The sequence below is a fragment of the Isoptericola sp. Y541 genome (assembly GCF_059445465.1).
This window is the reverse complement of sequence record NZ_JCAIUJ010000001.1, coordinates 963721-1047026: the sequence shown is the minus strand read 5'-3', so window position 1 is coordinate 1047026 and position 83306 is coordinate 963721. Positions and strand designations below refer to the sequence as shown.

Here is an 83306-nt window from a genome sequence, read left to right as displayed (position 1 = left end):
GTTTGGCGACTTGCATCCTGGTCCCGGGACCCTGCTGCCGCCAACCCACCCGCCGGACGAACCGCAGGTCAGCGCACCGTCGCGCCGATCAGCTCACTGTCCCTGGTGAGAACACCTCACTGATCACAACGCGCCGCCTCGATGACGAGTGGGCTTGCGCGGACGAAGGGGGTCGCATGTCGTTTCTAGTGGATCGTCAGGATGTCCTGCACTGGTCCAATGAGGTCAGTGCTGGATTTGATCTGCCGCGGATCCTGCGAAGCATCATCTCGCACGACAACGCAACAATCACGTACCTCCAAATGCGCGCGAGCGAGGGTGCCCGGCTGCGTGGTTATGACGGTGAGATAGAAGCTGGCGAATCGTCGATCCTCGTTCCCGCAGGGCGTTCGGTGTGGGAGCTAGGCGTCAACGCCGATCCATCGGCAAAGGCCACCGAAGATCTGGACAAACGCAGTCGAAAGCCTGGCAACGTCGAGCCTTCCCAGACGACCTATGTCGCGGTGACTTCGCGATCCTGGCCCAAAAAAGACGAGTGGGTAGCGCAACAGCGCGCAGTCGGTATATGGAAGGACGTGAGAGCGTATGACGTCGACGACCTGTCCGCGGCGCTCGATCGCGATGTCTCCTCGGCGCTCCTGTTCTGCGATCTCGCCCAGCTTCGGGGTGTCGAAGCAGAAACTCTTGAACAATGGTGGGACCACTACAGCAAGGTGTTCACCGTACCCTTGACGCCAGGATTCGTGCTGGCAACCCGTTCTGATGAGCGCGCCCAACTAGTGGACTGGTTGCACGGCACGCGGACCTCCATCGAGTTGCGAGCCGCTAGCGGTGAAGACGGGCGTGCATTTGTGGCTGCGGCGCTGGGCTCAACGTTTGAGCAGGGTCCAGACCTGATCGTCTGCGACGATCTGGCCGCACTTCGTAGTCTTATCGGCAGGTCCAAAACTCCACTTGTGTTCGTTACACAACTGAACATCTCTGATCTAGGCGCGCTTCAAGAACATCGTGCGATAAAGATCAACACGTCTGGACCGAGCGCCATAGTTCTGCCAAAGTCGAGTAGGCGTGAGCTCGCGGAGCTCCTAAAAGCGAGCGACGTAGGATTCGAACTGGCCGAGAAGTTCGCGCTGGCTGCTCGTCAAAGTCTATATCGGTATCGACTTGTGTGCAGTCAAGCAGCTCACCCGTCTTGGACACGGGAATTCGAGGACACTTCGTTCAGACGCTTGTGGCTACTTGGTGGCTGGGAGCAGGGTAGCGATGAGAGCGAGTCGCTCGTTCATTCCCTAACCGGCGCCGGCATTGACGATGCGATCGCGTCCGTAAGCCGAGATGTAAACTCGGCCGATCCGATATTTGCTCATGTCGGCAACGTCTGGCGAGTCACGACGCCCAACGATTCCGCGATGTATTTCGCAGAGCGTTCGGACATGGTCGAATCAGACTTGTCGAACTTTCGCCCGATTGCATTGGAAGTACTTGGCGAGATAGACCCAGCTCTGGATCTTCCTCTTGCTGAGCGTTGGCTTGCAAACGTGCGCGGTAAGAGTCGGCGTTATGGTCCACGCGTACAGGAGAATATTGCGAACACGCTGGCGGTCCTTGCAGCTGAGTGCGGGTCGACACCCTTATCCTCCGGCGCGACAGTACAGGATCGGATTGATCAAGTCGTCCGCGATCTGTTCCAGGCGAATGGCGGGGGGCCTGCCCGATGGATGTCCCTAGCCAACGTACTTCCGGTTCTGGCCGAAGCATCACCTGACATTGTCATCGAACGGATCCGCACTGAACTTGTGGGCAGTGCGGAGAATCTGCATTCGCTCGAGTCGTCTGTCGAGTCTCCCATCGGCTTTGGCGGCTCGGACAACCTTGCTCCAATTCTTTGGTCCATTCAAACCATCATGTGGTCAGCTGAACACTGCGAGCGTGCGATTGAAGTGGCCACAGCCTTGGCACGTGTGGTTGAGCGAGAAGGTGTTAACCCTTCCCCGGTGGGAGTCCTTCACGATGCGCTCCTGCCGACAGCCCCTCAGTGTGCGCTCGACACATCCGGTCGGGTTGCTGCGATTTCACGGTGTGTGCGTCTAGCGCCCGACGTCGCCAAACAATTGATCGAGAGGACAATTGGCGATTCGCGCGGCTTTATCGCAGTGCATCGGACGTCATTTCGATCATGGGAGACGAACGTCCAGCGGATCACTTGGGCCGATGCGTACGAAATCTATGCGGCTCTGATTGACGGTGCGGTTGCACTTGTCGCCCGATACCCTGAGCTTTGGATTACTTTAGTCAAAGGACTCGACGACGTAGGACCGCAGGGGTTCAGCCAGATCTTGACCGCAGTTCGCAGACTTCCTTCGGAGGACCGCAGCACATCGCTTGTATGGCGTGAATCACAGAGTATTCTCCGGAGGCACCGCCAGCATTCAGGTGCGGGGTGGGCGCTGCCGGAGGATTACCTAGTGCGACTTGAATCTGCGATTGAGCACTTGCAGCCAGCGCTCGCACGGCTGCGCGTCGAGTGGCTCTTTGGCGATAGTAGATGGGATCTTGGGCTGGATCCTGCGGATCTTCGCGGTGAGGATTCACGTCTATTGGAACTGCAATCCGAAGCCGTCGGTGCCATTCTCGCCCAAGAGGGGTTCGCAGGACTCCTCGAATTGGCGAAGATTCATCCGAACGGAGTTTGGAGTGCGGGTCAGATTCTCGCACGAGGCGATCACCCCTCTGATCCTGTAGCAATGGCACAATTGCTCCTATCTGAGGATCCCGGGGTCCGGCACTTCGCACGAGGCTATTTTGTGAATTGTTCAATTATCGGCAACGTAGACGTTCCGAAGCTTGCGCGCTCGCTCACCGGTGATCCGGTCTTGCAGGCGAGACTGCTTCTTTCGCATGTAAGCGAGGTGGAGGCGTGGAATTGCGCAGAAGAACTAGGCGAACCTGTGGCGGAGGCGTATTGGGCAGAGTTCGGAATCTACGGTCATGGCATGGATTTTGCGCATGCTGAAACAGTCGCGAGAGAATTGATCGATAACGGCCGCGCCCCGGCCGCGCTGAATCTTGTTTCCCTATATGACAGTTCAATCGAAGCCTCTGCGCGATCGGAGCTAATTGTGCAAGGGCTTCAGTTTATTATTGGCATACCGGAGGCTGAGGCTGCGAGTCTTCCGTCGGCTCATGAGATCCAGGGTTTGATTGCTGTAGTCCGTGAGGACGAAACCGTTGATCGCTCTGTTGTTTGCCAATTGGAGTGGGCATTCTTTCCTGTACTTGAGTTCGACGGGGGTGGTCCTCTTGCGTTAGAGGTAGAGGCCTCAAGGTCGGCGGCAGACTTTATGTACTTCGTCAATCTTGTTCATCGGCCTAAGCTGGAGACCGAAGAGCCTCCTGTCACGGATTCAGGTGTGAGGCTCCGGGCGTTCGGCTTTCTGTCCCGGATGCGATACGCCCCGGAACTTGACGGCAACCAGATAGCCGCGGAGACGCTGCTCTCATGGATCGCCGACGTTCTGTCGATGGCTAGCGCTTCGGATCGAGTCGAGGAGGCGATGCACGAGGTGGGGCAAGTGCTGGCTCGGGTCAAACCGAGAGTTGGCGCACCGTATCCTGACGCGGCGATTCTTTTGGCGTTGGAGGCATCGCCCGGAGACGCCATGCTCAGCGGATTTCGAATTGCTCTCTTTAATGATCGGGGTGTGGTATTTCGTGGCCACGGTGGTCAACAAGAGTACGACATTGCTGAGAATTATGCCGCTATAGCTAAGGAAATCAGAGAATCAGCACCTCGTACCAGCGAAATGTTCCGTGGTATGGCCGCTGCGTATCGGTTTGACGGGGCTCGCGAGGATGAGCGTGACGTGCGGATCGAGGACGGTATCGACTACCGGTAAGGCCTACGGCCCTGGCGGTGAGAACTTTCTCTACTGACTCAAGGCGCGGCTTGCGCCCCGGGCGGCATGCCGCCCGGGACCGCCGCGTCGGGGCCCCGCGCTTCGCTCGCTCCGCTCGCTTCGCGCACCCCACCGCTTGGCCCGGCCGGCATGCCGCGCAGGACGACGATGGCCCTGGCGTCAGCTATGGGTGCTGTCACCTGGTGCCGTACGGGCCTTCGCCACCTATCGAGAACGGTCATAACGGGCGGTGTCGTCTCCGTCTGCCGCATCGCATGAGCCGCCGCACAGCCCGCGTTGAGCCGAGCGTGGGCGTCCTCGGGCCTTTAGACGTCGGCGAGACCGACGATCGCTGCGGCCACATATCCGGAGATGACGATCCACTCCCACCACGCGGGTCGAACCAGCGACCTCCGCGAGGTGTCGTTCGCTGGCGTGCGGAGCGAAGCGACCCTGGTGCGACGCACCTCGATCTCAGCGACGACGCGGTCGACACGCGACCGGCGATTGAGCATTCCCGAGATGTTCGCGCGCTGGACCGCCCAGAACCACCATGTCTGACCATTACGCAGGACGACGCCCACCTTCGACCCAGCCTCAAGCGCAACGACCTCGCTCCACGGGACCCATGTGGATGTCACGATGTTGCGAGCCCACAGACCCTCGTCAGATACGCGAATCCATCCGCGGCCGCTTAGGAGGGCGAAGACCCCGCCTCCGCCCATGAGGGCGTACCCGAAGAGGGTGCTGCCGAATGTGTCGTCTGGGTGCGCGGGGAGGGTGGCCAGTGGTAGGAGCAGGAGTGCGAAGAGCGGCCCAAAAATGGCGGACGCATAGCGGAGAAATGGCGACGTTCGATAGATCACGTCCCCGCCCCCGAGCTCTTTGCCTCCGGCGGCACCTAGGTTCGCTGACCCCGGTTCCGGACGAGCTTGCTCCACGTCTCTTGTCAACCTTCGCTCCTGTTCCAAGAAACCGTGAGTGCTGCAACTGGCTCCGGGTGCGCTTCGGAGGCCTGCTTCTTACGCAGCCAGTCCGCACGCGTCTGGTGAGCTCCTGCGATCAGGGCCGCTGTGAGGAGCGGTGCCGTCGCGACCATGACCCACGTGAGGCCCCACGATCTGTCATGTGCGTTGTAGACGTCAGACCCGCCTGGAGCGATGACGACCGGTTCGATCGCTTCGCCGGTCCCTTGGGGCTGGGGTTCGCCAGCGCTGGAGAACTGCACGTCCTCGACGTCGTCCGTTCCGTCATCTGACACGAAGTCGCCGCGCCAGTGGCATTCTTTGGGCCCGCAGTCCTCAACCTGAGGGATGAAACGACCCTGGATGCCATCGTGTGTGGCCTGCCACTTGTCCACAGACCAGAAGGCGCCGACGGCAAGCCACAGGCCACCGACCGCGATCGAGGCGATCCAGGCAGGGACGATGATGAGCAAGAACGACACGAGTCGGCGGCGACGCGGTGACGGAGGCACGGCGCGGAGTCTACGCAGGTCGCCGTGGCCGACCGGACCGTGCGCCGGCAGTCGGCTGGTGTCGCTTTCCTGCTCACGTGCCGGCCCCGCACCGAGAGCCGAGCATCCGGCCGGCTCCGGGCCGCGTCAAGGGCGCCTGCGGCGTCGCTGCGCGATGGCCTGCGGCCACCCTTGACCCGGACCTCCGCCGACCTCTTGTGCTCCGCTATCGGTACGGCGCCTCCGAGTGTCCCAACCGGCCGCGGTGCCGACAGGTCGCCGGATTGCCTCCGTTTTGGACTGGGGATTGGTGCCGGCGGGTGCAACCCGATCCAACAGGCGGCGCCGTAAAAGTCCAGGTCAGATGCCAGAACGACGCGGGCGAGCAGGGCGGGCCAACGCGCCGTTTTGAAGCCCACCGCTACCGCCACACGAGGGCCCCACCCGCAGCATCATGCGGATGTGGGGCCTTCGTCGTTCCCAGGTCACCGGAGACTCACCGGATCGGGTCGTTGCCGGACCGGACCGCCGGATAGACCGGGACGAGCCATTCCCACAGCCGATCGGCCACCTGCTCGGCATCGAGGCTGGTCGTGTCGATGACCACGCTGGGGTTCTCCGACTGCGGAGGCAGGCTGTTGTGGAAGAGCGACAGTCGCACCGGGTGCTCGTGTCGGCTGTGCCGGTCTTCGAGTTCGGGGTCATCCACTATTAGCTCGGCAATCGCGACTGTCGCCAGCCCTTGCCGCTCCAGTGTTCGCAGCCTGGCCTCGAGGTCTCGGTTGATGTCGGGCTCGAATGCTTGCCCGTCCACGATGACGCCCTGGCCGACGCGCAACATTGCCTCCACGGCAGCGTTCATCGCTACGAGCATCTGCTTGCCGTCGCGACCGGTGCGGATCCGCCGCTGTCCCTCACGCCCATCGACGTCCTCATATCGGTACCCGAGGTCTGAGTGTCGTGCGCCGGGTAGGCCGCCGCCCCAGTGATCGGGGAGAGCTGAGCGAAGTGACCGACGTGCTGGTGCTGCCCGACGAGAACTTCGGCCAGGCGTTCACGCGGTCGTCCTTCCAGTTCTCGAGCACCTACGGAGAGGTGATGCAGATCGCCGTGGAGATCGTGGATCCGCCGCTCCTGCCCGTGCGGGCGTACCGCTGGGTGATCCAGGTCGCCCGCCAGCGGCGGTATTGGCTCAGGCAGAGGCAGATCGCACGTGCGGGCGGCGCGCGACGGCGCTGGCCGTGCTCCGTGAGGTAGTGGCTACAAACGCCGCGTCACAAGCGCTTCCCTCGGGCCTCTCTCCATGCGAGGGTGAGGACTGCGGGAACCGGTGCGACGGCACGAGGCGGCGAAGTGGGCAGTGCTCGGCGTCGAACGCATAGCGAGAGAGTACGAAGGCGCTGGTAGAGAGCGCGCCGCGGGGGTGACCGCAAGAGCGGGTGAGTTTTCGTGTCTGTCAAACGCCCTGACGAATCGTGTGGTTCTATTCGTTGCGGCGGGCTCCAGTTCCGCAAGGCCTGCGGGACGAGCCGATGGCGGGGGATCCGTGCCGGCTGAGTCATTTTCTCAAGGTGGAGGAAACGTGAAGAGTTGCAGCCAAGTACAAGAGCGTGTACAGCGCCAAGCAGGGCGATCTGATCTTCGCCGACCGGGACCCCAAGGGCAAGGCGGACGGCTCGATCGACCACACCATGGTCGTCACGGGAATGAAGAAGACCGGCAGTAATAACATGCCGTACCATCCGAGAAGTCGACCAATCGTTACAACATTCCGTTCTCGCAGTCGCTCAAGCTTGCGAGGGACGGCGGAGTAACCTCGATGAAGTTCTACGCGTTGAAGCACCGCTAATGAGGGAGCTATTAGGTGTCCTCATTTGGGTCGTGCTGCTCCTTGCCGCGATCGCCATCGTTGTCGTCACGTTAGCCGTGGCGGTCCGTGGCCGAGGCAGCGTTGCGAGCTGGGTGACCGGCATCGTCGCGGTGCTCGTCGTCGGCGGCGCGCTATGGTTCTCCGCTGCCCCCGTGATCGTCGACGCCGTGACATGTTCGTATGGCCCTGCTGCCAAGGGTTTGGTCTACGACGGGGCGATACCGTTAACGAACTTCGCAACCACGTGTCTACATCAAGCACGGAGGATCGAGGCCTGGTGGGTCGTACTCGCAGTCATCGCGGCAGCCGGGTGGCTTGCTGCGATCCACAGCTCGATTCGAACTAGGACAAAGTCCTTGGCGTGAGGGCAGTGAGTTAGCAACGACTGTTGCGCGTGGGCGCGGGGCGCCGCGGCATTCCCGCGTCCTCGTGTGGCTCTTCCATGCCGTCAGCGGTTCGAGGCATATATGCCTGAGCTCGGTGAGTTCACATCAGAGGGCCATTCACGTGACGGTCGCGACGATGCGGCCTGATGAGAGCGCGCCGTCTCTTGCCTGCGATGATGTGCGTTCGCGACCAGGGCGGTTGTATAGATCTACGGACGGGCGGACGCCATCCCTTGATGCCTGGAGTACGTGCCACCAACCGCGGACTCGGAGCCATCTTGGCGACTACCGTCGGGAGTACTTTCCTTACTGACTCAAGGCGCGGCTCCGCCACGCGGTCGACCTCGCGGGCGGGGCTCCGCGCTCCGCTCGCAAGCTCGCTGCGCGCACCCCACCCGCTCGGTCTCTCGGCACGACGAAGGCGGTCCCGAGTCAGTCTCGGAACCGCCTCGCTATGTGGCCGTCAGGACAAGCCGCTGGCGCTGCCATCACTCCACAGTCGTGGCGCGCTCCGCTCCATCCCGTCTCCGTTGCCGGGCGTCCAGCTGCGCGGCCACGTGCCGGGCTGTCACCCACACCAGTAGGTAGTAGGCGACTGCCGCGACGGCGCCAGCTACGGGGCCCCACTGGCGCATTGCGTAGAACGCTGCAACTAGCAGCAAGGCGACCGCGCTGAGGCCCCCCGCGATTCGAAGGAAGGTCCTCTCGTCCGCCATGGGATGAAGTCGCCACTTGCGCGCTTGCACCCACATCAGGACCAGCGTCCCGGGCGTCAGGGCGGCGAGGATGAGACAGAACCACGCCGGCGGGAACGGAGCGAGGAGCGCCAGAACCAGCAGGGGCGGCCCGAGCATCGGGGTAGCCCACAGCCGAAAGCTCCTGTCCCAGGCGTTCATACGCTCTAGCCAGGCTGGTTGGCTCGCTACCGACCCCATTGCAGCCCGTCCCTCCAGGCCTTCGAGCCGGCGGGATCGCCGGTGGCAGGACGATAGCGGACAGTAGCTGCCCGGCCCCGCACCGACAGCCGAGCATCCGGCCGGCTCCGGCCCGCATCAAGGGCGCCTGCGGCGTCGCTGCGCGATGGCCTGCGGCCACCCTTGACCCGGACCTCCGCCGACCTCTCGTGCTCCGCTATCGGTACGGCGCCTCCGAGTGTCCCAACCGGCCGCGGTGCCGACAGGTCGCCGGATTGCCTCCGTTTTGGACTGGGGATTGGTGCCGGCGGGTGCAACCCGATCCAACAGGCGGCGCCGTAAAAGTCCAGGTCAGATGCCAGAACGACGCGGGCGAGCAGGGCGGGCCAACGCGCCGTTTTGAAGCCCACCGCTACCGCCACCCGAAGGGCCCCACCCGCGAGATTCCGCGGATGTGGGGGCCCACCGTCGTTGCTAGGCACGGAGTACGAGCAGCCATGGTCTCGCTGCTTCGACGAAGGGCTCTACCTGGACGAGCTGCGACATCGCGCGCCGACGATGGGGCCGCCTCGTGCTGGTCGCCGGAGATGCGCGTGCACGTCTGCGACCGAACAGGAGTTCGGGCCGCGACGATTCAGGAGTTGGGCCTCCGCCAAAACGGGAGTTCATGGTGCGACGTTTCGGGAGTTGGATGGTCGACGTAGCGGGAGCTGGGGCGTCGGCCTCGATGAAGGGCCGCAGTCGCAGGTGAGCGGTGGGCAGCGTGGGGGTGGCCAACGGCATGCGCACCATCCTGAGTCTCGGCGGAGCCGGGGAACAGCGAATACCTGATCCCACCGCTCCGCACCGGGGCGATGAGTTTCCGACGGCGGCACGGTCTGCAGGGATATCCGTCGAACAGAGAGGCGCGCCATGAAGCTCTTGCTCACATCCGCAGGCGTCAGGAACCCGAGCATCCGGACCGCGCTGGAGGACCTGCTGGGCCGGCCGATCTCCGGCTGCACAGCCCTGTGCATCCCGACCGCGCTGTACGGGCACCCGTGGGTGGGCCCGGGCCTCAACGCCTGGAACTTCATCACCGGGACCACCGACCACATGACCGGGATCGGCTGGAAGTCGGTCGGCGTGCTCGAGCTGACCGCGCTGCCGAGCATCCCGGAGGAGCGCTGGGTGCCGCTGGTGCGGGAGACCGACGTCCTGCTGGCCGCGGGCGGCGACGCCCTGTACCTCGCGTACTGGATGCGCCGCTCGGGCCTGGCGGACCTGCTGCCCTCGCTCGACCGGACCGTGTGGGTCGGGATGAGCGGCGGGAGCATGGTGATGACGCCGGACATCGGGGAGGAGTTCGTCGGCTGGGCGCCGCCCGAGGACGACGACGTCTCGCCGCTCGGCGTCGTCGACTTCTCGATGTTCCCCCACCTCGACAACCCGGACCTGCCGGACAACACGATGGGCGCCGCCGAACGGTGGGCGGCGCGCCTCGGTGGCCCCGCGTACGCGGTCGACGACGAGACCGCCTTCGCGGTGGTCGACGGCGCCGTCGAGGTCGTCTCCGAGGGGACCTGGAAGCAGTTCCGCGGCTGAGGCCGGCGCGCAGGTGTGCGCGTGCTCGTCAGCTCAGAGGCTCAGGGCGACGATCGCACCAGTGGAAGCGGCGATCGCACACGCGGCCACGACGCGCGTACCCATCCTCCAGCGGGCCCCGAGCGCGAGGCTCGCGCCGACGATGCCGAGCCCGAGCACCAGTCCGTAGACGAGCCCTCCGTAGCGGTAACCGACTCCCCAGGAGGCCCACGCGGCCGTCGCGAGCGCAGCGATCGCGGCCGTCACCCACCGCGGGAGCCCGACGTCTGAGAAGAGCGCGATGAGGCCCGTGACCGCGAGTGTCGCCAGCACGGGGAGGACGGCCCAGATCAGGACGGAGTATCCGACCAGGAAGGGCCAGTGCGGCCCGGGCATCCTCCAGGCCGCGTCGGCGACGACCACAAGGACGACGGCGAGTGAGCTCAAGAACGCTCGACGCATCGTCGTGACCGCAGGATCGGTCCATCCCGATCGTGCTGCGTACGGTGAATCCGGAGTGAGCGCCGCCATCTCCACGACGCTACGCCGCGCTCACGAGGCTCACGGGCGGGAGCGGCCGCACGGGGCGAAATGGTGTCCGGTCTGCGAGGGGCTGGTGCCGCCGCCCCGTCGCCCCGTGGCCGCCTGAGACACTGGTCGGCCAGGCGTCGGACGACCGACGACGGTAGACCTGAACTCGGGAGACGACAGCACATGGACTCGCGGCACGTGACGGCCTCGTACGACTCGGGCCAGGGCGAGCAGGGCCCCGGTCTGTTGCGGGGAGCCGCCGTGGTCGGCATCGTCCTCATCCAGGCCGGCATCGCGGGGCTGTTGATCAGCACGTGGTGGCGGCACGCGCAGAACATCCTCCAGACGCTCTCGATCGGTCCCGCGCTGTGGCACGTGCTGATCGCGGTGCTCTTCGTGTGGGTGGTCGTCGCGGAGATCCGCGCGCTGGTGCGCGGGCGGAAGGCGCCGCTGCTGGTGGTCTCGCTGGCGACCGGCGCGATGGCCGTCGCGGTGCTGCTCGATGCTCTGGGCCCCCGCTAGATTCCCGCGTCCGCTCCGTAGACTTGCGCTCGCCGTCTCGACGGCGCCCACCCTTGCTGAGCGGAAGGCTCACTCGATGTCTCGTGTCGTCACGATCAAGGAGCAGATGGAGGCGGCGATCTCTGCCGCCATGGCCACGTCGCTCCCGGCCGACCTGGCCGGAGCCGACCCCTTGGTCCGACGATCCGAGCACGCCGACTTCCAGTCCAACGCCCCGCTCGCCGTCGCCAAGAAGGCGAAGCGAGCCCCGCGGGACATCGCCGGCGACATCGCGGTCCGCCTCGCGGCCGACCTGGGCGACGCGGCGACGGCGGAGGTCTCCGGGCCCGGGTTCGTCAACCTGACGGTGCCGGACCGGACGATCCTCGAGAACGTCTCCGCGCGCCTCGCGGACGACCGGCTCGGCGTCGGGCGCCCGCGCGGCGACGAGCGCGTCGTCGTCGACTACTCCGCCCCGAACGTCGCCAAGGAGATGCACGTCGGGCACCTGCGCTCCACGATCATCGGCGACACCCTCGCGCGGGCGTTCGGCCACCTCGGCGCCGTCGTCGTGCGCCAGAACCACGTGGGGGACTGGGGAACCCAGTTCGGCATGCTCATCCAGTACCTCGACGAGCACCCGGAGGCGGTCTGGCGCGGCGTGGCCTCGATCGCGGCGCTGGACGCGCTGTACCGTGCGGCGCGCAAGCAGTTCGACGCCGACGCGGCGTTCGTGACCCGTTCGCGCGAGCGCGTCGTCGCGCTCCAGGCCGGCGACGAGGCCACCGTGGCCACGTGGCGCGAGCTCGTCGCCGAGTCGGCGGACGCCTTCCAGGTGATCTACGAGCGCCTCGGCGTGCTTCTCGACCGCGACGACTTCGACGGCGAGTCCCGCTACAACGCCGCCCTGCCCGGCGTCGTCGAGGAGCTGCTCGCCGCGGGGATCGCGACCCGGTCCGACGGCGCGGTGGTGACGTTCACCGACGGCGTCCTCAGCCCGGACGGCGACCCGGTCCCGCTGATCGTGCAGAAGAAGGACGGCGGGTTCGGCTACGCCGCGACCGACCTGGCGACGATCCGGCTCCGGGTGGACGAGCACAAGGCCGACCGCATCCTGTACGTCGTCGACTCGCGCCAGGCCCTGCACTTCCGGATGGTGTTCGACACCGCTCGGCGCGCGGGCTGGCTGCCGGAGCGCGTGGAGGCGGTGCACGTCCCGTTCGGCACCGTGCTGGGCAAGGACGGCAAGCCCTTCAAGACGCGCGCCGGTGACACGGTCCGGCTCGCGGACCTGCTCGACCAGGCCGTGGAGCGCGCCCGCGAGGTGCTGGCCGAGCGCGCCTCCGACCTGGACGCGGGCGAGCTCGAGGCCATCGCCCACGCGGCGGGGATCGGCGCGGTGAAGTACGCCGACCTCTCCAACACGCGCACCAAGGACTACGTCTTCGACGTCGACCAGATGGTCGCGTTCCACGGCAACACGGGCGTGTACCTCCAGTACGCGCACGCCCGGATCCGGTCGATCCTGCGCAAGGCGGCGGCCGCCGGCGCCGCGGAGGTCGTCGTGCACCCGGAGGTCCGCCTGGAGCCTGCCGAGCGCGCGCTCGCGCTCACCCTCGACCAGTTCGAGGAGACCCTGCGCGACGTGGCCGGCACCCTCGAGCCCCACCGCCTGTGCACCTACCTCTTCGGGCTCGCCCGCGCCTACACGGACTTCTACGAGACCTGCCCGGTGCTGCGCGCGGAGGACCCCACCGTCCGGTCGAACCGGCTCGCCCTGTGCGAGCTCACCGAGCGGACCCTCGCCGCGGGCCTGGAGTTCCTGGGTATCGAGGCCCCCGAACGCATGTAGGCGAGAGAGCGCGAAAAGACCTGACGGACCGGTGGCCAGGGCGGATCCTGGGGTCGTGCTTCCGACGTTCTCCCCCGACACCACCGCGGACGACGCCCGCGCACTCCTCGAGTCCGCCGGCTGGCGCGAGGTGGGAACGGGGGACTGGGCGTGGGTGCTCGCGTCCCCCGACGACACCCTGGCCGCGCGCGTGACGCCGTTCGACCCCGCCTTCCGGCTCTTCGCCGACGCCTGCATGGCGGGGGCGTCCAACCCGTTCCTGGTCCGGATCGACGACGTCGTGCCGCTGCGCCACCGGGGCTACGTCGTGGTGATGGAGCGGCTGTACCCGGCGGACGAGGGCCGGGCCCGCGAGCTCGCCGCGTCCCTCGGCGTCGGCAGCGCGACGGACTCGATCGCGCCGGACGACGCGGGCGCCGACCTCGCCGACCATCCCGCCGTCGTCGACCTGCGGCGTCGGATCGAGGACCTCCTCGCGGACGGCGCACGGCGCTACGGGCTCTGGGGCGGCTCGGACATCCGCCCGGGCAACATCATGCAGACCGCGGACGGCCGGCTGCGGCTCACCGACCCCGTCTTCGTCCACGGCCCCACGGTCTTCGAGTCGATCCGCGACGGCCGCGCCGACCTGCTGGGGGACTTCTCCCGCGCCGACCTCGAGGACTTCCTGCGCATCCCCGCCTTCGAACCCGGCCCGGAGACCGACGCGCTGCGGCGCGCGCTGGCCGCCCTCGTGCTCGACGCCGGCGCGTCGGGCCTCGATCAGCGCTCGACGTCGTAGACCACGTGCACCGCCGTCGACGACGGCGACACCTTCCGCTGCACGAGGACGTGCCGGCGGCCCCCGACGAACAGCGGCATGCCTGAGCCGAGGACGACGGGGGAGAAGTGCAGGCTCAGGATGTCGAGCAGCCCGGCGTCCAGGGCCGACCCGACGGTCGCTCCGCCGCCCATGACGACGACGTCCCGGTCGGCGCCGGTCGCCTCGGCCGCGTCGCGCGCGGCCGAGCGCGCCTGCTCGACGGCGTCGGGCAGGCCGGTCGTGACGAACGTCCAGAAGGACAGACGCGTCCGCTGCGGCGGGCTGCTCGTGACGACGAAGAACGGCGGAGTCCCGACCTCGCGCGCGCCGTAGCCCACCTCGTCGGACCAGCCCTGAGGCCCGTCGACGACGTCGAACAGGCGGCGGCCGAGGATGACGGCGCCGCTGCTCTCCGTGGCGGTGCGCAGCTGCTCGCGGTCGACGGGGTCGTCGCTGAACGCCCAGGTGTGCAGCGCCTCGCCGCCATCACCCAGGCCGTTCTCGGGCCCGGGGTTCGGCCCCGTGACGAACCCGTCCAACGAGATCGAGATGTCGCCCACCACTCTGGTCATGGAGGGTGGACCGGCGCGGCGTCGGAGAGTCATCGCGGCGGCACCGTCATCGGACGAGCTCGTGCGGCAAGAGCCCGTAGACCAGGCTGTCTCGGCGACCGCCCTGGAAGGACAGGTGCGACCGGAGCAGCCCTTCCCGCTGGAAGCCGCACCGTTCGGCGACCCGCTGCGAGGCGAGGTTGTCGGGTGCGCAGGTGAGCTCGAGCCTGGCCAGCCCGAGGCCGGTGAAGGCCCAGTCGGCGACGAGCCGGACGGCACGCGTCGTGACACCGCGCCCGCGGGCGCCGGGAGTCAGCCAGTAGCCCACGCTCGCGCGTTGCTGTCGGTGGTCGACGCCGCTGAGGGACACCTCGCCCAGCAGGTCCGATTCATCGTCGGCGGCGACGATCGCCCAGTGGATCTCGGTGCCCTCCACCCGCACCCGCTCGACCGCCCGGATCCGCTCGACGATCTGTGCGCGGTCTTTCGGCACCCAGTCGGAGGATCGGCGGAAGACGGGGTCGGTGAGCCCTGCGAGCTGCGCGTCCGCGTCGTCCTCGCGCCACGGGCGAAGGCGGATCACGTCGTCGGACAGGGGAGGGGACGTCAGCATCGACACCGCACCAACCTAGCCGGACTCGCGTGGCGATCTCAGGGCGGCGGGCCTCAGTGTCTTGCCGCGCTCCGCAGGAAGGTGTCGACCTCACCGCGTGAGCCCAACCGGTGGAAGGCCAGGTGCCTGTTCGCGGGGTCGGTCATCGCCGACCCGTAGCGCTCGGGGTACCGCTGCTGCTGGTCCCACGACCAGCGGACGATGGAGCCCTCCGACCACGGCGCGAGCGCGTCGCGCCAGCGCTGGCGGTTGCCCGTGCCGGGCCAGAGCTCGGTGCGGTCGACGGCGCGGCTCAGCGTCCGCCGGTATACGCGCACCATCACGACGGGCGTGGGCAGGTCGAGCCAGACGACGGCGTCGGCGCGAGCCCAGAACTCGGCCTGGAGGGGGGAGTAGTTGCCGTCGACCACCCAGGTCTCGCCGGCGACGGCACGCCGGGCGTCCGCCTCGAACTCGTTCCGCGGTCGCGGCGTCCAGTCCGCGCCCCAGAACAGCGCGTCCAGCTCGACGTGCCGCACCCCGAGCTGCGCCGCCAGGCGACGGGCCACCGTGGACTTGCCCGCCCCGGACGCACCCACCACCGAGACTCTGCGCACCCGCGGCAACCTAGCATCCGGGCGCCGTCACATCCCTGAGCGCTCCCACGGGGAAAAGGCGTTGCCGTGCGGTGCCGGGCTGCAGTTGGCTGAGCCGAACCCACCCGAGAGAGAAGCGACCGATGACGAACCCCTTCACGCTCCGTGACCTGACCCCCCATCGAACGGACCTGAAGGACCTTGTCGTACCTCAATCTCGGGATCGTCGCCCATGTCGACGCCGGTAAGACCAGCCTGACCGAACGCCTCCTCGTCGAGGCGGGCGTCCGTGACCACGCGGGCAGCGTGGACGCCGGCACCACCGCCACCGACACGCTCGAGCTCGAGCGCGAACGCGGGATCACGATCCGTGCCGCGGTCGTCTCGTTCGACGTCGGTGACCTCACGGTCAACCTCGTCGACACCCCCGGCCACCCCGACTTCATCGCCGAGGTCGAGCGGACGCTCGCCGTGCTCGACGGCGCGATCCTCGTGGTCTCGGCGGTCGAGGGCGTGCAGGCCCAGACGCTCGTGCTGATGCGCGCGCTGCAGCGGCTGCGCATCCCCACGCTCGTCTTCGTGAACAAGGTCGACCGCCGCGGGGCGGACGCCGCCGCCGTCGTGGCCGAGATCGACCGCCGCCTCGCCCGCGACACGATCGTCATGGCCGACGTCGTCGCGGACGAGGGCGAGGCGCGCGCCGTGGTGCGGCCGCGCGCCTCGGAGGGTCGGGACTTCGCGGCATTCGTCGCCGCCGAGTCGCGCCGCGGCGCCGCCCACCCGGTCTACGTCGGGTCCGCGCTGACCGGAGCCGGCGTCCCGGCGCTGGTCGCCGGGCTGCGCACGCACCTGCCGGCGTCGAGCGCCGACAGCGACGGCGCGCCATCGGGCGTCGTCTTCAAGATCGAGCGCGACCCGGGACGCCGGCGGGTCGCGTACGTGCGGATGAGGTCCGGCGAGCTGCGCGTGCGGGACCGCCTCGACCTGGGCCACGGCAAGCGCGAGCGCCTCACCGGGATCCGGGTCTTCGCGGACGGCGCGACGCACCCCGCGGACGGCGTCGGCGCGGGCCGGGTGGCGCTGCTGCGCGGCCTGGACACGGCGCGCGTCGGCGACGTCGTCGGCGAGCGCACCCGGGCCGACGGCGCCGCGGCGGGGTTCCCGCCGCCGTCCTTCGAGACGGTGGTCGACGTCGACGACGCCGCCGACCGAGGCGCGCTCTGGGCGGCGCTGGCCGAGCTGGCCGAGCAGGATCCGCTGATCGGCGCGCGTCGGGACCCGGCGACGGGCGAGGTCGCCGTCTCCCTCTACGGCCAGGTGCAGCGGGAGGTGATCGCCGAGACCCTCGCCCGCGAGTACGGCGTCCAGGCGCGCTTCGCGGTGACGACGACCGCGCACATCGAGCGGGTGGTGCGGCCCGGCCACGCGGTGGAGCTCAACAAGGTGGCGCCCAACGAGTTCCTCGCGACGGTGGGCCTGCGCGTCGAGCCGGCGCCGCCGGGGGCGGGCGTCACGTTTCGCCTCGAGGTGGAGCTCGGGGCCATGCCGCCTGCGTTCTTCGCCGCCGTCGAGGAGACGGTGCGCGGCAGCCTGGCCCGCGGCCCGCACGGCTGGCCGGTACCCGACGTCGCCGTCGTCATGACGCACTCCGGCTACTCGCCGCGGCAGAGCCACATGCACCAGAAGTTCAACAAGGCGATGTCGAGCACGGGCGCGGACTTCCGCGGGCTGACGCCGCGGGTGCTCGCCACTGCGCTGCTGCGCGCGGGGACGGTCGTGTGCGAGCCGCTGCACCGCATCGTCCTCGAGGTGCCCGAGGACACGACGGGGCCGGTGACGGGCGCGGTCGCCGCGCTCGGTGGAACCCCGGAGGGAACCAGTGTCGAGCGCGGGCTCGCCGTCCTGACGGGCAGCCTGCCCGCGCGGAGCGTCCAGGAGCTGCGGGCCCGGCTCTCGGGGCTGACCCGGGGCGAGGGGTTCCTCCGCACCGAACCGGACCGGTTCGCACCGGTCCGCGGTGAGCCACCGGTGCGCCGGCCGTAGCCGGCAGCGTTCACCCGCCCGCCGCGAGGAACCGAGCGATGCGCGCGTGGGTCGTGAAGCTCTGGTTCATACGCCGGTAGGAGTGGTAGTTCAGCACCACGTGGGCGTCGTGCTGCGGGTAGAAGAACATGTGCGTGGCGAAGTGGCCCAGCCCGCCGACCGGCTCCGGCAGCCCGCGCAGGAACGGCGGCGTGAACTCCCCGAACCGCACGGTCACCATCCCGGCTCCGTAGTGGATGCCGCGACGGCGGCGGTGCCGCGGCGCGGCCATCCACCGGAGGGTCTCGGGGGAGACGAGGCGCCCGCCATGCAGTGCCCGCTGGAAGGCCACAAGGTCGGACGGCGGGGCGACGATCCCGCCCCCGGCCCAGTCGAGGCTGATGCTGAGCGCGCGGCTGAGCTCGTGCCTGCCCAGCCAGAACGGCGCGACGTCGAGCCCGGCGAGGTCGGCCGGGGTGCGGGCGTCGCTGTAGGGCGTGGAGCTGCGCTCCATCCCGCTCGGCTCGAAGATCCGCTTGCGCAGCAGGGCGTTGAACGGTTCGCCCGTGGCCTCCTCGAGGATGCGGCCCAGCAGCACCATCACGGTGTCGCTGTACCGGAACTTCTCGCCCGGGCGCCCGTCGGCGGGGAGGGTCCGCACCTCGTCGAGCAGCTCCGTGGGAGCCCAGTGCCGGTCGGGCTGGGCCGCGACGGTGCGGGTCGAGACGGCCGTCCGGGTGCCCCGGGGCGGCTCGAAGAAGTCCGGCAGCCCGCTCGTGTGCGTGAGCAGGTGCTCGACCGTGACGTCGGAGGCGTTGTCGACGCCCGGCGCGGCGGGCAGGCCGTCGATGTCGGACGCCGGGAGCACCGTGCCGAGCGGGCTGTCGTAGACGAACCGGCCCTGCTCCACCAGGATCGCGACGAGCGTGGCCGTCATGACCTTGCCGACGCTCGCCGTGTGGAACGGCCGCGCGCCGCCGGACTCGAGCTCGAACCGGGGCGCCACGACCAGCACCTGGGGCGCCGGCATCGACGAGCGGCGTCGCGCGCGCCGCTCCAGCGACGCCCTCAGCCGGTCGACCGTGTCCTGCTGTGCCATGGGAGTCTCCTTCGTCCACCATCAGTCTCATAGACATGTCTACTAGACAGGTCTATGAGCGTCAACGGTCTAGGGTCGCCCCATGGCGCACGTGATCCTCGGCCTGCTCCTGCTCCGGCCGCAGAGCCTGTATGACCTCGTCAAGAACTTCGAGGCCGCGGTCTCGCTCCTCTACAGCGCGAGCTCCGGCAGCATCCGGAGGGCGCTGGAGACGCTGCTGACCGGCGGGCTCATCGAGGTGGACGAGGCCGAGCCGGGCGCGCGGGGCCGCAAGGCCTACCGCGTGACCGACGCCGGCCGGGACGCGTTCCACACCTGGATGAACGGCCCGATGACCGGGCCCGACGCCGAGGCCGCCGCGCTGCCCCGGCTCTTCTTCCTCGGCATGCTCGAGCCCGCGGACCGGGCCGAGGTCCTGACGCGCATCATCGCGCGGATCGAGAAGGACCTCGACCGGTTCGAGGCCTTCGGCGAGAAGATCGACGCCGAGGAGATCCTCGAGGAGTTCCGCGACGTCTTCGCCTTCCAGCGCGCCACGCTCGACTACGGCCTCGCCTCGCAGCGCTTCGCCCTTGACTGGTTCCGGCGGTACGCCGAGCAGCACGGGGCGCCGAGCTCCTGACCGACCTCCGGTCTCGCACCCGGCGCGAGCCCGGCGCGATTGCTAAAGTCGTGCCGCCGGTCAAGGAGTGGCCGGTCCGCTTCAGCCGTGTCGGAGGCAGCCTTGTCCACAGACACCACTCTGCCCGCGGACACCACCTTGCCCGCGGACACCACGGAGATCGACCAGCCGTCGGCTCTGCGGTCCGCTCGCCTGGTCGGCCGGTTCCGCATCGAGCCGGAGACCGATCGCTGGACGTGGTCCGACGATGTGTACCTCCTGCACGGGTTCCAGCCGCACGAGGTCGTTCCCACCACCGACCTCGTGATCACGCACACCCACCCGGACGACCGAGGGGCCGTCCGGGAGGCGCTGGACACCGGCTGCCGGGCGGCCGTGCCCTTCTCAAGCCTGCACCGGATCGTGACGGCCGGGAATCGCGAGCGCACCGTCGCCCTCGTCGGCCGAGGGCGCACCGCGACCGGAGGGCGCGCCGTCGAGGTCGCGGGCTACTTCGTCGACTTCACCGCTGCGGTGGTCGAGCGAGCGAGCGACCGTGCGTTGGCGGACATCCGCGCCGCCTCGGCCAGCCGTGGCGGGATCGAGCAGGCGAAGGGCGTGCTCGCCGTCCTGTACGAGGTGGAGACGGACCACGCGTTCGAGATGCTGCGCAAGGCGTCCAACGACAGCAACGTGGCGGTGCGCGAGCTGGCCCAACGAGTCGTGGACGTGGCGCACCGGCACGAGATCGACCGGCGCACCGCCGTCGCCCGGCTGCTCGAGCTCGGGCACATCTGACGGAGGCGTGGGTGCCGCCCGTCAGGGTTCTTCCGACCGACGGCTCTCGACGGTTCCGGCGTCGTCCGCGAAGGTGAGGCGCCGCGCCACCACTTCCTCGGCGACCTCCTCCAGCGTGGCGTCGCACGCGAAGGCGTGGGCGCGCAGGACGTCGCGGGCGTCGGCCGGCGATACCCGGAGCCGAGCGGTCACCATGCCGGTGGCCTGGTGCACCCGCGCGCGCGTCGGCCAGCCGGGCTGGTCGATCTCTCCGAGGACGGCCGTGCCGACGGCGTCCGCCAGGAACTGCGCGTCCTCGAGGTCGCGGGCCAGGCCCTCGGCGGTCACGTAGAGCCCGAGCACGCCGATCGGCTGCCCGCCGACCCGCATCGGGACGGCATACCAGCTCGCGGGCCCGCCCGCCTGGCCGGCCAGCTGGGAGAACAGGGGGAAGTCGTCGTCCGTGTCGGGCGGGCCCCGCAGCGGCTTGACGACGATCCGGTCGTCGTCGAGAGCCCGTCGCCCCGGGCCTTGGCCGAGGACCTCCTGGATGCTCTCGATCTCGGCGACCGTCGAGTCGGTGGTGGTGACGGTCAGCTGCTCGCCCGGCGCCGTCGCGACCGTGAGGCTGCCGCCCTGCGCGCCGAGGACCGCGACACAGGCCCGGCACATCCGTTCGGCCACGGGGCTGTCCTCGCCGAGGGTCGCGAGCGTGCGGGCGAGCAGGCCCAGGAGTTCGGAGGTGTTCACCGCTCACCCCGTCCTGTTGCCGGCGCTGTCAGTTTTCCACCGATCCCGGATGCACGACACAGCACGGGCGAGGCCTCAGCGGTCGACATCGTCGCCCACGGCGTCTCCCTCGCCGCCCAGCACGAGCGAGCGGACGACGGTCTCGGCGACCTCGCGCTCACTGAGGTCGCGGCGGCTCGCCGCCGACCACAGCGTCCGGCGCGCGTCCTCCTCGGTGCAGTCGTTGGACATCATGATGGCGCCCACCGCCTGCTGGACGGCCGCCTGGTCCGACATCCTGCGGTAGAGGCCGGCGACGGCGTCGCCCAGGTCGGAGAACTGCAGCTGCAGGCGTACCGCATCCGCGGTGAGGCGGACGGACGCCGACGCCGCGTCGAGGAGCCCGGCGGGCCAGTCGCCGTGATCGCGCGAGTACACGTTGATGGCGACCCGGACGCCGGGCCCCACCTCTGCCGGGACGGCGAGCGCCTTGACGAAGCCCTCGCGCTCCGCGGCGGACTGCCAGGCCTTCCACGCCGGGGGCGCCGTCGGGACCGCGGTCGCCAGCACCGACCCGGCACGCATCGCGTCGATGCACGGTCCGGTGTCCGCCCTAGCTTCCGCCTGGTCGCACCGGCCGGCGGCGGGCGTGCTGTTTCCTGCTCTCAGCGAGACCCCGTGCTCGCGCAGGGTCACGCTCGCCTCGACCCCGTGGCCGAGGACCAGCGCCGCCCGTTTGGCGCACTCGTCGATGTACTGCGCAAGGGTCATAGCAGGCACGGTACGCCGGGGGTCGGATCGGCGTGGTCCCGTGCCAGAGGTCAGCGGCGCCCGGAGAGTCGGTCCACCTGGAACAGGGTCGTCGTGCCGGACACCTCGTTCGCGACGGCGAGCAGCGGCTTGCGGGTCGGGAGTCGGACGCCGGGATGAAGGCCAGGTCCTCGGGCCCCAGGTCGCCGGCGGTGGCCGTCGCGTCGGCCGGGTCCGCACCGTCGTCGATCGCGTCCTCGACGGACACGGAGTAGTCGCGGTTCGGCACGTAAGTGACGAACTCGGACCTCCGCGGCGTCGTGATGTCGAAGACCATGACCCCGCTCGCGCGCTCCACGCCGACGAAGGCGTAGGTGTGGCCCTCGACCTGCCCGATCGCGAGGTTCTCCGGCTCGGGGCCCTTGTCGTCGCTGCGGCCGTCGAAGCCGATCTCGGTGTGGTTGGTGTTGAACGCGTCGCCCCATGCCTCGACCGTGACCTGCTCGAACGTGTCGCCCGAGTCGAAGACGAGGTCGCCGTCCGTCGTCCAGATCGAGAACGACCGGCTACCGAACGCGTACAGCTCCTCGTAGCAGGAGCCGTCGCCGCTCAGCCCGGACGCCGTCGTGACGTTGAGCCGGCCCAGGTCCGCGTCGCCCAGCAGGGACGCGGCGGGGGAGCCCTCGCACACGGGCGCGACGCCGTCCTCGCCCAGGTCCTTGACCCGCGTGGGCTCGGCGTAGTCGCCCCACTCGCGGGCGTTGCCCTCGTTCGCGGTGACGAGGTAGGTCGTGCCGCGCGAGGTGTACGACGCCATCCCGTCGGGCATGTACAGGCCCCGCACAGGGACCTCGCGGACGGCGGCCTCGTCGTCCTTGTCGGACGGGTCGATGCCCTGGCCGGCCGCGGAGTGGTCCTTGCTGCCGAGAGACCACAGGTCGGTGGTGCGGGCGCGGCGCAGGTCGACCTCCGCGACGGCGTTCGCCTCCTGCAGCGCGACGTACGCGGTGCGGGAGCCCTTCGAGACGGTCCCGTACTCCGGCTCGAGGTTGCGGGACGCGCGGTTCTCGAGCGCCCCGTCCGGTCCGGGGACGTCGGGCCCGAAGACGCGCACGCCGTCGCAGGTGACGGTGGGGAGTGCGGGTGGCCGCCGGGGGAGGTTCGCGTGAACGGCCGACGAACGGTCAGGCTGCGGCTGGTGAACCGGCGGCCGGTGAACCGGGCGCGACGGTGCCCCGTGGCACGCCGACCCCGTCCCGGCCGAGCTGCGCGATCCGCCAGACCGCGCCGCCGAGCAGCACCACGAGCGCGACGTTGCGCAGGCCCTCGACGACGATCATCGCCGGCTCGCCGCTCAGGAACTCGCCGTACCCGACCGGGTAGACGAGCTGGGTGGCCAGCGCCGTGAGCAGCACGCCGACGGCGGGCGGTCCCCACAGGCGGCGCGTGCCGGGGCCGGCCAGCGCGATCGCGGCGGCCAGGGGCGGGCCGATCCAGGCCACGAACTGCGGCGAGCCGACCTTGTTGAACACGATGAGCGCGAGGAGCAGGGCCGCGGTGCTGAGCAGCAGGATGTCGCCCGCGTGGTCGGGCCGGCGGCGCGCCGTCCACCAGGTCAGGGCGGCGAGCAGCAGCACCGCGACCGGCAGAAGCCAGTCGAGGGCACCCGCCACCTGGCGGGCGGCCTCGCCCTGCACCTCGTAGGTGAAGATCGTGTCGTTGAAGTCGATGCGCACCGTCGGGTCCCACAGCCGCGCCACGCTGAACCAGGTGGCCGCCACGGACTCGGCTTGAAGGGTGCGGGCCTCCTGCTGGCCGAACACGCTGAACGCGCGCTCCCCGGCGCCGCCCGCGAGGGCGAGCCCGACGACGACCACGCTGACGGCCGCGCCCGGCACGACCACCTGCCGCACCAGGTCGCTCCAGCGGGCGCGGGTGGCCGCCAGCGCCACGACCACAGCCCCGGGGGCGATCTTGATCCACGCCCCGGCGGTCGCGACCGCCGCCGCGAGCACGGGCCGTCTCCATGCGACGACGAGGGCGATCAGGATGAGCGGCGCGACGACGCCGTCGAGCCGGCCCATGAAGATCGGACCGAGGGCGAGGAGGAACGCGAGCCACCACCAGGCGCCGAGCACGCCGCGCGGGGCGACGCGCACCAGCACGACGACGGCGGCGGCGTCGAGCGCCACGACCATCGCCGTCCAGACGATCTCGTAGCCGAGCACACCCTGCGACAGGAGCGCGGGCAGGGTGACCGGCACGAGGGCGCCGGCCGGGTACACCCAGTCGTAGTCGAGCACGGGCCACTCGCCGGTCGTCAGACCGTTCCGGGCCCACCACTCGTAGAGCGTGACGTCGCCGTAGATCGTGTAGGCCCAGCCGATCGCGTCCCGCACCACCCAGGCGTGCACGACGACGAAGCCGATCGCGAGCAGCCAGCGGGACCGGAGCGCCGCCCGGAGGGGGCTGTGGGCGCGCCGGGCGGCGGGCGGGTCGGTCGAGGGCACGCCCGACATGGTGTCAGACCGGCTCCGGCGTCGCGCCGGGCCGTCCACGGGATGCGTGATACGGGTACAGACGTCTATGGTTTCGGGTAGCCGAAACCTGCCGCGCCGTCCGACCCGGAGGAGCTCCGTGAGCCGACCGACCCCTGCCGAGGCCGCCGCCGGTCCGTCCACGGGCTCGCCGCCCGTCCGTACGGCGGGCGTGCGTCCCGCCCGGCTGGTGACTCTGCTCGGGCCGGCGTTCGTCGCAGCCATCGCGTACGTGGACCCCGGCAACGTCGCGGCCAACCTCACCGCCGGCGCTCGCTTCGGCTACCTGCTGGTCTGGGTGCTCGTCGCCGCGAACGCGATGGCGGTGCTGGTGCAGTACCTCTCCGCCAAGCTCGGGGTCGTCACGGGCCGGTCGCTGCCAGAGGTGCTCGGCGAACGGCTGTCGCGCCGCGGCCGGATCGCGTACTGGGTGCAGGCCGAGGTGGTCGCGATGGCCACCGACATCGCCGAGGTGATCGGCGGCGCCATCGCGCTCCATCTGCTGTTCGGCGTGCCGCTCGTGCTGGGCGGCGTCATCACCGGGGTCGTGTCGATGCTGGTGCTCACCGTGCAGCAGCGTCGTGGCCAGCGGGTCTTCGAGACGGTCGTGGCGTCGATGCTCGGCGTGCTCACCGTGGGGTTCTGCGCCGGCCTGTTCTTCTCGCCGCCCGACCTGGGCGCCGTCTTCGGCGGGCTCGTGCCGCGGCTCGCGGGGCCGGAGTCCGTGCTTCTGGCCGCCTCCATGCTCGGCGCCACCGTGATGCCGCACGCGATCTACCTGCACTCCTCGCTCGCGCGCGACCGCGTGCGGCACGACGCGCGCGTGCAGCAGCGGCACCGCCTCGCGGCCGGTGCGGGCGCCGACGACGACGCCGCCGAGGCGGAGGACGCCGTCCGGGCCGTGCCCTCCGTCGCGACCGCGCGCCGCCTGCTGAAGGCGACCCGCTGGGACGTCGTCGCCGCGCTGGTGCTGGCCGGCGGCGTGAACATCGCGATGCTGCTCCTCGCCGCCGCGAACCTGCCGGGGCGCGCCGGCACCGACTCGATCGAGGGCGCGCACGCCGCGATCTCCGCCTCGCTCGGCCCCGTGGTCGCGGTGCTCTTCGGCGTCGGGCTGCTCGCGTCGGGCCTGGCGTCCACGTCGGTCGGCGCGTACGCCGGCGCCGAGATCATGTCGGGCCTGCTGCGCGTGCGCGTCTCGTTGCTGGCGCGGCGGCTCGTCACGTTGATCCCGGCGATCGTGCTGCTCGCCACGGGGGTGTCGCCCACGTGGTTGCTGGTGGTCAGCCAGGTGGTGCTGAGCTTCGGCATCCCCTTCGCGATGATCCCGCTGGTGCGGATCACCCGCGAGGCCGGCCTGCTCGGCCGCTTCCGCAACGGCGTGGCCACGCAGGTGGTCGCATGGGCGGTGGCCGCGGTCATCGTCGCGCTGAACGTCGCGCTGCTCTGGCTAACCTTCACCGCGTGACGGCGAGGTAGTTCGAGACCGCGCGAGGTAGTTCGGATCTCCGCGAGGTAGTGCGGAATTCGGCGAGGTAGTTCGAGACCGCGCGAGGTAGTTCGGGCTATCGGCCGACGGCGGCCTCGAGGCGGTCGACGAGCCTGTCCACGAACGCGGCCTGGGCGCTGACGGCGAGTCGGCGGGCGTCGTCGGGCGGGAACCAGGCCACCCGGTCGATCTCTGGGACCTCGATCCGCTTGCCCGACCGCGGCGGCCACTCGATCTCGACGGTGTTGCTCCGCACCTGGTCCAGGTCGGGGCCGGGCGGCGGCCACTCGCGCGCCCAGGCGAGCACCCGCTTGCCGGAGCGCTGGCGCACCTCGCCGAGGTCGACGTCGGGGATGGACGACGGCGGGAGCGGCAGGCCGAGCTCCTCGGCGGCCTCGCGCACGGCCGCGGCGTGGGGCTCCTCGTCGGGTTCCAGCTCGCCCTTGAGGATCGTCCAGGCGCCCTCGTCCTTGCGCGCCCAGTACGGGCCGCCCATGTGCCCGAGCAGCACCTCGAGCCCGCCGTCGGGGAGCGTGCGGTACAGCAGGAGGCCTGCGCTGGTCGTCGCCATGGTCACAGGATCGGCCTTGGTTTCGACAAGCTCAACCAGCGGAGATGAGACGGAGTATCACTTGACCTGAGACGCCGTCGCGAGCGACGATGGGACCAGGCCGGCGTCGCCAGTCCACCAGCTGGCGACGCCGGTCATCACCGGGCCCGCACGGACCCCCGCGCAGAGAGAAGTCGTCGATGACCCGCACCGCCCCCGTCATGCCCGGCGTGACCGCCCCCGACTACGACCTGTCGCAGCCGCTCGACCTCGACTACGTCGGCGCGTTCGCCGACGTCGCACCCGAGGAGCGTGCGCACCAGCTCGCCGTCCGCACCTTCGTCCAGGACGAGGTGCTGCCCGTCATCGACGGCTACTGGGAGCGCGCCGAGGTCCCGTTCGACCTCGTCAAGAAGCTCGCCGAGCAGGACTTCCTCCGCGACGGCGTCGACGTGCCCGGCCGCCCGAAGATCTCCTTCATGGCCGAGGGCCTGGCCAGCATGGAGATGTCGCGCGGCGACGGCTCGGTCGCCACGATCTGCGGCGTCCAGGGCGGGCTCGCGCTGCGCTCCATCGTCATGAACGGCTCGCCGGAGCAGATCGAGAAGTACGCCGAGCCCATGGCGCGCGGCGAGATCCTCGGCGCCTTCGCCCTGACCGAGCCCACGCACGGCTCCGACTCGGTCTCGCTCGAGACGACGGCCCGCAAGGAGACCCGCGACGGCGTCGAGGGTTACGTCATCGACGGCGAGAAGAAGTGGATCGGCTTCGGCTCCTGCGGCGACATCTCGGTCGTCTGGGCGCGGCTGGTCGGCGAGGACGGCGACAACCAGGTGCACGGTTTCGTCGTCCCGCAGGACGCCCCCGGCTACGGCGCCACCACCATCGAGGGCAAGCTCTCGCTGCGGGCCATCACGCAGGCGCACATCGTGCTCACCGACGTCTTCGTCCCCGCCGACGCGGCGCTGCCCGGGGCGACGTCCTTCAAGGCGACCGCCGCCGTGCTGTTCGCCACCCGCCTCGCGGTGGCGTGGTCCGCCGTCGGGCACGCCGTCGCCTGCTACGAGGCCGCCGTCGCCTACGCCAAGCAGCGCATCCAGTTCGGCAAGCCGCTCGCCGCCAAGCAGATGGTGCAGGAGCGCCTGACCCACATGCTGTCGCTGATCACGCAGATGCAGCTGCTGGTCGCGCAGGTCACCCGCCTCGCCGACGCCGGCCAGCTGACCGGCGAGCAGGCGTCGCTGGCCAAGTACACGACCACCCGGCAGGCACGCGCGGTCGCGTCCATCGCCCGCGACATGCTCGGCGGCAACGGCATCCTGCTCACCAACCGCGTGGCCCGACACTTCGCCGATCTCGAGGCGCTGCACACCTACGAGGGCACCGAGTCGATGCAGGCGCTCATCGTGGGTCGTGACATCACCGGGGTCTCCGCGTTCGCCTGAGGCGGAGAAGAGAGGTCGCGGGGCGAGGAACGAGGCACGCGGCCGACGCGGAGGCGACGGCGAACGCGGCGAAGGTCCGGCCTTCGCCTGAGCCGTCCATTCACGACGAAGGGGACCCCGCAGCGTGCGGGGTCCCCTTCGTCGTACGTGGCAGGTTCATGGGTCGAGATCGACGCTGACATCGACGGTGACAAGGTCGGGGAGCTCGAGCCGATGCCAGAACTCGCCCGCCGCCGGGCCTGCTGCCACGCGGCCGATCTTGACGAGCCACGCGGTCAGCACCATGCCGTGCGTCGCGACGACGAGGTCGTCGCCGGTGGCGTGAAAACGCAGTCCCGCGTCGAACCGCCGCGCCGCCTCGACGCTGGTCTCCCAGCCGGTGTGCCGGGCGTCGGGCACATCCTCGACCCACGCGCGTCGTGCCTCCCGGAAGGTGGGCGAGAGCGGTTCGGCCGGGCGCCGGACCTCCGCAAAGCGCGGGTCGACGATGATCTCGGCGACGCCGATGGTGAGGGCGAGGGCGAGGGTCTCGACCGCCTTGCGTTCGTCGCTCGCGACCGCGCGGGTGCCACGGGGCAGCCGGAGGGCGCGGGCCGCGGCGCGGCCGGGCGGGGACAGCGGCCACGCTGCCGGGAGCGAGTCGGCGGCCGCCTCCGGGGCGGCGTGCCGGACCAGGGTGATCCGCAAGGACAGGGTCAGCTCGATGCCGTGACCGCGGCGGGGATGATCACCGCGGCCATGACGGCGGCCATCACCTCGTCCACGGCCTTCCTCACCGCGGCGCTCGCCCAGCTCTGCGCGGCGAGGTCCTTCGCGCGCGACTCCGCCTGCCTCCGCTGCTCGGGCGGGACCAGGCCGCGGACCAGCTTCGAGCCGCTCGCGACGGAGAGCAACGCTGCCGTGCGCGCGTCCGGGACCCGGGTTCCGAGCAGCACCTCACGGCACTGCGCGCGGAGCCGGTCCTCGTGGGTGGCGTCGGCGGCCGGCCACGACGTGGTCGGGAAGATCCACAGGACGTGCTCCTCCTCGCGTCGCAGAACGCCACGCTCCGCGAGGCCGGTCAGCAGCCGCTCGCGCAGGCCCTTCGCCAGGGGCGCGACGAGGTTCTTCGGCGCCTGGGGCCGGATCCCGACGAAGGACAGGGCGTGGTCGAGCGCCGGGTGCCCCGCCGGGGAGGGGTCGCGCACGACGACTCGGCCCGCGCGGATCGGCCGGCCGTCCGCGCCGGTCTCCGGGGACGCGGTGACGTCCACCCGGCCGTCCAGCGCCAGCTCGACCAGCACCGCGCCGGCGAGCCGGTAGTCGAGCTGCGTCCGGTCGAGCGACGGCCTGCCCGACACGTCGTCGTACGCCAGCAGCAGGAGGTCCTCGGCGATGATCATCGGTCGATCATCGCCCACCGCCTGCGTAGGGTCGAGGGCCATGAGCGACGACTTGGCCCGCGTGGGCGCCACCTGGGACGACGACCCGAGCGCGGGGGAGTGGATCGCGCCGCTGCTCGGTGAGTTCGGACCGACGTTGGGCCATGCCGTGCCTCAGGCGTACGACGCGTACGCCGTCGTTCCCTTCCTTGGGGACGGCGACAGAGACGCGGACCTGGACACCGCCGACGAGCGTCTCCGCACCCTGGTCGACCAGCTCGTGCCGTGGACCGGGGAGCAGCGAGTGCACGGCGGTCTGTGGGAGGGATGGCCGTCCCTGTACGAGCAGGGCGGCGGTGTCGGGTCGTCGGGGGTGTTGATCAACCTCGCCTGGGACCCCGCCGAGCCGCAACCGTCCGCCGAGCCGCTCCGCCTGCCGCACCGGGACTACCACCTGTGGACGGGGTCGCTGCGGGCGGTCGTCGAGCTCAGCTCGGCCCTCGAGCTGCCGTCGGTCGTCTGGCCGGAGGACCGATCGTGGTTCCTCGGCATCCCCGAGTACACCCGCGAGATGGCACTCGGCGGCCGCGCCGACCTGGTCGACGCCGTTCTCGCCGACACGCGTCTCGATGCGCGGGCGGCCACGCCGTCGACCGTCCTCGACATCGACGACTGACGACTCAGCCGGCCGCGATCGCCGAGGCAGTCTCCGCCTGCTCACGACGGCGCACGCGCCACCACACGAAGAATCCGACGAGCGTGAACGCGCCGTAGAAGACGTACATCAGGGCCGTCGCGTAGTACTCGGCCGACCAGAGCAGCGGCACCCCCACGAGGTCCACCGCCACCCACACCAGCCAGAACTCCACCCATCCCTTCGCCATGCCGTAGGTGGCGATGAGGGAGCCCATGAAGATCCAGGCGTCGGCCCACACGGGCTCGTACGAGCCGAGCGACCGGAAGATGGGCGTGAGCAGCAGGGTTCCGCCGGCCATGGCCACGACGATGCCGATCCGCTGCGGCCACGACGCCCAGCGCGGGTGCACCGCGGCGCCGTCCGCGGCGGGGATCTTGCCGTCGGCGCGCAGCTCGAGGTCGGCGCGCTTCGTGCGGCGCCACTGCACCCAGCCGTAGACGGACACGATCAGGAACATCACCTGCCGGCCGGCCTGGCCGAGCATGTCGGCGCGGCTCGTGTCGCCGAACCACGAGCCCATGAAGACGGTGAACAGCACCAGGTTGCCGACGATGCCGACCGGCCACGCCCACACCTTGCGGCGCATGCCCCCGAGCGCGGACGCGAGGCCGAACAGGTTGCCGATGATCTCGCGCCAGTACAGCGTCTGGTCGCCGATGGTGAGCGTCGCGTCGAACAGCGCGCGGATGGCGTCCATCGAGTCCTCTCCCGGTCGTGCCGTGCGGGCGACCGGGGGGACGGACGACGGTCGCGGGAGCCCGGCGGGGCACCCGCGACACGACGACCGGCGGCACGCACCGGGTCCCCGGTGCCTGCCGCGCGCGCTGCCTCCCATCCGGACTTTGACCGTCGGCCCTGGAGTTCCACCAGGTCAACCGGCCCCCCGAGGGAGGCGCGGGTCGCGGGCTATCACCGCCGGCTCGGAATTTCACCGACCCCGGAGCACGTACGTGCGTGTCTCGCCGCCGGACGACCCGGCGACTTCTTGCGCAACGCAGCATGCCACAGCGGCATTCCCCGGCGTCGTTGGTCGAGCCTGTCGAAACCCGGCGGCGGTTTCGACAGGCTCAACCAACGACGATTACGCGAGGGCGTCCCGCACGGCGCGGGCGACGTCGTCGGGGCCGGCGCCGGGCTCCAGCACGGTGACGACGACGCGCCGGCCGTCGCCGCCGGTGGTGGTGACGTGAGCCGAGGTGCCGGTGCCGTTCTCGCGGGCAACGTCCTCGCGCACGTCGTGCTCCGCCGTCGTGCCGTCGGTGCCGGCTGCGTGCCGAGGCGCGTCGTCGGGATGGGTGAACGGGGCGACGGCGGCCCGCCGCAGGTCGAAGAACGCCTCCTCGAGCTCGGGACGCAGGTCGAGGTGGGGGTTGCGCAGCCACCGCCGCAGGATCGCGTTGTGCACCGCGACGACGGACGCGGCGAAGGCGATCGACATCGTCGTCGTGGAGCGGTCCGGCGGGAGCGTGTCGCGCAGGTAGGCGGTGAAGGCCCGCTCGTAGCGGTGCGTCGTGACGAGCTCGCGGTCGCGCAGCGCGGGCACCTGCTGGAGCAGCGTGTGCCGGGCGATCGACGTCTCGCGCTGCCCCACGTGGTGGTCGAAGACGAGGCGCGCCGCCCGGCACACCTCGAGGTACGGATCGGTGGCGGGGTCCCATGCCCGCTCGGGCGCGCGGCCGGACTCCTCGCTGGCGCGCGCCTCGGGTCGGGTCTCGGCGAGCATGACCACCACCTCCTCGAGGAGCAGCTCGTGGTCGGCGAAGACCACGTCCTCCTTGGAGCGGAAGCGGCGGAAGAAGGTGGCACGGCTGACGCGGGCCGCGTCGGCGATCTCTTCGACGGTGGTCTGCTCGTAGCCCTGCCGGGAGAAGAGGTCGATCGCGGCGTCGACGGCCTGGGCGTGGGTGTGCGTCCGGACGGCGGTCATTCCACGGAGGCTACTCCGCAGCACGCCCGACGTCGGCCTGCCCGCGGTGTCGGCGGCGTGGTCCGCGGCGTCAGAGGAGCAGCCGGTAGAACCGGAAGAAGCCGAAGTCGTGCACGGGCAGCACCTCGACGCCGGCGTAGCCCGCCTCGCGCGCATACCGACGCAGCGTGGCCGGCCGCATCACGGTCCCCGTGCCGACCGACGGCGTCGTCGACAGCCCGTCGGGCAGGCAGACGAAGAGGCTGTAGCCGTACATGACGCGGTCCACGTCGTCGGCCGGGGCCCGGAACTCGTCCGCGACCGCCTCGTCCATGACCACGACGACCCCGTCGGGCCGCACCGCGCGCCGGACGGCGTCCAGCACTGCGACCGGGTCCGGCAGGTCGTGCACGCACTCGAAGGCGAACGCCGCGTCGAACGGCTGCGCATCGGCGAGCTCGGCGGCGTCGGCCAGGTGGAACGTGACCCGGTCGGCGAGCCCCGCCTCGGCCGCCGCGACTCGCGCCGCCTCCACGGAGGGCCGGTCGACGTCGAGCCCGTGCACCTCGGCGCCGGGGTACGCGCGGGCCAGAGCGAGGGTCGACCAGCCGAAGCCGCTCCCGACGTCGACGACGCGCGCCCCGGGACGGGACAGCACCTCGTGGATTTCCGGTACGGCGGCGAGCGCGGGCGCGAGCTGCCGCTCGAACAAGGGACGGTTGACGTCGGCCTGCGCCTGCCGGGCGTCCTCGCCGAACTGGTCCCACGAGACCCCGCCCCCGGCCCGGTACGCGTCGAGGAGCTGCGGCAGCCGCGCGCCGATCGCCCCGACGAACCGCGCGAGGGGCGCCAGGTAGGCCGGCGACGAGGCGTCGGTGAGCACCTTTGCGTGCGCGGCGGGCAGCGCGTACGTCCGCGCCCGTCCGACGTCCTGCGGGTCGGCGTCCAGGGCCGGGCCGGCGCCGGGGTCCTCGGCGAGGAGGATGCCGGATGCGGCCTGCTGCTCGAGCCACTCGCGCGCGTAGCGTTCGGCCGTGCCGGTGGACTCCGCCAGGGCGCCCGAGGTGAGCGGGCCGGCCTCCGCGAGTGCCCGGTACCACCCGAGCCGGTCGCCGACGTAGACGGCCAGCACGTCGATCGCGCCGAGCCAGGAGGTGACGAACCGGTCGGCGAACTCGTCGGTCGTTCCCATGGCCGCGCCTCCGTGCCGGCGCCCGCGATGCGGGCGAACCCCGGGCGTCGTCGGGCGGCGGCGCCCCGTTCTCGACGCTAGTCCGCGGGTGCCGGGCGCGTCGACGCCCGCAGCGGGTGACTCGCGGGCGCGACGGGCGGACGCTGGGGAGGGCTCAGCGGCGCCGGCGGCGTCGTTCGGGGTCCTGGTCGCCGCGTCGGCGCTCGTCGAAACCGGCGTCCGCCGGTCGTCTCCCGCGCTGCAGGAAGCGCACCTCGCGCACCGCCACGCCCGCGGCGATGGCGAACGGGATCCAAGCCCACACCCGGCCCCGCAGCACCAGCAGCAGCATGGCGAGGGCGACGACGCACGCGCCGACCACCGTCCCGAGGCTCGCCCACCGCACCTTGCGCACGGCCCGAGGCTACCGCTGCGCCCGGCGTGGGTAGGGTGGCGCTCGTGACTTCCGGGACCTCGACAGCGACCACGACCACGTCCACCGCCCCGGCGACCACCCCCGTCGTCGACGTCTACGTCGACCCGTTGTGTCCGTTCGCGTGGATCACGTCCCGCTGGGCGCTCGAGGTCGCGGCGCAGCGTGACGTGCAGCTCACCTTCAAGCTGATGAGCCTGTACCTGCTCAACTCCGGTCGGGACCTCCCCGCCGACTACCGCGCCAAGATCGAGGCCTCGCGCGGGATCGGCCGGGTGGCGGCCGCCGTCCAGACCGACCACGGACCGGAGGCGTTCAGCGCCTTCTACACCGCGGCCGGCACGCGCATCCACCCGGGCGGGCGCGAGGACCTCGACACCGTCGCGGTCGAGGCGCTCGCCGAGGCCGGGCTGCCCGCCGCGCTGGCCGACGCCGCGACGTCCGCCGCCTACGACGCCGCCCTCGCCGTGTCCCACGAGGAGGGGATGAAGCCGGTGGGCGAGGACGTCGGGACGCCGACGATCCACGTGGACGGCGTCGGGTTCTTCGGCCCCGTCCTCACGCGCATACCGCGGGGTGACGACGCGCTGCGGATCTTCGACGGGGCCGTCGCGCTCGCGTCGTTCCCCGACTTCTTCGAGCTCAAGCGGTCGCGCACCAGCACGCCCGAGTTCTCCTAACCACTCCCTGCCCGAGAGATGGACCGATGACCCTCGACCTGCGCATCTTCACCGAACCCCAGCAGGGCGCGTCGTACGACGACCTGCTCGCCGTCGCCCAGGCGACCGAGACGCTCGGCTTCAGCGCCTTCTTCCGGTCCGACCACTACCTGACGATGGGCGGCGACGGGCTGCCCGGCCCCACCGACGCCTGGACGACGCTCGCCGGCCTGGCCCGCGACACGTCCACCGTGCGGCTCGGTACCCTCGTCACCTCGGCCACGTTCCGCCATCCGGGCGTGCTGGCGATCCAGGTGGCGCAGGTGGACCAGATGTCCGGCGGCCGCGTCGAGATCGGCCTCGGCGCCGGCTGGTTCGCGCGCGAGCACGAGGCGTATGGCATCCCGTTCCCGGCCAAGCGGTTCGGGCTGCTCTCCGAGCAGCTCGAGATCCTTACCGGCCTGTGGGGCACGCCCGTCGGCGGGTCGTACTCGTTCTCCGGCGAGCACTACACGCTGGTCGACTCCCCGGCCCTGCCCAAGCCCGCGCAGGCGAAGATCCCCGTCATCGTCGGCGGCGGCGGCCCGAAGCGGACGCCGGCGCTCGCCGCGCGCTTCGGTGACGAGTACAACCAGGCGTTCCCCGAGCGTGACACCGTCGCCCCGCGGATCGCCGTGATCAACGAGGCGCTCGCGGAGGCCGGCCGCGCCCCGGAGTCGATCGTCCAGTCCGTCGCGCTGGTGTTCGCCGTCGGCAAGGACGAGGCGGAGTTCGCGCGCCGGGCCGCCGCCATCGGGCGTGAGCCCGCCGAGCTGCGCGAGCACGGCGTCGCGGGCACCGTCTCGGAGGTGGTGGACCTGCTCGGCTCGCTGCGCGACCAAGGCGTGCAGCGCGTGTACCTGCAGGCGTTGGACCTGCACGACCTCGACCACCTGGACCTCGTCGCCCGCGAGGTCGCGACGCAGCTCTGATCCGCAGCCCGGCCACGGTCTGAACGTGCCGAGCACGACCTTCACGCCCAGTACGCTGTGCGGCGGCAATCTTCACCGGACGTTCACTGGCGAGCGCAGACGGTGAGCACGCGGCCCCTTCGCGGGCGTGACGGACGGAGCATCATGAGTGTCGGCTGGACCCTGCACGGAGACGGCAAGCACGTCGGACCCGGCGACGTCGTCGCCCCGGAGGAGCGGCTGAGCTGGCCGCGCACCATCGGCATCGGCATGCAGCACGTGGTGGCCATGTTCGGCTCCACGTTTATCGTGCCTGTGCTGACGGGCTTCTCGCCCGCGACCACGCTGTTCTTCTCGGCGATCGGCACGGCGCTGTTCCTGCTGGTCACGCGCAACCGGCTGCCCAGCTACCTCGGGTCCAGCTTCGCGTTCATCGCGCCGATCACGGCGGCGACGGCGTCGCACGGCGAGTCCGTGGCGGTGGGCGGCATCCTCGTCACCGGCCTTATGCTGGCGGCGATCGGCGTGCTCGTGCACTTCGCAGGCGCCCGGTGGATCGACGTCGTCATGCCGCCGGTCGTGACCGGCACGATCGTCGCGCTGATCGGCCTCAACCTCGCCCCCGCGGCCTGGGGGTCGTGCAGCGAGTCCGTCGTCGACGGCGAGATCGTCCAGACCTGCGACAGCGGCTTCCGCGCCGCGCCCGTGACGGCGACGATCACCCTCGCCGCGATCATCCTCGTGACCGTGCTGTTCAAGGGCATCATCGGGCGCCTGTCGATCCTGGTCGGCGTGATCATCGGCTACGTCGTGGCCACGATCCGCGGCGAGGTGGACTTCAGCTCCGTGGAGGGCGCGGCCTGGTTCGGCTTCCCGCACTTCGTCACCCCGTCGTTCGACCCGGCGGTGCTGGGGCTGTTCGTGCCGGTGGTGCTGGTGCTCGTCGCGGAGAACGTGGGCCACGTGAAGTCGGTGGCGGCCATGACCGGCAAGAACCTCGACCACCTGACGGGCCGGGCGTTGTTCAGCGACGGCCTCGCGACGACGTTCGCGGGCATCGGCGGCGGTTCCGGCACGACCACGTACGCCGAGAACATCGGCGTCATGGCCGCGACGCGCGTGTACTCCACGGCGGCGTACTGGGTGGCCGCGGCGACGGCGCTGGTGCTGTCACTGTCGCCCAAGTTCGGCGCGCTCATCGCGACGATCCCGGCGGGCGTGCTCGGCGGGGCGACCACCATGCTCTACGGGATGATCGGCATCCTCGGCGCGCGCATCTGGGTGCAGAACCGCGTGGACTTCGGCAACCCCGTGAATCTCACCACGGCCGCCGTGCCGCTCATCATCGGCATCGCGAACTTCACGTGGGCGGCCGGCGACCTGACGTTCGAGGGCATCGCGCTCGGCACGGCGTCCGCGCTGGTGATCTATCACGGCATGCGGGCGATCGCTCGGTGGCGTGGCACCAGCCAGGAGCCCGCGTCGCCGGCGTCGGCACCCGCGGGGAGCGAGACGGCCGGCTGACGCAGGGGGCGTCAGGCCTCGGCCTTGGCGCTCCGGGCCGGCTCCTCGCGGGTGATCGGCGTGATGTCCGCGGCGGGCAGGCATGCCGCGACGTCCTCCATGGGCCGGTCGGCCGCGAGCAGCACGCGGTCCTCGGCCAGGGGCGGGCTGTACCGGTTGCCGACCAGCAGGTCGACGGCGGCACCGTCGCGGTCGTCGAGCACGAGCCGCACGTCGGGGTACTGCGCCGCGAGCGCGTAGGCGCGGGTGATGCCCTTGACGCCGAAGCGGATCTCGGACTGCTCGACCTGTCGGCCCATGTCACCCGTGGCGATGACGTCGAACCCGCGCTCGACGAGCACCTCCTGGTTGGCGTTCGCGACGCCGCCGGTCTCGGACGCGTTGTACACGCGCACCCGGATCTTCGAGTACGGGACCGGGAGGGCGCCGTCCGGCTGTCCGTCGACCTGGGGGAGGCACGGCTCGGGCTGCGGCACCTCGGCGACCGGGGTGTAGACGGGGCGGGAGAACGGAGAGCTGAACGCGCCGGAGTACATCGCGGCCGCGGCCAGGCCGGCGATCAGCAGGAAGGCGATGAGGAGCCCGAAGACGACAGCCTGACGCTCGTGTTCGCGCTTGCGGCGCGTCACTCGTACCGGGTCAGGAGCTGGTGAGGTCACGCGACGAAACTACCTGAGTTCGCTGGATTGTTCGTGGAATCGCGTCGGGTCAACGCAGGACCAGCACGCGGGCGTGCAGCACGGGCCGCTGCTGCAGGGCGGCCCGGACGGCGCGGTGCAACCCGTCCTCCAGGTAGAGCACGCCCTTGTACTCGACCACGTGGGCGAAGAGGTCGCCGTAGAACGTGGAGTCCTCCGCGAGCAGGTGATCGAGGTCGAGCGTGCGCTTGGTGGTGACGAGCTCGTCGAGGCGCACCTGGCGCGGGGGTACGTCCACCCAGTCCTTGGGGGTGACGCGCCCGTGGTCGGGGTAGGGACGGCCGTCCCCCACGGCCTTGAAGATCATGGCTGCCATCGTAGGGGCCGGCCCGCGCGGGCCCGCGCGGTTGCCTCGCGATACGGACACGATGTCGTCACGATCCCGTCACGACCGGGGTCGGCGCAGGGTCGACGCGGCGTCAGGCGGGGCGGCGGAGCTCGATCAGGTGGCGGGCCGAGTGCGCCACGAACGTGCCGTCGCGGCGGATGCGCTCGTGGAGCGCGCGCAGCTCCGGCCGGTAGGCGTCGACCGTGAAGCCGGGCACCATCCACACCACCTTCCGCAGGAACCACGCGACCGCGCCGACGTCGAGGAACTCGATCCGCAGCCGTTCGGCGCGCAGGTCGACCAGTTCGAGGCCGGCCTCGCGGGCGGCGGCGACCTCGTCCTCGGGGTCACGGCCGCGCCGCGCGTCCTCGGGCAGGGGCCCGAGGAAGAACTCGACGAGCTCGATGACGCTCGCCGGTCCCACGTGCTGGGCGAGGTACGTTCCGCCCGGTCGCAAGACCCGGGCGATCTCGGTCCAGCGGGGGACGACGGGGTGCCGGCTCGTGACGAGGTCGAACGCGGCGTCACCGAAGGGGAGCGGCGAGTCGTCGTCGTGCGCGACGAGGGCGATGCCGCGCGGGTGCAGCCGGGCGGTCGCCGCCGTGACGTTCGGGGGCCACCCCTCGGTGGCGACCTGGAGCCGGGGGAGCGACGGCGCCGCGGCCAACACCTCCCCGCCGCCGGTCTGCAGGTCGAGCGCGGCGCCAACCGTGCCCAACCGTTCATGCAGGAGGCGGGAGAATCCCCAGCTCGGGCGCTCCTCGGTGGCGCGCCCCTCCAGCCAGGAGAAGTCCCAGCCGGACATCGGTGCGGCGTCGGCCTCGGCGACGAGCTCGTCGAACGTGCGGTCCATACGGCCCATCCTCCCGGCGCGAGCAGGCTGTTGCTACCGGATTATCGCTCGCGAGCGGCCGATTGCGGGAGCAACCGCCTGGTCGGCACCGCCCGGGGAGACGACGACGGGCCCGGTCCACTGGTGTGGTCCGGGCCCGTCGGTCGGCGGAGGATGGGGGATTCGAACCCCCGAGGGCGTGAACCCAACACGCTTTCCAAGCGTGCGCCATAGGCCGCTAGGCGAATCCTCCTGGTGCACGGCCGGCGTCGTGCGCAGGCAGCCTCAGCACAATAGCCGACGCAAGCCTTGGCTCCGAAATCGACGCGGTGACGCCGGTTGAGCCTGTTGAAACCGCCCGCTCGGTTTCGACAGGCTCAACCGGCGCCCGGTTTCGGGACCGGGCGGGGTCTCGGTTAGGCTGTCTGCAGACCCCTCGTGCGGCACCATCTCGCCGAACTCCCCCAGGGCCGGAAGGCAGCAAGGGTACGTGAGCTCTGGTGGGTGTGCGAGGGGTCCTTTCATGTCCCGAGCCGGAGCTGCCTCGGGGCCGCTAACCCCCGTCTCGCGGCAGTCACGCCGTGCGCCACGTCACAGAATCCACGATGTGGACGGTTTTTCGTCCGAGCAGTGAGATTCCCTGGTTCCGGCTTGGTGGACGCCGGTTCCGGGTGGTCCTCTTGTGAGCATGCCCCGCATCGCTCCCGCAGCTTCGTCGACCGCGCGCACCCGCCGCCGCGGCGACATGTGCTGCCGTGCGGCCCTCGTGGGGCGAATGTGCCAGTCCCGCTGACCTCCTGTTGACGTCACCCGCCGGACGACGGCGCCTGCCGTCACCCCGCTCCCCGCGTCGCCCCGGGGGATCTGCTCTTCGTGCCGCCTCGAGCTGATGGCTGTGGCCGCCGCACCCACCCGCCTCACCGGCGCCGTACCCGGCGCCCGCCCGGAAGGACCACCCATGTCCCGCAGCACCCGCACCCGCACCGTCACCTGGGCCGCGATCACCGCGGTCGCCGCGCTCACCCTCTCCGCCTGCGGCGGCGGCGCCTCGGGCGACGACGACGGCCCCCTCCGCGTGGGCGTCGTCGGTGCCTCCGACGACAAGTGGGCCGTGTTCGAGCAGCAGGCCGAGGCCGAGGGCCTCGACATCGAGCTGGTCGACCTGCAGGACTACACGCAGGCCAACCCGTCCCTGTCGCAGGGCGAGCTCGACGTCAACCAGTTCCAGCACCTGCAGTTCCTCGCCGGCTACAACGCCGACGCCGACGACGACCTGACGCCGATCGGCGCCACCGCCGTCTACCCGCTGGGCCTGTACTCGGAGAAGCACGACTCGCTCGAGCAGATCCCCGACGGCGGCGAGGTCGCCGTGCCGAACGACCCGACCAACCTGGCCCGCTCGCTCCTCGTGCTGCAGGAGGCCGGCCTCATCGAGCTGAAGGACGGCGGCAGCGCCGTCTCGACCGAGGCGGACGTGCTGCCCTCCTCGAAGGTCACCGTGACCCCGGTCGCGGCCGAGCAGACCCCGATCCAGCTGCAGTCGGTGGACGCGTCGATCGTCAACAACGACTTCCTCGCGGACTCCGGCATCGACCCGGACTCGGCGCTGTTCCAGGACGACCCCGACTCCGACGCCGCCGCCCCCTACATCAACGTGTGGGTGGCGCGCGCCGAGGACGCCGACGACCCGGACCTGCGGAAGCTTGCGGAGATCTCGCACTCCGACGAGGTCGTCGCCGCCGAGCAGGAGGCCTCGGACGACACCGCCGTCATCAAGGACAACTCGCCGGAGGAGCTGCAGGAGATCCTCGCGGGCCTCGAGGACGACATCAGCTCGTCCTCCTGACCCCACGACGACGGCCGGGGGCGCGTGGCCTCCGCGGCGCGCCCCGGCTGCCGTGCCGGGCAGGGCGGACACAGTGGATGAGGACGGACCAGTGAGGACGGACCAGGTGAGCGAGACCACGGCCGGTGTCCCGGCGATCGAGCTGCGCGGGGTGTCGAAGACCTTCGGAGATGGCGCCGGCGCCGTGCACGCCGTCGACGACGTCTCGCTGACGGTGCGGCCGGGCGAGATCTTCGGCGTCATCGGCTACTCCGGCGCCGGCAAGTCGACGCTGGTGCGCCTCGTCAACGCGCTCGAGACGGCGACCTCCGGCCAGGTGGTCGTCGAGGGCACGGACGTCACCGCCCTGCCCGAGCGGAAGCTGCGCTCCGTGCGCGCCCGGATCGGCATGATCTTCCAGCAGTTCAACCTGCTGGCGTCGCGCACGGTCGCGGGCAACATCGCCTATCCGCTCAGTGTGGCGCGCTGGTCCAAGGAGAAGCGGGTCGCGCGCGTGGCCGAGCTGCTCGACTTCGTCGGCCTGGCCGACAAGGCGAAGTCGTACCCGCGACAGCTCTCCGGCGGCCAGAAGCAGCGGGTGGGCATCGCCCGGGCGCTCGCGACGTCGCCCACCATCCTGCTCGCCGACGAGGCGACGTCCGCCCTCGACCCCGAGACCACCCGCGACGTGCTGGCGCTGCTGCGCCGGGTCAACGCGGAGCTGGGCATCACGATCGTCGTCATCACGCACGAGATGGACGTGGTGCGCTCTATCTGCGACCGCGTCGCCGTGATGGAGAGCGGCAAGGTCGTGGAGGTGGGCGACGTCTACGACGTCTTCTCCGCCCCGCAGGCCGACGCCGCCCAGCGGTTCGTCGGCACCGCCATGCACGACCGGCCGTCGCCCGACGCGCTCGCCCGGCTGCGCGAGCGCCACCCCGGCCGCCTCGTGACCGTCGGCGTGCGCGAGGGCGTGAGCACGGGGACGGAGCTGTTCCGGCTCCTGCGTGAGCACGAGGTCGACGGGGCCGTCGTCTTCGGCGGTATCAGCGAGGTGAGCGAGCGGCCGTTCGGGTCGCTCACCGTCGAGCTTGTCGCCCCCGACGACAGGATCGCGGCGTTCCTCGCCGCGCTGCGCGAGCACGCCGACATCGTCGACCTCGGCACCGCAGAGCGCCCGGTGGGCGACCCGCGTGCCCGCCTCACCCGTGACGGCAACCTCGGAGGCGCCCGATGAACCGCGACTGGTCCACCCTGTGGCCGCTCCTCTGGGAGGCGTTCGGCCAGACCCTGCAGATGGTCACCATCGCGCTGCTGACCGGCGGCATCGCCGGCCTGGCGCTGGGGCTCGCGCTCTACGTGACCCGGCCGGGCAACCTGCTGGCGAACCGTGGGGTGTTCGGCGTCCTCAACGTGCTCGTCAACATCGTGCGGCCCATCCCGTTCATCATCTTCGTGACGCTGCTGGGGCCGGTGACCCTGGAGGTCGTCGGCACGACGCTGGGCACGGAGGCGTTCATCTTCCCGCTGTCGGTGATGACGGCGTTCGGCACGTCGCGCATCGTGGAGCAGAACCTCGTGGGCATCGACCCCGGCGTCGTCGAGGCCGCCCGGGCGATGGGTGCCTCGTCGTGGCGCATCATCACGACCGTCCTCGTGCCCGAGGCGCTGGCCCCGCTGATCCTCGGCTACACGTTCTTGTTCATCGCCGTGCTCGACATGTCCGCGATCGCCGGGCTCATCGGCGGCGGCGGCCTGGGTGACTTCGCGCTGCGGTACGGCTACCAGCGCTACAACTGGATGGTCGTGCTGGTCACCGTGGCCGTGATCATCGTGATCGTGCAGGTCGTCCAGTGGTTGGGGAACAAGCTGGCGCGCACGGCGCTGCACCGGTGACGCCCACGACTGAGGTCTGGCGCCCGCCGGGAGCGACCGGCATGATCCGGGCATGCACGACCGCATCCTGCTCGAGCCGGGGAGATGCGCTGCGTGCCTGTCCTGTACACAGCCTGGTCGTGACGCACTGACGTCGCGGCGCAGGTCCGTCAGACGTCGGTGAGGCGCCGCCACTGCAGGACGACGAGCAGCACCCCCGCCGGGGCGACTGCACCGGTCAGCGCTAGCGAGGCGCCGCTGATGCCGGCCGCTGCCTCCGGTCCGCCCGTGCCGGCCCACAGGGACGGGACGGCGTAGGGGAACCACGCGCCGGCGCCGACCAGCACGACGACCTGCGTCAGCGCGACGACGCCGATCAACGCCCCGACGGTGGCGAGCGGGCTGCGGGTCGCGGTCGCGACGGCGGCGAACGGCAGCGTGAGGCCGGCACCGAGCAGGCCCGCCGTCAGGGCGCGGCCCGCCGCGGCCCACGCCGTCGGGCCGAACGGTGCAGACACCGACGCGGCGGCGACCGCCGACGCCCCGACGGTCAGTGCCACCGCCGCGACGGCGCACGCCGCCACCCAGCCGAGCACCACGAGCCCCCGCGCGAGGGCGAGCGTGCCACGCGGCGTCGCGAGGCCGAAGTACGCGCCCGCCCGTCCGTCGGCGAGGGGCTGCCCGAAGACCGAGGCGACGGCGAATCCGCCGGCCACGAGGACCGCGACGGCGAGCACCTGGCCCGCCACGACGAGGTGTGTCGTCGCGAGGTCGCCCGTGGAGTAGTCGGACAGCTTGGCAGCGCCCGCTCCGTCGACGGCGCCCGACCGGGCGAGCGCCACCATGCCGACCGAGGCGAGCGGGACGAGCGCGACGAGCAGCGGCGTCGCGAGGCGCTGCACGGTCGATCGGCGCCAGGCGAGGGCCTCGACGCGCAGTGCGGTGCGCAGGGCGCTCATGCGGCGCCCCGCGTGCTCGCCGTGCCTGACGTGCCCACGGTGTCAGCCGCGAGGACCAGGTCGAAGAACCGGCGCTCCAGCTCGGCCCCGCCCGGGTCGAGCGACCCCACGACCCGGCCGTCGTGCACCGCCAGGACCCGGTCGGCGACGCGGGCCACCTCGTCCAGGTGGTGGCTGGAGACCAGTACGGCCGCACCGGCGGCAGCGCGTTCCCGCACGAGCTCGCGCACCAGGACGACGCCGCGCGGGTCGAGGGCGGACGTGGGCTCGTCGAGGACCAGCGCGGCCGGGGAGTGCACGACCGCGCACGCCACGCCGAGCCGCTGGGCGTTGCCGAGCGACAGGGCCAGCGCGCGCACGTGCGCCCACGCGGTGAGGTCGAGGCGCTCGGCAGCGGATGTCGCCGCGGCGCTCGGCCCGGCACCCGACCCGGCGCGGGTGACCCCGTGCAGGTCCGCCGCCACGCGAAGGTTCTCGACGACCGTGAGTGCCGGGTCCATCAGGGCTGCGCCCACGACGTGGCCGAATCTACGGGCCGCGTCGGTCGGCAGCCGCGCCGGGTCGTGACCCAGCACACGCGCGGTGCCCGACGTCGGGCGCAGGCGGCCGGTGAGCACACGCAGCGCCGTCGTCTTGCCCGCGCCGTTGAGGCCGATCATCGCGACCACCTCGCCCGGTGCCACGGCGAGGGACATGCCTGTCAGCGCCCGGCGCTCGCCGAAGGCGTGGTGGACGCCGTCGAGCTGCAGCGCGTCAGGCATGCAGCACCTCCAACGCGCGAGTGACCGTGTCGGCGAGCGAGGTCGCGGCGTCGGCGCGGGCGAGAAGCGCGGCGGTGCAGGCGCCCAGGCACGCGGCGGCGGTGACGGTCGCGTCGAGGCGCGGCACGCCGTCGGCGACGAGCCGGTCGGTGATCGCCCGCTCGGTCGCGGCGGTCGCCATGACGACCGCGGCCCGAAGGCGCGGGTTCCCGGCGACGAGCGCCACCCTCCGGTGCGCGGTGGCGTCCTCCGTCGGCGTGATGTCGCGAAGTGCGGCCAGCATGCCCCGACGCACGCGCTCGAACGGCGGCAGCTCTCGAGGCTGGGCGCCGACGGTGTCCGCGATCAGCGGGTCGTACGGGTCGCTGACGAGGACTGCGTCCTTGGTCGGGAAGTGCCGGAAGAACGTCATCTCCGTGACGCCCGCGGCGTCGGCGACCTGAGCGACCGTCGTCGCGTCGTAGCCGCGGACCTCGAAGAGGTCGAGCGCCGCGTCGAGGATGCGGGCCCGGGTGCGCAGCGCACGGGGCGAGGTGAGGGTCGGCACCGGCCCACCCTAGCCCAAATGTGAGTCACTCACTTTTGTGAGACAGTGGCCGTCGAGAGGGCGAGGCTGCCGACTCCGCCGAGGATCGCGACCTGGGCGATCGTCGTCATCCAGATCATGACGAACGGGATCACGGTCACGTTCTTGATGGCGAGCTCCCAGGAGAGGAACGTCGCGCGGGAGCCCTCGTCGAGCGCCCCGGCGATGGCGTCGGGGATCACCTTGGCGACGACGGTGAGGAGCACGAGCAGCACGCCGCTCGCGACGAGCATCCCGGCGTGCGCGTGGACGAACCGCGACAGCCGCGGGCCGACCTGCGACCACGCGACGTCCGACCCCGCGAACAGGGCGCGGACCACCCAGGCCAGGAACAGCAGGCGGACGGCGGTCGTGAAGACCTCGCCGGGCACGCCCCCGGCCCAGGCGAAGCGCTCGTCGCCGCCGACCGCGAGGAAGCGCTGCGCGGAGGCGAGGACGCCGAGGCCCGCGACGACGAGGTAGTGCCGACCGGTGAACGAGAGGGCCTGGCCGAACACGGTCCAGGCCTCGTGGATGGCGATGTGCATGACGACTCCTTCTTAGTTCGGCCTGCTGAATGATTTAGTAGTCTAAACTATCCGGTGTGGTGGAGGATAGAGGGGTGACGGACGAAGACGGCACCGAAGACGGCACCGCGGCGGACGGGCCCGACACGGCAGGGACGGCGCTCGGGACGGAGCTCAGCGACGCCGTCGTGCTGTTCCACGACGCGGTCGGCTCGCTGCGCGGGCTGTCGGCGGGTGACCACAAGGCGCTGGGGATGCTGCGACGGGACGGGCCGATGTCGGCGACCGACCTCGCGCACCGCACCGGCCTGAGCGCGGGGGCCGTGACGGGGCTGGTCGACCGGCTGGAACGGGGCGGGCACGCGCGGCGCGAGCGCGACCCCGCCGACCGCCGCCGCCTGGTCATCGCGGCCACCGCGGAGCCGTCGCCGGAGGTCGCCGAGGCGTTCGCGGGCCTGGGGGAGGGTATGGCCGGGGTGACGGCGCAGTTCACCCCGGACGAGCTCGCCGTCGTCGCCCGCTGGGTCGAGCTCACGACGGCCACGCTGCGCGAGCAGGTGGACGAGATCGCCCGACGCCGGTCGTCGGGCGCGTCGCCGGGCGCGTCGTCCGAGGGCTGAGGACGGTCCACGTGGCTGTCGGTCCGGGCGTCTAGAGTTGCCGGGGTGACCACCGCTCTGTATCGCCGCTACCGGCCCGAGACGTTCGCCGAGGTGATCGGCCAGGAGCACGTCACCGCACCGCTCATGCAGGCGCTGCGCAGCGGGCGCGTGAACCACGCCTACCTGTTCTCCGGGCCGCGCGGCTGCGGCAAGACGACGTCGGCCCGCATCCTGGCGCGCACGTTGAACTGCGCGCGCAACACGCCGGAGAACCCGATCGACACGCCGTGCGGGGAGTGCGACTCGTGCGCCGAGCTGGCGCGCGGCGGCTCCGGCTCGCTCGACGTGGTCGAGATCGACGCGGCCAGCCACAACGGCGTCGACGACGCGCGCGACCTGCGCGAGCGCGCCACCTTCGCCCCCGCGCGCGACCGGTACAAGATCTTCATCCTCGACGAGGCGCACATGGTGACGCCGCAGGGCTTCAACGCCCTGCTCAAGATCGTCGAGGAGCCGCCCTCGCACGTGAAGTTCATCTTCGCGACGACGGAGCCGGACAAGGTGATCGGCACCATCCGCTCCCGCACCCACCACTACCCGTTCCGGCTCGTCCCGCCGGACGTGCTGGGCCCGTACCTCGAGCAGCTCACCGCGGCCGAGGGGGTCGAGCTCGCCGCCGGCGTGGTGCCGCTCGTGACCCGCGCCGGCGGCGGCTCCGTGCGCGACTCGCTGTCGGTGCTGGACCAGCTCATCGCGGGCGCGACGGGCGGCGTGGTGGGGTACGACGCCGCCGTCGGGCTGCTCGGCTTCACGCACGCCACGCTGCTCGACGACGTCGTCGACGCCCTCGCGGCGCGCGACGGCGCCTCGATATTCCGCGTCGTGGACCAGGTGGTCGCGACGGGGCACGAGCCGCGCCGGTTCGTGGAGGACGTGCTGGAGCGGCTGCGCGACCTCATCGTCATCGCCGTCTCCGGCGACGCGGCCGAGGCCGTGCTGCGCGGGCTGCCGGCTGACCAGCTCGAGCGGATGCGCACGCAGGCCGGGCGCCTCGGCGTGGCCGAGCTGTCGCGGGCCGCGGACCTGGTCAACGGCGCGCTCACGGAGATGACGGGTGCCACGTCGCCCAGGCTGCACCTGGAGCTCCTGTGCGCCCGGCTGCTGCTGCCCGGGGCCGACGACGGCGCGCTGGGCCTGGCCGCGCGGATCGACCGGCTCGAGCGTGGCGCCGCGGCTGGCGGCGGTCTGGCGACAGCGTCGCCCGGCGGCGGCTCGGACTCGGCGGGGGGTCCGCGCGACCCCGCGCCGTCCGCCCCGACGGCCGGCGGCCTCAACGGCGCCGCCGCCGCGCGCGCGGCGCTGGAGGCCAGCCGTCGCACGGACGCCGCAGCGGAGAGCGCCCTGGCGCCGGCGCCTGCTCCTGACGCCGCCCCCGCCGCCCCGGTGACCGAGGAGCCCGCCCCGCGGGTGCCTCCCGGGGCGAGTGCGCCGGACGATGACGCCGCGCCGGTCGATGACGCTGCTTCGGTCGACCACGCGGCTGACGGCGACGCTGCGCCGGTCGAGGACGCGCCGGAACCGCGCGAGCCCAGCGCCGAACCGGCGGCCGCGGAAGAGACCCTGGCTGACGCTGACCCTGCCGCGAGCACAGGCGCGGAGCCCGCCGACGACCGGTCCGACACGCCGCCCGCCGCCTCGGCGCCGAGCGCCCCGGCCGACGCGGCGGCCGAGCCCCCTGCTGCTTCCACGACGCCCGCGGCGTCCGATCAGGGCACGACGGCCGAGATGGTCCGCCGCCGGTGGGACGAGGTCGTCGCCAACATCGGCAGCCCGGTGACGCGGGCGCTGGTGGGGCCCAACGCGCAGGTGGTGTCCCTCGACGGCGGCGTCCTGCGGCTCGGCTTCGCGGCCTCCGGGATGGCCCGCACGTTCTCGCAGCCCCGGCACGTCGACGCCGTGAGCGACTCCGTCTACCAGACCCTCGGCGTGCAGGTGCGCGTCGAGGCCACCGTCGACGAGGGGCGCGACGGCGGCGGCGCCACACCGTCCTTCGGCGGACAGGACGGCCCGCCGCCCACCGCCCCGCCGACCGCCCCGCCCGCCGCGGGGTCCGCCCCGCCGGCTCTGACGGCTCCGCCGGCCCGGCCCGGCCCGGGAGCGTCCGATGCCCCCGACGACGGTGGCTGGCCCGACGTGGCACCGAGGGGGTCGAGCGCGGGATCCGGAACGACGCCCGTCGGCACCGTCTCGGCCGCCAGCGCGCCCGCCGCCGGACCGCGCGCGTCGGCGAGCGTCGCCCAGAGCGGCGGGGGAGTGGCCGTCGTCGAGCGCCCGGCCCCGCCCGCGCGGGCGGACGTCGACAAGGCGGACGCCGCCTGGCTCGCAGGCACGCCCACCGCCGAGCCCGTGGAGTGGGCGCGCGAGCCCGCGCCCGGCTCGATGCCTGACGCAATCCCCGAGTCGATCCCGGAGGCCCAGCCCGACACCGGCTCGACGCCCGACGCCGCGCACGCCCCGGACGAGTCGGCCGGCCCGCCGCCGCCGTGGGCGCAGGAGCCGGCGGTCAGCGCGCCGTCGGCGCCCGCCGCCCCGGCGGCGCCGAGCGGCCCGGCCGTCCGGGAGACGCCGCGCCAGGCGGCCGAGCGTCGGGTGCGCGAGGCGCAGCAGTCGGGTGGACGGCCGTCCACCCGTGCCCGCGGGTCCGCCGCCGACGTCGCGCCGATGGACGACGAGCGGTCCGCCGACGACCCGGACATCACGTCGTCCGGGCTGATGGGGGTCCCGCTCGTGGTCCAGGTGCTCGGGGGCAAGGTCATCGACGAGATCTCGGAGCAGCCCTGACATGACCGCGCGAACCACCACGACGCTGCACATCGTCGCGGCCGTCATCGTGCGCGGCGACGGCCGCGCGCTGCTCGTACGCAAGCGGGGCACCAGCGCGTTCATGCAGGTGGGCGGCAAGATCGAGCCCGGTGAGGACCCGGTCGCCGCGCTGGTGCGCGAGTGCGCCGAGGAGATCGCCCTCGCCGTCGACCCGGCCGGCGTCCGCCCGCTGGGCCGACGCGCCGCCGTCGCCGCCAACGAGCCCGACCACGTCGTCGACGCCCACGTCTTCACGCTCGACCTGCCCGCCGGCTTCGACCTGCGGGTGCAGGCGGAGCTCGCCGAGCACGTGTGGGTGGACCCGGCCCGCCCGGTCACGACCCACCCGATCGCGCCGCTGTCCGTCGACCTGCTGGCAGAGCTCGTCGCACCGACCGGGGACGACGCCTCGGGAGCCGCGTGACCGTCGGCGCGCACCGCGGCGCCGTCCACCACGTCGAGCTGTGGGTGCCGGACCTCGCCCGCGCGGAACGGTCGTGGGGCTGGCTCCTCGGAGCCCTCGGATACCAGCCGTTCCAGACCTGGGAGCACGGCCGCTCCTGGCGGCTCGGCGCGGCCTACGTCGTCGTCGAGCAGAGCCCGGCGATGACCGCCGACGCGCACGACCGCCGTCGTCCGGGGCTCAACCACCTCGCCCTGCACGCCGGCACCCGCGAGCAGCTGGACGCGCTCGTCGACGCGGCCTCCGCCCACGGCTGGAGCCTGCTCTTCGCCGACCGGCACCCGTTCGCCGGCGGCCCCGAGCATTGCGCGGCCTACCTCGTCGACGAGGACGGCTTCGAGGTCGAGCTCGTCGCACGGTGAACCTGCCGAGCTACCTCGCGCTGTCCTGCACCACCTCGAGCAGGGTCGCCAGCACCTCTCCGTCGACGGTGGCTCTACCTCGGCAGGGTGTCGAGCCAGATCGAGAGGTTGGCGACGCTGTCGGGCATGAACGGCAACTCATCCAGCATCTCGAGCAGGCGGGCCGGGGTGACCCACGCGCCCCAGGCGACCTCCTCCGGCTGCCAGGTGATCGGCCCGTCGTAGGTGCACTCGTAGATGAAGCCGTGCATCCGCGTGTGCTCGTCCGCGTAGTCGGCCACGCCGAGGGGTACGAGCTCGACGCCGGTGGCGCCGAGCTCCTCGGCCAGCTCGCGCCGCGCGGACTCGAGAGGGTCCTCCCCGGCGCGCAGCACGCCGCCGGCGCAGAAGTCGTACCGGCCGGGGTAGAGGTCCTTGGTGTCGGTGCGGCGGTGCACATAGACGTCGCCGGCGGTGTTGCGCACGACGACGGCAGTCGCGGCGTGCCGCAGGTTCTCCGTGCGTACCCGCGACCGGCGGGCGCTGCCCGACACGTTCCCGGCCTGGTCGTACAGGGCGACGATCTCGTCGGTGTCTTCTCCGGGTGCCATGCGGACATCCTGCCCCGCGGCAGGCTCGAACTACCTCGCGCCGTCTCGAACTACCTCGCGCCGTCTCGAACTACCTCGCGCCGTCTCGAACTACCTCGCCGAGATCGGGACTACCTCGCGGGGTGTGTGCACCCCCGCGTCCCGGAAGGTGAGACTTCCCGGCTGGCCCTCGCCATCCCCGCCGAGCGTTCCTCACTTCCCCGCCATGCACGCGCTCGTGAACGATCTCCGTTCCCCGGGCACCACGTGGCTGGTCGGCTTGCCGTCCGACGTCGCGAAGCACGGGGCGTCGTGACAGATGTCATGGCCCCCCCGTGCGCAGTTCACGGGAACCGGTGAGCGGCGGCACTACCTGCGGCGACGCGCCCCCACGAGGCTGGGGTCATGACTTCGGAACCCATCATCAACGTCCGCGGGGCGCGGCGGCGGTACGGCACCTTCGAGGCCGTCCGCGGGGTCGACCTCGACGTCCGTCGCGGCGAGCTCGTCGCGCTGCTGGGCTCCAACGGCGCCGGCAAGACGTCGTTCGTCGAGCTCGTGGAGGGGCTCGCCCCGTCCGACGGCGGGACGGTCCGCGTGCTGGGCCATGACCCCTACCGCGAGCGGCGCAAGGTCGTCGGCTCGCTCGGGATCATGCTGCAGAGCGCGGGCTTCTCCGGCGACCTCACCGTCGTGGAGACCGCCCGCACCTGGGCCGGCACGCTCACCCGGCCGCGCCCGGTCGACGACGTGCTCGCCGCCGTCAACCTCTCCCACCGCGCCGACGTGCGGGTCGCGAGCCTGTCGGGCGGCGAGAAGCGTCGCCTCGACCTGGCCCTCGCGACCATGGGCGACCCCGAGGTGCTGTTCCTCGACGAGCCCACCACCGGCCTCGACCCGGAGAGCCGCCGCGCCACCTGGCGCCTGGTGCAGGACATGCTCGCCGCGGGCACCACCGTGCTGCTCACCACCCACTACCTCGAGGAGGCGGAGGAGCTCGCGGACCGCATCGCGATACTCCAGGACGGCCGCATCGTGCGGACCGGGGCCGTGGCCGACATCGTCGCCGGCGAGCCCGCCCGGCTGGAGTTCGTGGTGCGGAACACCGGCGGCCGCGCGGTCGTGCCCACGGCGGCCGACCTGCCGGCGCTCGCCGGCGCCGTCGGCACGCCCGACGTCGACCACACGGGCCGCCTGCGGCTGCGCACCACGAGCCTGCAGGACGACCTGTTCACCCTGCTGCAGTGGGCCGACGCCCGGCAGCTGCGCCTTGACGACCTGGATGCCCGGTCCGCGTCGCTCGAGCAGGCGTTCCTCGCCATGGACGACGCCGGCACCGACCGGATCGACACCTCGGAGGTGGCGGCATGACCACGACGACCCCGACCGCGTCTCGGCGGGCGACCCCGCCCCCGGCACGGCGCGTCAGCCTGCGCCGGGTTTCGGCGCTGGCCCGCGCGGAGCTCCGCCTGCTCGTGCGCAACCGCACGGCCCTGTTCAACGCGCTCGCCCTGCCGCCCCTGACCGTCGCGCTGGCCAGCGCGCTCGGCGGCATCGGTGGCGGGACGGACGCAGGTTCGGGGGTCCAGGGCGCGGTGCTCCTGAATCTCCTGGTGTTCATGGCGCTCGCGTTCGTCGTCTACTACAACCTCACGGTCGCGTACGTGGCGCGCCGCGAGGAGCTGGTGCTCAAGCGCTACCTCGTGGGCGAGTGCTCGAAGGCGGAGATCCTCGCCGGCGCCGCCGTCCCGGCCCTCGCGGTCGCGCTGGCGCAGACCGTGCTGGGCATCGTCGCGGTGTCGGTGTTCCTCGATCCGCCCGCGTTCGTGAACCCGCTGCTGATCGTGGTGGCCGTGCTGGGCGGGGCCGCGATGCTCACGGTGCTCGCGGCCGCGACGTCGGGCCTGTCGCGGACGGTCGAGTCCGCGCAGCTCACGACCCTCCCGCTGCTGATCGTGGCGATGCCGTTCGCCGGCCTGTTCGGCGGGCCCGGCGCTTCCAGCGGGGTGCTGACCACCGTCGGCACGTTCACGCCACTGCGCCCGATCACCGACCTCATGCTGCTCGGGGCGGGCGGCATCGACCCGGACGGCCGGGTGCTGACCTTCGGCGAGACGTTCGCCGCGGCGGGCCTCCCCGTCGCCGTCCTGGCCGCCTGGACCGTGCTCGGCCTGCTCGCGGCGCGCCGGTGGATGCGCTGGGAGCCGCGTCGGTGACGAGCCAACCCGGCCGGGGCGCGTCGTGGCAGGCTGTGCCCGTGAAGACCGCCCACCCGCCTACCGCGCTCCTGGCCGGAGGCGCGCGCGGGGTCGAGATGTACACCCGCGTCAGCCTGTACCTGTTCGTGCTGCTCGAGCCGTTCTTCTACCTCTACGCGGTCGTGGCGGTGTCGAACACCGAGGCGGAGCTGCCCGGCACCGGCGCGACGATCACCCTGGTGGCCCTCGCCGCGGCACACGTCGGGCTCTGCCTCGCGACCGTGCACGCGGGGTTCGACGGGCCGCTGGTGACCGGGCGACGGCCGCGGCCCGTCGTCGTCGGCCTGCTCCTGGCGACGTGCGCCGTGGTGGTGACCGCGGTCGTGGTGCTGCCGCCGTCCGCCGGCGGTGGGATCATCGACGACCCGCGCACCGCGATGATCGCCGTGTGCGGGGGCGCCACCCTCGGGGCGCTTGCCGTCGCGCTCCGGATCCGCGCGGTGGCGCTGGCGGGGCTCGCGGTGCCGCTCGTCGTGGTCGTGGTGCGGCTCGCCACCGGTACCGGCGCCGGGCAGGCCCCCGGGGCCGTCGCCTTCGCGGTGCTGACGTACCTCTTCGTCCTGTTCTGGGCCGGTACGTTGCGACTGTCCATGTGGATACTCGAGGTGGTGCGCGAGCTCGACGCCGCGCGGCAGACGTCGGCACGGCTCGCGGTCGCGGAGGAGCGGCTGCGCATCGCCCGGGACATGCACGACGTCGTCGGCCGCGCACTGTCCGCCGTCGCGGTGAAGTCCGAGCTCGCCGCCGCGCTCGCGCGCCGGGGGGACCCGCGGGGCGCCGACGAGATGGACGAGGTGCGCACCCTCGCGCACGACTCGCTCCGGGAGGTGCGCGGCGTCGTCGCCGGCTATCGCGCCGCCGACCTGGCGACCGAGCTCGACGGCGCCCGGTCCGTGCTGCGCGCCGCCGGGGTGTCCGTGCGGGTGGTGGGCGACGTGCCGGACCTCGCGGCCCCGCAGGCCGACGCGCTCGCGTGGACCGTGCGCGAGGCCGTGACGAACATCGTGCGGCACTCGGCCGCCCGGGAGAGCCGGATCGATCTGAGTGTGCAGGAGGGGACGGGAGAGATGGTGCTGAGGGTGAGCAACGACGGCGCCCGGGCGGGAGTCGCCGGGGTCGCCGGGCTGGAGGGCGGCGCCGGGCTCGTCGGGCTGCGTGAGCGGCTCGCCGGCGTCGGGGGTGCGCTCGACGTCGCGGCCGACGACGACCGTTTCGTCCTCACGGCCCGGGTGCCCGCCGGCGGGGAGGCCGCATGATCCGCGTGGTGCTCGCCGACGACGAGGCGCTGATCCGCGACGCGGTCGCGCAGCTCCTGGACCTCGAGGACGACCTGGAGATCGTGGCGGTGGCGGGCGACGGGCCGGAGGCCGTGGCGACGATCGAGCGGCACCGGCCCGACGTCGCGGTCCTCGACCTGCAGATGCCGGGCGCCAACGGAATCGAGGTCGCCGAGACCGTGCGTTCCTCCGTGCCCGAGTGCGGCGTCGTGATCGTCACGAGCCACGGACGGCCCGGCTACCTCAAGAAGGCGCTCGCGGCCGGGGTGTGCGGCTTCCTGCCGAAGTCGGTCTCCGCGGCAGTGCTGGCCGGCGCGGTGCGGCAGGTCGCGGGCGGCGGGCGGTACGTGGACCCCGAGCTGGCCGCCGACGCGATCTCCGCCGGCGACTCGCCGCTGACCCCGCGGGAGGCGGACGTGCTCGAGCTCGCCGCCGACGGCGCTCCGGTCGAGGAGATCGCCGAGCGCGCCTCGCTGGCTCCCGGGACGGTGCGCAACTACCTCTCCTCCGCGGTGGCGAAGCTGGGGGTGGCGAACCGGCACGAGGCCGTGCGGCTCGCGCGGGCCAAGGGATGGGTCTGAGCCCGTAGGCTGACCCCTTGTGTACGAGGGCGCAGTCCAGGACCTGATCGACGAGCTCGGCCGCCTTCCCGGCGTCGGGCCCAAGAGCGCGCAGCGCATCGCGTTCCACCTGCTCGCGGCCGACACCTCGGACGTGCGCCGGCTGGCCGACGCGCTCACCGAGGTCAAGGCGCGCGTGCAGTTCTGCGAGACGTGCGGCAACGTCGCGGAGTCCGCGATGTGCCGCATCTGCGCCGACCCGCGCCGCAGCGTCGACGTGATCTGCGTCGTCGAGGAGCCCAAGGACGTGGTCGCGATCGAGCGCACGCGCGAGTTCCGCGGCAAGTACCACGTGCTCGGCGGCGCCATCAACCCGATCGACAACGTCGGCCCCGACGACCTGCGCATCAGCCAGCTCATGTCCCGTCTGGCCGACAACACGGTCACCGAGGTCATCCTCGCCACCGACCCGAACGTCGAGGGCGAGGCCACGGCCACGTACCTGTCGCGCCTCATCGCGCCGATGGGTGTGACCGTCTCTCGTCTCGCGTCGGGCCTGCCCGTCGGGGGAGACTTGGAGTACGCGGACGAGGTCACTCTCGGACGTGCTTTCGAGGGCCGGCGGGTCGTCGGCGGCTGATTCCCCGCTGGTCGAGCCTGTCGAGACCCGACGGCCGCCGGCACGACGAAGGAGGCAGCATCGTGGGCGAGATCGAGGCCAGCTCGGAGTTCCGGGACGTCGCCGAGCAGATGTCGGCGCAGGCACGCGTGTTCCTGTCGACGACGACGCAGGTGGCGTCCGGTGCCGCGCCGGGGGCCGAGCTCTCCCTGCTCATCCTCGCGACGTCGGACCTGCTGGCCGCGGGCGCGCGCCTCGCGGCGATCGTCGACGTCGTGCCCGCCGAACGCTTCGAGCCCGACGCCGGCCCAGAGACCGACGTCGACCCGCTGCGCGACGCGCTCGCGAAGATGTTCGACGGCTTCGACGACTACGTCGAGGTGTCCGACCCGGCGCTGAACGCCGAGGTCACCCCGGCCACGATCTCCGGCGACCTGGCCTGCGTGGCCGAGGAGCTCGCCAAGGGGCTGCAGCACTTCGACGACGGGCACGAGCTCGAGGGGCTGTGGTGGTGGCAGTTCAGCTACCTGTCGTCGTGGGGTGAGCGTGCGTCGTCGGCGTTGCGCGTGCTCCAGGGCGTGCTCGCCCACCTGCGGCTCGACGTCGAGGACGACGTCGCCGCCGAGGCGGAGTACGACGCGCTGCACTCTTGAGCGGCGTGGCAAGATTCGCGCGTGCCTGACCTCGACGTCCTGACGATCGTCCTGCTCGTCCTCGCCGGACTGACCGCCGGCTGGGTCGACGCGGTGGTGGGCGGCGGCGGGCTGATCCAGCTGCCGGCGCTGCTGCTGGTGCCGGGGATCTCGCCGGTGCAGGCGCTCGCGACGAACAAGCTCGGCTCGATCATGGGCACGTCGACCAGCTCGATCACGTACTACCGGCGGGTGGGGCCGGACCTCACCACCGCGGGGCCGATGGCGATCGCGGCGCTGGTCGGGGCGTTCGGCGGGGCGGCGCTGGCGAGCCGCATCCCCGCCGACCTGTTCAAGCCGATCATCCTCGTCGTCCTCGTCGTGGTGGCCACCTACACGGTGCTGAAGCCGAAGCTCGGCGCGCACGACAACCTGCGCTGGGAGGGTAACCGGCACCGCTGGACCGCCGCCGGCATCGGGCTGATCATCGGCGCCTACGACGGGCTGCTCGGCCCGGGCACCGGCACGTTCCTCGTGATCGCGCTGGTGAGCGTGCTGGGCTACGCGTTCCTGCCGGCGTCCGCGCTCGCGAAGATCACCAACTTCGCGACCAACCTCGGCGCCCTGCTCTTCTTCGTGCCGCACGGCGCGGTCATCTGGGGGCTGGGCCTGATGATCGGCGCCGCCAACCTCGTGGGCGCGTACATCGGCGCCCGCATGGCCGTGGCCAAGGGCAGCGCGTTCGTGCGCGTCGTCTTCGTCGTCGTGGTCGGCGCGCTCATCGTCAAGCTCGGGTACGACGTCGTGCACGAGTGGACCGCCTGAGCCCTCCGCCGGTCAGGCGTCGAGCGCGCGCACGATCCGGTCGAGGTCGTCGAGCAGGGCGGCCAGCCGCGTCCCGGGGATGCCGGCGACCATGCGGGCCTCGACGGCATACACGGACTCCTGAGCGGACCTCAGCCGGCGCTCACCGGCGTCGGTGAGGCGCACCGGGCGGGCGCGGCCGTGGTCGACGACGTCGGGACGCGTCGTCAGCCCGGCCTCCTGGAGCCCGCGGAGCACGAGGTTCATCGACTGCCGGGTGACGAAGGTGGCGCGGCCGAGCTCGGCGTTGGACAGCCCCGGGCGCAGCGCGAGGACCTCGAGGCACGAGTACTGGGGCACGGTCAGGTCGTGCTCGCGCAGCGCGGCGTCGAGGGCGCCGCGCAGTGCGGAGTGCGCGCGCTTGAGGCGGTAGCCGACGTGCTCGGTGACGTCGGGGGCGGGGTGCGGGGAGACCGGCTGCGGCGATGGCATGTCAACATATTGACACATGACCGCGCTGGTCGTAACGTCGTGGGTGTCAGCATCCTGACATCGGTGCTCCGAGAGCACCGTCCTGAGATCGACGGAGGAACATCATGTCCGCCAGCGCCCCCACCGTGACCGGCCTCGACTTCCTGGCGCTGCAGGTCCGCGACGTCGACGCGGCCGCGGCCTTCCTTGAGCAGCACCTCGGGCTGCGCCGCACACCGGCCGCCCCGCCCGGCGCCGTCGTCTTCGCCACCGAGCCAGTCCCGATCGCGGTCCGCGAGCCGCTGCCCGGCACCGACCTCGACGCCGGCCGGCCCGGCCTCGGCGTCGCGCTCTGGTTCGCCACGTCCGACGCCGTCGCGCTGCGCGACGGACTCTTGGCGGCCGGTGTCGAGGTGCTCACACCCGTCGCGGACACGCCCTTCGGCCCCACGTTCTCCTTCGTCGGCCCCGAGGGGTACGTGCTCACCGTCCACGGGGCGTGAGCGCCGCCGGCCGTCAACGGGCGAGCAGGTCGCGCAGGGTGGCCAGCACCTCCTCGGGCGCGCTCTCGGCCATGAAGTGCCCGGCCGTCGTGGTGCGGTGGTCGAGGTCGGGCGCCCACGCGCGCCACAGACCGGCGGCGTCGTAGCCGAGCATCGCGCCCCAGTCCTGCTGCACGACGGTGACGGGCATGGCCAGGCGGCGCCCCGTGTCGCGGTCGGCGCGGTCGTGCTCGACGTCGATGCCGGCCGACGCCCGGTAGTCGGCGACGATCGACGGCACCGCCTCCCGCGACCGGCGCAGGTACTCGGCGCGCACCTCGTCGTCGAACGGTGCCGGGGTGCCGGGCGCGGTCCACGCGTCGAGGAAGTGGCCGAAGAACCGGTCGGCGGTGGCGGCGATCATGGCCTCCGGGAGGCCCGGGGGCTGCGCCATGAGGTACAGGTGGAACGCGACCGCGGCGTCCGCGCCGTGCAGCACGTCCCACATGTCGAGGGTGGGCAGCACGTCGAGCGTCGCCAGGTGCGTCACGACGCCGGGGTGGTCGAGGCCCGCGCGGACGGCGACCAGCGCGCCGCGGTCGTGACCCGCGAGGGCGAACCGGTCGACGCCGAGCTCCGCCGCGAGCCGCACGACGTCGCGGGCCATGGTCCGCTTGGAGTACGTGTCACGAGAGGCCTCGGCGGGCTTGTCGCTGGCGCCGTAACCCCGCAGGTCGGGGACGATCACCGTGTGGTCGGCGGCGAGCGCGGGCGCCACGTGGCGCCAGCACAGGTGGGTCTGCGGGAAGCCGTGCAGCAGCACGACTGCCGGGCCGGAGCTGCGCCCGGAGCCGCCGACGGCCGCGTGCAGCGCGACGCCGTCGTCGACGGTGACGCGCACGTCGTCGAAGCCGGGGATGGTGGGAGAGGGGGTCATGGCTGCTCCGTCGTTCTCGGGAGTGGTGTTCGGGGTGACACGCTCAGACTCGACGGTGCCGATGAGCGCTGGATGAGCAACCGGACGAGCAGCGGTGGAGCAGGGGGGCGGATGCTGACGATCGGCGTCCTGGGGCCCGTGACGGCCTGGGGCGACGACGGCGCGGAGCTCGCGCTGCGCGGGCCGCGGCACCGTGAGCTGCTCGCGCGGCTCGTCGTCGCCCGGGGCCGGGTGGTCGGCCTCGCCACGCTGGTCGACGACCTCTGGGCGGACCCGCCCGACGGCGCTGTGGGGGCGGTGCGCACGTTCGTCGCGGCGCTGCGCCGCGCGCTCGAGCCGGACCGTGCGCCGCGCGCGGCGGCCCGGCTTCTCGTGACGCAGGGGCCCGGTTACGCCCTGCGACCGCCCGCCGGCGCGGTCGACGCCGACGCCTTCGAGCGCCTCGTCGGGGAGGCCGCGCGGCTGCCCGCCGCCGCGGCCCTCGGCCGGCTGGACGCCGCGCTCGGGCGGTGGCGGGGCGAGGCGTACGCGGGGATCGACGCTCCGTGGGCGGCCGCCGAGCGCGCGCGGCTCGAGGACCTGCGGCTCGGGGCCGTCGAACGTCGCGGGGAGGCGCTGCTCGCGCTGGACCGTGCGGCCGACGCGGTCGCGGGGCTGGAGCGGCACGTCGCGACCCAGCCCTGGCGCGAGGAAGGCTGGCGGCTGCTCGCCCTGGCCCTGCGCGCCGAGGGCCGGCAGGCCGACGCCCTGGCCGTGCTGCGTCGGGCGCGGCGGACGCTCGCCGACGAGCTCGGTCTGGACCCGGGCCCGCGGCTGGCGGAGGCCGAGGCGCGGATCCTGCGCCAGGAGGCCGGCGACGGCCCCGACCTGTGGGCGCAGGCCGCCGACACGTTCGCGCGGACGACGTCCGGCGGCGGTGCCCGGCTCGAGCAGTCGGCCGCGCTGCTCGGGTCGGCGGCCGTGACGGGCGGGCTTGCCGAGGCCCGCGACCAGCGCCTCGCCGTGGTGCAGGCCGCCGAGCGGCGCGGGGACCCGGCGCTCACCGCCCGCGTGCTCGACGCGCTCCACGTGCCGAGCGTCTGGCCGGTCCCCGACGACCCCGCCGAGTCGGCGGCCCTGGCGCGAGTCGCGGACCACACCCTGCGGGAGCTCGGGGCCGGCGCCTCGGACCGCACGCGCTCGCGGCTGCTCGCCGTCCTCGCCACGGAGCTGCGCGGCGCGCGGGGGAGCGTCGGGCACGCGGCGGCCCAGGAGGCCGTCGAGCTCGCGCGCCGGGCCGCCGACCCCGCCACGCTCGCGCGGGCGCTGGGCGCGGCGGCCCTGCACGCCTGCGGGCGCGCCGGGCTCGCGCCGGTGCGGGACGCCCTCGGCGCCGAGCTCGTGGACGTGGCCGCCCGGGCGGGGTTGGCGACGGACGAGATCCTGGGCCACCTGGTGCTTGTGCAGGCCCGCTCCGCGCTCGGGGACGTGGCGGGCGCCGGCGGGCACGCCGCCTCCGCGCGGCGGCTTGCGGCCGACCACGAGCGCCCGCTGGTCGAGGTGCTCACGTCGTGGTCGGACACGGTGCGCGCCGCGGTCGAGCGCGTGCCCGACGCCGAGGTCGAGGACGCCGTGCGGGCGGCCGCCACCGGGCTGGCGGGCACCGGCATGACCGGCCTCGAGTCCGGGCTGGAGGCGCTGGCGCTGCTGTGCCTGCGGGTGGGGCGCGGCCGCGCGGCGGCGGGCGCAGGCCTGGCGTCCGCCGCCGCGGGACCCTACGCGGCGTGGGTCAGCCCCTGGACGTTGCTCGCCGCCGGCCGCGCGGACGCGGCCCGGCGGGCGCTCGCCCGCGTCCCGGAGGCGCCGCCGGGGCTGCTGATCGAGGCGCTGTGGGTGCTGGCGGGGCGGGCCGCCGTCCGGCTCGGCGACCGACGGGTCGCCGAGCGGGCGCGGGCGGCGCTGGCGCCGGCTGCGGGCGAGCTCGCCGCGGGCAGCGGGCTCGTCGCCGCCGGCCGGGTCGCCGACCACCTCGCGGCGCTCGACGCGTTCCTCGCGGCGGGCCCGGCCGCCACGACCTGAGACGGCCCTCGTCCGAGCCGCGGACGCCGTTTACCATCGACGAGGAAGCACAAGCACCCGGCGGGCCGTTGAGAGAGACGGAGGCCGGTTGACAGAAGGTTGTGACAATGGCACTTGTCGTACAGAAGTACGGCGGATCATCGGTCTCGGACGCCCACAGCATCAAGCGGGTGGCCAAGCGGATCGCGGCGGCCAAGCGGGCGGGGAACGACGTCGTCGTCGTGGTGAGCGCCATGGGCGACACCACGGACGAGCTCCTCGACCTCGCCGGACAGATCACCCCTCTGCCCCCGCAGCGCGAGCTCGATATCCTCCTCACCTCCGGTGAGCGCATCTCGATGTCCCTCCTCGCGATGGCGATCACGAACCTCGGGGTCAAGGCGAAGTCCTTCACCGGCCAGCAGGCCGGCCTCATGACCGACGCGGTGCACGGCCACGCCCGCCTCCTGGACGTGGTGCCGCACCGCATCCGCGAGACGGTGGGGCGCGGGCAGGTCGCGATCGTCGCGGGATTCCAGGGCGTGAGCTCCGACGACGACGTGACGACGCTCGGCCGCGGCGGCTCCGACACGACGGCGGTCGCGCTGGCCGCCGGCCTCGCCGCCGACGTCTGCGAGATCTACACGGACGTCGACGGCGTGTTCACCGCCGACCCGCGCATCGTCCCGACCGCGCGCAAGATCGACCGCGTCACCTACGAGGAGATGCTCGAGCTCGCCGCATCGGGCGCGAAGGTCCTGGCCCTGCGCGCCGTGGAGTACGCGCGCCGCTACGACGTGCCCGTGCACGTGCGCAGCTCGTTCAGCAACACCACCGGCACCCTCGTCACCGGCACGCACGGCGACGCGATCGACCCGAACGCCCCCTCGGGCGTGCAGGGGGACAGTGAGGAGAACACCGAGATGGAAGCCCCGATCATCTCCGGCGTCGCGCACGACCGCAGCGAGGCCAAGATCACCGTCGTCGGCGTGCCGGACAAGCCCGGCACCGCCGCCCGCATCTTCGAGGTCGTGGCCGGCACCGGCGCGAACATCGACATGATCGTGCAGAACGTCTCGGCCGCGCACACCGGGCTCACGGACATCTCGTTCACGCTGCCGCACGCCGACAGCCCCAGGACGCTGGCCGCGCTCAACGCCCTCCAGGCGGAGCTCGGGTTCGCGTCGCTGCAGTACGACGACCAGATCGGCAAGCTGTCGCTGGTCGGCGCGGGCATGAAGTCGCACCCCGGCGTCTCCGCGCGGCTGTTCGGCGCGCTGCGCGACGCCGGCATCAACATCGAGATGATCTCCACCTCGGAGATCCGCATCTCGGTGGTCACGCGCGAGGACGCCCTCGACGACGCGGTGCGGGCCATCCACACCGCGTTCGGGCTGGACTCCGCCGACGGCGAGGCCGTCGTCTACGCCGGCTCGGGGCGGTGACGCGCTGGTGGTCCAGATCAACGACACCGGCGTGAACGTCGCCGTGGTGGGCGCCACCGGCCAGGTCGGCGCCGTGATGCGCCGCCTGCTCGCGGAGCGCGCCTTCCCCGTCAAGGGGCTCCGCTTCTTCGCCTCCGCGCGGTCGGTGGGCTCCACGCTGCCGTTCGAGGGCGTGGACGTCGTCGTGGAGGACGTCGCGGCCACGGCCACCGACGACCTCGCTGACGTCGACGTCGCGCTCTTCTCGGCCGGCGGCGGCACGGCGCGCGAGCACGCACCCCGGTTCGCAGAGGCGGGCGCTGTCGTCATCGACAACTCGTCCGCGTGGCGGCTCGACCCCGAGGTGCCGCTCGTCGTGTCCGAGGTGAACCCGGACGCGATCGCCGACGCTGTCAAGGGCATCGTCGCCAACCCGAACTGCACCACGATGGCAGCGATGCCGGTGCTCAAGCCGCTGGCCGACGAGGCCGGGCTGGAGCGGCTGCGGGTCGCGACCTACCAGGCCGTCTCCGGTTCCGGGCTCGGCGGGGTCAAGGAGCTCGCTGACCAGGCGCGGGCCGCCGTCGCCGGGAACCTCGAGGGGCTCGTGCACGACGGGTCGGCCGTGGAGCTCCCCGAGCCGGACAAGTACGTCGCGCCCATCGCGTTCGACGTGCTGCCGCTGGCCGGGAACCTCGTGGACGACGGCTCGGGCGAGACCGACGAGGAGCAGAAGCTCCGCAACGAGTCGCGCAAGATCCTCGGCCTGCCCGACCTCGCCGTGGCCGGCACCTGCGTGCGCGTGCCGGTGTTCACCGGGCACTCGCTGGCGATCCACGCCGAGTTCGGCGCCGCGATCACGCCCGAGCGGGCGCGGGCGCTGCTCGCCGCGGCTCCCGGCGTCGAGCTGGCCGACGTCCCGACGCCGCTCGCCGCCGCCGGCGCCGACCCGTCGTTCGTCGGGCGGATCCGCACCGACCAGTCCGTGCCCGGCGGGCGCGGCCTCGTGCTCTTCGTCGCCAACGACAACCTGCGCAAGGGCGCGGCGCTCAACGCCGTGCAGATCGCGGAGATCGTCGCGGCCGACCTGGCCGAGCTGGAAGCGCTCGACGACGTCGACGCCGCGGACGCCGCCGCAGAGGCGGCACCCGCGTGACCGCGAGGTGGTTCCAATCTCGCCGAGGTAGTTCGAGTCTCGCCGAGGTAGTTCAGATCTCGGCGAGATAGTCCGAGATCTGCCGGGGGAGCTACTCGGGTCGTGACCGTGACGAGGCCCGACGGCGGATGGATCGCCGTCGGGCCTCGCGCTGTTCTGGCCCTGGACGGGAGCCCAGCGTCGGCGCGACGACGGCGATCGCGACGGCGGCGAGCACGTGCCACACCGCGTGACCGGTGAGGACACCGAGCGCCCCGGCGTCCACGCCGGCCCAAGCGGCCCACGGGCGTCCGGGGCGCGAGACCTCCCCGACCGCGCTCCCGACGGCGAGCACTCCCAGCGCGGCGAGCAGGCGCGCCCGTAGCACGGGACGGCGGACGGCCCGGGCGAGCACGAGGACGACCGCCACGGCCGCCGCCGCTCCCTGGGCGACCATCGACGCCTCCGGCCACGCCGCCGCCAGCACGACGTCGGCGAGCGTCGGCGCGAGCCACCACCAGGTGCGCATCCGCCGTTCGGTGAGGTCGGCCGCGCTGTCGGCGGCCACGAGCGCGTAGGCGCCGAGGAGCGGGGGGTCGTGCAGCACCGGGTTCCACGACGGCGCAGGGCCGTGCTGCACCACCGATCCGACGCCGACCAGCACGGCCAGCACGCCGAGCGCGGCGCGGGACCTGGCGCCGTCGTCGCCCCGACCTCGGCCGGCGGTCACCAGGATCCAGGCCCCCGCCACGACGAACGCGAGGCTCGACCACACGTCGCTGGTCCACGCCATGCCTCCAGTGAACGACGCCGGCCGTGCCTCCGCGCGACCTCTCGGGGACCGGAAACTACCTCGCGCGTCCGAGCCACTACCTCGCGCGTCCGAGCCACTACCTCGGCGAGATCCGGACTACCTCGGCGGGAGGGGTTGCGCGCGACCGTGGTCCTATGGTTCATTAGTCGAGTAATGAACCACCTAACCCCGATCGGCTGAAGGAGGCCCCGCGTGTTCGACGGACCGGAGCCCATCTACGTGCAGATCGCCCAGATGATCCGCGCGCAGGTGCTCGCCGGAGAGCTCGCGGAGGAGGAGCAGGTCATGTCCACCACCCAGTTCGCGACGACGTTCCGCATCAACCCCGCCACGGCGGCGAAGGCCTTCACCGGCCTCGTCGACGAGGGCGTGCTCTACAAGCGCCGCGGCCTGGGCATGTTCGTCGCCCCCGGCGCGCGGGAGCGCCTGCTCGACCAGCACCGCAAGGCCTACTTCGACGACGTGCTCGCCCCCGCCCTCGCGCAGGCCGACATCCTCGGCATCCCGACCGACGAGCTCGTGGCCTACGTGCTCGGGACGAACGGCCACGGAAACCCCACCACCACGGAGGCATCATGACCCCCGCACCCTTCGGCGCGCGTCTGGACGACGTCGTCGTCCGGTTCGGCAAGCAGCACCGCATGTCCGTTGCCGGGACCCCCATCACGGACGACGCCGGGACCGCCCTGCGCGGCGCGGACCTGACGATCCGTCCCGGCGTGATCACCGGGGTCCTGGGCCGCAACGGCGCCGGGAAGTCGACCCTCCTGTCGTTGCTCGCGGCGTTCACGCGACCGACCAGCGGCAGCGTGCGGGTCGGCCTCGACGGCGCGCTCGAGGACCCGTGGGAGAACCCGTGGATCACGGCCAACGTCCAGCTCGTGCGCGAGAGCGGCGACCTCCAGGACGAGGAAAAGGTCGCGGCGTCGTTGAGGTACTACGCGGACCTGCGCCCCTACTGGGACGCCGACCTCGCGGGCCGGCTGCTCGACCTGTTCGAGGTCGACGTGCGCAAGAAGCCCGCGGCCCTGTCACGCGGCAAGCGGTCGGCCGTCGGCGCCACCATCGGCCTGGCGGCGCGGGCCCCGATGACGATCCTCGACGAGGTCTACCTCGGCATGGACGCCCCCACCCGGTACGCGTTCTACGACGAGATCCTCGCCGACTACGCCGAGCACCCGCGCACCATCCTGCTGTCCAGCCACCTGGTCGAGGAGGTCGAACGGCTCTTCGAGGACGTCGTCGTCCTGGACCGCGGCTCGGTGCTCCTCGCCGAGACGGCCGAGGAGATGCAGGCGCGCGGCTTCAGCTTCACCGGGCCGGTCGCCGCCGTCGAGGAGCTCACCGGCGGGCGGCGCGTGCTGCACCGCCAGCAGCTCGGCGCCACCGTGCAGGTCACCCTCGAGGGCGCGCCCGACGACGGCGAGGCCGCCGCGGCGCGTGCCGCCGGCGTCGCGCTCGGGTCGCTGCCCCTGCAGGACCTGTTCGTGCGCCTCACCCAGCCGCGGCACGCCGACGGCCGCTCCTCGGCCGCGGCGTCCCGGCAGGAGAGCCGGACGGAGACGGGACGATGAGCGCCGTCACCACCCGCGAGGACCGTGACGCGTTCGCCGCGCAGGCGCACGCCCGGGCGGTCCGCAGGGTCGCGCGGTCCGTCGGCACGGTGACGCTCGCGATCGGGGCCGCGTTCTGGGGCCTCTTCCTCGTCGCCATGGTCGCCGTGCCCCTGATCGTGGACCAGGCGGGCGGCGTGATGGGCGGGGGCGTCATGACCGGCGCCGAGTACGCCGTGCCCTGGTTCGCCCTGTCCCTCGGGACCGGCTCCCTCGTCGCGATCCTCACCACGCACGTCGCCGCCGGCGGCACCCGCCGGGCGATGTATGTCGGCGCGCTCGGCGCGGTCCTGGTCGCCGGCGTCGCATACGGCGTGCTTCACGTGCTGCTGCTGCTCGCCGAGCGCGCCCTCTTCGAGGCCCTCGGCTGGGAGTGGGACCAGCTCGGCAGCAGCCTGGAGTCCGGCGGCTCGTGGGTCGTCGTGACCGGCGCGGCCACGGCGATCTACGTCGCCGTGTACATGCTGGTCGGGATGGCCGTCGTCGCGAGCTTCCAGACGTCCGGGCTCTGGCGGGGCGGGCTTCTCATGCTGCCCGGCCTGGCGCTGCTCGTCCTGGTGGACGTCGCGACCGGCAGCGGCGCGTTCGACGACGCCTTCAGCGGTCTGCTCCCGGGCGACGGCGGCCTCTCCACCGTCGTCGGCCTCCCCGTGGCCCTCGGGCTGCTGGCTCTCGTAGCGGCCTGGCTGTGGTGGCAGCTGCGCTTCCTGCGACTCCGGCCGGCGCGGTGAGCGTCATGACCACGACACACGCTGCCCCGGCCCCGACGACCGCGTCTCCCCGCGCACACCATCACCGGGTCGCGACCGCCGCCCTTCGCCGCAGGTGCCTGCGGGTGGCACTGCTCGTCGTAGGCGCCTGGTTCTGGGCGATCTGGGCGGTGCTCGTCGCGGGCGTGCCCGCGGCTGTGGACCGCTGGGGCGGGGAAGCGGCGGGCCTCACGTACGACATGGCGGGATCGCCGCCGCGCTGGGTCGCGTTCGCGGTCGGCGCGGTCGTCTCCGGCAGCGTGCTGCGCCTGCACATCGCTGCCGGCGGGACCCGCCGGTCGGTCGTCGCGGGCGTCGCCCAGGCGGCCGCGGTGGCCGGACCGATATTCGGGGCGGCGACGGTGCTGCTCACACTCGGCGAGGAGCGCATCTACGGAGCGCTCGACCGGTACTGGCAGGGCGGCGCTACGCCGCTGCCGCTGGACACCGTCGCCGGGGTCGTCGTCACGGTCGTGGGCGAGGCGCTCGTCGTGATGACGTACATGCTCGCGGGCGTCGCCGTCATTGCCGGGTACCGGCGGTTCGGGGCCGTGCGTGCCACGCTCCTGATCCCGCTGCAGATGGTCCCGTGCGCGCTCGCCGACGTCGCCACCCGCACCGGCCTGTTCGGCATCCCCCTGCGCGGCGGGTACGAAGACGTCGCACCCGCCGCCGTCCTCACCGTCGCCGGCGGGATCGCGGCCGCGGCGCTCGCCGCCGTCGTCGCGCACCGCCTGCTCCGGACCGTCCCGCTCCGACCATGACGGGCAGCGATCGACCATGACCGATCCCGTGTCCCCGACCTCACGCTCGCCACTCCCTACCCACCAGACGACCCCGCAACACCGACCGGAAGGAGGCCTTTCATGGCCGACCCCATCGTGGAGGTAACGAACCTCCGCAAGACGTACGGACCGAAGGTGGCCGTCGACGGCGTCTCGTTCGCCGTCCAGCCCGGCGAGATCTTCGGGATCCTCGGCCCCAACGGGGCCGGCAAGACCACGACCGTCGAGACGCTCGCCGGCCTGCGCACCGCCGACGGCGGCACCGTGCGCGTGCAGGGCGTCGACACCCAGCGCGACCCGTCCGCCGTCCGCGACATCCTGGGAGTGCAGCTCCAGGAGGCAGCGCTGCACGACAAGATCACCGTGGGCGAGGCCCTGAACTTGTTCGCCGGGTTCTACGCGAACCCCGCCGACCCGGCCGAGCTCCTGGCGCTGCTCGACCTGACCGCGCACGCCGACAAACAGTTCGCCCGCCTCTCGGGCGGCCAGAAGCAGCGGCTGTCCATCGCGCTCGCACTCGTCGGGAACCCGAAGATCGCCGTCCTCGACGAGCTCACCACGGGCCTCGACCCGCAGGCCCGGCGCGCCACCTGGGACCTCGTGGAGCGCGTCCGCGACACCGGCGTCACGATCCTGCTCGTTACGCACTTCATGGAGGAGGCGGAACGCCTCTGCGACCGGCTCGTCGTCATCGACGCCGGGCGCGTCGTCGCCGAGGGCACGCCGACCTCCCTGATCGACGGGCTGGAGGACGGCCGCACCGTGGTGGTCCGCTTCGCCCCCGACGACGCGGAGCACGGCCGCCAGATGCTGGCCGGCCTCGCCGACCGGCACCCCGACGTCACCCGCACCGAGGTGCTCCCCGGCGCGGCCGCCGAGGTGGCCGTCACCGGTTCGCACCGCGTCCTTTTCGCCGTCGTGCCGGCCCTCGCCGAGGCGGACCTCGTCCCCGACGACGTCCGCACCGTCACCCGCTCGCTCGAGGACGTGTTCCTCGCCGTCACCGGGCGCACCTACCAGCCCGAGTCCGACCTCGTCACCGAAGGAGACCGGTCATGACCGCCACCACCACAGCCGCCGTCCCGGCCCGCGCCGCAGGGCGCGGCTGGCGCGGGTTCGGGCGCCTGCTGACCACCGAGACCCGGGTCTGGCTGCGCGACTTCGCCGCCCCGTTCTTCGGGATCCTCTTCCCGAGCATCATCCTCGTCGGCGTCGGGTTCGCCATCCCGGGCATGCGGGACCCCATCACCGACGCCCCGCCGGACTCCATCTGGTACGGGCTGACGCCGGTCGCGACCTTCCTGCCCACGGTGCTCGCGATGGCGGTGGGCACCGCGGCCCTGACCGTCATGCCCGTGACGATCGCGACCTACCGCGAGAAGGGCGTGCTGCGGCGGCTGTCGACCACGCCCATGCGGCCGCAGGGGATCGTGCTGAGCCACCTGCTCATCAACATCGCCACCACCGTGGTCGGGGTGTTGCTGGCCCTCGTGGTCGCCCAGCTCGCGTTCGGCGTCCCCGTCCCCGTGAACGTCGGCGTCGTGCTGCTGGCCTTCGTGCTCGGGCTCGGCGCGATGTTCTCGCTCGGCATGCTCGTCGCGGCCGTCGCCCCCCGCGCGTCCGCGGCGAACGCCATCGCGATGTCCCTCTACTTCCCGATGCTGCTCCTCGCCGGGCTGTGGACACCGGGTCCGATCATGCCCGACCTCCTGCGCCAGATCGGGCAGTTCACGCCCCTGGGCGCCGCCGCCCAGGCGTTGACCACGGGCTGGTTCGAGTCGGGGTTCCCGCTGCTGCAGTGCATCGTCATGGTGGTGTGGACGGTGGTGCTCCTGCCCCTCGCGGTCCGGCTGTTCCGCTGGACGTGACCTGAGCGCTGCCCCGTGCCCGATCGGTGGTCGGGCGTGACGACGAGTCCTTGTCGCGAGGCGTCCATCCGGTCGCTCGTTCCTCGCGACCTCGCGCCAGGCCCATCCAGCCTCGCGACAAGGACTCGTCGTCACGCCCGACGCTGTTGCAGGTAGTGTGCCGCTCCATGCGCAAAGTAGCGGAGCTGGCCGGCCGGTGGTTCGCGGTGCTCGTGGTGCTGGGCGGGGTCGCGGGGCTGCTCGCCCCGACGGCGCTCGCGCCGATCGCGGCACAGACGCCGCTGTTCCTCGGGATCATCATGTTCGGGATGGGGCTCACACTGCGTGGGTCCGACTTCGGGCTCGTGGTGCGGCGCCCGTGGGCGGTGGCGCTCGGCGTCGTCGCGCAGTTCACGATCATGCCGATGCTGGCGTGGGGGATCGGGCACCTCTTCGGGCTCGAGGGCGAGGCGATGATCGGCATGATCCTCGTGGGCTCCGCGCCCGGCGGGACGGCGTCGAACGTCATCGTGTATCTCGCCAAGGGGGACACGGCGCTGTCCGTGACGCTCACGTCCGTGTCGACGCTGCTCGCCCCGTTGCTCACGCCGGCGCTGGTGCTGTGGCTCGCGGGGTCCCAGCTCGACGTCACCTACGGGGCGTTGGTCACGTCGATCATGCAGATCGTGCTGTTCCCGGTGCTGGCGGGCCTGCTGGTGCGGACCTTCGCGGGTGGGCTCGTCGAGCGGTACATGCTGCCGTACCTGCCGCTGGTGTCCGTGGCGGGCATCGTCGTCGTGGTCGCGGGCATCGTCGCCGCCAACGCCGACGCCGTGCTCAGCACGGGGCTGCTCGTCGCGCTGGCCGTCATCCTGCACAACGGCCTCGGGCTGATGCTCGGCTACGGGGCCGCGAGCCTCGCGCGCCTGGACGAGGGGGCGCGCCGCGCGGTGAGCGTCGAGGTCGGGATGCAGAACTCGGGCCTCGCGGCCAGCCTCGCCACGACCTACTTCACGCCGGCCGCCGCCCTGCCCGCGGCGCTGTTCTCCGTGTGGCACAACGTGTCGGGCTCGGTTCTCGCGTCGTTCTGGGCGCGCCGGCCCGTGGCCGCGAGCGAGCGGCGTGCCGAGCAGGAGCCGTCTAGCCTGCAGTCGTGAGGCCGTTCCTGTTTCTCGGCACGCGGGCCGAGGACGTCGCCGCCGACGGGGAGCACGACGCCGTGCTCCGGTACTCGGGGCTCCCCGCCGAGGCGCTGCGACGGCACCGGCTCGAGCGCGATCCGATGCCGCGCGTCGACCTCGACGCGTTCTCCGGCGTGATCGTGGGCGGAGGCCCGTTCAACTCCTCCGACCCCGACGACGAGAAGTCGGCCGTCCAGGTGCGGGTCGAGCGCGAGATGGCCGCCCTGCTCGACGAGCTGGTCGACCGCGACTTCCCGTTCCTCGGCGCCTGCTACGGCGTCGGGACCCTCGGCACCCACCAGGGCGGCGTCGTCGACCGCACGTACGCCGAACCGGTGGGCCCCGCCGAGATCGAGCTGACCGACGAGGGGCTCGCCGACCCGCTGCTCGCGGGCCTGCCCCGCCGGTTCGCCGCCTACCTGGGGCACAAGGAGGCGGTCCGCGAGCTGCCGCCGTCCGCCACTCTGCTCGCCAGGTCCGCCGACGCGCCGGTGCAGATGTTCCGGGTGCGGCACCACCTGTACGCCACCCAGTTCCACCCCGAGCTCGACCTCGCCGGCATCGAGCAGCGGGTTGAGGTGTACCGGTCGTACGGGTACTTCCCGCCCGAGGAGGGCGAGCGGATCGTGGCCCGCTCGCGCGAGCACCGCGTCACCGAACCGATGCGGATCCTGCGGAACTTCGTGTCCCGCTACGCCCGTTGACCCCGAGTTGTCAGGGCCACGCGCACGTTGCCGTGCACGTGGCCCTGACAGGTGTGCGAGCCGGTGAGTTGTCAGGACCAGGAGCATGAATACGCGCGCCTGGCCCTGACAACTCACGGGTGGGTCACTTGTGGATGCGGGGCGTGGTGACGTTCAACGTCATCACACCGTTCTTGGCGTTCACCTTGGTGACCTTGATCTTCGTGCCCGATCCCGCGACGATGACCGACCCACCGGGGTTGGACTCGTCGTAGTACTCGTACGGGTCGGAGTCGTTGAAGACCTTCTCCGCCTTCTCCTTCCAGGTGCGCAGCGTCGTCAGCCCGGCCTCGGTCTCCCGGTGCAGGGTGAACGCGTCGGACTTCCCGACGCCGAATGTCGCGTCGAACGACTGGATGCGGTTGCGGGCGAGCGTGCCGTCCGACCACCGCAGGGCCTGCGCGTTCGCGTCGACCGGCAGGGCCTGGCCGCCGCCCGGGTGCTGCGAGGTGTTGTTGTCGCCGTAGAACGAGTTCGAGTACCAGACCAGCAGGCCGTCCTGGTACGGGTAGTGCTCCACGGTGTTCGGCTTGGTGAGGGTCCAGCCGAAGTTGTACGGACCCTCCTTCAGGGTCGTGTCGTAGCCGGCGTACTGCCGGTTCTCCGCCACGTAGTAGTGCGAGAACTCGACCTCGTAGGTGCCGTCGTCCGCGATGACGCTGAACTCGTCGTTCGTCCAGTCGTCGAAGCCGTCGCTGAAGTCCTCGGTCAGCGCGTCGCCCACGGCGACGTCGTCGACCATGAGGCCCTTGAGGTTGAGGCCGCCGTCGCTGGCGTACCGGAACCGGATCTGGGCGTCCTGCCCGGCGTACTCGGCCAGGTCGGCGGTCAGGTCGACCCACGCCTCGCCCGAGTCGCCGGAGAAGCCGCCGTTCGCGTCGGCGTCGGAGAGGTTCGTCGCGAGCGACGTCCACTCCGTGCCGCCGTCGGTCGAGATCTCGGCGAAGGCATGGTCGTAGCCCGGCTCGATCTCGTACTGCACCTTGGCGGTCAGCGACGCCGCGTCGGGCACGGTGAACGACGGCGACGCGAGCGTGTAGCTCGCGTTGCTGCCCGTGCCGGAGTAGGCGAACTGCCCGTCGTACGGCTCGACGCCGAGATCGACGTCCTTGACGCCGTCCGGCAGGTTCACCACCACGGCCTGGGGATTCGTCGTGGCGTGGTACGACGGGCCGAGCTTGACCGTGGCCCGTTCGCCCTGGTCGACCGTCTCGTAGTCGAGCCAGCCCAGGAACATCTTCTCGGTGGCGCCCATGTGGTTCGGCGTGGTGCCGATGGTGCCGTCGCCGTGACCCATCCACGAGCCGGAGCTCATGAGGTTCCAGAAGCCGGTGCCGTTCTCGCCGCCCTCCGTGTCGTAGTAGTCGGGGAGGCCGAGGTCGTGGCCGAACTCGTGCGCGAAGACGCCGAGGCCGCCGTTCTCCGGCTCCGTGGTGTAGTCGCGGATCCAGATGTCGGAGTCACCGATCTTGATGCCGCCGACCTTGTCGTAGTCCGTGGGCCCGTCCTGGCCCAGCGGGTTGACCGCCCACCGGTGCGACCAGATCGCCGACTCGGGCGCGCCGGCCTCCTCGCCCTCCCCGGCGTGGATCGCCTGGAAGTGGTCGATGTAGCCGTCGGACTCGTCGAAGATCCCGTCGGCGTCCAGGTCGTAGCGGTCCCAGACGTCGAACGACTGGAGGTACTCGGTGATCTCCGCGTCCGTCTTGCCCTGGGCCACCTGGTCGGCGTACCAGGCGTCCGCGGAGTCCTGCACGAACCGCGTCATGTCCACGTTGGACTCGGTCTGCCCGTAGGACGCCGAGTTGTAGGGCACCGTCACCCAGTCGGAGACGTCGCCCTGCAGGTCGAACCGGCCGGAGGACATCTCGTCGTAGACGTCGGCGAAGGACTCGCCGTCCTGGTCCTCGAGCCCGGTGAAGAACATCTCCTCGTAGTGCTCCTGGGAGAAATCGCGCTCCCAGTACGTGGAGTTGTCGCTGCGGGTGGGCTCGGGGATCTCGTTGTGCGCGGGTCCGGTGGCCGGCGCGTCGGGGAAGCGGGGGTCGGTCTGGTCGCCGAAGTCGACGAGGAACGTCAGCAGCTGCGCCGTCTCCTCCGTCTCGTACTCGACCCACTGGTTCTTGCCGACCTTGACCGACTTCGAGGTGTTGTCGCCCTTCCCGCGGGTGGTGACCTTGGCGTCGCCCATGGCGACGCGGTCGACCGCCTCCTGCTTGAGGGCTCGGCGCTTGTCGCTCAGCGGGTCCGCGCGGTCGTCTTCCTTGACGTGCGCGGACGCGGGATCGTTCGGTGGTGCGTCGTCCGCCGGCGCCGCGGCGGCGATGCCGGGCGCGAGGACGGCGGCGGTGAGCAAGGCTCCCGCAGCGCCGAACGCACTGGTGATGCGTGCTCTCACGGTTTTCCTCCATTGATGTCGGAGTGACCCGGCCGTCGGGGCCGAGCACCGTCGTGCCCGGGCGAGCCGGGCAACTGTGGCGACGCTCACATAACCAGAATCATGTTTCACCCGCGCGACGAAACGCGGCCGGGCCCGTGACTGCCCGTAGCGGCTCAGCCGGCGGCGTCGTAGGCCTCGCGCAGCCAGCCGGCGATCTCGTCGTCCAGATCGGCCGGGTCGTGCACCTCCACGTGGTGCATCCACATCCGCGACGTGGGGTGCACGACCTGCTTGACGCGCGGCGAGTCGAGCTCCCGGTCGAGCCCGAACGACACGATGGCGGGCGCGTCGACGTGGTCGCGCGCGCCCACCCAGGGTGGCCACACGAAGGCGAAGCCGCGGCGTCGGCGGAATGCGACCTGCGTCTTGGTGGTGCGGGTGGTGACGTCGTCCCCGGTGGTCTCGGCGACGAGGCGCGTGAGCGCCTCGCAGATCGCCATCCCCTCGGGGGAGTGGGCGAAGAGCTCCTCGGGGGTGGACGGCGTGGCGGGGGTCGGCATGGCGGTCCTCTCGGCTGTCCTCGGCGTCTCGACGGCTCAGCGCACGAAGAACGGCGCGTCGGACGGGCCCGCGAGCCATCCCAGCGCGTGGCCGACGCGTTCGGCCGACGACGGCGCGAGGTCGGGCGGCAGGTCGTCGGGGGCGAACCAGGCGACGTCGGTCGACTCGTCGTCCGCCACGTGCGCCCGCGCGGCGGCCTCGGGGCTGGCGGCTCGGCACAGGAAGCACAGGTCGAGGTACTGCGACCGGTCCCCGTCGGGGTAGTCAACCGGCGGGGTGACGGTCACCGCGACGAGCGCGTCGACCAGCGCGTCCACCCCGGTCTCCTCGAGTACCTCCCGGGCCAGCCCGACGGCCGGGTCCTCGCCCGGGTCGAGGATGCCGGACACGACGGCCCACAGCCCGTTGTCGGCGCGGCGGCCGAGCAGCAGCCGGCCCTCGTCGTCGAGCACGACGCCCGAGACGCCGGGCAGCCACAGCAGGTCGTGACCGACGTGGGCGCGCAGCGCGGCGACGAACGGGGGGATCGGCATGCGTCGACACTACGGCGGGCTGGACCAGGATGCCGGCCCGGATGCTGGACGCGGGTGGACGGGCGGAGTGCCGGCGTCGTACCGTCGTCGACGTGAACCCCCGTTGGTATTGGCGCTTTACGCCGGCTCCGGTAGGAGCTCGGCGGGCTGACGCCTGACCGACACCCACTCCGGAGCCAGCACAGGGCCTGGGACGCTGCACGCGTCCGGGGCCCTTCGTCGTCAGACGGGCCGCTCCGGTCGGGCATGGGCCACGGTTCGACGACGACGCCGAGCCACCGCCCCCCGACCGACAGCCACCGATCGCCCGACTGACCAGGAGCCCCGCGATGACCACCGCCGCCACCCCCCGTACCGCGCCGTCCGAACCCGGCCGGTCGCATACTGACCTGATGGCAGAGACCTCCGACCTGCGGGTCCGCGCGCTCGACCCGCTGCCCGCGCCGGGCGCGCTGCGGGTGGAGCTGCCGCTGGGCACCCCCCGCAGCGACCTCGTCACGACGTCGCGCCGCGAGGTGCGCGACGTGCTGCGCGGCGAGGACGACCGCCTGCTCGTCATCGTCGGCCCCTGCTCCGTGCACGACCCGGCAGCCGCCCTGGAGTACGCCCGCCGACTGGCCCCGGTGGCCCGGGAGCTGTCCGACGACCTGGTCGTCGTGATGCGCGTGTACTTCGAGAAGCCGCGCACCACGGTGGGCTGGAAGGGCCTCATCAACGACCCGCACCTGGACGGCACCCACGACGTGCACCACGGGCTGCGGCTCGCGCGCGAGGTGCTGCTGGGCGTGCTCGACGCCGGCGTGCCCGCCGCGTGCGAGTTCCTCGAGCCCACCAGCCCGCAGTACATCGCCGACGCCGTGACCTGGGGCGCGATCGGCGCGCGCAACGCGGAGTCGCAGGTGCACCGCCAGCTCGCGTCGGGCTTGTCGATGCCCGTGGGCTTCAAGAACGCGACGGACGGCGACATCCAGATCGCCGTCGACGGCTGCATCACCGCCGCGAGCGAGCACACCTTCTTCGGGGCGGACGCCGAGGGGCGCGCGGCCGCCGTCGAGACCACCGGCAACCCGGACTGCCACGTCATCCTGCGCGGCGGGCGCGGTGGCCCGAACTACTCCGCGGCCGACGTGGCGGACGCGCTGGCCGTCGCGCGCCAGTCCGGCCTCGGTGGCGCCGTCGAGGCGGGCGTCGTGGTGGACGCCTCGCACGGCAACTCCGGCAAGGACCACGTGCGCCAGGGCGAGGTGGTGCGCGAGATCGCCGCGCGCCTGGCCGACGGTGAGCAGGGCATCACCGGCCTCATGATGGAAAGCTTCCTCGTGGCCGGCGCGCAGAAGCCCGGCCCGCTCGATGGGCTCGTGTACGGGCAGTCCGTCACCGACGGGTGCCTGGACTGGGACACCACGGCCGAGCTGCTGGGCACGCTCGCCGCCGCCGTGCGGGAGCGCAGGGAGGCCTGAGTCGCCGGCGGCGGACGCTCCCGCTCCTGTCGGAGCGGGTGAATTTTCCGCCCGGGGGTTCGCGGAGACCGCCGGACTCGGTACGTTCTCGTCGGGCTGTCCGGGATGGATGGTCCGGGCGACCTGCGAGGGTTGTCCTCTGACGGCGAACGGTGGACAACGGTGGTTCGACGACGTCATGGCCTGGCCACGCTCGCTCTCGTGAGCCTGCTGATGACGGGTGGTGCCACGGCGACGGCGGCGCCCGACGACGCCGGGCCGTCGAGCGTCGCGGCCGCCGTCCAGGACGACCGGGTGATCCTCGAGTCGGGCCCGCGGGCGCGGACGGCGTTGCGCAGTGCCGCCCCCACCAGCACGGCGGGGTTCGCGTACGACGGCGACCGGTTCGTCGGGCAGTGCGTCGGCGAGGGCGGCAGCGGCTGCCCGGCCCGTGGCGTCCAGCGCGTGGCCTACGACTTCGGCGACCTCGGGGACCCGGCCGCCCTGGCCGACGGGGAGTTGCTGGCCGCGACGCTGTCGGTGCCGGTCGAGCGGGACCAGCGGTGCGGGGTGCAGGCCGTGCAGGTGCACGCCGTGCCCGCGGTGACGGAGTCGACCACCTGGGCGGGTTCGGCGGCGAGCTGGCGGTCCGCCGTGGCCGACCTGTCCGGAGAGCCGTGCGGCGGCGACCGGCAGGTCGAGGTCGACGTCACGCGTGCCGTGGCGCAGGCCGTGCGCGCGGGCCGGCCCGTGGCGTTCGGGCTGGCCGCGGTCGACGAGGACTGTCGCGGGTGTGGGCGGGCGTCGTTCGGACCGGACGCGACCCTCACGGTCGAGCTGCGGACGACCGACCTCGTCGTCCCGGCGGGAACGCGTGACCCCGAGGCGCCGTGCGTCGTCGGCGAGGGCCGACCGGCCGTGCGCAGTGCGACGCCGACCCTCGCGGCAGAGCTGTCCAACGCGCGCGAGCCGTTCCCGACGAGCATGAGCGCGGTCTTCTCGGTGCGGGATCTGGATTCGGGTACCGAGCTGTGGCGCTCGGGACGGACGACCTCGCAGGCGTCGGGGTTGACGCACACCGTCCGTGTCCCCGCGGAGACGCTCGAGGACGGCGGCAGCTACTCCTGGTCCGCGCAGGCCGTGCTGCCCAGCGGGGGCCTCACCGAGGCCGTCGGCTGCGAGCTGACGGTGGACACGCACGCGCCGGGCGAGACGGTGGTGACACCTGTGGACGGGTATCCGGCGGTCTACCCCGAGGGCCAGGCGTCGGGCGGGCTCTCCCTGACGGGTGGGTTCCGGTTCGACGTCCCGGGGACGGACGACGTGGCGTACGTCCGCTACTCGTTCCAGAGCGACGCGATGCTCGATCGCGCCGCACCGGGCGAGGTCGTGGAGTTCACGCCGACGTCGGCCGGCTCGACCGTCCTGTACGCCCAGGCCGTGGACGGCGCCGGGAATGCGGGCCCGCCGGTCCTCTACCAGTTCGTCGTCGCGCTCCCGGTGGCCCAGGGCGCCACGTGGTGGTTCGACGAGCTCGCTGGCACGACGGCGGCGAGCTCGCTGTCCAACGACCACGCGCTCACTCTGTCGGGCGACGACCTGTGGACGCAGGGTCCGTGGGGATCGCCCGACGACGGCGCGCTGGCGTTCGACGCGGACGGTGACGTCGCCGCCACCGAGGGGGCGGTTGTCGACGCGGCCGGGAACCTCACCGTCGCGGCGTTCGTGCGGCCCGCCGCCGACGGCCTGGCCACGTCCGTCGTCGCCCAGGGGGAGGCAGGCCGGGCCGGGTTCGCGCTCGGCACGGTGGCGGACGACTCGTGTGCCTCGGCCACAGGCACCTGCTGGTCGTTCTCGGTGGGCACCGGGGACGGCGCAACGGTCGCGACGGCGGTGTCCGACGTCGCGCCGGAACCCGGGGCCTGGACCTTCGTGGCCGGCGCGCGCAACGTCGCGACCGGCACCGTGGACCTGTGGACCTGCCCGCTCGACGGCTTCGGCGGTGTCGAGCGGACCGGTCAGTCGCCGGCCGACGCGCTGATCGACGCGCCGTCCGGGCACGTCACCCTCGGGGGCGGTGCCTGGCGGGGCGTGGTCGACGGCGTGCGCGTCCTCGACTCGGTCCAGGGCGAGTCCACGCTGCGGCGGTGGTGCGCCGGGGCGCGCTGACGCCCGCGCTCAGAAGGCGGCTCCATCGGCACACCGACCCATGCCCCGCACGGCCTGGCTCGCTACGACCAGCCGTCCGCGGCCTGCGCCCACGGCCCGACGCGCACCTCGGCGCCGTCGAGCACGTCGAGGTCGGCGGGGCCGCCGACACCCGAGTCGTCCGGGTACGCCGGCTGCAGCGGGACGGGCGCGGCGCCGGGCACGGCGGTGACGTCGACGGCGGTCGTGACGTCGGGGTCGTTCGCGGTCGACATGGCGCGCCACTGCACGGTGGCCAGTGCCCGCTCGCCGGCGGGCACGACGACCCGGCCGGGCACGACGCCGGGCGCCGCGGCGACCACGCGCACGTCCTCCTGCGGCTTGCCGTCGGCGTTGCGGAACACGAGCAGCGGCACGCCCTCGAGGGCGCACGGGTCGCCGGACACGTTCTCCGCGCGCACGGCGAGGTACCGGCTGCCGGCCGCGGCGTCGGGGGTGCCGAGCGTCAGGCGCAGGTCGTCGCCCGTGCAGGCGGGGGCGTCGTGGTCGGCGGGCCAGGGCTCGGCGCCGTCGGGCAGCGGCACGGTGTGCGGCACGGTCCTCGGCGGCTCCAGCCCCGCAACCCACCCGGTGAGGGGCTCCCCGCCGCCGGTGACGGTGAACCCCGTCGGCGTCACGACCGACGCCTCGTCGGCGGACTCGAGCCCGGCGCCCACGTCGCCGGGGCCGGCCGCGTCCTGCGCGAGGGTGACGTCGAGCGCGCTCGGCGACGCCTGGTTCCAGGTGAAGACGACGCCGGTCACGCCGGGCATCTCGACGGTGTCCGCCAGGAGCCGGGCGGTCGCCTCCCGCGGCACCAGGCCGAACTCGTAGGCGATCGCGCCGTCCGCGGTGCGCAGGCTCTGCCCGGCACCAGCAGAGGCGTCGTCGCGCTCCTCGAGCAGCGCGGCCGCTGCGACCAGCGTGCGCCCGTCCGGGACGACGACGGCCGTGTCGTCGACCGATGTCGCGCCCGCCGCGCGGAGCTCGAACGCCGTCGCGACCGGGCCGGCGCCGGGGGACGAGCCGTCCGCCGTCGCGCCGTCGCCCCCGGCGGCGACGTGCAGGCGGACGGGGGCGTCGTCACCGCCACCGTCACCGCCGGCGGTGACCGTGACGTCGAGCACGAGCGGCGCGCCCTCGTCCGGCTCGGGCAGGCGGGCGGCGACCGCGGCCGCGTCGGCGGCCCGCTGCGCGTCGGCGGGGGCCAGCGCCGGGTCGAGGTGCACTACGAGCTGTACGTACGTGGACTCGTCCGCGGACCGCCACCCCAGCGGCAGGTCGCCCTCGGCCTGCACCTCCAGGACGCCGGGGACGGCCTCCATCTGCTCGACGATGCCGCGCACCGGCTGGCGCAGGCCGTCCCACGGCCGCCAGACAAGGCCGCCGACGACGAGCAACGCGAGCACTGTGAGGGCAAGGGCGCGAGTGCGGGTCACGGCGTGATGGTGCCAGACGCCGGGCGGTCACGGGTGCGCGCGCCGTGCGCGCCCCGGGGAGGGCCTTTCCCGGGGCGGATGAGAACGTCCACATGACGGGTCGCGTGCTACTCCCACGACACCGACCTGGTGCTCCACCTCACCGAGTGGGAGGAGTTCCGCGCCCTCGACCCGGCGGCGCTAGAACCCGCGAGGTTTCGACAAGCTCAACCGACGAACGCCTCGAGCTCGGCGCGCGGCACCTGGCGACGGGAGCGGACGAGCTCCTCGACGTCGTCCATGCGCTCCCAGACGTTCACGGCCATGCCGGCCTGCACCTCGCCGTCGCGCAGCCAGAACGCGACGAGCTCGCGGTCCTCGGTCGAACCGCTGATGAGGATCTCGTGGTCGGCGCGCGGGTCGACGAAGCCCTTGTACTCCATGCCGACCTCGTACTGGTCGCTGAAGAAGTAGGGGAGCACGTCGAACGTGGCGTCGTCGCCGAGCAGGGTGCGGCCGGCGTGCGCGCCGGTGTCCTGCGCCACCGCCCAGTGCTCCACGCGCAGCGGGCGGCGGTAGTGCACGGACGGGACGGACGCGATGTCCCCGGCGGCGAGGACGTCGGGCGCGGACGTGCGCAGCGCGCCGTCCACGACGATCCCGCCGCCGAGGTCGCGCGAGCGCAGCTCCAGCCCCGCCGCCGAGGCGATGCCCACGTTCGGCGTGACGCCCACGCCGACCACCACGAGGTCGGCCTCCAGGTGCGTACCGTCGGCGAGGTCCACGCCGGTGACCCGGCCCGACTCGCCGCTGAACCGCACGACGTCACCCCGGTGCCGCACCACGCCCCGGTCGTCGTGCAGGCGCCCGTACAGCGCCCCGAGCTCCGGCCCGAGCGTCCGCTCCAGCGGATGCGCCGTCTGGCCCACGAGGCACACGTCGAGCCCGAGCATCCGCGCGGACGCCGCCACCTCGGTGCCGATCCAGCCGTCCCCGACGACGACGAGCTTGCCCTCGCTCTCGAGCGACGCAGGGAGCAGGACCGCCGTGAGCAGGTCGGCGTCGTCGACCGTGCGCAGCTTGTGCACCCCGATGAGGCTGCGCCCCGGCACCTTGAGGGCGCGTGGGGTGGAGCCGGTCGCGAGCAGCAGCCGCGAGTACCCGAGCGTCGACCCGTCGGCGAACGTGACCTCGTGGTCGCCCGGGGCGACGTCGACCACGGTGGTGAGCGTGCGCAGGTCGATGCCGTGGTCGTCGTACCAGCCCGCCTTGAGCGGGTAGATCACGTCCGCCTCGGCCTGCCCCCGCAGGTAGTCCTTGGACAGCGGCGGGCGCTCGTACGGGCGGTGTCCCTCGGAGGTGACGACGACGACGTCGACGGTCTTGTCCTTGTCGCGCACCGCCTCGACGGCCCGGGCCGCGGCCAGCCCTCCTCCGACGACGACGATGGGCTCGGTGGGCGACGACGTGGGCATGGTGACTCCTGACCAGCGGGGACGATGGCTGCCGTCCCTGACGGTGCCACAGTTCGCCTGCGCTGGCGATCCTCAGGGCTGCTCGCGCACGGTCGCCATGGTGCGGGTCATGAGGCCGGGCGCGCGGGGCGCGACGCTCGTATGCCCGCCGTACGACGCGGCGAGCCCGCGCACGTGCTCGAGCCGCACCCGGTCGCCGTCCTCGTCCTGGCCCAGCACGTGCGCGCGGACGACGAGGCGCACGCGAGTCCCGGCCGCCCGGACCGCGTCGGAGAGGATCCGCTGCAGGTGGGGGCGTCCCGTGCCGAACGTCGCGGGCAGGTCGTCGCCACCGGCCCGGACGCTCTGCTCCTCGAACAGCGCGGTGCCGGGCGGGAGCGACCGAGAACGACAAGAGGCCCTCCGCCCAGCATTGCTGCTGGTCAGAGGGCCTCTCGGCTGGTCGGGGTGACAGGATTTGAACCTGCGACCTCTTCGTCCCGAACGAAGCGCGCTACCAAGCTGCGCCACACCCCGAAGGACTTGCCCCACGCGTCCGGACTGTCGTCCTCGTGCGGAAGCCTGCTCAGAATAGCCGACGATCCGGCCTGGACGAAAACGAGATCCGGCTACCGGGAGGTGAAGGTGAGCAACGTCGCCTCGGGGCGGCATGCGAACCGCACGGGCGCGTACGGCGAGGTGCCCGCGCCGGCCGAGACGTGCAGCCACGTGGAGCCGTTCCCGCCCGTCTCGTCGGGCCGCGGGCCCGGCCAGCCGTGCAGGCCGCTGGCCCGTCGGCGGTCGATATCGCAGTTGGTGACGAGCGCGCCGAACCCCGGCACCCGCAGCTGGCCGCCGTGCGTGTGCCCGGCCAGGACGACGTCCGCGCCGTCGGCGTGCATCCGGTCGAGCACGCGGCGGTACGGGGCGTGGGAGACGCCCAGGTGCAGCACGGCGTCGCGGGTTGAGCCTGTCGAAGCCTCGCTGGTTGAGCCTGTCGAAACCCGGGTCTCGACAGGCTCAACGGGCGGGCCGGGGAACTCGTCGCGGTCCAGGTGCGGGTCGTCGACGCCCACCAGCGACAGCAGCCGGCCGTCGGCCTCGACGACGTCGCGCCGGTTGGTGAGGTCCTTCCATCCGGCGGCGAGCATCGCGTCGGCCAGCTCGCCGGCCGGCAGCTCCGGGGGGCGCGACGGCGCGACGCGGGCGTCGGGCAGCAGATAGCGCACCGGGTTCTTCGGCACGGGGGAGTAGTAGTCGTTCGAGCCCATGACGAACGCCCCGGACGCGGAGATGAGCAGCGGGGAGAGCGCGTGCAGCAGCGGTCCGAGCGAGTCGCGGTGGGCGAGGTTGTCGCCCGTGTTCACCACGAGGTGCGGCTCGAGCTCCGCGAGGGACCGCACCCACGCGATCTTCCGGTGCTGGGACGGCGTGAGATGCAGGTCCGACAGGTGCAGCACCCGCAGGTCAGGCTCGCCCGCCGGCAGTACGGGCACGGTCACCCGGCGCACGGTGAAGAGCTTGGTCTCCAGGTGGGCGTACGCGAGCCCCGCGAGTCCGGCCGCGACGACCCCGCCGGCCACCTGCCAGCCCCGCACCCCGGTCAGTTGTCGCTCCACGCGTCGCCGAGCGAGTCCCAGTCGCCCTCGGTGATGGCGTCCCACGCGGCGTCGGCGTCCGTCCGGCCGTCCTTGCCGTTGCCCTTGTCGTTGCCCTTGCCGTTGTCGCCCTTGTCGTCGTCGCGGTCCTCGTCGCCTTTGTCGTCGCCCTGGTCGTCCCCCTTGTCGTCCCCGCCGTCGTCGGGCGTGGTCGTCTTCGGGGCGGCGCCGATCAGCTTCGAGTCGGGGGCGCCGAAGTCCTCGGCGGGCAGTCCGGCGACCGCCTTGTCCATGTAGGTCTTCCAGGCGGGCGCCGCGATCGTGGAGCCGTACAGCACGCGGTAGTACTTGCCGTTCACGACGTTGCCATCCGTATGGTTGTCGTTCACCTTGTCCGCGTTGCCCACCCACACCGATGTGGACAGGTTGGGCGTGAAGCCGGTGAACCACGTCTGCGCGGACAGCTGGGAAGTACCGGTCTTGCCGGCCACCGGGCGCCCGTCGGACAGGCCGCCGAGCTCGCGGGCGGTGCCCGAACCGGAGAAGACCTTCTCCATCGCGTACACGACGGTGTTGGCGATGTTCGCCGGCAGGGCGTCCTTGTCGCAGTTCGCGTCCGGGACGTCGTAGTCCTTGTCCCCGGGGCCGGTGATGCCCGTGATGGCGATCGGCGAGCAGTAGGTGCCGCCGCTGGCGAGCGTGGCGTAGGCGGCGGCCTGGTACAGCGGCGTGGACTCCTGCGTGCCGATGATCATCGGTGCCAGGATGTCGATGTCATCCTCCTCCGGAGCGGTCACCACCCCGCCGCTGCCCTCGTTGTGGACCGAACGGGTGGGCCGGAAGCCGATGTCCCAGGCGGTGCTGCGCAGGTCGCACAGGTTGAGCTGGAACCCCATCGCCGCGTAGGCGGTGTTGACAGACTCGTAGGTCGCCTCGAGGGCAGAGATGTAGCCGACCTCGACGCCCTCCGAGTTCGCCGGAGCCCACGGCTCTGCCGCCTGGAGATTCCCGACGCACGGCGTCTGGAAGTCCTGCGGCCAGCGCGCCGTCTTCGTCGCGTTCACGCGCTCGCTCAGGGTGTGGCCCTCCTTGAGCCACTGGGCCAGCACGAACGGCTTGAAGTTCGAGCCCACCTGGAAGCCGCCGGACGCGCCGTGCGTCGGGTCGGCCGAGTAGTTCACGCGCGTGGTGCGCCCCTCGCTGCCCGCCGACGGGGTGTAGGGGATGTTCTGCGCCATGGCCCTGATCTCGCCCGTGCCGGGCTCCACCGAGACGACAGCGGACTGCAGCTTGCTGGAGTCGTCGGCCGGGACGGCGTCCTTGACCGCCGCGGCGGCGGCCTTCTGCTTCTTGGGGTCCAGCGTGGTGTGGATCTCCAGGCCGCCGCGGTAGAGCAGCGCCTGGCGCTCTGCCTTGGTCTCGCCGAACACAGGGTTGGTGACGATCTCCTTGGTGACGTAGTCGCAGAAGAACGCGGAGTCCTTCGCGGCGCTGCAGCCGATCTCGACCGGGTTGACGTCGAGCGTCTCCTTGATCGTCTTGGCCTTCGCCTCGTCGCGCTCCTCCGTGGAGATGTAGCCCAGCTTCCACATGTTCTGCAGCACCAGGTCGCGGCGCTCCTTGGCCTCGTCCGGGTTGACCGTCGGGTCGAAGCGGCCCGGTGACTTGGTGATGCCGGCGATGGTGGCCGCCTCGACGACGCTCAGCTCGGAGGCGCTCTTGGAGAAGTAGTAGCGGGCCGCGGCCTCGACGCCGTAGACGCTGCGCGAACCGAACTGGGCGGCGTTGAGGTAGCCCTGGAGGACCTCGTCCTTGCTCATCGACTTCTCGATCGCGATGGCCATCTTGGCCTCGGTGAGCTTGCGGGCGATCGAGTCCTCGCTGGCCTGGATGACGCCGAACGGGTCGTCGTCCTGCAGGGCCTGGTCGA

Annotated in this window: 82 protein-coding genes, 2 tRNA genes, 1 other RNA gene and 1 riboswitch (1 of these 86 running past the window's edge); of the genes, 45 read left to right on the top strand and 40 right to left on the bottom strand. The window is 72.2% G+C overall.

Annotated elements, in window-relative coordinates; translation table 11 throughout:
* Positions 1-176: 176 nt before the first annotated feature.
* The gene (locus AC1C2V_RS04790) at positions 177-3896 is read left to right on the top strand and encodes a hypothetical protein (protein WP_495388410.1); all 3720 of its coding nucleotides are present in this window, start codon (positions 177-179) and stop codon (positions 3894-3896) included.
* A gap of 326 nt (positions 3897-4222) precedes the next feature.
* Here the strand turns inward: AC1C2V_RS04790 and AC1C2V_RS04785 are convergent, their stop codons facing one another.
* The 3 genes from AC1C2V_RS04785 to AC1C2V_RS04775 all read right to left on the bottom strand — a co-directional run bounded on the left by AC1C2V_RS04785 (position 4223) and on the right by AC1C2V_RS04775 (position 6214).
* On the bottom strand, positions 4223-4480 hold the full coding sequence (locus AC1C2V_RS04785; protein WP_495388409.1) for a hypothetical protein: 258 nt from the start codon (positions 4478-4480) through the stop codon (positions 4223-4225).
* Positions 4481-4845: 365 nt separating this feature from the next.
* Complete coding sequence (locus AC1C2V_RS04780; RefSeq protein ID WP_495388408.1) at positions 4846-5334, bottom strand: hypothetical protein; 489 nt, start codon at positions 5332-5334, stop codon at positions 4846-4848.
* 514 nt (positions 5335-5848) lie between these two features.
* A complete protein-coding gene (locus tag AC1C2V_RS04775) occupies positions 5849-6214 on the bottom strand; it encodes a hypothetical protein (RefSeq protein WP_495388407.1) in 366 nt (121 codons plus the stop codon).
* A 146-nt stretch (positions 6215-6360) separates the two neighbouring features.
* Between AC1C2V_RS04775 and AC1C2V_RS04770 the strand changes: the two genes are divergently transcribed.
* The 3 genes from AC1C2V_RS04770 (at position 6361) to AC1C2V_RS04760 (ending at position 10106) form a co-directional block, all read left to right on the top strand.
* Positions 6361-6609 carry a hypothetical protein gene (locus AC1C2V_RS04770; protein ID WP_495388406.1) on the top strand — a complete coding sequence of 83 codons (249 nt, stop codon included), beginning with the start codon at positions 6361-6363 and terminating at the stop codon, positions 6607-6609.
* A 624-nt stretch (positions 6610-7233) separates the two neighbouring features.
* Positions 7234-7587, top strand: coding sequence for a hypothetical protein (locus tag AC1C2V_RS04765; RefSeq protein WP_495388405.1), 354 nt, complete (start codon positions 7234-7236; stop codon positions 7585-7587).
* A 1847-nt stretch (positions 7588-9434) separates the two neighbouring features.
* Positions 9435-10106, top strand: coding sequence for a Type 1 glutamine amidotransferase-like domain-containing protein (locus AC1C2V_RS04760; RefSeq protein ID WP_495388404.1), 672 nt, complete (start codon positions 9435-9437; stop codon positions 10104-10106).
* 33 nt (positions 10107-10139) lie between these two features.
* On the opposite strand, the gene AC1C2V_RS04755 is transcribed toward AC1C2V_RS04760, so the two are convergent.
* Positions 10140-10532: a hypothetical protein gene (locus AC1C2V_RS04755; protein ID WP_495388403.1), complete on the bottom strand. Its 393-nt coding sequence runs from the start codon at positions 10530-10532 to the stop codon at positions 10140-10142.
* A 267-nt stretch (positions 10533-10799) separates the two neighbouring features.
* Between AC1C2V_RS04755 and AC1C2V_RS04750 the strand changes: the two genes are divergently transcribed.
* From AC1C2V_RS04750 to AC1C2V_RS04740, 3 genes are all read left to right on the top strand, one after another.
* Positions 10800-11138 carry a hypothetical protein gene (locus AC1C2V_RS04750; protein ID WP_495388402.1) on the top strand — a complete coding sequence of 113 codons (339 nt, stop codon included), beginning with the start codon at positions 10800-10802 and terminating at the stop codon, positions 11136-11138.
* Between the two features lie 76 nt (positions 11139-11214).
* The gene (gene argS, locus AC1C2V_RS04745; RefSeq protein WP_495388401.1) at positions 11215-12969 is read left to right on the top strand and encodes an arginine--tRNA ligase; all 1755 of its coding nucleotides are present in this window, start codon (positions 11215-11217) and stop codon (positions 12967-12969) included.
* 55 nt (positions 12970-13024) lie between these two features.
* A complete protein-coding gene (locus tag AC1C2V_RS04740; RefSeq protein WP_495388400.1) occupies positions 13025-13750 on the top strand; it encodes a hypothetical protein in 726 nt (241 codons plus the stop codon).
* Here the strand turns inward: AC1C2V_RS04740 and AC1C2V_RS04735 are convergent.
* Genes AC1C2V_RS04735 through AC1C2V_RS04725 form a run of 3 tightly spaced genes read right to left on the bottom strand, consistent with a single transcriptional unit; the run spans position 13732 to position 15531 of the window.
* Positions 13732-14343, bottom strand: coding sequence for a dihydrofolate reductase family protein (locus AC1C2V_RS04735; RefSeq protein WP_495388399.1), 612 nt, complete (start codon positions 14341-14343; stop codon positions 13732-13734). The two genes, AC1C2V_RS04740 and AC1C2V_RS04735, sit on opposite strands and share 19 nt — an antisense overlap.
* A 46-nt stretch (positions 14344-14389) precedes the next feature.
* The gene (locus AC1C2V_RS04730) at positions 14390-14935 is read right to left on the bottom strand and encodes a GNAT family N-acetyltransferase (RefSeq protein ID WP_495388453.1); all 546 of its coding nucleotides are present in this window, start codon (positions 14933-14935) and stop codon (positions 14390-14392) included.
* A gap of 53 nt (positions 14936-14988) precedes the next feature.
* Positions 14989-15531 carry an AAA family ATPase gene (locus AC1C2V_RS04725; protein WP_495388398.1) on the bottom strand — a complete coding sequence of 181 codons (543 nt, stop codon included), beginning with the start codon at positions 15529-15531 and terminating at the stop codon, positions 14989-14991.
* Between the two features lie 180 nt (positions 15532-15711).
* Here AC1C2V_RS04725 and AC1C2V_RS04720 point away from each other — a divergent pair, with 180 nt between their 5' ends.
* Positions 15712-17553: a GTP-binding protein gene (locus AC1C2V_RS04720; RefSeq protein WP_495388397.1), complete on the top strand. Its 1842-nt coding sequence runs from the start codon at positions 15712-15714 to the stop codon at positions 17551-17553.
* Positions 17554-17563: 10 nt separating this feature from the next.
* Here the strand turns inward: AC1C2V_RS04720 and AC1C2V_RS04715 are convergent, their stop codons facing one another.
* On the bottom strand, positions 17564-18631 hold the full coding sequence (locus AC1C2V_RS04715) for a serine hydrolase domain-containing protein (RefSeq protein WP_495388396.1): 1068 nt from the start codon (positions 18629-18631) through the stop codon (positions 17564-17566).
* 82 nt (positions 18632-18713) lie between these two features.
* Here AC1C2V_RS04715 and AC1C2V_RS04710 point away from each other — a divergent pair, with 82 nt between their 5' ends.
* On the top strand, positions 18714-19253 hold the full coding sequence (locus AC1C2V_RS04710) for a PadR family transcriptional regulator (protein ID WP_495388395.1): 540 nt from the start codon (positions 18714-18716) through the stop codon (positions 19251-19253).
* A 102-nt stretch (positions 19254-19355) separates the two neighbouring features.
* Entirely contained in the window at positions 19356-20030 is a 675-nt protein-coding gene (locus AC1C2V_RS04705; protein ID WP_495388394.1) for a PAS and ANTAR domain-containing protein, read from the top strand.
* 21 nt (positions 20031-20051) lie between these two features.
* On the opposite strand, the gene AC1C2V_RS04700 is transcribed toward AC1C2V_RS04705, so the two are convergent.
* The 4 genes from AC1C2V_RS04700 to AC1C2V_RS04685 all read right to left on the bottom strand — a co-directional run bounded on the left by AC1C2V_RS04700 (position 20052) and on the right by AC1C2V_RS04685 (position 24007).
* Complete coding sequence (locus AC1C2V_RS04700) at positions 20052-20759, bottom strand: GAF and ANTAR domain-containing protein (protein WP_495388393.1); 708 nt, start codon at positions 20757-20759, stop codon at positions 20052-20054.
* Positions 20760-20834: 75 nt separating this feature from the next.
* Entirely contained in the window at positions 20835-21323 is a 489-nt protein-coding gene (locus AC1C2V_RS04695; RefSeq protein ID WP_495388392.1) for an ANTAR domain-containing protein, read from the bottom strand.
* Between the two features lie 28 nt (positions 21324-21351).
* Positions 21352-22602 (bottom strand): choice-of-anchor I family protein, encoded by a 1251-nt coding sequence (locus tag AC1C2V_RS04690; RefSeq protein WP_495388391.1) that lies wholly within the window; start codon positions 22600-22602, stop codon positions 21352-21354.
* Positions 22603-22672: 70 nt separating this feature from the next.
* Complete coding sequence (locus AC1C2V_RS04685; protein WP_495388390.1) at positions 22673-24007, bottom strand: glycosyltransferase 87 family protein; 1335 nt, start codon at positions 24005-24007, stop codon at positions 22673-22675.
* A gap of 118 nt (positions 24008-24125) precedes the next feature.
* On the opposite strand from AC1C2V_RS04685, the gene AC1C2V_RS04680 reads away from it, so the two are divergent.
* Positions 24126-25493 carry an Nramp family divalent metal transporter gene (locus AC1C2V_RS04680; protein WP_495388389.1) on the top strand — a complete coding sequence of 456 codons (1368 nt, stop codon included), beginning with the start codon at positions 24126-24128 and terminating at the stop codon, positions 25491-25493.
* 97 nt (positions 25494-25590) lie between these two features.
* Here AC1C2V_RS04680 and AC1C2V_RS04675 read toward each other — a convergent pair whose 3' ends face one another.
* Positions 25591-26085, bottom strand: a complete 495-nt coding sequence (locus AC1C2V_RS04675) for an NUDIX hydrolase (RefSeq protein ID WP_495388388.1) — start codon at positions 26083-26085, stop codon at positions 25591-25593.
* Positions 26086-26264: 179 nt separating this feature from the next.
* Between AC1C2V_RS04675 and AC1C2V_RS04670 the strand changes: the two genes are divergently transcribed.
* Entirely contained in the window at positions 26265-27509 is a 1245-nt protein-coding gene (locus tag AC1C2V_RS04670; RefSeq protein WP_495388387.1) for an acyl-CoA dehydrogenase family protein, read from the top strand.
* A gap of 156 nt (positions 27510-27665) precedes the next feature.
* Here the strand turns inward: AC1C2V_RS04670 and AC1C2V_RS04665 are convergent, their stop codons facing one another.
* Together AC1C2V_RS04665 and AC1C2V_RS04660 are read right to left on the bottom strand one after the other, a co-directional pair.
* Positions 27666-28196, bottom strand: coding sequence for a histidine phosphatase family protein (locus AC1C2V_RS04665; RefSeq protein WP_495388386.1), 531 nt, complete (start codon positions 28194-28196; stop codon positions 27666-27668).
* 8 nt (positions 28197-28204) lie between these two features.
* On the bottom strand, positions 28205-28891 hold the full coding sequence (locus AC1C2V_RS04660) for a GOLPH3/VPS74 family protein (protein WP_495388385.1): 687 nt from the start codon (positions 28889-28891) through the stop codon (positions 28205-28207).
* A gap of 40 nt (positions 28892-28931) precedes the next feature.
* On the opposite strand from AC1C2V_RS04660, the gene AC1C2V_RS04655 reads away from it, so the two are divergent.
* Positions 28932-29546, top strand: a complete 615-nt coding sequence (locus tag AC1C2V_RS04655; protein ID WP_495388384.1) for a hypothetical protein — start codon at positions 28932-28934, stop codon at positions 29544-29546.
* A 4-nt stretch (positions 29547-29550) separates the two neighbouring features.
* Here the strand turns inward: AC1C2V_RS04655 and pnuC are convergent, their stop codons facing one another.
* From pnuC to AC1C2V_RS04635, 4 genes are all read right to left on the bottom strand, one after another.
* Positions 29551-30264 (bottom strand): nicotinamide riboside transporter PnuC, encoded by a 714-nt coding sequence (gene pnuC / locus AC1C2V_RS04650; RefSeq protein WP_495388383.1) that lies wholly within the window; start codon positions 30262-30264, stop codon positions 29551-29553.
* A gap of 121 nt (positions 30265-30385) precedes the next feature.
* Positions 30386-30516, bottom strand: a riboswitch (FMN riboswitch).
* Positions 30517-30648: 132 nt separating this feature from the next.
* Complete coding sequence (locus tag AC1C2V_RS04645) at positions 30649-31494, bottom strand: TetR/AcrR family transcriptional regulator (protein ID WP_495388382.1); 846 nt, start codon at positions 31492-31494, stop codon at positions 30649-30651.
* Between the two features lie 70 nt (positions 31495-31564).
* Positions 31565-32665 carry a class I SAM-dependent methyltransferase gene (locus AC1C2V_RS04640; RefSeq protein ID WP_495388381.1) on the bottom strand — a complete coding sequence of 367 codons (1101 nt, stop codon included), beginning with the start codon at positions 32663-32665 and terminating at the stop codon, positions 31565-31567.
* Positions 32666-32819: 154 nt separating this feature from the next.
* Entirely contained in the window at positions 32820-33059 is a 240-nt protein-coding gene (locus AC1C2V_RS04635) for a hypothetical protein (protein ID WP_495388380.1), read from the bottom strand.
* A 44-nt stretch (positions 33060-33103) separates the two neighbouring features.
* Here AC1C2V_RS04635 and AC1C2V_RS04630 point away from each other — a divergent pair, with 44 nt between their 5' ends.
* The 3 genes from AC1C2V_RS04630 to AC1C2V_RS04620 all read left to right on the top strand — a co-directional run bounded on the left by AC1C2V_RS04630 (position 33104) and on the right by AC1C2V_RS04620 (position 36210).
* Positions 33104-33757, top strand: coding sequence for a mycothiol-dependent nitroreductase Rv2466c family protein (locus AC1C2V_RS04630; RefSeq protein ID WP_495388379.1), 654 nt, complete (start codon positions 33104-33106; stop codon positions 33755-33757).
* Between the two features lie 26 nt (positions 33758-33783).
* Positions 33784-34707 (top strand): LLM class F420-dependent oxidoreductase, encoded by a 924-nt coding sequence (locus AC1C2V_RS04625; protein WP_495388378.1) that lies wholly within the window; start codon positions 33784-33786, stop codon positions 34705-34707.
* Between the two features lie 144 nt (positions 34708-34851).
* A complete protein-coding gene (locus AC1C2V_RS04620) occupies positions 34852-36210 on the top strand; it encodes a uracil-xanthine permease family protein (protein WP_495388377.1) in 1359 nt (452 codons plus the stop codon).
* An 11-nt stretch (positions 36211-36221) separates the two neighbouring features.
* Here the strand turns inward: AC1C2V_RS04620 and AC1C2V_RS04615 are convergent, their stop codons facing one another.
* The 4 genes from AC1C2V_RS04615 to AC1C2V_RS04600 all read right to left on the bottom strand — a co-directional run bounded on the left by AC1C2V_RS04615 (position 36222) and on the right by AC1C2V_RS04600 (position 38321).
* Positions 36222-36869 carry a LytR C-terminal domain-containing protein gene (locus AC1C2V_RS04615; RefSeq protein WP_495388376.1) on the bottom strand — a complete coding sequence of 216 codons (648 nt, stop codon included), beginning with the start codon at positions 36867-36869 and terminating at the stop codon, positions 36222-36224.
* Positions 36870-36918: 49 nt separating this feature from the next.
* Positions 36919-37215 carry a type II toxin-antitoxin system VapB family antitoxin gene (locus tag AC1C2V_RS04610; protein WP_495388375.1) on the bottom strand — a complete coding sequence of 99 codons (297 nt, stop codon included), beginning with the start codon at positions 37213-37215 and terminating at the stop codon, positions 36919-36921.
* A gap of 112 nt (positions 37216-37327) precedes the next feature.
* Positions 37328-38089 carry a class I SAM-dependent methyltransferase gene (locus AC1C2V_RS04605; RefSeq protein ID WP_495388374.1) on the bottom strand — a complete coding sequence of 254 codons (762 nt, stop codon included), beginning with the start codon at positions 38087-38089 and terminating at the stop codon, positions 37328-37330.
* A gap of 147 nt (positions 38090-38236) precedes the next feature.
* A tRNA-Ser gene (locus tag AC1C2V_RS04600) sits at positions 38237-38321 on the bottom strand.
* A 174-nt stretch (positions 38322-38495) separates the two neighbouring features.
* Between AC1C2V_RS04600 and ffs the strand changes: the two genes are divergently transcribed.
* The 4 genes from ffs to AC1C2V_RS04580 all read left to right on the top strand — a co-directional run bounded on the left by ffs (position 38496) and on the right by AC1C2V_RS04580 (position 41789).
* Positions 38496-38592: signal recognition particle sRNA small type (gene ffs / locus AC1C2V_RS04595), an RNA gene on the top strand.
* A gap of 434 nt (positions 38593-39026) precedes the next feature.
* Positions 39027-39914 (top strand): MetQ/NlpA family ABC transporter substrate-binding protein, encoded by an 888-nt coding sequence (locus AC1C2V_RS04590; RefSeq protein WP_495388373.1) that lies wholly within the window; start codon positions 39027-39029, stop codon positions 39912-39914.
* Positions 39915-40020: 106 nt separating this feature from the next.
* Positions 40021-41130 carry a methionine ABC transporter ATP-binding protein gene (locus tag AC1C2V_RS04585; RefSeq protein WP_495388372.1) on the top strand — a complete coding sequence of 370 codons (1110 nt, stop codon included), beginning with the start codon at positions 40021-40023 and terminating at the stop codon, positions 41128-41130.
* Positions 41127-41789: a methionine ABC transporter permease gene (locus AC1C2V_RS04580; RefSeq protein WP_495388371.1), complete on the top strand. Its 663-nt coding sequence runs from the start codon at positions 41127-41129 to the stop codon at positions 41787-41789. Before AC1C2V_RS04585 ends, AC1C2V_RS04580 begins: the two co-directional genes overlap by 4 nt.
* A gap of 149 nt (positions 41790-41938) precedes the next feature.
* Here AC1C2V_RS04580 and AC1C2V_RS04575 read toward each other — a convergent pair whose 3' ends face one another.
* Genes AC1C2V_RS04575 through AC1C2V_RS04560 form a run of 4 tightly spaced genes read right to left on the bottom strand, consistent with a single transcriptional unit; the run spans position 41939 to position 44601 of the window.
* A complete protein-coding gene (locus tag AC1C2V_RS04575) occupies positions 41939-42727 on the bottom strand; it encodes a hypothetical protein (protein ID WP_495388370.1) in 789 nt (262 codons plus the stop codon).
* Entirely contained in the window at positions 42724-43488 is a 765-nt protein-coding gene (locus AC1C2V_RS04570; RefSeq protein WP_495388369.1) for an ABC transporter ATP-binding protein, read from the bottom strand. Before AC1C2V_RS04570 ends, AC1C2V_RS04575 begins: the two co-directional genes overlap by 4 nt.
* The gene (locus tag AC1C2V_RS04565; RefSeq protein ID WP_495388368.1) at positions 43481-44035 is read right to left on the bottom strand and encodes a TetR/AcrR family transcriptional regulator; all 555 of its coding nucleotides are present in this window, start codon (positions 44033-44035) and stop codon (positions 43481-43483) included. Before AC1C2V_RS04565 ends, AC1C2V_RS04570 begins: the two co-directional genes overlap by 8 nt.
* A 29-nt stretch (positions 44036-44064) precedes the next feature.
* Positions 44065-44601, bottom strand: coding sequence for a hypothetical protein (locus AC1C2V_RS04560; RefSeq protein ID WP_495388367.1), 537 nt, complete (start codon positions 44599-44601; stop codon positions 44065-44067).
* 74 nt (positions 44602-44675) lie between these two features.
* Between AC1C2V_RS04560 and AC1C2V_RS04555 the strand changes: the two genes are divergently transcribed.
* Genes AC1C2V_RS04555 through AC1C2V_RS04540 form a run of 4 tightly spaced genes read left to right on the top strand, consistent with a single transcriptional unit; the run spans position 44676 to position 48869 of the window.
* Entirely contained in the window at positions 44676-45200 is a 525-nt protein-coding gene (locus tag AC1C2V_RS04555) for a MarR family winged helix-turn-helix transcriptional regulator (protein WP_495388366.1), read from the top strand.
* A gap of 45 nt (positions 45201-45245) precedes the next feature.
* Positions 45246-48023 (top strand): DNA polymerase III subunit gamma and tau, encoded by a 2778-nt coding sequence (locus tag AC1C2V_RS04550; RefSeq protein WP_495388365.1) that lies wholly within the window; start codon positions 45246-45248, stop codon positions 48021-48023.
* Between the two features lies 1 nt (position 48024).
* A complete protein-coding gene (locus AC1C2V_RS04545) occupies positions 48025-48468 on the top strand; it encodes an NUDIX hydrolase (RefSeq protein ID WP_495388364.1) in 444 nt (147 codons plus the stop codon).
* Positions 48465-48869, top strand: coding sequence for a VOC family protein (locus AC1C2V_RS04540; protein WP_495388363.1), 405 nt, complete (start codon positions 48465-48467; stop codon positions 48867-48869). Before AC1C2V_RS04545 ends, AC1C2V_RS04540 begins: the two co-directional genes overlap by 4 nt.
* 74 nt (positions 48870-48943) lie before the next feature.
* Here the strand turns inward: AC1C2V_RS04540 and AC1C2V_RS04535 are convergent, their stop codons facing one another.
* Positions 48944-49459 (bottom strand): NUDIX hydrolase, encoded by a 516-nt coding sequence (locus AC1C2V_RS04535; RefSeq protein WP_495388362.1) that lies wholly within the window; start codon positions 49457-49459, stop codon positions 48944-48946.
* Between the two features lie 384 nt (positions 49460-49843).
* On the opposite strand from AC1C2V_RS04535, the gene AC1C2V_RS04530 reads away from it, so the two are divergent.
* The 7 genes from AC1C2V_RS04530 to AC1C2V_RS04500 all read left to right on the top strand — a co-directional run bounded on the left by AC1C2V_RS04530 (position 49844) and on the right by AC1C2V_RS04500 (position 55609).
* Positions 49844-50809 carry an ABC transporter ATP-binding protein gene (locus tag AC1C2V_RS04530; RefSeq protein ID WP_495388361.1) on the top strand — a complete coding sequence of 322 codons (966 nt, stop codon included), beginning with the start codon at positions 49844-49846 and terminating at the stop codon, positions 50807-50809.
* On the top strand, positions 50806-51654 hold the full coding sequence (locus AC1C2V_RS04525) for an ABC transporter permease (protein ID WP_495388360.1): 849 nt from the start codon (positions 50806-50808) through the stop codon (positions 51652-51654). The genes AC1C2V_RS04530 and AC1C2V_RS04525 overlap by 4 nt, the downstream gene beginning before the upstream one ends.
* 41 nt (positions 51655-51695) lie before the next feature.
* A complete protein-coding gene (locus AC1C2V_RS04520; protein ID WP_495388359.1) occupies positions 51696-52952 on the top strand; it encodes a sensor histidine kinase in 1257 nt (418 codons plus the stop codon).
* Complete coding sequence (locus AC1C2V_RS04515) at positions 52949-53554, top strand: response regulator (protein WP_495388358.1); 606 nt, start codon at positions 52949-52951, stop codon at positions 53552-53554. Before AC1C2V_RS04520 ends, AC1C2V_RS04515 begins: the two co-directional genes overlap by 4 nt.
* A 19-nt stretch (positions 53555-53573) precedes the next feature.
* Positions 53574-54173: a recombination mediator RecR gene (gene recR, locus AC1C2V_RS04510; protein WP_495388357.1), complete on the top strand. Its 600-nt coding sequence runs from the start codon at positions 53574-53576 to the stop codon at positions 54171-54173.
* A 62-nt stretch (positions 54174-54235) separates the two neighbouring features.
* Positions 54236-54805: a DUF5063 domain-containing protein gene (locus tag AC1C2V_RS04505; protein ID WP_495388356.1), complete on the top strand. Its 570-nt coding sequence runs from the start codon at positions 54236-54238 to the stop codon at positions 54803-54805.
* A 21-nt stretch (positions 54806-54826) separates the two neighbouring features.
* Entirely contained in the window at positions 54827-55609 is a 783-nt protein-coding gene (locus AC1C2V_RS04500; RefSeq protein WP_495388355.1) for a TSUP family transporter, read from the top strand.
* Between the two features lie 12 nt (positions 55610-55621).
* Here AC1C2V_RS04500 and AC1C2V_RS04495 read toward each other — a convergent pair whose 3' ends face one another.
* Entirely contained in the window at positions 55622-56080 is a 459-nt protein-coding gene (locus AC1C2V_RS04495; RefSeq protein WP_495388354.1) for a MarR family winged helix-turn-helix transcriptional regulator, read from the bottom strand.
* 104 nt (positions 56081-56184) lie between these two features.
* On the opposite strand from AC1C2V_RS04495, the gene AC1C2V_RS04490 reads away from it, so the two are divergent.
* Positions 56185-56562, top strand: a complete 378-nt coding sequence (locus AC1C2V_RS04490; protein WP_495388353.1) for a VOC family protein — start codon at positions 56185-56187, stop codon at positions 56560-56562.
* A 13-nt stretch (positions 56563-56575) separates the two neighbouring features.
* Here the strand turns inward: AC1C2V_RS04490 and AC1C2V_RS04485 are convergent, their stop codons facing one another.
* Positions 56576-57478 carry an alpha/beta fold hydrolase gene (locus AC1C2V_RS04485; protein ID WP_495388352.1) on the bottom strand — a complete coding sequence of 301 codons (903 nt, stop codon included), beginning with the start codon at positions 57476-57478 and terminating at the stop codon, positions 56576-56578.
* A 72-nt stretch (positions 57479-57550) separates the two neighbouring features.
* Between AC1C2V_RS04485 and AC1C2V_RS04480 the strand changes: the two genes are divergently transcribed.
* The 3 genes from AC1C2V_RS04480 (at position 57551) to AC1C2V_RS04470 (ending at position 62095) form a co-directional block, all read left to right on the top strand.
* Positions 57551-59536, top strand: coding sequence for an AfsR/SARP family transcriptional regulator (locus tag AC1C2V_RS04480; RefSeq protein WP_495388351.1), 1986 nt, complete (start codon positions 57551-57553; stop codon positions 59534-59536).
* A gap of 107 nt (positions 59537-59643) precedes the next feature.
* Complete coding sequence (locus AC1C2V_RS04475) at positions 59644-60960, top strand: aspartate kinase (RefSeq protein WP_495388350.1); 1317 nt, start codon at positions 59644-59646, stop codon at positions 60958-60960.
* Positions 60961-60967: 7 nt separating this feature from the next.
* Entirely contained in the window at positions 60968-62095 is a 1128-nt protein-coding gene (locus AC1C2V_RS04470; RefSeq protein WP_495388349.1) for an aspartate-semialdehyde dehydrogenase, read from the top strand.
* A gap of 91 nt (positions 62096-62186) precedes the next feature.
* Here the strand turns inward: AC1C2V_RS04470 and AC1C2V_RS04465 are convergent, their stop codons facing one another.
* Complete coding sequence (locus AC1C2V_RS04465) at positions 62187-62867, bottom strand: hypothetical protein (protein ID WP_495388348.1); 681 nt, start codon at positions 62865-62867, stop codon at positions 62187-62189.
* Between the two features lie 213 nt (positions 62868-63080).
* Here AC1C2V_RS04465 and AC1C2V_RS04460 point away from each other — a divergent pair, with 213 nt between their 5' ends.
* The 8 genes from AC1C2V_RS04460 to AC1C2V_RS04425 all read left to right on the top strand — a co-directional run bounded on the left by AC1C2V_RS04460 (position 63081) and on the right by AC1C2V_RS04425 (position 69767).
* A complete protein-coding gene (locus AC1C2V_RS04460) occupies positions 63081-63467 on the top strand; it encodes a GntR family transcriptional regulator (RefSeq protein WP_495388347.1) in 387 nt (128 codons plus the stop codon).
* Positions 63464-64462 carry an ATP-binding cassette domain-containing protein gene (locus AC1C2V_RS04455; RefSeq protein ID WP_495388346.1) on the top strand — a complete coding sequence of 333 codons (999 nt, stop codon included), beginning with the start codon at positions 63464-63466 and terminating at the stop codon, positions 64460-64462. The genes AC1C2V_RS04460 and AC1C2V_RS04455 overlap by 4 nt, the downstream gene beginning before the upstream one ends.
* On the top strand, positions 64459-65232 hold the full coding sequence (locus AC1C2V_RS04450; RefSeq protein WP_495388345.1) for a hypothetical protein: 774 nt from the start codon (positions 64459-64461) through the stop codon (positions 65230-65232). Before AC1C2V_RS04455 ends, AC1C2V_RS04450 begins: the two co-directional genes overlap by 4 nt.
* Positions 65233-65336: 104 nt before the next feature.
* Positions 65337-66014 carry a hypothetical protein gene (locus AC1C2V_RS04445; protein ID WP_495388344.1) on the top strand — a complete coding sequence of 226 codons (678 nt, stop codon included), beginning with the start codon at positions 65337-65339 and terminating at the stop codon, positions 66012-66014.
* 102 nt (positions 66015-66116) lie between these two features.
* Positions 66117-67094, top strand: coding sequence for an ABC transporter ATP-binding protein (locus tag AC1C2V_RS04440; RefSeq protein WP_495388343.1), 978 nt, complete (start codon positions 66117-66119; stop codon positions 67092-67094).
* Positions 67091-67903: an ABC transporter permease gene (locus tag AC1C2V_RS04435; protein ID WP_495388342.1), complete on the top strand. Its 813-nt coding sequence runs from the start codon at positions 67091-67093 to the stop codon at positions 67901-67903. Before AC1C2V_RS04440 ends, AC1C2V_RS04435 begins: the two co-directional genes overlap by 4 nt.
* Before the next feature lie 167 nt (positions 67904-68070).
* Positions 68071-69039 carry a bile acid:sodium symporter family protein gene (locus AC1C2V_RS04430; protein WP_495388341.1) on the top strand — a complete coding sequence of 323 codons (969 nt, stop codon included), beginning with the start codon at positions 68071-68073 and terminating at the stop codon, positions 69037-69039.
* Complete coding sequence (locus AC1C2V_RS04425; RefSeq protein WP_495388340.1) at positions 69036-69767, top strand: glutamine amidotransferase; 732 nt, start codon at positions 69036-69038, stop codon at positions 69765-69767. Before AC1C2V_RS04430 ends, AC1C2V_RS04425 begins: the two co-directional genes overlap by 4 nt.
* A gap of 124 nt (positions 69768-69891) precedes the next feature.
* Here the strand turns inward: AC1C2V_RS04425 and AC1C2V_RS04420 are convergent, their stop codons facing one another.
* From AC1C2V_RS04420 to AC1C2V_RS04410, 3 genes are all read right to left on the bottom strand, one after another.
* Positions 69892-72204, bottom strand: a complete 2313-nt coding sequence (locus AC1C2V_RS04420) for an immune inhibitor A domain-containing protein (protein ID WP_495388339.1) — start codon at positions 72202-72204, stop codon at positions 69892-69894.
* A gap of 155 nt (positions 72205-72359) precedes the next feature.
* A complete protein-coding gene (locus AC1C2V_RS04415) occupies positions 72360-72746 on the bottom strand; it encodes a DUF5655 domain-containing protein (RefSeq protein ID WP_495388338.1) in 387 nt (128 codons plus the stop codon).
* A 36-nt stretch (positions 72747-72782) separates the two neighbouring features.
* The gene (locus AC1C2V_RS04410) at positions 72783-73280 is read right to left on the bottom strand and encodes an NUDIX hydrolase (protein ID WP_495388337.1); all 498 of its coding nucleotides are present in this window, start codon (positions 73278-73280) and stop codon (positions 72783-72785) included.
* A gap of 392 nt (positions 73281-73672) precedes the next feature.
* Between AC1C2V_RS04410 and AC1C2V_RS04405 the strand changes: the two genes are divergently transcribed.
* A complete protein-coding gene (locus AC1C2V_RS04405; RefSeq protein WP_495388336.1) occupies positions 73673-74740 on the top strand; it encodes a 3-deoxy-7-phosphoheptulonate synthase in 1068 nt (355 codons plus the stop codon).
* 201 nt (positions 74741-74941) lie between these two features.
* Entirely contained in the window at positions 74942-76888 is a 1947-nt protein-coding gene (locus tag AC1C2V_RS04400) for a LamG-like jellyroll fold domain-containing protein (protein ID WP_495388335.1), read from the top strand.
* Between the two features lie 62 nt (positions 76889-76950).
* Here AC1C2V_RS04400 and AC1C2V_RS04395 read toward each other — a convergent pair whose 3' ends face one another.
* From AC1C2V_RS04395 to AC1C2V_RS04370, 6 genes are all read right to left on the bottom strand, one after another.
* Positions 76951-78345, bottom strand: a complete 1395-nt coding sequence (locus AC1C2V_RS04395; RefSeq protein ID WP_495388334.1) for a DUF4232 domain-containing protein — start codon at positions 78343-78345, stop codon at positions 76951-76953.
* A gap of 206 nt (positions 78346-78551) precedes the next feature.
* Positions 78552-79799 (bottom strand): NAD(P)/FAD-dependent oxidoreductase, encoded by a 1248-nt coding sequence (locus AC1C2V_RS04390; RefSeq protein ID WP_495388333.1) that lies wholly within the window; start codon positions 79797-79799, stop codon positions 78552-78554.
* Between the two features lie 72 nt (positions 79800-79871).
* Entirely contained in the window at positions 79872-80042 is a 171-nt protein-coding gene (locus tag AC1C2V_RS04385) for a hypothetical protein (protein ID WP_495388332.1), read from the bottom strand.
* Positions 80043-80238: 196 nt separating this feature from the next.
* Positions 80239-80315 (bottom strand) — tRNA-Pro (locus AC1C2V_RS04380).
* 92 nt (positions 80316-80407) lie between these two features.
* Positions 80408-81397, bottom strand: coding sequence for a metallophosphoesterase (locus AC1C2V_RS04375; RefSeq protein ID WP_495388331.1), 990 nt, complete (start codon positions 81395-81397; stop codon positions 80408-80410).
* Positions 81382-83306: the 3' portion of a transglycosylase domain-containing protein gene (locus AC1C2V_RS04370; RefSeq protein WP_495388330.1), read on the bottom strand. It continues 466 nt past the right edge of the window; only the last 1925 of its 2391 coding nucleotides appear in the window; its start codon lies beyond the right edge, outside the window; it ends in the stop codon at positions 81382-81384. The genes AC1C2V_RS04375 and AC1C2V_RS04370 overlap by 16 nt, the downstream gene beginning before the upstream one ends.

Excerpts from the sequence above, each read along its gene's own strand:
- AC1C2V_RS04675 (WP_495388388.1), bottom strand. The coding sequence starts at position 26,085 with ATGGCGACGACCAGCGCAGGCCTCCTGCTGTACCGCACGCTCCCCGAC.
- AC1C2V_RS04670 (WP_495388387.1), top strand. The coding sequence starts at position 26,265 with ATGACCCGCACCGCCCCCGTCATGCCCGGCGTGACCGCCCCCGACTAC.
- AC1C2V_RS04545 (WP_495388364.1), top strand. The coding sequence starts at position 48,025 with ATGACCGCGCGAACCACCACGACGCTGCACATCGTCGCGGCCGTCATC.
- AC1C2V_RS04405 (WP_495388336.1), top strand. The coding sequence starts at position 73,673 with ATGGCAGAGACCTCCGACCTGCGGGTCCGCGCGCTCGACCCGCTGCCC.
- AC1C2V_RS04535 (WP_495388362.1), bottom strand. The coding sequence starts at position 49,459 with ATGGCACCCGGAGAAGACACCGACGAGATCGTCGCCCTGTACGACCAG.
- argS (WP_495388401.1), top strand. The coding sequence starts at position 11,215 with ATGTCTCGTGTCGTCACGATCAAGGAGCAGATGGAGGCGGCGATCTCT.
- AC1C2V_RS04715 (WP_495388396.1), bottom strand. The coding sequence starts at position 18,631 with ATGGCACAGCAGGACACGGTCGACCGGCTGAGGGCGTCGCTGGAGCGG.
- AC1C2V_RS04440 (WP_495388343.1), top strand. The coding sequence starts at position 66,117 with ATGGCCGACCCCATCGTGGAGGTAACGAACCTCCGCAAGACGTACGGA.
- AC1C2V_RS04760 (WP_495388404.1), top strand. The coding sequence starts at position 9,435 with ATGAAGCTCTTGCTCACATCCGCAGGCGTCAGGAACCCGAGCATCCGG.
- AC1C2V_RS04775 (WP_495388407.1), bottom strand. The coding sequence starts at position 6,214 with ATGAACGCTGCCGTGGAGGCAATGTTGCGCGTCGGCCAGGGCGTCATC.
- AC1C2V_RS04610 (WP_495388375.1), bottom strand. The coding sequence starts at position 37,215 with ATGATCTTCAAGGCCGTGGGGGACGGCCGTCCCTACCCCGACCACGGG.
- AC1C2V_RS04530 (WP_495388361.1), top strand. The coding sequence starts at position 49,844 with ATGACTTCGGAACCCATCATCAACGTCCGCGGGGCGCGGCGGCGGTAC.
- AC1C2V_RS04390 (WP_495388333.1), bottom strand. The coding sequence starts at position 79,799 with ATGCCCACGTCGTCGCCCACCGAGCCCATCGTCGTCGTCGGAGGAGGG.
- AC1C2V_RS04495 (WP_495388354.1), bottom strand. The coding sequence starts at position 56,080 with ATGCCATCGCCGCAGCCGGTCTCCCCGCACCCCGCCCCCGACGTCACC.
- pnuC (WP_495388383.1), bottom strand. The coding sequence starts at position 30,264 with ATGGACGCCATCCGCGCGCTGTTCGACGCGACGCTCACCATCGGCGAC.
- AC1C2V_RS04465 (WP_495388348.1), bottom strand. The coding sequence starts at position 62,867 with ATGGCGTGGACCAGCGACGTGTGGTCGAGCCTCGCGTTCGTCGTGGCG.
- AC1C2V_RS04450 (WP_495388345.1), top strand. The coding sequence starts at position 64,459 with ATGAGCGCCGTCACCACCCGCGAGGACCGTGACGCGTTCGCCGCGCAG.
- AC1C2V_RS04730 (WP_495388453.1), bottom strand. The coding sequence starts at position 14,935 with ATGCTGACGTCCCCTCCCCTGTCCGACGACGTGATCCGCCTTCGCCCG.
- AC1C2V_RS04485 (WP_495388352.1), bottom strand. The coding sequence starts at position 57,478 with ATGACCCCCTCTCCCACCATCCCCGGCTTCGACGACGTGCGCGTCACC.
- AC1C2V_RS04560 (WP_495388367.1), bottom strand. The coding sequence starts at position 44,601 with ATGCACATCGCCATCCACGAGGCCTGGACCGTGTTCGGCCAGGCCCTC.
- AC1C2V_RS04660 (WP_495388385.1), bottom strand. The coding sequence starts at position 28,891 with ATGATCATCGCCGAGGACCTCCTGCTGCTGGCGTACGACGACGTGTCG.
- AC1C2V_RS04695 (WP_495388392.1), bottom strand. The coding sequence starts at position 21,323 with ATGCGTGCCGGGTCGGTGCTGGCGACCGCGGTCCCGACGGCGCCCCCG.
- AC1C2V_RS04480 (WP_495388351.1), top strand. The coding sequence starts at position 57,551 with ATGAGCAACCGGACGAGCAGCGGTGGAGCAGGGGGGCGGATGCTGACG.
- AC1C2V_RS04655 (WP_495388384.1), top strand. The coding sequence starts at position 28,932 with ATGAGCGACGACTTGGCCCGCGTGGGCGCCACCTGGGACGACGACCCG.
- AC1C2V_RS04685 (WP_495388390.1), bottom strand. The coding sequence starts at position 24,007 with ATGTCGGGCGTGCCCTCGACCGACCCGCCCGCCGCCCGGCGCGCCCAC.
- AC1C2V_RS04475 (WP_495388350.1), top strand. The coding sequence starts at position 59,644 with ATGGCACTTGTCGTACAGAAGTACGGCGGATCATCGGTCTCGGACGCC.
- AC1C2V_RS04435 (WP_495388342.1), top strand. The coding sequence starts at position 67,091 with ATGACCGCCACCACCACAGCCGCCGTCCCGGCCCGCGCCGCAGGGCGC.
- AC1C2V_RS04430 (WP_495388341.1), top strand. The coding sequence starts at position 68,071 with ATGCGCAAAGTAGCGGAGCTGGCCGGCCGGTGGTTCGCGGTGCTCGTG.
- AC1C2V_RS04575 (WP_495388370.1), bottom strand. The coding sequence starts at position 42,727 with ATGAGCGCCCTGCGCACCGCACTGCGCGTCGAGGCCCTCGCCTGGCGC.
- AC1C2V_RS04415 (WP_495388338.1), bottom strand. The coding sequence starts at position 72,746 with ATGCCGACCCCCGCCACGCCGTCCACCCCCGAGGAGCTCTTCGCCCAC.
- AC1C2V_RS04570 (WP_495388369.1), bottom strand. The coding sequence starts at position 43,488 with ATGCCTGACGCGCTGCAGCTCGACGGCGTCCACCACGCCTTCGGCGAG.
- AC1C2V_RS04525 (WP_495388360.1), top strand. The coding sequence starts at position 50,806 with ATGACCACGACGACCCCGACCGCGTCTCGGCGGGCGACCCCGCCCCCG.
- AC1C2V_RS04790 (WP_495388410.1), top strand. The coding sequence starts at position 177 with ATGTCGTTTCTAGTGGATCGTCAGGATGTCCTGCACTGGTCCAATGAG.
- AC1C2V_RS04750 (WP_495388402.1), top strand. The coding sequence starts at position 10,800 with ATGGACTCGCGGCACGTGACGGCCTCGTACGACTCGGGCCAGGGCGAG.
- AC1C2V_RS04590 (WP_495388373.1), top strand. The coding sequence starts at position 39,027 with ATGTCCCGCAGCACCCGCACCCGCACCGTCACCTGGGCCGCGATCACC.
- AC1C2V_RS04640 (WP_495388381.1), bottom strand. The coding sequence starts at position 32,665 with ATGGGAACGACCGACGAGTTCGCCGACCGGTTCGTCACCTCCTGGCTC.
- AC1C2V_RS04710 (WP_495388395.1), top strand. The coding sequence starts at position 18,714 with ATGGCGCACGTGATCCTCGGCCTGCTCCTGCTCCGGCCGCAGAGCCTG.
- AC1C2V_RS04645 (WP_495388382.1), bottom strand. The coding sequence starts at position 31,494 with ATGACCGCCGTCCGGACGCACACCCACGCCCAGGCCGTCGACGCCGCG.
- AC1C2V_RS04515 (WP_495388358.1), top strand. The coding sequence starts at position 52,949 with ATGATCCGCGTGGTGCTCGCCGACGACGAGGCGCTGATCCGCGACGCG.
- AC1C2V_RS04580 (WP_495388371.1), top strand. The coding sequence starts at position 41,127 with ATGAACCGCGACTGGTCCACCCTGTGGCCGCTCCTCTGGGAGGCGTTC.
- AC1C2V_RS04625 (WP_495388378.1), top strand. The coding sequence starts at position 33,784 with ATGACCCTCGACCTGCGCATCTTCACCGAACCCCAGCAGGGCGCGTCG.
- AC1C2V_RS04735 (WP_495388399.1), bottom strand. The coding sequence starts at position 14,343 with ATGACCAGAGTGGTGGGCGACATCTCGATCTCGTTGGACGGGTTCGTC.
- AC1C2V_RS04455 (WP_495388346.1), top strand. The coding sequence starts at position 63,464 with ATGACCCCCGCACCCTTCGGCGCGCGTCTGGACGACGTCGTCGTCCGG.
- AC1C2V_RS04490 (WP_495388353.1), top strand. The coding sequence starts at position 56,185 with ATGTCCGCCAGCGCCCCCACCGTGACCGGCCTCGACTTCCTGGCGCTG.
- AC1C2V_RS04410 (WP_495388337.1), bottom strand. The coding sequence starts at position 73,280 with ATGCCGATCCCCCCGTTCGTCGCCGCGCTGCGCGCCCACGTCGGTCAC.
- AC1C2V_RS04605 (WP_495388374.1), bottom strand. The coding sequence starts at position 38,089 with ATGGACCGCACGTTCGACGAGCTCGTCGCCGAGGCCGACGCCGCACCG.
- AC1C2V_RS04620 (WP_495388377.1), top strand. The coding sequence starts at position 34,852 with ATGAGTGTCGGCTGGACCCTGCACGGAGACGGCAAGCACGTCGGACCC.